We start from the raw sequence: 110,565 nt of genomic DNA, 5'->3' as shown, positions 1-110,565 counted from the left end.
CTGGCGGCGGTGGAGCAGTGGCCGGACATTCCCATTGTGCTGCATCAGGACCACGGGGCCGATCCCGGGGTGTGCGCCCGTTCGATCCAGTCCGGCTTCACCTCGGTGATGATGGACGGCTCCCTGATGCCCGATGCCAAGACGCCGGCCAGCTATGAGTACAACGTCGAGGTCACTTCCAAGGTGACCGAGATGGCCCATGCCTGCGGCGTGTCGGTGGAAGGCGAGCTGGGCTGTCTGGGCTCCCTGGAAACCATGCAGGCCGGCAAGGAAGACGGTGTCGGCGCCGAAGGCAAGCTGACCAAGGAAATGCTGCTGACCGACCCGGACCAGGCGGCCGACTTCGTCAAGAAGACCAAGGTGGACGCCTTGGCCATCGCCATCGGCACCAGCCACGGCGCCTACAAGTTCTCCAAACCGCCCACAGGCGACATTCTCGCCATCGACCGCATCAAGGAGATCCACGCCCGCATCCCGGATACCCACCTGGTGATGCACGGCTCCTCCTCGGTGCCCCAGGAGTGGCTCGAGATCATCAACCAGTACGGCGGCGACATGGGCCAGACCTACGGGGTGCCGGTGGAAGAAATCGTCGAGGGCATCAAGTACGGGGTACGCAAGGTCAACATCGACACCGACCTGCGCATGGCCTCCACCGGGGCGATGCGCAAGTTCCTGGCGGAAAATCCCAAGGAGTTCGACCCGCGCAAGATCTTCAAGGTCGCCACCGCGGCCATGAAGGACATCTGCAAGGCCCGTTACGAGGCCTTCGGCTGTGCTGGCCAGGCTTCCAAGATCAAGCCGATCTCCCTGGAAGCGATGTACAAGCGCTACGAATCCGGCGAGCTGGACCCCAAGGTCAGCTGAGCGGTCTTCAAACCGCCATTGCGAAGGGGCGCCAACGGCGCGCCCCTTCTTTTTTAACCCGGTCTGCCGTCGATCCGGGGTTGCCACAGGATCGGGGCAGCTGACGACAGCGATGAAAAGGACGCCGATACCGGCAGAAGGCTGACCTCATTGACGCACCCGCCGCATGGGGTGTGCGATCGCGAAAGCTGAGATTGATCTATTCTTCCAGGGGGCAGGCAGGGAAATGTGACCGGCCGCTCACTCCAGCGATAACGGGTGCGACGGCGGTCACAGAAGCGATTTTACCGTCTCAAACATCGTCACGGGCGGCCGTTGCAGCAGGTGAACGAAAATAATGATTCAGGGAGATCACTATGCTGCGATTCAATCTGCACCATACCAGACTGGTTTTGTCCCAGTGTTTTTTGCGTAGGCTGCCTGCCCACTGGTCGGTGACCATGGAGGACTTCAATCGCAACGCGGTGTTCTATTTCGGAGTCTTCTGGCTCATCCAGATTCTGCTGATCGGAGAACCGGCGGAAGCCTTCGTCGCCGCCGTCAGTGAACTGGCACTGAGCCTGGTCTTCGTGGTCGCGGTCCTGGGGCTCAACGGTCGCCGGGAGGCGTTTCTGCCCACCGCCACCCTGATCATGGGGGCGATGGGGTGGATCGGGCTGGCGGCGCTCCCGGTGCTCGTGTGGCTGCGGGTGGCCGAGGATCTGCAGCTGGTCATCGCCTTTTATGCCAGCTGGGTGTTCGTCGCCTGGGGCATCGTAGTGCTGGGGCACATCTTCCGCCAGGTGCTGGCACGGGCACCTTCGTTCGGATTCGGCCTGGCCTGTGCCTACGCGGTAGAAACCTACCTGGGCACCCTCGTGCTGCTGGTGCTATGAACCGGCGACGGTCATTTGCTTCAGCCAGATGGAGCCGGTGCGGATGTTTCCGCGCCGGTCCACATCGCAGCCGATGGCTTCGATCTGGCGGAACATGTCCCGGAGGTTGCCGGCGATGGTGATTTCCTCCACCGGGTATTGGATTTCCCCGTTCTCCACCCAGAAGCCGGCCGCCCCCCGGGAATAGTCGCCGGTGACCAGATTGATCCCGTGGCCCATCAGTTCGGTGACCAATAGGCCGGTGCCCATCTCGCGCAGCAGTGCGCTGCGGTCCAGGGAGCCTGAATCGACGCTGACGTTGTGCACCCCGCCGGCGTTGCCGGTGCTCCTCAGACCCAGTTTGCGGGCCGAATAACTGTCGAGGATGTAGGAAGCCACCACGCCTTCGCGGATCAGGTCGTGGGCGTAGGTCGCCACGCCTTCGTTGTCGTAGGGCGCGCTGCCGATGCCTTTGGGAATGTGGGGTGCCTCGTGGATGTGGACGAAGTCCGGAAATACCGGTTTTCCCAGGCTGTCCACCAGGAACGAAGCCTTGCGGTAGAGGTTGCCGCCGCGGATGGCGGCCAGGAAGTGGCCGACCAGACCGGTGGCGACCTCGGCGGCGTAGACGACCGGGCATTGGCGGGTGGACAGGGGACGGGCGCCGAGGCGGGCGACGGTGCGCTCGGCGGCTTGGCGGCCCACCGCCTCAGGGCTTTCCAGATCGGCCGGATCGCGGGCGACCGTGTACCAGTAATCGCGCTGCATCTGCTCACCGCGCTTGCCCACCACGGCGCAGCTGAGGCTGTGGCGGGAGGCCGGATAGCCGTGCAGGAATCCCAGGGTGTTGCCGAGCACCCGGATGCCCCGATGGGTGTGCAGGCTGGCGCCCTCGGAATTGACGATCTCCGCGTGGCTTTCCAGCGCCACCCGTTCACAGGCGACGGTCAGTTCGATGGCCTCGTCGGCGGTAATGGGCCAAGGATGGTCCAGATCCAGGTCGGGAATGTCGCGGGCGAGCCATTCCGGGTCGGGCAGGCCGGCGTAAGGGTCCTCGCTGGCGTGGCGGGCGATGGCGCAGGCGGCCTCGACGGTTTCCCGCAGCGAGTCCGGGCTGAGATCCGAGGTGGCGGCCGAGCCCTTGCGCTGGCCGAAGTAAACCGTTACCCCCAGGCTTTGGTCGCGGTGGTGTTCCACCGTTTCCACCTCGCCCATGCGGGCGCTGACCGCCAGCCCCTGGCTCAGGCCCGCCCCGGCTTCGGCGCCGCTGGCGCCCAGACGGCGGGCCAGTTCCAGAACCTGGGCGACGGTGTCCTGCAGGGGTGCCAGTTGTGCTTCCAATGTTTCCATGATCTTTCAGGCTCCTGGATTCGGTTGGGTGCCGCCGACGGTGAGACCGTCCACCCGCAGGGTCGGCTGGCCCACGCCCACCGGCACGCTCTGGCCGTCCTTGCCGCAGGTGCCGACGCCGGGATCCAATTCGAGATCGTCACCCACCATCGTGACCCGGGTGAGGACGTCGGGACCGTTGCCGATCAGGGTCGCCCCCTTGACCGGGCGGGTCAGTTTGCCGTTTTCGATCAGATAGGCCTCGGAGGCGGAGAACACGAACTTGCCCGAGGTGATGTCCACCTGACCGCCGCCGAAGTTCTTGGCGTAGAGGCCGTGTTTCACCGAGGCGATGATCTCCTCGGGAGAATGTTCCCCTGCCAGCATGTAGGTGTTGGTCATGCGCGGCAGTGGGGTGTAGGCATAGGACTCGCGGCGGCCGTTGCCGGTGGGCGCCGTTCCCATCAGGCGGGCGTTGAGGCGGTCCTGGAGATAGCCTTTGAGCATGCCCTTTTCGATCAGCACGGTGTGCCGGGTCGGGGTGCCCTCGTCGTCGAGGTTGAGGGAACCGCGCCGCCCCGGCAGGGTGCCGTCGTCCACCACGGTGCAGAGGGGGGAGGCCACCCGTTCCCCGACGCGGCCGCTGAAGGCCGAGGTGCCTTTGCGGTTGAAGTCCCCCTCGAGACCGTGGCCGACCGCCTCGTGCAGCAGGACGCCGGGCCAGCCGTGGCCGAGGACCACCGTCATGGTGCCCGCGGGGGCCTCGACGGCCTCCAGGTTGACCTGGGCCTGGCGGACGGCTTCGGCCACGTAGCCTTCGGCCCGTCCCGCCTCAAGGAAATAGCGGTAATCGGTGCGGCCGCCGCCGCCGGCCGAACCCTGTTCCCGGCGGCCGTTCTGTTCCAGGATCACGTTGACCCCCAGGCGTACCAGCGGGCGCACGTCGGCGTGGAAGGTGCCTTCCTGAGTGGCGATGAGGACCACCTCGTAGGTGCCGGCCAGGCTGACGACGACCTGGTCCACCCGCGGGTCGCTGCGCCGCGCCAGGCCGTCGAGACGCTGGAGCAGGGCGATCTTGTCCTCGGCGGTGAGGGAGTGGAGGGGATCGACCGCCGGATACAGGTTCTGCGGCCCGCCGGCGGCGGCGAGCGCCTGGCGGGCGTCGGCCGGAAAGCGGGCGATGGCGCGGGCGTTGCGGGCGGCTTCCTCCAGGGCATCGAGGGCGATGACGTCGCTGTAGGCGAAGCCGGTCTTGTCGCCGCAGACGGCGCGGATGCCAAAGCCCCGGTCGATGCTGTGATGCCCTTCCTTGACGATGCCGTCCTCCAGCACCCAGGATTCGGAGCGGGCGAACTGCAGATAGATGTCGGCCAGGTCCACCGGCGAGGACAGCAGGATCCCCATCACCTTTTCCAGATGGGGCAGATCCAGGCCGGCCGGCTCGAGCAGCGTCTGGCGGGCGAGGGTGAAGTGAACGTCAGTGTCGGTCATGGTCATCCTTCAGAAACGGCGGTGATGCAGGACGGGAAAGGCACGGCGGACCCGTTCCAGATGGTCGGGATCGAGGCGGGCGCAACAGATGCCCGGTTCTTCCCCCAGGCGGTCGAGCACCTTCCCCCAGGGATCGATGATCATGCTGTGGCCGTAGGTGTGGCGGTCGCCGGGATGATGGCCGGTCTGATCGGCGGCCACCACGTAACACTGGTTTTCGATGGCCCGGGCGCGCAGCAGGATCTCCCAGTGGGCGGCGCCGGTGGTGGCGGTGAAGGCCGCCGGGACCAGCAGGATTTCCATCCCCTGTTCGCTGAGGCGGCGGAGGTATTCCGGAAAGCGGATGTCGTAGCAGATGGTGATGCCCACCTTGCCGAAGGGCGTGTTGACCAGCCCCAACGGCTGACCGGAGGCGATGGTGTCCGATTCGCGGTAGCTTTCGTGGCTGTCGGGCAGATCGACGTCGAACAGGTGGATCTTGTCGTAGCGGTAATAGCGTTGGCCCGAAGGGCTGTAGATCAGGCACGCGGCCCGTACCTTGCCCGGATCCTCGCAGCTTAAGGGGACGCTGCCGCCCACCAGCCACAGGTTGTGGCGGTAGGCGGTTTCGGCCAGGAAATCCTGAATCGGGCCGACGCCCTCGTCCTCCATGATCGCCAGCTTGTCGGTATCCGTCCGTCCCATGAAGGCGAAATTCTCCGGCAGCAACACCAGCCGCGCCCCCCGGGCGGCCGCCTCGGAGACCCAGCGGCCAGCCTGGCGCAGATTGGCGCGAAGGTCGTCGTTGCTGTTCATCTGGACGGCGGCGGCGGTGATTTCCTGCATAGTGTTCTTATTTGAGTGGTTGCTTCCAGAGGGATTCGGGCAGATTGCGCCGGATACGTACGATGGTGGGATCGTCCCAGGGACCGGTTATAGCGTATTGGCTTTGGGTCAAGCTGTCCAGTGGCGCGTTGAAAAGCCGCTGCAGGCGGGCGGCCAGACCGGAGGATTGAGGAAACACCCCCAGCGTGAGCGGCGTATTGGGGCGCACGGTGACGATTTCATCCACGGTTTGGTGGCGCAGATCGGCGCTGCCGCTTAAGGTGATACGCGCCGGGACGGCATCGACGAGGAAGTCGTCGGTCACGGCGTTGCCCTGGCGCAGGTGGATGTGCCCCTCGATGCGCTCGTAGGCCAGCCCCTCGGCGAACAGATCGCTGAAGTCCAGCCGCAGCCGCCGTTGCAGGGTGCCGAGATAGAGAAGCCCGAGCAATCTGCCGGCACCGGGTTCGATGGCGGGCAGGCGGCCGGGACCGGTACGCAGGTACAGTTCGCCATCGAGGCGGGCGGGGTCGATGGCGTAGGGGGCACCGGGCCAGTGCAGGCGGAAATCGAGCCGGGCCGGGGTGTCGGCCAGGAGGGTCGGATGTTCGATGCGCCGCAGGAAACGCCCCAGATCCGGGCTGGAGAAACGGCCTTCCAGATCCGTGTGCCCCGGAAAGGCCGGGATCCAGCGGCCGCGGGCCTCGAGCCGGTGCGTTGCCGCCCGCAGCTTCAGTTGCAAGCCGAAGGGGGACGGGTCCGGCGTCAGACTCAGCTGCAAGTGGCCCAGGTCGATCCGCTCCCAAAGCAGGCGACGGCAGCGCAGTCTCAGTCCAGTCAGCGCGGAAAGGACGTCTGTGCCGGCTGAAACCGGGGCGGCGTTCAGCAGGCGGTGCACCCGGGCCAGATCGAGGAATTCCAGATCGATGTCAAGCCGCCCGTCGTCGAAGCGGCCCCGACCCTGAACGTAGTCGCTTTCGAGCTGGGTGGACCAGCCGGTCTCGTTCCGTGTCAGCTGCAGCCGGTGCCGGCCCAGGTCCTGCCCGTGCCACTGCAGGTGGCGGACTTTCAGGTCGAGCGCCTGCGGCATGAACCGGGCGGGTAGGGCGGTGGCATGCGCTTCGTCCAGCCAGGGATCGAGCGGGAGGTGCGCCAACCGGCCCTGGACGACGATGCCGGCGGGATTGACGCCGGGAGGCGGCGGGGGCTGGTTGACGCCGATGCGGCCGCTGAGCCGGCGCTGCTTCGGGTGCCAGACCAGGGCGGCATCGAGCGGCGGATATTCGACATCGAGGGGAATGTCGGCATCCTCCCGCAGCCAGGCCCTGAGGGTGAAAGGACGCCGCTGTCGGGCGGGTTTTCCCAGCGGCGGGGGGCGGTCGATCGCCAGCCCCTGAAGGTCGGATGCCAGCTGCAGGACGGCGGCCTTGTCTTCCCGGTGGGGAATGCGCAGCTCGCCATCAAGAGCGGCCGCACCGTGGACGCCGTCCACGGCGTTCAGTTCCGGGGCGGCGGCCGTGTCGACCCGGGTATGGAAAAGAACGCGGGTGTCTTGGGAGCCGCTGCTGATCTTGAGGGTAGCGGGCTGGTTCCGCCAGCGGCCCTCGATGTCGGCCCGGAAGCGCGCCTGGTCGAAATCGAAACGGGCCTGGTAGGGGTGCAGCGTCAGCGGATAGGGACTCAGCGCCAGCTCGGCGCCGCGTATCCGGGCATGGCCCTGCAGCTGGAATGTTTTGGAATCCTGCAGAGGGACCTGGACATCAAGCGTAACCCTGCCTCGGCCGCGGGCCTGGAGCCAATGGTCGATATGGCGGATCGCCGCCTGCAATGGGGAAAGGCGCAACAACCGTCTGGCCTGGGCGAGGGTCGCCCGGGTTTCGCCGTGCAGCTGCAGGGGAAGCGCCGGGTCGGACAGGTCCAGCTGCGCCGTCAGCCTGCGGATGGGGATGGCGGCGATGCGGCCGGCGAGCAGACGCCCTTCCAGACGGGCATCGTTCAGCCGGATGTCGACAGCGGCATCGGTGATGGCAGGCCAGTGCCTGTTGAAGCGGATCCGGACCTCGGAGCCGGTCAACCGGGCTTCCATATGGCCCCGGTGGTCGGGGAAGGGCCAGCCGTCTAGCGGGCCGTGCCAGAGCAGATCCCCTTGGAGCCGCCCCTCAAGGTTCCGCCGCAGCCAGGCGGCTGTCCGGCTCGCGGCCTGGGGCAGATAGGCGTGGAGGCGTGCCAGATTCAGGTAGCCGAGATGACCGCGCAGGTCGAGGGAGGGGGGGCTGTTTTGGCCGCCGCGCAGGGTGAAGCGGGTCTGGAGCAGGGCATCGGCGTTGGCGAGTGCCAGACGCTCGCTGTGCAGCCGCCACCGGTCTTTCCCCCAGTTGAAGCCAAGTTCGCCGTCGGCACGGGCAATGGCGAGCGGCTGTTGCAGTGCTGAGATCTGCCCGTGTATCCCGTGGAGCGCGAGGCGGGCCTGCAGCTGTCCCTCCCCGCCCTGCCAGTGGCCCCAGAGGGCGAGATCCCCCCGGATCCGAAGCGGCCAAGGCAGCAGTGCCGAGGCTGGGTCGTCCAGTTGCAGGTTTTTTCCTTCGGCGATGAAGCGGCCTTGCCACAGCATCGTGTCTGTAGGACGCTGGAAATCAATCGTCGCCCGCAGGATTCCTGACGCCGTGGGATACACCCCTTGCAGCCGGTGATGACCGTCACGGTTTTGCAGGCACAGGCTGACGTCCCGCAAAACCAGGGGGGGGCGGTCGGCATGGTGATGCCAGATCAGGGTGGTCCGGATCAGCTCGAAGCGGCCGTCGCTGAGGAGCCAGGCAGGCCCTCCCGCTTCGCCAGCGGGCAGGCCAACGATCTTCCAGCCGCCGCCGGGGCGGCGCTGGATTTCCACCCGGGCACCGACGAGGCGGAAACGCTGCAGGCGCAACTGCCGTTGCGCCAGACTGGCGGCGAAATCGGGAACCAGCTGCAGCTCAGCGATCCTGAGGGGATGGCGGTAGCCGACGCGCACGTCCAGCAGCCGCAGTTTGGGGGTCAGGTGGTGGATGTCGGCGCGCAGACCGGCAATGCTGACCGGCTGGTTGAGACGGCGGCTGATTTCCACTTCCAGGCGGTGGCGCAGGATGTCGATTTGGGGCAGCAGCCAGAAACGCAGCAGGGAGAGTCCCAGGGCGAGAAGGGCCAGGGCCGTCAGCAGCAGCCCCCGGGTCAGCCGCAGGGTGTGGTGGAACAGCCGCACTCAGAGCAGGACGACGTCGTATTGTTCTTGGTTGTAGTGGGGTTCGGCGCGGAAACGGATGCGGACCTTGAGAAACCTCTCCAGTTCCGCCAGCATGTCGGCCTCCTCGTCGAGAAGGCGTTCGACCACCTCGTTGGAGGCCAGCACCAGCAGCGAATGGGCGTCGTACTGGCGTACCTCGCGGATGATCTCGCGGAAAATCTCCAGACAGGTGGTTTCGGCGGTCTTGAGCATGCCGCGGCCGCCGCAGGCCGGGCACGGCTCGCACAGCACGTGTTCCAGGCTTTCACGGGTGCGCTTGCGGGTCATCTGCACCAGTCCCAGGGAGGAGACTTCGCTGATGGTGTTCTTGGCGTGATCCTTTTCCAGGCTTTTCTCCAGCGCCCGCAGCACCTGACGGCGGTGTTCCTCGTCCTGCATGTCGATGAAATCGATGATGATAATGCCGCCGATGTTGCGCAGGCGCAGCTGACGGGCGATGGTCTGGGCCGCCTCCAGGTTGGTTTTGAAGATGGTTTCTTCCAGATTGCGGCTGCCGACGAAGCCGCCGGTGTTGACGTCGATGGTGGTCATCGCTTCGGTCTGGTCGAACACCAGGTGGCCGCCGGATTTGAGCTGCACCTTGCGCTGCAGGGCCTTCTGGATCTCGTCCTCGACGCTGTAGATGTCGAACAGGGGACGCTCGCCCTGGTACAGCTCGATCAGAGGGGCGACCTCGGGGATGAACTCGTCGGCGAACTGCACCAGACGCTGATAGACCTCGTGGGAATCGACCCGGATCTTCTCCACCTTGCCGCGGTACAGGTCGCGCAGGGCCCGCACCGCCAGGGGCAGGTCCTCGTGCACCAGGCTGCGCAGCGGCGCCTGGGCGTAGCGCTCCTGGATCGCCTTCCACAACTTGAGCAGGAACAGCATGTCGGCGCGGAGGACGAATTCGTCCACCCCTTCGGCGGCGGTGCGGGCGATGTAGCCGCCGCTGTCGTATTCCTGCCGGAAAGCGTCGATGCAGGCCCTGAGGCGCTCGCGCTCGGCGTCGCATTCGATCCGCTGCGACACCCCGGAAAATTTCGAAAACGGCATGTACACCTGGTAGCGCGAGGGAATGGTGATTTCGGTGGTCAGCCGCGCGCCCTTGGTGCCGATGGGGTCCTTGCTGACCTGGACCATGAGTTCTTGACCCTCGTGCAGCAGGCTTTCGATGGTGCCGTTGTCGCTGGCCTCCTGATGATGGGTGGTGAGATCGGAAAAGTGCAGGAAGGCGGCCCGTTCCAGGCCGATGTCCACGAAAGCCGCCTGCATTCCGGGCAGCACGCGGCAAACCTGGCCTTTGTAAATGGTGCCTACCAGCCCGCGGCGGCGGGTGCGTTCGATGAAGATCTCCTGGAGGATGCCGTTTTCAACCACGGCCACCCGGGTTTCCGGCGGGGTGACGTTGATCAGGATTTCGTCACTCATAGCACCTCGATGCCGGCCTGTCGCAGCAGCTCGGCGGTTTCGTAAAGCGGCAAGCCCATGACTCCGGAAAAACTGCCCTCAAGGTGTTCGACGAAGATGGCCCCCCGTCCCTGGATGGCGTAGGCCCCGGCCTTGTCGCAGGGCTCACCGGTTTCCCAGTAGGCGATTATTTCACGTTCCCTCAAGGGGCGAAAGCGGACGCGGCTGACGCTGACCGCTTCCAGCACCCGGTTGTCGGCCAGCGCCAGACACACGGCGCTCAGAACCTGATGGCTTTTGCCCGAAAGGCGCCGCAGCATCGCCAGGCCGTGGGCGCGGTCGCGGGGTTTTCCCAGGATGTCCCCCTCCAGCACCACGACGGTGTCCGCCCCCAGCACCGGGACGGCGGGCCGCAGCCGTGTGTGGACCGCCTGCGCCTTCTCCCGCGCCAGCCGCCGTACGTGGGTCAGAGGGGATTTGGCCGCCAGGCCCGTCTCGTCGATGTCGGCCACCGCCACCTCATAATCGACCCCGATCTGATTGAGGAGTGCGCGGCGGCGGGGGGAGGCGGAGGCGAGAATCAGGGTGGGCATGTCAGCGGTGGTAGGGGTGGCCCTGGAGCAGGCTCCAGGCGCGGTACAGCTGTTCGGCCACGATGATGCGGACCAGGGGATGGGGAAACGTCAGTTTCGACAGGCTCCAGCAGGTTTCGGCCCGCTGCCGGCAGGCGGGCGCCAGACCTTCGGGGCCGCCGATCAGGAAGGCCAGGTCCCGGCCCGCCTGCTGCCAGTCCGCGAGGCGTTGGGCCAAGGCTTCGGTGGTCCACTGCTGGCCGCGGCTGTCGAGGGCGACAAGGTGCGCGCCCGGCGGGCAGGCCGAGAGCATCTGCTGCCCTTCAGCCTCGATCAGGCGCATCGCCTCACCGGTCTTGCCGCGGCGCCGCAGCGGGATCTCGTGCAGCTGCAGGCGCCATTCCCGGGGCAGGCGTTTGCGGTAGTCGCTGAAGCCGGCCTCGACCCAGGCCGGCATCCGGGTGCCGACGGCAACGAGATGGACGTGCATCAGTTGGGCGGGAACAGGCGGAAGCAGGCGTTCTGGATCGAATGGCGCGCCAGGGCCTCCTTCGTGGTTTCCAGGTATTTCGCCAGGCAGCCCTGAAAATCTTTGGGGCCGAGCAGGCCCTTGCCGGGTTTGTAAGCGGTCGGATCGGGAAAACGTTTTTTGCACTGGGCGAGCTTTTCCATCGAGCCGCCGTAAGTGAGGGTGCCGGGCATCTCGTCGAGCAGGCATTCCCAGTAGTTGTCCGGTCCGAACAGCCGGCCCCAGAGGCCGGCCTGGGCGACGTTCAGGCTCAAGGCCGCCGTCAGAGCAAGGAGAAATCGCAGTGTGGTCATGGCAGGATGCGGTAGTGGGCTCCTTTTGAGTATGGTGGCAAAGCGGGGCAGCGTCAAACCAGGGTTGCCAGCGCCAGGGTCAGGGCGAATCCGATCAGCCAGGGCCGAAGCGGCAGGGCGGTGGGTCGGAGCTCGGCGGTTTCAGGACGGCTCAGGGCTGCGGTCAGCGCTTGCGGGGTGGTGAGGCGGTGATAGCGCAGTCCGGTCAGTTCGGCCAGTCGCCGCAATTCCTCCTCGTGCAGGCGGGACAGCAACAGGCCTTCGCGTTCGCGGCGGATCTGGCGCACGAACCGGGGCGATTGCACCGACCGGGGCAGATCGGTGCGGCGCCAGTAGCCGGTCAGGTGTCCCTCCAGGTCCAGCTTGGGGATAGGGGTTGGTACCAGGCCGCCGACGCCCACGATCCATCCTTTCACCTGGCCGGGTTTGCCCCGGAACGGCGGTTGCTTGGTGGTGGCGGGGACCGGATCGCCGTCGGTGAAGAAGATCAGCCCGCTTTTCAGGGTCCTGGCAGTGCGCACCGCATCGAACAGGCCATAGGCGATGTAGCTGTCGGCGGCCCAGGCGCTGCGCCAGTCGATGGCGCGCAAGGCATCCCGCAGGGCGGCGCCGTGGGCGCAGATCTCCAGCGGCGTCAGCAATACGTGGGCGTTCTTGTGGGTGAAGATCGCCAGTCCCAGTTCCGTGCCGCAGGGCAGTTCCACCAGGGCCTGTTCCAGGGAAGCCTTGACGAAACCGAGGCGGTCGTTGGGCAGACCGGGGCGGTGGTAGTCGCGGGTGTTCATGCTCTGGGTGATGTCGACCACGGCGAGGTAACGGTGGACCGGCCGCGGCAGGGTCCAGCGGGGGTCGAAAGCAGCGGTCGCCAGCAACCCCAGCGCGGCCAGCCACAGCCAGAAGCGCCAGCCCGGCCGTCTCATGGCCCCCCCTTGGGTATACCCGGCAGGGTGGCGAACACGCTCTGTTTGTGGCCGCGCCATTTGGAGGGCTGGCGTTCCCGCGGCGGCGGCTGGATGCGCAGCGCGTATTCCAGATTGTAGGCGGCGTCGAGATCGTCGGGATCGAGGCGGACCGCGGCCCGCAGGTGATCCCGCGCCAGTCCCAGCAGGGTGACGACATGGGAATAGTCCCACACCCCGGCGCGGTGCCAGCGCGCCGCCGCCTGTTGCAGATACAGGGTGCCGAGATTGTAATGGAGCCGTGCCTGCAACGATGGCTCTGCCGCCGGCAGCAGGCGGGTGTAGATGCGTACCGCCTGCTGCCACTTCCCCTGCGCCGCCAGACGGTTGGCTTTGGCGGCGAGCAGGCGGGGATCGCTGAGCCGCTCGGCATCGGTCTGTTCCAGCCGGGTCAGTTGGCGATCGTATCGCCAGTCCCGGTACAGCCGCCAGCCCTCCCAGCCGATGGCCGTCGCGGTGGCGGTCAGGGCCAGCCCCAGCAGGATGGTCAGGACGTCGGTTCGAACCATCGGTCGATCTCCAGTGCATGCCACAGCAGCAGCGGCAGTCCCAGCAGCAGCGCCAGGGCAATGGCCCAGGGGGTCAGATCGCGCCGCGGCAGGATTTCAAAATAACGCAGGGGACGGTTCTCCAGCCGTCCCACGGTTTCGATGGCCTGGGCTAGGGCGGCCGGATTGTCGGCCTCGAACACCTGATAGGGGATACCGAGGGTCTGGAAGAACTGGTGGATGAAGTATTCCGGGGTCGAGGTTTCCGACAGATTGCGTTTGGGGGGATGCAGGACGCTGATGCTGCGGGGATTGCGCAGATAGATCCAGTACAGGCGGACGCCCAAGTCCTGAAACGCCCGCCGCAGCCGTTCCTGGGTGTCGGCCTCGATGTGGGTGCCGCCGTCGGACACCAGCAGAATCACCCGGGCTCCCGTGGCCGGCTGGCGGCCGAATTCCGAAAGCGCCATCATCAGCCCGGGGGCGATGTTGGTGACCCCCCGCCCCCGGGTTCCCAGGGCCTCGATCGCCGCTTCGACGGCGCGCCGGTCCTGAGTCAGGGACAGGACGTGGACCGGTGCGGTGCTGAATGCGACCAGGGCGAACAGGTCCTGAGGGCGGCGGCGGACGAATTCCAACAGCAGCCGGCGGGCGGCGGCGCTCTTGCTGCCCTGGGCGTCGCCGCTCAGGTAATGGCCGGAGAAGTCCTCGTTCATGCTGCTGCTGCGGTCGATGGTGAGGACGATGTGCGCTCCCCGGCCCAGACGCGGCACCTTCTGCGCCTTGAGGTAAGGTCCGGCCAGGGCGATCGCCAAGGCGGCGAGAAAGGCTGCCGTCAGCAGACGGCGCCAGCCCTCCAGGTGGGAAAAGCGTTCGTCCCGGGGCATCCAGGCCAGGGCCGGATAGGGAATGGGATGGCGGCCACCATACACATAAGGAATCAGGGCCAGTGCCAGGGCGGCCAGCCACAGGGGGTGGGAGAAGCCTAGGAGTGACATCGTTTCTCCGCTTGCAGGCAGGCCAGGTAAAGGGCCTCGATCCGGGCCGGATCGGGCCTGTGGGGCGTGGCGGCGAAGAAGGTCCGCCGGGACAGGCGGAAGAAGTCCTGCAACGCCTGTCGCTGGGCCGCGAATGCCGGCTGCTGGCGGCAGAAGTCGTCCAACTGGTGCGCGAACAGGGCGTGGCCGGCGCTTTCATCGAGCGCCCGGTGGAACAGCCGCAAAGCAGCGCCGGTGTCCCCCGCGCCGAGGGCGCGGCGGAATTTGCGCCAGCGGTGCGCGAACGGCGGCCGTTGCCACGGCAGCCAGCGCCGGTGCCAGGCCAGAACCAGAAGCAACGTCGTCAGCAGCAGGCCCAGTCCGGCCAGCCGCCACCAATAAGGAGACAGCAGCGCGGGCGGCGATTGCCACAGCGGGCGCAGGGCAATCTGGTCTTCCGGCCGGGTGATGTCGGTAAGAGCGGCCACCGTGAACGGCCAGGCCGGTGCGGTGACGGTCTGGCTCTTTTGCTCTTCGGGTGTCTGGAAGCGCAGCGTCACTGGTGGCAGCGCCCACTGCAGGGATTCTTTGGGGTTGGGAAAGATCTGGTAGGTGATGTCGATCCGGTAGCGGCGGCCGCCATCGGCCTTGCGGGTCTGCCAGTTGAGATGGCGGATTTCGAGCCAGTCGCCGAGGGGACCGGTGGGCGGGAGCGAGGCCGGGTCCAGATGCCAGGAAGCCGGGGCGAAGATGTCGAGGTGCTGCGTCAGCAGCGAGCCGACCCGGTGTCCGAACGGCGGCGGCGTGCGGCGTTCCAGCAGGATCTGGGGGCCAGCGGCGGCCAGAATGCTGGGCGTGAATGCGAGGAGGAACAAGATCAGGCGCATGTTTCCAGAAAGTAGCGACTGAAAGCCCGGGGACAAAAGGCATCCGTAACGAAAAAAGGCGGTCTTCCGTGGCGGCGGCAGATGCCGGTCAGCTCGCGGCGGCGGTGCTCAAAAGCCTGCCGCAGCTGGAGGCCGCTGCGGGGGTGGAGCAGCCGGCCCTGGCGCTGGCCGCTTTCCGGCTCCCGCAGCCTGGCCCAGCCCCAGCGGACAGGCGGCGTCCATTCCTGACTGAGCCACAACACCACCGGTACGACATCGTGGGGCCGGAGGTGTTCCAGCAGGGATTCGAGGATTTTCAGCGGGAAATGAAAATCGCTCAGGAGAAAGACCAGCGCCTTGCGGCTGCCGAGCAGCGCGGTCAGCTTTGGGGCGGCCGCCAGTCTGGGCCCCTCGAAGCGGACCTGCCGCAGCTGCCGGGGCAGGTCCAGCGCCAGGCCGCGGTGGCGCCGCGGCGGATGATGGATGGCGGGACAGCCGGCGCCGCCCAGGCCGATGAAGCCGAACGGATCGCCGGTGCGGTAGGCAGAGTAGGCGATGGCGGCACTGATCCGGCCCAGCAGTTGCGGTTTGTGTCCCACGTGCATCGAGGCCGACAGGTCGGCGACAGCGACCACCGGAATCAGGCTGGTCTGCAGGAACTGGCGCACTTTGAACTCCCCGAAGGGATCGCACAGGCTGGCGCGGATGTCCAGATGGCGCGGGTCGGCGCCGCTGTGCAGGGGAGCGTGGCCGTGGAATTCGTAACCGCCGCCGGGGGCGCGGCTGTGGTGGTGGCCCGGGTGGGCGCTGCCGGCGCGCCAGGGAATGCGGTAGTGGAACTCGTCCATCAGGGAGCGGCGATCTGGGCGAGAATGGCCCGGGTCAGCCGGGGAATGAGCTGTTCCCGTTGGAGTTCGTACACCGGCGTCAGGAAGATGCGGTGGCCGATGACCTCGTGAAACAGCGCCTGGATGTCCTCCGGGATGAGGTAATCGCGGTCGTCGAGCCAGGCGTGGACCCGGGCTGCCCGCAGCAGCATGCTCATGCCCCGGGCACTGGCGCCGGCCAGAACCAGTTCCTCCATGTCCACGTCATCCAGCCGGACGCCGTAATCCTGCGGGCGCCGGGTCGCCTGCCACAGCTCCAGGGCATAGGTCTGGAGTGCCGGGCTGGCCTGGATGGAGGCCTGAATCTGCGGCGCCAGCGCGGCGATTTCCCGATAAGGCACCACCGCCTCGGGCAACTGGGCGATCAGCGCATCCACCTGATGGAAGCGGGGGTCGAACATCAGCGCCGTGCGTAGTTCGGGATCTTCAGGCAGTTCGATCCGCAGTTCCATTAGAAAGCGGTCGCGGGCGGCGGAGGGCATTTCGAAGGTTTCCTCCTTTTCCACCCGGTTGCGGTCGGCGAACACCTGCAAATAGGGAAAGGCATAGGTGCGATTGAAGGCGGAAACGCTGCGTTCGGCCATCACCCGCAACAATAAGGAATGAACCTGGGGGCGGGCGCGATTGACTTCGTTGAAGAAGAAGATCGACAGCGCCTCGCCATGCTTGAGCAGGGGGCCGGGATCCACCCGGGGTTTGCCGTCCTCCCCGATATAGGTATGGTAAATGAGGTCATTGGGCATCAGGTCGATGGTTCCCTCGATGCGTTCGTAGGCCCCTCCCAGCGTCCGGGCGACGGCGCGCAGCAGCGTGGTCTTGCCCACGCCCACGTCGCCCTCGAGCATCACATGGCCGCGGGCGAACAGGGCGATGGTGATCTTTGCGACAGAATCTTCCTGGCCGATGACCGCCTGGTTGATCGCATTCTGAAGCTGCAGGGCCCGGTGGCGCCAATCGGTAAGCAATTCGGCTGAGGTCATGGTATCCATCCAGGTGGCTCGAACGCGCGCCATTAAGCGGCATCCGGCAGGCTTCTGTCAACCTGAAAAAATTTGCAGACAGGCGTTGACTTCCGGGGCGTTTGTTTTTAGAATGGCCAGCTCGTTCGGGACAGGAAGTCCCGCAGGGAATCAAAAAACGCTTGACGTTTCATTTACAGGGATGTAAGATGTTTTGCTCTTTCGGCGGGAGGTCCGGGAGCTGTTTTTCAGGGAAGGGAACTTGTTGGCTGGGTGGGAGTCTCAGCTGTTGCGCCACAGGGAGGGGCGTCCCGGAGCAGGAATTTGGGTCCGGGTGTTGACACAGGGAGGGGGTGTGATAGAATTCTTCTTCTCGCTTCGGCGGGCAGTTCTTTAAAAAACAGATCGAATCATCCGTGTGGGTCCTTGATCGGGTCGTCCGGGCGGAAGAGAAATTTTTCTGCTTTGGATGAAGAGTTTGATCATGGCTCAGATTGAACGCTGGCGGCAGGCCTAACACATGCAAGTCGAGCGGTAACAGGCCCTTCGGGGTGCTGACGAGCGGCGAACGGGTGAGTAACGCGTGGGAACCTACCCCTCGGTGGGGGATAACCCGGGGAAACCCGGGCTAATACCGCATACGCTCTACGGAGGAAAGCGGGGGACCTCTTCGGAGGCCTCGCGCCGAGGGATGGGCCCGCGTCCTATCAGCTAGTTGGTGAGGTAACGGCTCACCAAGGCGACGACGGGTAGCTGGCCTGAGAGGGTGGCCAGCCACACTGGGACTGAGACACGGCCCAGACTCCTACGGGAGGCAGCAGTGGGGAATCTTGGACAATGGGCGAAAGCCTGATCCAGCCATGCCGCGTGAGGGAAGAAGGCCTGCGGGTTGTAAACCTCTTTCGGCAGGGACGAAGGGCTCTGGGGCCAATACCCCCAGGGTTTGACGTTACCTGCAGAAGAAGCACCGGCTAACTCCGTGCCAGCAGCCGCGGTAATACGGAGGGTGCTAGCGTTAATCGGAATTACTGGGCGTAAAGCGTCCGTAGGCGGCCTGCTCAGTCTGATGTGAAAGCCCCGGGCTTAACCTGGGAATTGCATTGGATACTGGCAGGCTAGAGTCTGGTAGAGGGTGGTGGAATTCCCGGTGTAGCGGTGAAATGCGTAGATATCGGGAGGAACACCAGTGGCGAAGGCGGCCACCTGGACCAAGACTGACGCTGAGGGACGAAAGCGTGGGGAGCAAACAGGATTAGATACCCTGGTAGTCCACGCCCTAAACGATGTCGACTAGCCGTTGGGCCCGATTGGGGCTTAGTGGCGCAGCTAACGCGATAAGTCGACCGCCTGGGGAGTACGGCCGCAAGGTTAAAACTCAAATGAATTGACGGGGGCCCGCACAAGCGGTGGAGCATGTGGTTTAATTCGATGCAACGCGAAGAACCTTACCTGCCCTTGACATTCCAGGAACCCTGCCGAGAGGCGGGGGTGCCTTCGGGAACCGGGTGACAGGTGCTGCATGGCTGTCGTCAGCTCGTGTCGTGAGATGTTGGGTTAAGTCCCGTAACGAGCGCAACCCCTGTCCTTAGTTGCCAGCGGTTCGGCCGGGCACTCTAAGGAGACTGCCGGCGATAAGCCGGAGGAAGGCGGGGATGACGTCAAGTCATCATGGCCCTTATGGGCAGGGCTACACACGTGCTACAATGGCCGGTACAGAGGGCTGCGAAGGGGCGACCCGGAGCGAATCCCAGAAAGCCGGTCGTAGTCCGGATTGCAGTCTGCAACTCGACTGCATGAAGCTGGAATCGCTAGTAATCGCGGATCAGCAATGCCGCGGTGAATACGTTCCCGGGCCTTGTACACACCGCCCGTCACACCATGGGAGTCGGCTGCACCAGAAGCCGGTAGCCTAACCCTTCGGGGAGGGCGCCGTCCACGGTGTGGTCGATGACTGGGGTGAAGTCGTAACAAGGTAGCCGTACCGGAAGGTGCGGCTGGATCACCTCCTTACTATTTTGCCCGGGCGTCTCGGTTTAGGGCCCACACGGATGATTCGACAAAGTCTGTCGGTGGCGCCAGGAGGCAGGAAATTCCAGGATGGAAAGGGCGACAGACCGAAGTTTATGGGTCTGTAGCTCAGTTGGTTAGAGCGCACCCCTGATAAGGGTGAGGTCGGTGGTTCAAATCCACCCAGACCCACCAGGATTGGGGCCATAGCTCAGCTGGGAGAGCGCCTGCCTTGCACGCAGGAGGTCGGGAGTTCGATCCTCCCTGGCTCCACCAAGGATAGATCTTTAACAATTTGGGTAAAACTGTACACTGTATCGATGTTCCTAGACCCTTTTGGGTTATAGGGTCAAGCGACTAAGCGCATACGGTGGATGCCTAGGCGGTAGGAGGCGATGAAGGACGTGGTAGCCTGCGATAAGCCTCGGGGAGCTGGCAAACAAGCTTTGATCCGGGGATTTCCGAATGGGGCAACCCGGCCACCCATAGGTGGTCATCCCGGCTTCGGCCGGGAGGCGAACCCAGGGAACTGAAACATCTAAGTACCTGGAGGAAAAGAAATCAACCGAGATTCCCTCAGTAGCGGCGAGCGAACGGGGAACAGCCTGGCACGATTTAGCCAACGCCCTAGTGGAACGGTCTGGAAAGTCCGACCTGAGAGGGTGATAGTCCCGTACACGAAAGGGCGTTGGTGGAACTAGGCGTGCGAACAAGTAGGGCGGGACACGTGTTATCCTGTCCGAAGATGGGGGGCCCACCCTCCAAGGCTAAATACTCCCTACCGACCGATAGTGAACCAGTACCGTGAGGGAAAGGCGAAAAGAACCCCGGAGAGGGGAGTGAAATAGAACCTGAAACCGTATGCGTACAAGCAGTCGGAGCCCGCTTCGGCGGGTGACGGCGTACCTTTTGTATAATGGGTCAGCGAGTTACTCTCAGTGGCAAGGTTAACCGTCGTAGGGGAGCCGTAGGGAAACCGAGTCTGATAAGGGCGCCAAGTCGCTGGGAGTAGACCCGAAACCGGGCGATCTACCCATGGCCAGGGTGAAGGTGGGGTAAAACCCACTGGAGGCCCGAACCGGTTGGTGTTGCAAAACCATCGGATGAGCTGTGGGTAGGAGTGAAAGGCTAAACAAGCTCGGAGATAGCTGGTTCTCCCCGAAAACTATTGAGGTAGTGCCTCGTGTGGACACTTCCGGGGGTAGAGCACTGTTTCGGTTGGGGGCCCCATCTAGGGGTACCCCGCCGAGGCAAACTCCGAATACCGGAAAGTGATGCACGGGAGACAGACGGCGGGTGATAAGGTCCGTCGTCGAGAGGGAAACAGCCCAGACCGCCAGCTAAGGTCCCTAAATCACCGCTAAGTGGGAAACGATGTGGGAAGGCTTAGACAGCCAGGAGGTTGGCTTAGAAGCAGCCACCCTTTAAAGAAAGCGTAATAGCTCACTGGTCGAGTCGGCCCGCGCGGAAGATGTAACGGGGCTCAAGCGGTGTACCGAAGCTGCGGATCTGCCCTTCGGGGCAGGTGGTAGGGGAGCGTTCCGTAAGCCTGCGAAGGTGTGTCGAAAGGCATGCTGGAGGTATCGGAAGTGCGAATGCTGACATGAGTAACGTTAAAGGGGGTGAAAAACCCCCTCGCCGAAAGCCCAAGGTTTCCTGCGCAACGCTAATCGGCGCAGGGTTAGTCGGCACCTAAGGCGAGGCCGAAAGGCGTAGTCGATGGAAAACCGGTTAATATTCCGGTACCTGCCGTGACTGCGATGGGGTGACGGAGAAGGCTAGGCGCAGCCGGGTGACGGATGTCCCGGTCCAAGCGTGTAGGGGGTGGCTCCAGGCAAATCCGGAGCCACGTCAACCCCGAGACGTGATGGGGAGCCCCATTAGGGGCGAACTGGCCGATGCCATGCTTCCAAGAAAACCCTCTAAGCTTCAGGTCACGGGAGGCCGTACCGCAAACCGACACTGGTGGGCGGGGCGAGAAGCCCAAGGCGCTTGAGAGAACCCGGGTGAAGGAACTAGGCAAAATGGCACCGTAACTTCGGGAGAAGGTGTGCCCGCATTAGGTGTAGGCCCTCGCGGCCGAAGCCGAGGCGGGTTGCAGTGACCAGGGGGCTGCGACTGTTTACCAAAAACACAGCACTCTGCAAACGCGCAAGCGGACGTATAGGGTGTGACGCCTGCCCGGTGCCGGAAGGTTAAGGGATCCGGTTATCCTTTTTGGAGAAGCCGGTGAACGAAGCCCCGGTAAACGGCGGCCGTAACTATAACGGTCCTAAGGTAGCGAAATTCCTTGTCGGGTAAGTTCCGACCTGCACGAATGGCGTAACGATGGCCCCACTGTCTCCACCCGGGACTCAGTGAAGTTGAAATCGCTGTGAAGATGCAGTGTACCCGCAGCAAGACGGAAAGACCCCGTGAACCTTTACTACAGCTTTACGCTGGATGCTGGGCTTGCCTGTGTAGGATAGGTGGGAGGCTGTGAAGCCAGGGCGCCAGCCCTGGTGGAGCCGCCCTTGAAATACCACCCTGGCAAGTCTGGTGTTCTAACCCAGGGAAGTCATCCTTCCCGGGGACAGCGTATGGCGGGTAGTTTGACTGGGGCGGTCTCCTCCCAAAGGGTAACGGAGGAGCACGAAGGTACCCTCAGCGCGGTCGGAAATCGCGCGGTGAGTGCAAGGGCACAAGGGTGCTTGACTGCGAGACCGACGGGTCGAGCAGGTGCGAAAGCAGGTCCTAGTGATCCGGTGGTTCTTCGTGGAAGGGCCATCGCTCAACGGATAAAAGGTACTCCGGGGATAACAGGCTGATACCACCCAAGAGTTCATATCGACGGTGGTGTTTGGCACCTCGATGTCGGCTCATCTCATCCTGGGGCTGAAGCCGGTCCCAAGGGTATGGCTGTTCGCCATTTAAAGAGGTACGCGAGCTGGGTTCAGAACGTCGTGAGACAGTTCGGTCCCTATCTGCTGTGGGCGTTGGAGACTTGAGGGGAGCTGCTCCTAGTACGAGAGGACCGGAGTGGACGGACCTCTGGTGGTCCGGTTGTCACGCCAGTGGCACAGCCGGGTAGCTAAGTCCGGACGGGATAACCGCTGAAAGCATCTAAGCGGGAAGCCTCCCCCAAGATGAGGTCTCCCAGGACCCTTAGAGGTCCCTGAAGGGCCGTTCAAGACCAGGACGTTGATAGGCCGGGTGTGGAAGCCCAGCAATGGGTGAAGCTGACCGGTACTAATTGCCCGTGAGGCTTGACCCTATAACACCAAAGGGGTCTGGGACGTCGATCCAAAGCAAGTGTACAGTTTTGCCAACCCGTTTTGCCTGGCGGCCATAGAGCGCTGGAACCACCCGATCCCATCCCGAACTCGGCAGTGAAACAGCGCTTCGCCGATGATAGTGGAGCAACCGCTCCGTGAAAGTAGGGCACCGCCAGGCGCCTTACATCCAAAACCCCCATCCAGTGATCTGGATGGGGGTTTTGTTTTTCCCTCCCCTGCCCTGTCACACCTGGGCTTCCACGCACGTTCCCTGAGAAGCACAGGGAAAGTCTACCGGAAACACGGGACCAAGTCCAAGCAGACCCTGAGATTTTCTCCAAGGATTCTTAGATAAAAAAGAAATAATGATAGACTGCAGGGGTAGGTGGGATGGTGGGACTTTTTCAAGTGATCAGACAATGGTGGGAACGCGATCCCCAAAAGGACTTTTACGCCCGATTTTGTCCGGATACGCTCGCTGAAGTGGAAATCCGTCCCATGAAAAAGCGGGATCTGAAGGCTGTAGCCGCGATAGAGGCATCGGCTTATCAGTTCCCCTGGTCGTTGAACATCTTCAAGAACTGCTTGAAGACAGGTTATTCCTGCTGGGTTGCCGAGGCCTACGGAGAGATCGTCGGCTATGGCATCCTTTCCCTGGGTGTCGGTGAGGCGCACGTCATGAACCTGTGTGTCGCCCCTGACAAGCAGGGACAGGGGTATGGGCGGAAACTGCTGGAACATTTGATAGGGGTGGCCGAGAAGGAAGCGGCGGAGATGATGTTTCTGGAGGTGCGCCCGAGCAACGAGCCTGCGATCCGTTTGTACCATCGCCTGGGCTTCAACGAAGTCGGCCGGCGCAAGGATTACTATCCCGCCGCTGACGGTAAACGGGAAGATGCGCTCATATTGGCACGCTCGTTGGGAACCCCGTAGATTTGTCTATACTTTAGAGCGTCTTTGATTGGAGAGGGCACTGTCATGCAGGATCGTCGCAGGGAGCCGCGCATCGCCGTTTCCGTTCCGTTGCAGGTTCACGACCTGGCCCGGGAATGTTATCTGGGAAATCTGGCCAACATTTCCAGCGGTGGGTTGATGCTGTTCGCGCCCACGGCGATCGCCTGTAACCGGATCTTTCAGATAGGAATCACCTTGCCGGAACCGCTGCTCACCCAGGAAAAAAACCGGCTGGATCTGGGCGTGGAGAGTTTATGGCAGGAGTCCTGTGATGAAGGGGAGGGATTCTGGGTCGGCTTTCAGATTATCGATCTGCAACCGCAGGACAAGGCGCTGCTGGGGCGCTTGATCGAGGCCTTGAACCACTAGCTGTCCAATATGCGGTAGATCCGCTGCAGCGCCCTTTCCACGAACGGCTTTTTCTCCATCTCCAGGATTCGCGCCTGCCCCGCCAGCATTTCCTTTGCCAGTTTTTTCAGCGGTTTGACCGCCACCTGGATGCCAGCCTGATCGACGAAGATGTAGTAGCCGGTCTTCAGGCTGAACCACGACAGTTTTGCGCGCAAAGGGGGTTTGCCCTCGTGGGTGAATTCGAACCACGTCCCCAGCTTGATGCGCCGCAGGCGGGTGACGGCCTGTTCGAGTTCCGGGGAAGGTGGTTTCCGAGTGCTGCTTAGCTTGTCGGGATCCAGTTCCTGCAGCAGCGGATATTCCTCCGGGTCCGGCAGGGTGCTCACTTCGGGCAAGTGCGCCATTTCGTGCTTGGCCAGAGCCACTTCGTGACAACCCTGCAGGGTGTTGAGGAATTTTTCCGCGTTGCTTTCCGGATCACCCAGCAAGGCCAAGCCTTCCTGGATGTCCTTTTGGATCTGGGGCAGTTTTCGTTGCAGTTCGTTGCGCTCCTGGATACTCTGCTTCGGCTGGACGCTCCAGACGATCTCCCTGGCGACATCGAGATAATGGCGCCACTGCTCGCTTTCGGCCCCCTGACGCAGGAACAACAGGACGAGCAGGTTCGACCACGGGCCGAAGAGTAGTTTTTCCGCCCCCTTGGGCAAGGATTTTCCCTGGACGATTTCCACCAGCTCCTTGGCCACCCGTTGCCGGGCTTCCCGGAGCTTTTCCTGCCCCTTGGCCTTTTCTATCGCCCGTTTTTCCAATTGCCGGGCTTTTTGCTGGAATTCGCGCAGGAAACGCTCGAACTCTTCGTAGAGCGTGTCAAACAGTTCAATATTGTCGTCGAACTCCGTCAAAACTCGGTTGACCGTCTGCCGCATGGTCTCGAAGACCACCTTTTCGTTACGTGCCGTGGCATTGCAGAGTGCACCGGCCTGGGTCAGAAGATTCAGCAGCCGGCGGGCGGGGTGGCGGCGTTTGAAGAAGAATTTGCGATCCAGAAGGGCGACTTTCAAATAGGGGGTATGCAGATGGCTGAGAAGCGCCTTGACCGAATCGGGCAGATTGGGGTCGTTCAGCACCAGCTCGAACAGCATGCCGACCAGCTCGATGACATCGGCATCGGTATGGTCGACGTGTTGGGTTTTGATCAATTCGGCCAGTTGTTGCAGCTGGGTGGAAAATTCCTGGCGGATTCGGGTCAGGGATGCTTCGGCGATGTTCTCTGGAACCGTCGTCGCGTGTTCGCCCTGGCCGAGGGCGGCGACCAGTTCATCTGTGGCCATCGCAGGAGCGGCCTGACGGGAAGGAGCGGGGCGGTGTTGTTGCTGGCGCTGGCGTGCCAGCAGTTGGGAGATCGTCTGGAATAATTCCTGTTCGAGAATTTCTTCCCGCGGGGCATGCGGAGGCGGGGAGGAGGCGGTGGTGTCCGCTTCGGGACGATGGGTTTGCGGCGGCGGTTCATTCGCCGTCGAAGAATCCTCCTCCGCTTCTGCATCATCGGCCGCCGGCTCGGGCGGTTCGGAAGGCGGGGGTTCCGGTGCCTGTTCCGGGATGTAAACGGGGGCGTCTTCCAGATTCGGCAGGATGCCGGCCTCGATCAACAGGCGGTTATAGTCCTGATAGATACTGCCGGCCCGGCGCAGTACCTGTTGATCGAAGGCTTCAATGATGCTGACTTTGACTGCGGTTTCGATGGGAATCTGGACCGCGCTCAGGGCCTGGCGGAAGGCGTTGCAGACGTGGTGGGGGCTGCCGGGAAGGTTGGCGCTGCGCTCGCCCGGTTTGACGCCGCCGTTGATGACCGCCAGGCGGTGGTTGAGCGGTGTCAGGCTGTCGCTGTAGTTGACCCAGGCGCTGTTGGCGATGGTGTCGAAGGCCAGCTCGACTTCAAAGGTTTCCTTCTCCACCAGGGAAAGCCGCCGCCGGCTGTCGCCTGGTTGATCCTGGGAGGGGGTATCGGTCTGTCCCAGAATGAAGCGCTCGAAACCCTGCATTAGTTCCGTGTAGAACCTTTCCGTCATCGCCTCCCGGTTGTCGCCTATTTCCTGGCGCACGTCCATGCAGTGGGTCTGGAAGACGTCGCTTTCCGCCTGTTCCGCCTGTTGGAGCAGAAAATCGGGCAGCTGCTGCTGGAACTCCCGGAACAGCGCCACGAAGTTCTCTGTAACCTGTTCCCGGCACCGGTGGGCCAGGTCGACATAGCGGGGCAGAACGCCGGGAGCCCGGGCGGGGACTTCTGAGACGGACATGAATAGTTTAGAAAGCCAGCATCAACACGAGTTTTTGCAAGGGTGGCAGGATCAGCATTTTCAGAACCTGCAGTCCGACCAGCGCCAGCAGGGGCGAAAGATCGAGCCCCCCCAGTGCTGGGATCAGGCGGCGGCAGGGGCGCAGCACCGGTTCGGTCAGGTCCGTCAATAAAGCATAGACCGGATTGTAGGGATCTGGGTTGATCCAGCTCATGACCGCCTGAATGATGATGGCATAGATGAAAACGTTGAAGGCGAGATTGACCAGCTGGATCAGCGCCGAGGCGACGAGAACACCGATGGCGACGCGTCCCCCGCCCTGGAGCAGATAGACGAGATAATCGGCCAGCACCTGCAGGAGCAGCATGAAGACCAGCGAGGCCGTATCGACACGGCCGATGGCGGGGATGAAGCGGCGCAGAAGGCGCAGGGGTGGATGGGTGATCTTGACCAGTGCCTGGGAGATGGGATTGTAGAAATCCGCTTCCACCAGCTGGAACAGGAAGCGGAGCATAACCGCCAGGATGTAGAGACTGAACAGGACGTTGACGACGAAGACAGCCGGATCGGCCAGATAACCGCTCATTGTTGTTCTCCCAATTGTTGTGACAGGCTTTGGGCCCGTTCGTAAGCGGCCTTGATCGCGCTACGAACCAGTTCGGTGAATTCCTCCTGGGTGAAGACCTCGATGGCCTTTTCGGTGGTCCCGCCGGGGGAGGTCACCCGGTGCCGCAGGGCTTCAGGACCGATTTCGGTTTCCATGGCCAGTTTGGCCGCCCCCAGGGCGGTCTGCTCCACCAGGAGACGGGCCTCGGCCTGACCCAGACCGAGATCGGCGGCCGCCTTTTCCATCGCTTCCATCAGCAGGAAAAAGTAGGCCGGACCACTGCCGGAAACGGCGGTGACGGCATCCAGCAGTTCTTCGCGCTCGACCCAGACGGTGATTCCCACGGCGCGCATGAGCGATTCCGCCCAGTCCCGCTGGGTTTCGCTGACATGGGGATTGGCATGCAGGCCGGTGGCGCCGGATTGTACCAGGGCCGGGGTGTTGGGCATGGTGCGGACGATCGGAACCGGGCCGCCGAGCCAGCGCTCCAGATCCGCCTCGCGGATTCCCGCGGCGATGGAGACGACAAGGGGCCGGTGGCTCTGAACGGCAGGGGCGATTTCCTGTGCCAGGGCCCGAATCTGCTGTGGTTTTACCGCCAGGACCACGATGTCGCTGGTTTCGACCAGGGAGATGCTGTCGTCTGCGCTTTCGATGCCAAAGTGCTGCCGCAGCGCCAGGACCTTATTCTGGTTGATATCGGTCACCCGGATGCAGTCGTTGGGATAACCGTCGGCGATCAGGCCGCCGATCAGGCTGGTGGCCATGTTGCCGGCACCGATGAATCCAATCCGCTGAGACATCAATCGTTCTCCCAAAAATGACGATGGATGCGGCGGACGCATCCATCGAATGAGAAATCAGTGCTGTTTTTCTCGCAACTTCCTGAGTTTCTTAGGCTTCAGTCTGGTCTTGCCGTAAGTACCCTGAGCGATCTTGCCACGGCGGGTACGCAGATCTCCTTTACCCATGAGTCATCTCCTTTCGTCTGAGGGGAAAAATGCAGAAACCCATTTTAACTTGGGGCCGATCAGGAAAAAAGCGCTTGGCAGTGGCCTTGGCGGGCGGAATTTTCGTCTACACTTCATCATAAGTTCAGTGAAATCCGATTCAACCACATGTCTTTGCCGGAGAAGAGAACGATGCACTTTCAGCAACAGCTGCAGGCTTACGGACAATGGAAGACCCGTCTGGCCGACGCGATCGATCAGTACCATGCCTGGCTGAAGAAGTACGATCTGGCGACCACGGAAGTGGAGGAAATGCTCTTCGGCCTGCGGCGGAATTTGCAGTCCGAGCGAATGACCATTGCTTTCGTGGCGGAGTTCTCGCGTGGCAAGACCGAATTGATCAATGCCTTGTTCTTCGCCGAAACCGGCGTGCGGCTGCTGCCATCGACGCCGGGACGGACCACCATGTGTCCCACCGAAATCTTTCACGATCAGGAAGGCAGCTACATCCGCCTGCTGCCCATCGAAACCCGCCTGGACAACGCGTCTTTGAGCGAGTACAAGGAGCAGCCGGAGCGCTGGCTCAAGATCGACCTGGATGCCGGTTCCCCCCTGCAGATGCAGGAAGCTTTCCAGGAGTTGGTCGCGGTCAAGCGGGTCAGTGTGGCCGAGGCCAAGCGCCTAGGGCTGTATCACGAGGATATGGAGCGCGGCGGCGACATCCAGCCGGACAGCGTGGAAATTCCCTGCTGGCGTCATGCCCTGATCAGTTTTCCGCATCCTCTGCTTCAGGAGGGACTGGTGATTCTCGACACGCCGGGGTTGAACGCCCTGGGTTCGGAGCCCGAACTGACCCTGAGCATGCTTCCCAGTGCCCAGGCAGTGCTGTTCGTCCTGGCCGCCGATACCGGCGTGACCAAAAGCGATATGGACATGTGGCAAAAGCACGTTCACGGGTTGGACGGCAGCCAGCAGCGCCACGTGGCGGTGGTGATGAACAAAATCGATACGCTGTGGGACGATCTCCAGACCGACGACGGCATTGACCGTTCCATCCATTCCCAGGTTACGGAAACCGCCAAGATTCTCAAGGTTCAGGAGGATTTGATCTTCCCCCTGTCGGCCAAGCAGGCGCTGCTGGCGAAAGTGAAAAGGGATGACGCCTTGTTGGAGAAAAGCCGCCTGAAACGGCTGGAAAACTATCTGGCCACCGACGTCATGCGCAGCCGTCGGGGAATCCTCCGGAAGGCCGTCACCCAGGGAATGGGGCATCTGCTCTCCGAGTCGCTGACCGTGGTACGCAGCGAAGCGGAGCAACTGCAGAAACAATTGAAAGAACTGCGCCAGCTGGACAGCAAGAACAGCGACATGACCACCCAGCTGATGGAGGAAACCCGCGCCCAGCAGGCCAAGTACCTGAAGAGCGTGGACAGCTTCCAGGCCAGCCGCCGGGTGTTCGCGATGCAGGCGAAACGGATGCTGGAGGTATTGTCACCCAAGCGGGTGGACGAGGTCATCAAGAAGCATACCCGCTCCATGGAAGCCAGTTTCACCACCTATGGCATGAAGCAGGCCATGAAGGCGGTGTTCGACGAGCTGGCGGCGATTCTCGGTGAGGGGGTCGGGGTGGTCGACGATACCCAGGGGTTGGTCAACAACATCTACCACAAATTCGCCGAGGAACACGGTTACGGGGATTTGCAGGCCCCGATGTTCTCGATCCGGGATTACCAGGTCACGCTGGCGGATTTGTTCCAGGAAGGGGAAAATTTCCGTACCAGCATGTCCTCGACCCTGATGGAACAGCATCTGGTCATCCAGAAACTGTACGTGACCATCCTCTCCAAGGCCCGCAAGCTGCTTCACCAGATCCACCAGGAAACGGCCAACTGGAGCGCGGTCGCCCTGTCCCCGCTGGTCCATCAAATCAAGGAGCACAAAAAGCTGATCGAACAGCGCCTGGCGGTATTGCGCAAGGTCAACCAGTCCAAGGAGTCGCTCGAAGGCGAGATCGAAAAGCTCGAGCGCTCGCTGGCGCCGGTGCAGATCCAGCAGCAGGAGCTGGAGGCCATTTTGGCATTGATCGAGGGAGAGGGCGCTTCCGAAACGCCATCGGCCTCCCCGCCGGCAGCAGAGATCGCGGTCGCCTCCTGAGCGGATTTCAGAGCCTGCGGTATGCCAGATCGGTGACCGGGTGCCCCAGACGCCGCCCCCGCCGTTCGTATTTGGTCTGGGGACGGGGTGGGATCCGGGCGGTCACATCGGTGGACACGAGGCGTGGGCAGGTGGCCACTGCGGCGCGCATGTGCCGGGCGTAATCGGGCCAGTCGGTCGCCAGATGCAGAATCCCGCCCGGCTGCAGTTTCTCGGCCAGAAGGGCGACGAACGCCGGCTGGATCAGACGGCGCTTGTGGTGGCGTTTCTTGGGCCAGGGATCGGGAAAGAAAATGTTGATGCGCTGGCACAGCTCGGCGCCGATGGCCGTTTCCAGCACCTCCACCGCATCGGCACAGTAAACCCGGACGTTGTCCAGTCCGCGCTTTTCCAGTTCCAGCAGCAAATGCCCCACCCCGGGGCGGTGGACCTCGATGCCGAGATAGTTGAACTGCGGATAGGTGGCGGCCATCTGTACCAGGCTTTCGCCGTTGCCGAAACCGATTTCCAGGATCAGCGGGGCGCTGCCGGGATAGACCGCCTGGGGTTGAAGCGGAATCTCCGGCGTCAGGCCGTAACGGGGCCAGAGTACGTCAAGGGCGCGTTGTTGGGCCGGGGTCAGGCGCCCTTCGCGGCGGACGAAGCTGCGGATACGCCGTTTCAGCTGACTTGTTGCAGGTATTTCAGCCATTGGGTTGCCGCTTTGCGGGTCGATGGGAATTGCCGGGCCCGTGCGAACGCCTTGCGCGCCGCCTCGGTCCGGCGGGTTTCGAAATAGGCGCTGCCCAGCAGCAGCCAGGCCTGACCCGGATCGCGCAGACCGCCCTTTTTCAGAGCAGTTTCGAGCGCGCCGATGGCGTCCTGCCAGGCTTCCCGTTCCAGGTGCAGCTGGGCCAGGCGCAGCCAGGGCTGGCCGTTGCCGCTGAGGCGGGCGGCCCGCTGCAGGGCGGTGACGGCGCGTTGGAATTCGCGGGCCTCGATCCAGGTGTCGGCGAGCAGGCGCCAGTTGCGGTAACTGGATTTGACCTGCCGGTCTTTGAGCGCCTGTTGCAGGCGTTCCCCGGCGAGATAGGGCACATGTACCAGCCGGAGCAGATTGACCAGGTTGAGAATCTCCGGTTCCTGGTCCAGCAGGCCGAGAAAGTGTTCCAGCTCGGCGACCGCGGCGGCGTTGAAGCGCTTTCCGGCCAGGTTGTAGAGGCCGGCCAGTTGCCGCCAGTACTTTTCCTGCTTGGGATGGCGGCGGATGAGGGTTCTCAGGTCGGCGATCGCGGCGTTGTAACGCTTGAGCTGATAATTGATGCCGATCCGCAGCTGCAGCCACTCGTCCCTGGGGCGGTCGGCTTTGGCGATGGCCTGGTTCAGCTGGGCGAGGGCTGCCCGGTAACGTTCCAGACGGGTATAGACCTGGGCCAGCAGCAGGTGATCCTCGGCGCGGATCTCCGGTTGGGTTTTCAGCCACCGTTCCAGCAGGGCGGCGGCCTGGCGCGGCTGATCCAGGGCGAGGTAGAGCTGTCCCAGGGTTCTAAGCGCTTCACGGGCCTGAGATTGTGGCAGGGCACCGCTGTCGAGCGCCTGCTGCAGGTAACGGGCGGCCTGGCGGTAATCTCCCTTGGCGGCATAGGCGGCGCCCAGAGCGCGAAGCAGCAGGGCCTTTTCCGCCTTGGCGCCGGTTTTTTTCCAGGCGCTGTCGCAGCAGTTGGATCGCCTGATCGTAATGGCGCTGATCGAGCAGTTTTCCGGCCTTTTCCAGGGTGCGAAAGGTCTGCGGGCTGACCTGCGCCGCCTGGGCAGCCGCTGCGAGCGAGAGCGTGAGAAGGAAAGAAAGCAACCGGCGGCGCATGGTCATTTCTGTAGTTTGAATTCCAGAACCTGGACCGCACGCTGGGCCGTCGGCCGGCCGTCGGCGATCAGGGGCTTGAATTTCCAGAGCGAGATCGCCTTGATGGCGGCCCGTTCGAAGACGCCTTTGGGATGGGATTCCACCACTTTGACATCGGTGACGGTGCCTTCCGGGGTGATGGTGAATTCCAGTTTGACCCACCCCTCGATCCGGCGCATCCGGGCCCGCATCGGATAACGCGGCTTAATGCGCACCAGCGGGATCACCTGGCCGCTGGCCTTGGGACCGGCTTTGGCGACGTCGATCCCCGCCAGCAGCGATCCCTGCAGCCGGCTCGACAGGGGAACGTCCAGCGCTGGGATGTCGATGTCCGGGGTGACGTTGGCCACCGGTCTGGGGGTGGCCAGCTGTGGCTGGGGTGGCGGCGGCTCCTTCTCCGGCGGTTTGGGCGGGGGACGCCGAGTGGGGGGCGGCGGTTTGGGCGCCTGCTTGAGGCGGATGAAATCCACCAGCCGCCTGGCCTCGGTCTTTTGCAGCTCCAACTGGCCACCCTGGACCATCAGCGCCATCAACCAGAACAGACCCAGGGTGATGGCCGATCCCAGCAGCAGCGCCGGTAGCCAGAGATGACGGGGAGAAGGCGTCATCGCGGTTCTGCGGTGGCGGCGATGGCCATGTCGGTAACCCCGGCCAGACGGATTTGATCCATCACCCGGGTCAGGATGCTGACCTTGGCGTCCCGGTCGGCGGCGATGATGACTGTCCCGAGGGGGTTCTCGGCCCGCAGCCGGGCGACGACGGCGCGAACCGCGCGGATGTCCACCGGCCGCTTGTCGATCCAGATTTCCCCGTTTGCCTTGATGGCGACGACGATGTTGCCGTGCTCCTGGCGCTCGGCGGTTTGGGCACTGGGGCGGTTGACCTCGATGCCGGCTTCCTTGACGAAGGAGGTGGTGACGATGAAGAAAATCAGCATGATGAAAATGATGTCGAGCATCGGGGTCAGGTTGATTTCCCCGCTGTCGTCATCGGCTGGCTGGTAACGGTGGCGTCGCATCATTCGAAGTGGAGCTGGTCGCTCAAGTGGCGGGTTGCGGCTTCCACCCGTCTTTCAATCCGCTGGCTGGCATACAACCCGGCGATCGCCAGGGTCATGCCGGCCAGGGTGGGCAGGGTGGCGTGGGAGATGTGGGTCGCCATGGCGCGGGCGTTGCCGGTGCCGAACACGGCCAGGGCGTCGAACATGTGGATCATGCCGTTCACGGTTCCGAACAGCCCCAGCAGCGGGCTCAGGGAGACGAGGACCTTGATCAGCGGCAGGGTGCGGCGCAGCTGCAGGCGGGCTTCGGAAATCAGGCGTTCGCGGATCTTGAGCGCGTACCAGGAGTGTTTGTCCCGGCGCTGGTGCCAGCGCTGCAGCCATTGGCGCTGCAAGCGCGGATAGACCCAGAGGAAAAACAGATAACGCTCCGTCACCAGGGTCCACAGCATCACCGCGGCCACCAGGATCAGCTTGACCACCGTCCCCCCCTGGGCGATGAAATCGTTGACGGCCTCGATCCACGCCATCGTCATCCGCGGTGTTTTTCCAGGATCTGGCTGACCAGCCCCGCGCTTTGCTCCTCCAGGATCAAAATGATCGTGCGGCTGCGGCTGGCCAGGAGGGCGTGGAGGAACAGCAGCGGGATCGCCACCGCAAGCCCCAGCATGGTGGTGACCAGGGCCTGGGAGATGCCGCCGGCCATCAGCTTGGGATCCCCGGTGCCGAACAGGCTGATCGCCTGGAAGGTCTGGATCATGCCGGTGACGGTGCCGAGCAGACCGAGCAGGGGAGCGACGGCGGCGAGCAGTTTCACCAGCGACTGGCCCCGCTCCAGCGGCGGGATCTCCCGCAGGATCGCCTCGTCGAGCAGCGCTTCCAGGGTTTCGGGATCGGTGCTTTTGGCGCCCAGCGCCGTCAGGAAGATGCGGCCCAGGGGATTGTCGTCGCGCGGTTGTTCCACTTCCTCCAGCTGTGCCTCCACCCGTTTGCCGACACGCCACAGCACCGTCAGGCGGACGGCGACGATCACCAGCCCGATCGCGCCCAGCGCCAGGATGATGTAACCGATCAGTCCGCCCTGCTGAATGCGTTCCCAGACATTCGGAGTGTGGGTCAGCATTTCCAGGAGCACGCCCCGGGTCGGGTCGATGGCCACCGGCGCCCGGTCACCCTGGGCGCTTAGAAAGTCGCGGGCCAGCCTCAGCGGTTTGCCCTCAGGCTGGCGCGACAGCACCATCAGCTGTTCGGTTTCCGGCAGATAACGCAGATAGCCGGGCGCGGCAATGGCATTGAAGACGCCGATGCGAACCACGTCGGTTTCGAAGGGTTTGCCGTCACTGGCGAGAATCTCCCGCTGAAAGCGGACCACTTTGCCGGCTTCGGTCATTTCCTCCAGCATCAAGGTCCAGAGGGTCTGCAGCTGTTCCAGAGTGGGCAGGCGCTTGCTGTCGGCGATGGGCGCCAGCCTGGCGGCCCGCCCCGGGTACTGGGCCGAAACCAGCGACTGCTGCAAATCGGCCTTCAGATCGCCGGCGACCTGGCGCACGGTGCCGACGATTTCCCCCAAGACCCCGCTGCTGGCCTGGAGTTTCTCTTCCAGTTCCAGCAGAGCCTGGCGGTTGGTTTCGAACTCGGCCTTGAGATCCTCGGCCTGTTTCTCCAGTGCCTTGAGCCGGGCTTTGGCCTCGGCCAGCAATTGCTGGCGGCGCTGTTTCTCTGCCAGAAAACGGGCTTCGCGCTGCCTGTCCACCTGGGACAGCCGGGTCTGCTGGCGTTTGACTTCGGCCAGCAGCTGGTCGAGATCCGCCGCCGCTGCGCTGATGGGAAGAAGCAGACACGCCGCCAGCAGCCAGGTCGGGAATCTCATTTCGCCTCCTCTGCGGTCGGCAGCGGCAGGGTCAGCAGGTCGGGGGCGGCCTCCTTGCGGGCGATGCGCAGCCCCTCGCGGATGGTGCGGCGGTAGTCGTCGGGCAGTGTTTCCCAGCGTTTCTGGCGCGGGTTCCAGAAGCCGGAGGTTTCCCCGTCGAGGGTCTGATAGAACAGGGCGACCCGGCCGATGCGGAGGAAGTCCACCGGACGCTTTTCGCCCTCCAGGGCCAGTTCGTCACGATAGGCCTCGATGGTCTTGGCGTAATCGTTTTCTATCTGATACGCCTCGAGGATGCGGCGGAACTTCTCCGCCGTGGAAACCTCGGCGGAGTCGAGCATGGCTTTGAGCTGGTCGATCCGCTGGCGCCGTTCCTCGGGCAGGAAGGGGGTGTCCAGGGCGACGAAACGGTCCAGGGTGTTGACCATTTCCAGCATCAGAGGGACGATTTCGCGCTCGGCGCGGGCGATTTCCTCCAGCTGGCGGGCCAGCTCGGCCTTTTCCCGGCGCTGGGATTCCACCAGCTTTTGCAGGTGGGCGACGTAAGTCTTCAAGGTTTCAGCCTCCCGCAGGGTGCGCCGGTATTCGTCGAGCATCCGCCGGGTGGCGTCGTCCAGACGGTCGATGCGTTTCTGGCTTTGGGCGGCCTGCTGGAGGGTCTGGGTTTCGGTGCGGATGGCCTGATCCAGCGGGTCTGCCGTCAGTCCTTCGGCAACCAGAAGTGTGAGCGCGATCCACGTCCCGTTTCGAAGCATGCCTTGTCTGCCTGTGCTTAAATGGTCGGAAACCTTATCATATTGCTGTTAAAATACAACCGTTTGCAGGGCGGCTTGTAAATGATTGCAAGCTCTCCTAAGATAAATCGTTTTCGTTGCAGCTTCTGGCTGCAATCATGGTGCCCAATCTGTTCCACGAGGATAACCAATCATGAAAGCCGGTATTCATCCCGAATACAAAGAAGTCACCATCACCTGCAGCTGCGGTAACGTGATTCACACCCGTTCGACCCTGGGGCGCGACATTCATGTGGAGGTCTGTTCCGCCTGCCATCCCTTCTACACCGGCAAGCAGAAGATCGTCGATACCGCCGGTCGGGTGGACAAGTTCCGGCGCAAGTACGGCGGCAAATAAGGCCGATGGCCGACGTCAAGACCGTCCAGATCCGCGATCCCGCCAGCGGGAACGCTGCCGAGCTGCCGGTGTTGGAAGGCAGGCTGGGACCGGCGGTGATAGACGTGCGTGGTCTGCCGGGAAAGCTGGGCTATTTCAGTTACGATCCCGGCTTCGTCTCCACGGCCAGCTGCCGGAGCGCGATCACCTACATCGACGGTGACGAGGGCACGTTGCTGTATCGGGGCTATCCGATCGAGCAACTGGCCCGCCACAGCTCCTTCCTCGAGGTAGCTTACCTGTTGATGTTCGGTGAGCTGCCCAAGCATGAGGAATTACAGTCCTTCGCCGCCGACATCCGCCAGGAGGCGATGATTCACGAAACCCTGCGCAAGTTCTTTGAAGGGTTTCATTATGATGCCCATCCCATGGCGATGATGGTGGGGGTGGTCGGTTCCCTGTCCGCCTTCTATCACAGCGAGCTGGACATGGGGGATCCGCACCAGCGCCGGGTGTCAGCCATCCGCATGCTGGCCAAGATGCCCACCATCGCGGCGGCCTGCTACCGGCATTCGGTAGGCCTGCCTTTCGTCTATCCCCGCGCCGATCTGGGCTATTGCGAGAACTTTCTCAACATGATGTTCTCGGTGCCCTCGCTCCATCTGGGCGGGGATGAGGCCTGGTATCTGGATCCGGTCGCGGTCGATACCCTGGATCTGTTGTTCATCCTGCACGCCGATCACGAGCAGAATGCCAGCACCTCCACCGTGCGCCTGGCCAGCAGCACCGGCGCCAACCCCTACGCCTGCATCGCCGCTGGCATCGCCGCCCTGTGGGGTCCTGCTCACGGAGGCGCCAACGAGGCGGTCCTGGGCATGCTGGAGGAGATCGGCACCCCGGAACGCATCCCGGAATACATTGCCCGTGCCAAGGACAGGAACGACCCGTTCCGGCTGATGGGCTTCGGTCACCGGGTGTACAAGAATTACGATCCGCGGGCGCAGATCATCCGCAAAGCCTGCCACGACGTGCTGGCGCGCTTCTCGCCAAACGAGCCGCTGTTCGAACTGGCGATGCGTCTGGAGGAGATCGCCCTCCACGACGAGTATTTCATTGAGCGGCGGCTGTACCCCAACGTGGATTTCTATTCCGGCATCATCTACAAGGCCCTCAACATCCCGGTCAACATGTTCACAGTGATGTTCGCCATCGCCCGGACCGCCGGTTGGGTGGCGCACTGGCTGGAATTGAAGGCCGATCCCGAGCAGCGCATCGGCCGGCCGCGGCAGCTGTACGTCGGCGCGCCGCGGCGGGATTACCGGCCGATCGAGCAGCGTTAGTCCGCGGTTTCCGCTAGCAGGCGCCGCAGGGCCTTGATGGGGGCGCGCGGCGGCGTCTGTCTACCCATCTGCCGCAGAGCCTTGGGAGGCAGCAAGCGGGTTTCCACGGCCAGGCCGTGCCAGTCGAGGGTCAGCACCGGAATTTGGCAGGTCTGGCCGTTGAGTTTGACCGGGACGTCCGCCTCCTGACGGTAGGGAACGCCGTTTTCCTCCAGGGCCCAGATGACCGCTTCCGGAGTCTCGGGAAACAGTTGCAGCTGGATGGGCTGGTGTTCCCCGGCGGTGCCCGCCAGGACCGCGCCGGTCAGGTGGGGGGAGAACTCTTCCAGGAAGGTCATCACCTCCAGCGCCATCCGGCGCAGGTGGCGGATGAACTGCGGCTGGTGGCGGAAGCGGAAGATGCGGTGGTAGTCCTGCAGGGCGGCGGTCACGCTGTCGTCGTCCGGCAGATTCTGGCCCCAGTCCAGTCCCAGCCGCTCGGCGGCCTTGCGTTTGGCGACCGCGTAATCGTTGACCCCTTCCTCAATGATGATGCGGGCGCTGAGCTGGGCGACGCGGATGCGGTTGCGTTGGGTGTGCATGGCTAGAACAGCTCATTGAGCAGGCTTTCACTTTGTTCTCCGCTGGCGGCCGGCTGATAGGGGGGGAGATTCTCTACCCGGAAGAGCTCCGGGATACCGTCTTCATGGGTGCGCAGCCCCGTCTGGGGATCGATGCGCGCGGTGACGATGCCTTCCGGTTGGGGGAAGGTGTATTCCGGCCGGCCGTCGAGGGCCACTTTCATATAATCGATCCAGATCGGCAAGGCCGCATGGGCGCCGGTTTCGCCGCGGCCGAGCGGGGTGCCGTCGTCGAATCCCACCCAGGCGATCGCCACCAGCGGCGGGGCATAGCCATTGAACCAGGCATCGCGCTGGTCGTTGGTGGTGCCCGTCTTGCCGGCCAGGTCGCCACGGCCCAGCTGCTTGGCGCGGACGGCGGTTCCCCGCCGTACCACGTCCTGGAGCATGGAGTGCATGAGGTAATGGACCCGGGGTTCGACGATGCGGGGGGCGGCATGGTCGCAGCCGTCGCAGGCGCGGGCCGGTTCGGCCTGGGTGATGACGGTGCCGTCGCGGCGTTCGATCCGTTCGATCAGATAGGGTTCGATCCGGAAACCGCCGTTGGCGAAGGTGCTGAACACCCTTCCCATGTCCCACAGGCTGGCGGTGCCGCTGCCCAGCGCGAGGGAGGGCGTGCGCGGCAGTTGCTCGGGGCGGAAGCCGAAGCGCAGCGCGGTGTCGATGACCCGGTCCAGGCCGATCCGCCGCAGCAGGCGGATGGAAACCAGGTTGCGGGAATTGCGCAGCGCCACCCTAAGGCGGGTGGGACCGTAGAATTTGCCGCTGTAATTCTCCGGCCGCCACTCGCTCTCGCCGTTGGCGTAGACGATAGGCGCGTCGTTGATGACCGTGGCCGCGGTCATTCCCGCCTCGAGGGCGGCGGTATGGAGTATGGGCTTGAAGCCGGAACCGGGCTGGCGCTGGGACTGCACCGTCCGGTTGAATTTGCTCAGGGAGAAGTCATAGCCGCCCACCATGGCCCGTACCGCACCGCTGCGGCTGTCCAGCGACAGCAGCGCCCCCTGTACCTGGGGGATCTGCGCCAGGCGCCACGCCCCCGTTTCGTCCCGGCGGACCCGGATGACATCGCCGGGACGGAGTTGCGACAGCCGCTTGCGGGAAGTCCGGTAGGCCCACGCCAATCCCTTGCGGTCGAGCCGGATCGTCTTCCCCGAGGCGAGCAGGACAGTCAGACGGGTGAGCTCGGGGTCGATGGCGAGCACTTGGGCGGCCACGGTGGCGCCTGCCGGGGTGTGGTCTTGCAGCGCCTGCAGGCGCTCGGATTCGGGCAGGGAAGGATCGATGTGGCCCTCCTGCCCCCGGTAGCCGTGGCGTTCGTCGTATCGGTGCAGGCCGGTGCGGACGGCGCTTTGGGCGGCCCGCTGCAGGCGGCTGTCGAGGGTGGTGATCACCCGGTATCCGGCGGTATAGATTTCATCCCCGAAGCGTTGGTGGAGCTGATTGCGGACCTGTTCGGCGACGTAGGGCGCATCCAGCTGGCGCGAAGGGGCAAGCGCTTGGTGCAGGGAGGCGGTCAGCGGCTGCCGCAGGGCCTGGCGATACTGGTCATCGTCGATGAATCCCAGCTCGTGCATGCGGCGCAGGACGTAATCGCGCCGCAGCCGCGCCCGCTGCGGATCGGAAATGGGGTTGAAGCGCGACGGCGCCTTTGGCAATCCTGCCAGCATGGCCATTTCGGGCAGGGTCAGCTGCTCGAGGGTTTTGCCGTAGTAGATCTGTGCGGCGGCGGCGATGCCATAGGCGTGATGGCCCAGATAGATCTTGTTGAGATACAGTTCCAGGATCTCGTCCTTGGACAGCACCTGTTCCATCTTCAGGGCCAGGAGGATCTCCTTGAACTTGCGTTCATAGGTTTTTTCTGGGCTGAGGAAAAAATTGCGGGCCACCTGCATGGTGATCGTGCTGCCGCCCTGGCGTTTGTGTCCGGTGCGCAGCAGTTCCCAGGCCGCCCGCAGCAGTCCCTGCGGATCGACGCCCGGATGCTGATAGAAGCGGTCGTCCTCGGCAGCCAGGAAGGCCTGAACCAGCGGCCTGGGGACTTCCCCGATGGCGACCGGGACGCGTTTCTTGTCCCCGAAAACGGCGATCAGGCGACCGTCCCGGCTGTAGATTTCCAGGGGGGTCTGCAGTTCCACGTGTCGCAGGCTCTCGGGGTCGGGCAATTGCGCCTGCAAACGCCGATATTCGATGAAACCGAAGCCAAGGCCGACGGCGGCGGCGATGAGGATGAGCTCGAACAGCCCGATCAGGAATTTGCGCATGGAGGGTCCGGAGATTTGCGACGTGCTTTTCAAAATGGCGAGAAGAAACCCGGCATCCTGCCGGAAATTTTTTTTTAACTATACTACAACCTGTGACTGAACTAAGACCGACGCGCCCGTCCGCCGTTCCGGGGCGCGCAGCTGCATAGGACGACATCGTGATGTTATTCAGACGCAAGCAACCGCCGGTTCTCGGCATCGACATCAGTGCGGCCGCGGTCAAGCTGATCGAGTTGGGGCGCAGCAACGGGCGTTACCGGGTGGAGAGTTATGGGGTCGAGCCCCTGCCGCCCAACGCCGTGGTCGACAGGAATATCGCCGATGTCGAGGCCATCGGCCGGGCGATCAAGGCGGCGGTGAAGAAGTCGGGAACACGGCTGAAGCACGCTGCCGTGGCGGTTTCCGGTTCCGCGGTGATCACCAAGACGATCACCCTGCCCGCCGAGTATTCCGAGCAGGATCTGGAGGATCAGATTCAGCTGGAAGCGGAGCAGTACATCCCTTATTCCCTCGACGAGGTCAGCCTCGATTTCGAGGTGCTCGGACCCAACGCCAAGAATCCGGAGATGAACGACATTCTGCTGGCCGCGTCGCGGCGGGAGAACGTCGACAACCAAGTCGCGGCGTTAGAGCTGGCGGGCCTGAAGGCGGCCATCGTCGATGTGGAAGCCTGTGCGCTCGAGAATGCCTTTACGCTGATAGAGACCCAGCTGGCGCAGTATCGCAAAGGCGGGGCGATCGCGCTCGCGGATGTGGGGGCAACGACGACCACCTTCAACGTCATTCACGAGGGGCGGATCATTTATACCCGCGAACAGGGCTTCGGCGGCCGCCAGCTGACCGAGGAGATCCAGCGCCGCTACGGGCTTTCCTACGAGGAGGCGGGGCTGGCCAAGAAGCACGGGGGGCTGCCGGACAGCTACGTGCGCGAGGTCCTCGAGCCCTTCAAGAATGCGATGGCGCAGCAGATCGGCCGTTCGCTGCAGTTCTTCCTGTCCTCCAGCGCCCACCGGGATGTGGACGTGCTGGTGCTGGTCGGAGGGTGTGCCTCCATTCAGGATGTTGACCGGCTGGTGGCGCAGAAGCTGGGGATTCCGGCCGTCGTGGCGAATCCGTTCGTGAACATGGCCCTGGCCAGCCGGGTGGATGCCCAGGCGCTGCGTCAGGACGCTCCGGCGATGATGATCGCCTGTGGTTTGGCTTTGAGGAGTTTCGACTGACATGGCGCGGATAAACTTACTTCCTTGGCGTGAAGAACGGCGGCGCCGGCAGCGCCAGGAATTTTTCATCGCCATCGGCTTGGGGGTGGGGCTGACGGTGGTCGTCATGACCGGCATCCATCTGTATCTGGCGGACCGGATTGAGTATCAGGAAATGCGCAACCGCTATCTCAAATCGCAGATCTCCGTGCTCGACCGCAAGATTCGCGAGATCCGCGATCTGGAGAAGAAGCGGGATCTGCTGATCTCCAAGATGGAGATCATCCAGCGCCTGCAGTCCAGCCGCCCGGAGATCGTCCACCTGTTCGATGCTTTGGCGCGCACCGTCCCCGAAGGGGTCTATCTCAACAAGATCGTGCAGAAGGGCGACCATCTGACGGTCACCGGCATCGCCCAGTCCAATGCCCGGGTTTCCGCCTACATGCGCAACATCGAGGCTTCCCCCTGGATGGAAAAGCCGAAATTGAAGGTCATCGAATCCAAATCCAAGTCCAAGCATGAAAGGCAGGGGCACTTCACCCTGGAGATCCGCCAGCAACACCCCAAGGCCGGTCAGGCGGGAGGCGCGTCATGAATCTAGCGGAGATCAACTGGGACCTGGAAGCGGCGGGAACCTGGCCCTGGCCGGTCAAGCTGGCCGCCATCTTGATCCTTTCCCTGGCGGTGGCGGGCGGATGGTTCTATTACGACACCCAGGATCAGCTCGCCCAGCTGGAACAGTCCCGCAAGCAGGAGGCCAGCCTGAAGCAGACGCTGGAAATCAAGCAGAAGAAGGCGGCCAACTTGGATGCCTACAAGGCGCAGCTGGCGGAAATGGAGAAGGCCTTCGGCAACATGCTGCGGCAGCTGCCGAACAAGGCGGAAGTTCCGGCGCTGCTGGTGGACGTCTCCCAGACCGGCCTAGCCAGCGGGCTGGAATTCGAGCTGTTCCATCCCCTAGGTGAGATAAAGAAGGAGTTTTATGCCGAGCTGCCCATCAAGGTCCGGGTGATCGGCAATTACGAACAGCTGGGCACCTTCGTCAGCGGTTTGGCGGGACTGCCGCGGATCGTCACTGTGCACAACGTCTCCATCGATCCCCTCAAGAGCGGTGACCGCCTGGTCATGAACGCCGTGATCAAGACCTATCGTTACCTTGAGGACGAAGAAGTCACCGGGCAGAAACGGCGCAAGAAAGGCAGAAGGCGGGGTAGAAAGTGATGTTCAAGCGTATGCGCAAGGCTATGGCGTTGATTCCGGCTGTTTTCCTGGTCGGCTGCGGGGATCGGGATATCTCCGATCTCGAAGCCTATGTCGCGGAGGTCAAGGCCCGTCCCAAGGGCAGCATCGAACCGCTGCCGGAGATCAAGATCATGGAGACTTTCGTCTTCGACCCCGAAGGGCTGCGCGATCCCTTCGCACCGGCCAAACAGGCGCTGCCGCCCCAGGTGGCGGCTGGCGGCAGCGGCATCAAACCCGATCCTACCCGTCCCAAAGAGCCTTTGGAAGCCTACGATCTGGACAGCCTGCGCATGGTCGGGACGGTGAAGAAGGACGCCATCCTGTGGGCCCTGATCCAAACCGGGGAGGGGACGATCTACCGGGTCAGGACGGGCAATTACCTGGGCAAGAATCACGGTCGTATCGTGCGTATCACCGAGGAAGGGATCGATCTGGTGGAGATCTTCCCCGACGGCCCGGGTACGTGGCGGGAACGGCAGGCGAGTCTGGCCCTGGCGGAATGACCGGCAATGAATTTCAAGCAACGATAGAGGGTAGTGACGCATGTTGGGTAACGACAGCACGGTAAACGGCGGCGGGGTGAAGGTCGGATGGCGGATGTTGGCCTGGACCTTATGGTTGTTCTTGGCCTTTGCGGCCCAGGCTCAGGAAAATCAGCTCAAAGACATTCAATTCTCCACGCTCCCCGGCGACAAACTGCAGATGCGTTTCGTATTCACCGCCGGGGCGGTTGAGCCCAAGGTCTTCCACACCGATAACCCGGCCCGGATCGTTCTTGATTTTCCCGGCGTGCGCAATGGTCTGGCCCGGAAGGCGTTGACTGTGAACACCGGCGTCGTCACCCAGGTGAACGTGATCGAAGGCGGCGGCCGCACGCGGGTGGTCGTCAACCTGGTGGCGCCGGCGCCCTATCGGGTGGAATCGAGGGATAAGGAAGTCCACCTGCTGTTGGAAAGCGTCGGCGCGGTGGCGACCACGGTGACCCGTCCGGCCGCCCAGGCGGGGTTGCCGGCCCAGCGGATCGAGAAGGTCGATTTCCGCCGTGGGCCTTTGGGTGAAGGCCGGATTCTGGTGTTTCTGGCCCAGCCCAACACCCTGGTCGATCTGCGCGAGGAAGGGGGGAAGGTGATTGCCACCTTCCTGCGCACCCAGCTGCCCCCCAAATGGGCCAAAGAGCTGGACGTGATGGATTTTGCGACGCCGGTCAAGCAAATCAAGATTTTCCAGGACGGCCCCAACGTCCTCATGGTGATCACCCCGGCGACGCCGGACTACGAATACCTTTCCTATCAGTCCGACCGCCTGCTGACCATCGAATTCCGTCCCCTGACCCGGGCGCAGAAGGAAGAGAAGAAGAAAAAGAAGTTTCCCTATACCGGCGAGCGTCTGTCGCTCAACTTCCAGGACATTCCAGTCCGTTCGGTGCTGCAGATCCTGGCGGACTTCACCGGGCTCAACATCATCGCCGCCGATACCGTCAAGGGCAACGTCACCCTGCGCCTCAACAACGTGCCCTGGGACCAGGCGCTGGATCTGGTGCTCAAGGCCAAGGGGCTGGGCAAGCGCCGGGAGGGCAACGTGATCTGGGTGGCGCCGCTGGACGAAATCATCAAGCTGGAAAAGAAGGAACTGGAGCACGTTCAGTTCCGCCAGCAGAAGGAGCCGCTTAAGACCGAAATCATCCAGCTCAATTACGCCAAGGCGGCGGATGTGATGAAGGTGCTGAAGGGCATGCAGAAAACAACCACCACCAGCAAGACCCAGAGCGGCAGCACCCAGGGGGTTTCCCAGTATGCCGGCACCTTCGAGGAGACGGAGACAAACGAAGAAACCATCGCCGGTGGTTCGATCCTGTCGCCCCGCGGTGAGGTGAACATCGACGCACGCACCAACATCCTCCTTGTCAAGGACACGCCCACCAACCTGGAGGCGGTCCGCAAGCTGGTGCGGACGCTCGACCGCCCGGTGCGCCAGGTGCTGATCGAATCGCGGGTGGTGATCGCCGAGGATGGCTTCAACCGGGAGTTGGGAGTCAAACTGAACGCCGCCAAGCAAAGCGGTTCCCCGGGTCACCGTCAATCAATCATCGGTGGCGTTCTCGGGAACAACAATGGCATCGTCGATTTGCCGGCGTCTATTGGTACCGGTGCCGGCGGTGGAATGGGGATTGCTATCTTCAAACTAAACAAGTTTTTGATGCAGCTGGAATTGTCCGCCCTGCAAGCCGAGAACCGTGGCGATGTCCTGTCCATGCCGCGGGTGGTGACCCAGGACCAGACCAAGGCCAGCATCGAACAGGGGGTGGAGATTCCGTTCCAGACCGTCAGTCAGAACGGGACTCAGACCCAGTTCAAGCAAGCGGTCCTGAAGCTGGAGGTGACACCGCACATCACCCCTGACGACAACGTCATCATGGACCTACTGGTCAAGAAGGACGCCCCTGGGGAAATTACACCCGGCGGGGTGGAGATCAACAAACGGGAAATCAGAACCACCGTTCAGGTCGCCAATGGAGAAACCGTGGTGTTGGGCGGAGTCTATGAGAAAGATCAGCGCAAGACTGTCGATAAAGTGCCGTTCTTCGGCGATTTGCCCGGATTTGGGTTTATGTTCCGCAAAGATGGCAAGAGCAATAAAAAGAACGAATTGCTGATCTTCATCACCCCCAAAGTCCTGAAATCCACCCGTCTGTAAACTGGGAGCGCTGGTTATGAAAACGAAATCCTTGATAGCGGCCGCGGTATTGGCTCAAGTTGCAAATCTGGGCGTTTCTCAGGCGGATTTGTTGGATCAATTGCAGGGCGGCGGCATAGGAGGGGTCAGCCTCGGTGGGACAGGCAGTTCGGATACGGGTGGAAACACGCAGGCCGATGGAACGGCCAATAACACGGGTACAGGGTCGGGGGCGGATCGTGGAAGTCCTGATTCTGGAGATGCCAACCAGGGTGGCGGCGACACCGCTGCCCCCTCGATTTCCGAATTGGAGCCCAATGACAGCCGTGAAACGGCGTTGTTCGATCAGCTGATGCTGACGGCGATCCGGGAGGTGGAGCCGAACGATCATCTCCTGGCGGCGATGCCGATCGAAGCTGGCGCCGTCACCGGGCAGCTGAGCAGTGCATCGGATCAGGACTGGTTCCGCCTGAGAACCACGGCGGCTGATGTCCTGGTGAACCTGGAGGTGCCGGCCGCGCCGGGCGGCGGCAGCTGGCAGCTGAAGCTGATGGATGCCGGCGGCAACGTGCTGTCAAGCTGGCAAACGTTGACGGAAGGGGTTCTGAGGGCTTCCGCCCGGCTGGCGTGGGCCGATACCTATTATCTCTCGGTCACGGCGGCGGGAGACGGCGCCACGCAGGAGGCCTATGTGTTCTCCCTCACCGGAGAGTCCCTGGGCGATCCGGGAATCCGCAATCCGCTGGCGAATTTCCACGACGTGGAAGTGGAGTCGAACGATACCCCTGATCAGGCGAATCCTTTGGCTGCCGCAGCGGCGATGCGGGGGCAGTTGCTTTCTGACGATGTTGACTGGTTCCGTTTCGAAGTCGCCGAACCGGGTGATGACATCGCTTTTCTCGAACTGTGTCCTCAGGGTGGTCCATGTGTTTCAGATGAGGGGAGCAGTTGGGTCGCGCTGGTTTTTGATGGCGCCAAGTTGACCCCGGAGATGCTTGGACAGCCTGGTGTCTGTATGGATGGGGATAACGCGATACAAACCCTGCATCTGTATGCCCAGGCGGATTCTGGTGTGTTCGGAGAGGCGCTGATCGCCAGTATCGACCCCAGCTTTGGCGGCAACAATCAGTTGGAATTAGGATTCCATCAGCCGGGGACCTATTATCTCGCCATCCTGACCCGGCTGGAACGAACGGATGATGGTAAAGTGAAATGCACCCAACTTTTCAGCGATGACATGTACCAGTTCAACTTCGCCTTGCGGGGGCTGGCGCCCCTGACGGAGGACAACGCCATGATCGCGACCCTCCAAGGTGAGGAATTGTCGGTTCCCGTCATCCAGGTGGGGGAGCGGCTCTATTCGGCGCGCCTGCAGCGGAGAATCGATCAGGATGGGCAGATGCGTTTCGAGTTGATCGAGGCGGTGCCGCTGAAAAGTGCCTTGGAAAGGCTGGATTATGAGCCTTTGACCGGGCGGCGGACATGGACCACGTTGGAGGGCGACATTGCCCACATTCCCCTGGTGGAATTCAACGGCCGCTATTATGCGGCGGATCTGCAAATCTCGCAGGAGGGAGGAAAGACGGTGCTGCGGGTATTGCGCGCGAACCGTTTGGATTGACACCGATCGAGACGGGAGCGCGCCTGCCGCGCTCCCTTCTTTTCCTCATAGCGCGGCGATCCGATCTTGCTGCGCCTTGAGTTGAGCCAGCTGGCCTTCCAGTTCCGCCAGTTTCTGGCGCTCCTTCTCCACAACCTCTGCCGGCGCCTTCTCCACGAACTTGGGATTTTTGAGCTTGCCCGCCACCCGCGGCAGTTCCTTTTCGATGCGGGCGATCTCCTTGGCCAGGCGCTGCAGTTCGGCTTCCTTGTCGATGAGGCCGGCGAGGGGAATGAGGATCTTCAGTTCGTCCACCAGGGAGATGGCCGCCTCCGGCGGGGTTTCGCCGGCCTCGAGCCAGCGGACCGATTCCACCCGGGCGAAGCGTTCCAGATAGGGACGCCAGCGTTCCACCCGCTCGCGGTCGTCGGTCGATCCGTCCTGGAGGATGACCGGAAGCGGTTTGCTCGGGGTGATGTTCATCTCCCCGCGGATGCGGCGGATGCCGAGAATGAACTGCTGCAGCCAGGCCACCTCGCCTTCGGCTGCGGCATCGCGCCGGCCGGAGTCCGGCAGGGGGAAGGGCTGCAGCATGATGGTGTCGCCGTCGATGCCGGCGATGTCCTTGGCCTTCTGCCAGATCTCCTCGGTGATGAAGGGGATGATCGGGTGGGCCAGGCGCAGGAACGCCTCCAGCACTTCGATGAGGGTTTGGCGGGTGGCGCGCTGCTGGGCCGGGGTGCCTTCCGCCAGGGATACCTTGGCCAGCTCCAGATACCAGTCGCAGTATTCGTCCCACAGGAACTCGTAAGTCGCCTGAGCGGCCAGGTCGAAGCGATAGCCTTCGATCGACTCGATGACGGTCTCTAGCGCCTGCTGAAAACGGGAGCGGATCCAGCGGTCCACCGGCGTCGGCTCGGCCTCGCCCTCGAGATCCTGGTTCTCCGTGTTCATGAACACATACCGGGCCGCGTTCCACAGCTTGTTGCAGAAATTGCGGTAGCCCTCGATCCTTCCCAGGTCGAAGCGGATGTCGCGGCCGGTGGTGGCCAGGGCCGCGAAGGTGAAGCGCAGGGCGTCGGCGCCGTAGGAAGGGATGCCGCTGGGAAACTCCTTGCGGGTCTGCTGCTCAATCTGTCTGGCCATCTGCGGCTGCATCAGCCCGGCGGTGCGCTTTTTCACCAGCGATTCCAGGTCGATGCCGTCGATCAGATCCAGGGGATCGAGGACGTTGCCCTTGGACTTGGACATCTTCTGGCCGTGGGCGTCGCGCACCAGGCCGTGGATGTACACGTCGCGGAAGGGTACGTCGCCCATGAACTTCTGCCCCATCATCACCATGCGCGCGACCCAGAAAAAGATGATGTCGAAGCCGGTCACCAGCACGCTGGTGGGGTAGAAGGTCTCCAGCTCCGGGGTCCTGTCGGGCCAGCCGAGGGTGGAGAAGGGCCACAGGGCCGAGGAGAACCAGGTGTCGAGGACGTCTTCGTCCTGCTTCAGGGGACGGTCGCCGAGACCGTGCTTGTCGCGCACTTCGGCTTCCGAGCGGCCGACGTAGATGTTGCCGTCGGCATCGTACCAGGCCGGAATCCGGTGGCCCCACCAGATCTGGCGGCTGATGCACCAGTCCTCGATGTTCTCCAGCCACTGGTAATAGGTCTTGGTCCAGTTCTCGGGGATGAAGCGGATCTGCCCCTCCTTCACCACCCGCAGGGCCTCTTCCGCCAGAGGGCCGGCCTTGACGAACCACTGGTCGGTGAGATAAGGCTCGATCACCGCTCCGGAGCGGTCGCCGCGCGGCACCTTGAGGACGTGGTCCTCGACCTTTTCCAATAGGCCCAGCTTTTCCAGATCGGCGACGATCTTCCGGCGGGCCTCGAAGCGGTCCAGCCCCCGGTACGAGGGCGGGGCGTTGTCGTTGAGGCGGGCGTCGGGGGTGAAGATGTTGATCTGCGGCAGCCCGTGGCGCTTGCCCACCTCGTAGTCGTTGAAGTCGTGGGCCGGGGTGATCTTGACGCAGCCGGTGCCGAATTCGGGATCGACGTACTCGTCGGCAATGACGGGGATCTCGCGGTCCGTCAGGGGCAGCCGCACGGTCTTACCGATCAGATGCCGGTAGCGCTCGTCTTCGGGGTGGACGGCGACGGCCACGTCCCCGAGCATAGTCTCCGGGCGGGTGGTAGCCACCACCAGATGGCCGGAGCCGTCGGCCAGGGGATAGCGGATGTGCCACAGGTGGCCCTTTTCCTCCTCGGAGATCACCTCCAGGTCGGAGACGGCGGTGTGGAGCACCGGGTCCCAGTTCACTAGGCGCTTGCCGCGGTAGATCAGGCCCTCCTCGTAGAGGCGCACGAACACCTCGCGCACCGCCCGCGACAGCCCCTCGTCCATAGTGAAGCGCTCCCGCGACCAGTCCACCGACGCCCCCAGCCGGCGCAACTGGCGGGTGATGGTGCCGCCGGAGTGGGCCTTCCATTCCCACACCTTTTCCAGGAACTTCTCCCGTCCCAGGTCGTGGCGGGTCTTGCCCTCCCGTTCCAGCAGCCGCTCCACCACCATCTGGGTGGCGATGCCGGCGTGGTCGGTGCCCGGCTGCCACAGGGTGTTGTAGCCGCGCATGCGGTGGTAACGGATGAGGGCGTCCATGATGGTGTCCTGGAATGCGTGGCCCATGTGCAGGCTGCCGGTGACGTTGGGCGGCGGAATCATGATGCAGTAGGGTTCGCCCTTGCCGGAGGGGGCGAAGTAGCCGCTTTCCTCCCAGATTTTGTACCAGTGCTGTTCGATCTTGTGGGGGTCGTAGGTCTTTTCCATCGCGCCTGTGTGTCCGCTGTCCGGTAAAATGGAGAAATTTTAACATCTTGTGGCCCCAAGCCCATGTCCGAACCGGTCTATTGGGACGAGGCGGTCGCTTGGCTGGGACGGCGCGATCCGGTGCTGGCCGATCTGATCGCCCGTTATCCCGAGCGCCTGCAGCGCCGGGGCGACAGCTTCCGCACCCTGGTGCGCGCCATCGTCGGTCAGCAGATTTCCATCCGCGCCGCCGACCGGGTGTGGGCGCGCCTGGAGACCGTCCTGCCGGAAGTGACCCCCAGGGCGTTGGCCGCCGCAGAGGAAAGCCACCTGCGCGGGGCGGGTCTGTCGCGTCCCAAGATCCGCTACCTGCGCCATCTGGCCCGCTACTATCTCGACCGCGGCATCAACGATGCCCACTGGCAGGGGCGATCCCTGGCCGACATCCGCCGGGAACTGCTGCAGCTCACCGGTATCGGCCCCTGGACCCTGGAGATGTTCGCCATCTTTCACCTCCACGAGCCGGACGTCTTCTCCCCCGGCGACATCGGCCTGCAGAAGGCGGTCGGACGGCTCTATTTCGACCGCCCGATACTGCCGCGCCCGGAACTGGAGGACTTCGCCCGCCGCTGGGCGCCCTTCCGCACCGTCGCCGCCTGGTATCTGTGGCGCCATCTGGACCCGGAGCCGGTGATCTACTGAAATAGCGGTTGCGCTTGCTTTGAGGAGTATCCGATGAAACGCTGGCTGCTGGTGTGGCTGGTTTTGTTGGCCGGCTGCGGACAGCAGAAACCGGCGGAATCTCCGCCGGAAACCGCCATTGCCGTGACCGTGACGCCTGCCGCCCAAGCCGACCTGGAAATCTGGGAGGAAAGCGTCGGCACCCTGGAGGCCGTGAACGCCCCGCGGCTGGCCGCCGAGGTGGCCGGGCGCATCGTCGCCACCCGCGTCGAAGTGGGGGACCGGGTGACGCCGGGGCAGACGCTGGCCTGCATCGATCCCGGGGACTACCGTCTCGCCCGGGATCTGGCTCGTGCCGACATTACCCGCCTTCAGGCCCTGCTCAAAGAAGCCCGCCTTAAAGTGCAGCGCCTGCGCCGCCTGGTGGCGCGCAAATCCGCCAGCCAGTCCACCCTGGACGAGGCCGAGGCTCGGTTGGGCGCGCTGCTGGGGCAGCTGCAGGCGGCCCGCGTGCGCCTGCAGCAGGCCGAGCGCGATCTGGGCAAGACCGTGATCGTCAGTCCGGTGAATGGCCGGGTCGATGCCCGCCACGTCTCTGTTGGCGACTACGTAAAACCGGGTTCGCCTTTGTTCGATCTCACCGGCCTGACCCGGCTGCGCGCCCGCCTGCCCTATCCCGAATCCCTGGCCGGCCGGTTGCGCCCCGGCCTGCCGGTGCGCCTTTCCACTCCCGCCGCGCCGGGGCAGGCCGTGGAGGCGGTGGTGACCGATCTGCGCCCCCGCATCGACCCCGGCAGCCGCGCCGTCGAGATCCTCGTCGATTTCGCCAATCCCGGCGACTGGCGTCCCGGTGCGAGCGTCACCGGAATGCTGCAGGTGGCGCGCCACGAAAATGCCGTGACGGTGCCGGAGGCGGCGGTGGTGGTCCGTCCCGCCGGCAAGGTGGTGTATGTGATCGAGGATGATCGGGCCAGACAGCGGGTGGTGCGCACCGGGCTGGTGCGGGAAGGCCGGGTGGAAATCCTCGACGGCCTTGCCGCCGGGGAGCCGGTGGCCGTGGACGGCGCCGGTTTCCTCACCGACGGGGCGGTGGTGGAGGTGACCCGGTGAACTGGGTCCGCCTGGCCATCCACCGCCACGTCCTCACCTGGATGCTCAACGGCCTGATCGTGCTGGCGGGCTGGGTGGCTTTCGAGCGCATCGGCGTGGACCGCTATCCCCGAATCGATTTTCCCATGATCTCGGTGACCACGGTGCTGGCCGGGGCCAATCCGGACATCATCGACGCCAGCATCACCAACGTCGTCGAAAGCGCCGTCAACAGCGTGCCGGGCATCGAGCACGTCCAGTCCGACTCCTTTCCTGGCGCTTCGGTGGTGCGCATCACCTTTGAGCTGGAAAAGGACATCGATGTGGCCTTCAACGAGGTTCAGGCCAAGGTCAACCAGGTGCTGAGCGAGCTGCCGGACGACGCCGAAACCCCGGTGGTGGCCAAGGTGGAATTCGGAGCGGTGCCGATCCTGTGGCTGACCCTGAGCGGCGACCGCACCCTGCAACAGCTCAACCAGTACGCCCGTCTCCACATCAAGAAGCGCCTGGAGAACGTCGCCGGGGTCGGCGAGGTGCGCTTCGGCGGCCGCCGCGAGCGCACCATCCGGGTCCAGCTCGACCCCGCCCGCCTGAGCGCCTACGGTCTCACCGTCGGCGACGTGGTCGCCGCCTTTTCCCGGGAACACTTCCAGCTGCCGGGGGGCTTTCTGGTGGGACGCGAGCGGGAGCTGCTGATCAAGCTGGACCTCGAATTCCACAAGCCGGCGGAGATCGGGGAACTGATCGTCGCCGCGCGTGGAGGGGCGACGGTCCGTCTCCGCGATATTGCCACCGTGGAGGACGGCACCGAGGACGCCCGGCGTCTGGCGCGCTTTGGGAAATGTCCAAGCTCCCCAAGTCCTGGAGGAGGTGGCGGGGAGGTCTACGCGGAAGGGACTCCGCGTCGAAGCCCCCAGGGAGGGGTTCACGGCGTCCTCCCCGACGCCTCCTCCAGGACCAGCTCCTGCCACAGCGTCCCCGCCGTCGGCCTCGGCATCGTCAAGGTCACCGGCGCCAACGCGGTGACGGTGATCCAGCGGGTCAAGCAGCGCCTCGATGAGGAAATCCTGCCCCAGCTGCCGCCGGGGCTGCGGATCGACATCGCCATCGACGATTTGGCCCTGATCCTGGCGTTGGTGGGGGCCCTTGAGGAGCATCTGGTCCTGGGCACCCTGCTGACCGCCCTGGTGGTGTGGCTGTTTCTCAAGAACCTGCGCGCCACCCTGATCATCGCTCTGGCGATTCCGGTGTCGCTCCTTGGGGCGGTGGCGGTGATGTATTTCGCCGGCTTCACCTTCAACACCATGACCCTGCTGGGGCTGCTGCTGCTGATCGGCATCGTGGTGGACGACGCCATCGTGGTGCTGGAGAACATCTACCGCCACCGCGAGGAAGATCCGGGCACCGATCCTTTTGAGGCGGCCGAAGCCGGCACCCGGCAGGTGGTGTTCGCGGTGGTGGCGGCGAGCCTGACCCTGGTGTCCATCTTCGCTTCGGTGCTGTTCATGGGCGGGGTGATCGGCAGCTTTTTCCGCTCCTTCTCGGTGGTGGTGAGCCTGGGGGTGCTGGTGTCCCTGTTCGTGTCCATCAGCCTCACGCCCATGCTGTGCGCCCGTTATCTCGAGGTGGTGCGCCGCCACGGTCCCCTCTACCTGTGGCTGGAGCGGGGTTTCAGGGCCCTGGAGTCCGGGTACCGCCGCTTGCTGGAGTGGACGTTGCGCCACCGGGTGTGGGTGGTGGTGCTGGCAGTGATGGCGGTGCTGCCGAGTGGCTTCTTCCTGGGCCAGCTGGGCAAGGGCTTTCTGCCGGAGGAGGACGAGGGCCGTTTTCTCATCAGCTTCAAGGCGCCCCTGGGTTCCAGCCTGCGCTACACCGAAGGGCGCCTGCGGGAAATGGAAAAGGTGCTGGCTAGCCACCGCGAGATCGCCTCCTGGTTCGCGGTGATCGGCGGCGGGGCCAGCGGCCAGGCCAGCCGCGGCGACGTCTTCGTGCGCCTGGTGCCGCGCGGGCAGCGGGACACCTACATGTACCGCCTCATCGACCGGCTGCGCGGCGAGCTGGCAAAGATACCCGGTCTCCAGGCCTTCCCCGCGCCCATCCCGCCCCTGGGCGGCCAGCGCGGCGAGCCGCTCCAGTTCGTGCTCCAGGGCCCGGACGTGGCGGGCGTGGCCGAACAGAGCCGGCGTCTGCTGCAGGCGTTGCGCCGTCACCCGGAACTGGGGACCATCGACCTCGACCTCCAGCTGGAGCTTCCCCAGCTGCGCCTGCGGGTGGACCGCACCCGCGCCCGCCAGCTGGGCCTGCCGGCGCGGGAGGTGGCCCTGGCGGTCAACGTTCTGGCCGGCGGTCTCAATGTGGCCAAGTTCAACGACGAACCCGGCGACGGCGAGCGCTACGACGTCCGCCTCAAGGCCGCCGAGGGAACCTTCCGCGCCCCGGCCGACCTGCGCAGGATCTTCCTGCGGTCCAGCGGCGGCCGTCTGGTGCGCCTCGACACCGTGGCCCGCTGGGAGGAAAGGGTGGGGCCGGCGGTGGTGACCCGCTTCGACCTGCGCTATTCGGGCAATTTCTTCGCCACCCCCAAGGTTTCCGAGGGGGAGGCCGCCGCCCTCGTCAAGCAAATCGCCGCAAGTTTGTTGCCGCGCGGCTACCGGGTGAAGATGATTGGCCGCGCCGAGGAGTTCGAGAAGACCGCCGGCTACATGCTGTTCGCCCTCGTGGCGGCGGTGGTGCTGGTGTACATGGTGCTGGCCAGCCAGTTCAACGCCTTCCTCCAGCCCCTGGTCATCATGGCCGCCCAGCCCCTGGCGGTGGTGGGCGGCCTGGCGGGCCTGTGGCTCACCGGCCGCAGCCTCAACATGTTCTCCATGATGGGGCTGGTGCTGCTCATGGGGCTGGTGGCCAAGAACTCGATCCTGCTGGTGGACCTGACCAATCAGCTGCGCGCCCAGGGCCGCGGCATCGACGAGGCGCTGCGCGAGGCCTGCCCGGTGCGCCTCAGGCCGGTACTGATGACATCCCTGACGGTGATCGTCACCATGCTGCCGGCGGTGCTGGGGCTGGGAGCCGCCAGCGACACCGCCGCCCCCCTGGCGGCGGCGGTGGTGGGCGGCATGGTCAGCTCCACGCTGCTGACCATGGTGGTGGTGCCGGCGCTGTATTCGCTGCTGGAGCACGGTTTGCGGCGCTGGCGCAAGGCCGATACGGTTACCGGGGATCGGGGGTGAGCTGTTTCAGCGGACGGTTGCGGTGTTTGCGATAGATGCGGAAATCGGAGTCCAGGGTAAAAATCAGATGGTCCGGGTGTTGCTCCGCCATCCGTACCAGACAGGCATCGGCCAGGGACATGGGCACGTTTCGGTATCGTTGCACCAATGACCGGACCGAGGCTGCCTCTTCGGTCAGAGAAAAGTCAGGCAGCAGCAGACCGTTTTCGATCCAGCGATAGACCAGGTCACAGGCAATGGGAAAGGCACGCAGCAGGTGCAGGGTTTCAGCGATGACCGCCTCGCAAGTCAACAGCGGTGGCGGCAATTGCTTGAAGCATTCCACGCTCCAGGCGTGGTGGCGATCGTCCTCATCGAGGAATGCCACTAGGGGGCCGGTGTCAACGATCGCCTTTGGACGTTTCACCGAAATCCTCCAAGTGGCGGGGGTCGGTGGCCAGGGCTCCCTTGCCGCTGTGAACGATGCCACAGCCGTCGGCCATGAGATCCCAGGCACTGCCTTCGGTTTTCTCCCCGCCCTCGGCTTCCGGTGCCGGTTGTTCGAGAACCCGGCGCAGCCCCTCGGCGATCAGGTCTTTCAGTTTTCGCCCACGCAGCGCCGCTTCCACTTTCGCCCGCCGGTAAAGTTCATCCGGTAGTTCCACGGTGGTTTTCATCGTTCCTACTCGCAGCCAGTAATATGGTTTTATGGTAAGCGACAGGCACAGTGATGTCCACGCGGAGGGTGGAAGGAGGAAGAAGATGGGAATCCGGGCTGTTTTGCTCCTCTTGATGCCGAAGGGGCTGTTAAGACGTTATTCTCCGATCCAGTTTTCGACCGGCAGTCCGGGCACCCGGCGGAACTCGCGGACGTTGTGTGTGACCATGACCAGTTTCAGATGACGGGCGTGGGCGGCGATCAGAAGATCGTTGTGTCCGATGGGCGTCCCCTTGCTTTCCAGATGGGTGCGGATGTCCGCATAGTGTTCGGCAACCTCGGGTTCAAGCGGCAGAACCGGAAGAATTTGCAGCAACGCATCAACCCGGGCGCCGATGCGCTCCGATCCGCTGCGCTGGGCCCCGTAACGCAGCTCACAGGCGACGATCACGCTGGTACACAGAGTGTCTTCCCCCACCCGATCCAGGTGGGCGCGAACCTGGCCCTGCGGCTGGCGGATCAGATGGGAGAGAATGTTAGTATCGAGCAGATAGCGAAAACCGGCCATCAAAAAACATCTTCCGGTTTCACGGGCACGTCCTCTATGTCCGGAAATTCCTCTTCCAGCGGTTCCCATTCGTCCAGCAATTCCTTGAGCTTTTTCCTCCGGGGAACCGGCTCTATGATGAGCCTGCCGTCTTCCTTGCGCAGGATGACCTCCTCGCTGTCCAGTTCGAAATCCCGCGGAATGCGCAGGGCCTGGTTGCGGCCGTTGCGGAACAGGGAAAGACGGCGGGTTGTATCGGTTGTCATCCTATTCACCCTAAGGCGGTTGAAGCATAGGTCATAGCCTATGCCGATTTCCCCGGATTGTCAAAATGACGGTGCAGGACTTGCGAGCCCTTCGGTGAATTTGCGGTTTGGGGTGCTGATGCCATGCGGCGCCTGATGGAAATCGTTACCGTTCATTGCGCCAGGCCAAGCCTGGAGAAGGAGGAAGTTATGTAGAAGGAAAGACATCGCTGAAACCTTCAGAGCGACCTGACAGGTGCAAGTCCTGTCCGGCCAAGGCTGGCCACCAGCCGGAACCGAGTGTTGCGTGGTCGAGGAGCGATCCCGACTGCGAAGCGTACACAGGGGGCCTGTAGGCCGCGTGATGGAGCCTCGAAAGTACGGAATGCGGAGCCGACGTTATTGAACGGACGGAAGGCAACAGGGGTGGTGCTGTACTGGCCTGGCATCATCCCTCCGCCGGGGTCGAAGAGCGGGGCATGCAGGGCAAGGGTCGCCCAGGAACCTGGGAGGGCTCGATCACTCCTTGCGGGAAGAGCGGTGCGGGCGCCGTGTGAGAAAAGGCCCAGGCCCATCGGAGCGGTGTCCGGCCGATGGGAGCGAACGGGACACGAAGCAGGGTACCGGCGCGCGAAGGCGACGAAGCGCGCTGGGAAGGTGATCGAGCAATCGGAGCCTGCCGATAGTACCTGGGAAGTCGGGGAACCTGCCCCAAGGGACCCGATGGAGGGAAGCGGCAGGTCGGACGATGGGGCTTTCGGAGGGACAGATGGCCGGGACATCGAGCCAGGAGAACATCTCAACACGACAACGGAAGCTAGTGGAACTGGCCCGGATCGAACCGAAGCTGGAACTGACCACGATTGCCCACCACATCGACGTGGTGTGGCTGGAAGAAGCCTGGCGGCGCACCCGCAAGGACGGGGCCGCCGGGGTGGACGGCGTGACTGCATCCCAATACGCAGCCGCCTTAGAGGAGAACCTGACGCGCCTGCTGGAACGGTTCAAGACCGGCCGGTATCGGGCGCCTGCGGTACGGCGCGTCCACCTGCCCAAGCCGGGAACGGGAAAGACCCGCCCGATCGGCATTCCCACGCTGGAAGACAAGGTGCTGCAACGGGCGGTGCTGATGGCGCTGGAACCCATCTTCGAGCAGGACTTTCTCGACTGCGCCTACGGGTTCCGGCCCGGACGCAGTGCCCACCAGGCCCTGGAGAGGCTATGGGGCGGGCTGATGGCCATGGGCGGTGGCTGGGTCATCGACCTGGACATCCAAAACTTCTTCGACGATGTGGACCGGGACCGGCTGCGGAACTTTCTGGGGCAGAGGGTGCGCGACGGCGTGATCTGCCGCGTGATCGGTAAATGGCTGAATGCCGGCGTCATGGAGAGCGGACAGCTTCACTACCCCGAACAAGGGACACCGCAAGGTGGGGTGATCTCCCCGCTGCTGGCCAACCTCTACCTGCATCACGTGCTCGACCTGTGGTTCGAGCAGACGGTCAAACCGCGACTGCAAGGCAGCGCCTTCGAAGTCCGGTTCGCCGACGATGCGGTCCTGGTGTTCGAACGGGAAGAAGACGCCCGGCGGGTATTGGCCGTTCTGGGCAAGCGCCTGGCCAAATACGGCCTGCGCCTGCACCCGGACAAAACCCGCCTGCTCGACTTCAGAAAACCCGGACGGAAAGGCCAGAGCTTCCAATACCTGGGATTCACCCACTACTGGGGACGCTCAAGGAAAGGGCGTTGGGTCGTCAAACGCAAGACCGCCCAAGCCCGGCTCAGCCGCTCCCTGCAGGCGATCAACCACTGGTGCCGGATGCACCGCCACTGGCCGGTTGCAGACCAACAAGCGGCCCTGAGCCGCAAACTCAAGGGGCATTATGCCTACTATGGGATCGTCGGCAACAGCCAATCGCTGGCCCGCTTCCTGTACGAGGTCAGACGGCGCTGGTACAAATGGTTGTCCCGCCGCAACCGGGAACGGATGAACCGGGACCATTTTGGGCGGCTGTACAAACGATACCCACTCCCCCCACCGCGCGTGGTTCACGGAATTGCCCGTTGCGTAGCGACGCCATAGTCCGAGGAGCCGGATGCCTTAATCGGGCACGTCCGGATCTGTGGGAACCGCGGGTGAGCAATCGCCCGCGGTCACCCGGCCGGTCTTGCCAAGTGCCTGAAGATTCAGGAGAATGCGGGCCATGGAAAGACTTGATCTGGACCTGAGCCGCCCACCTCCCTTGCCCGAGACGGTGGAGGAATGCCACCGGGTGATCGAAGCGCTTTGGCGGGCGCTGGGAGAATTTCAGCAGATCCAGGCGCGGGTGGAAGAACTGGAGGAACAGTTGGCCTTGGGGTCCGACAATTCCTCCCAACCACCTTCCCAGGACAGCCCGAAGAAGCGCGCCGAGCGCAAGGGCAAGCGACCGACGGGACGCAAGAAAGGGGCGCAGGTGGGACATCCCGGGCACGAGCGGGCTCTGGTTCCGGCAGAAGCAGTGGACGAGGTCCGGCATTACTTTCCCCATGGCCGCTGCGAGTGCGGTGGGTCGGTGGCGGTGCGGGGATTCCGTCCCCATCAGGTGTTCGACCTGCCCGAGATTCGTTACCGGGTGGTCGAACACCGGGTGTATGAAGGCCGCTGTGGGTGTTGTGGTCAGAAGCACCAGGGGCGGCTACCGGATGAGGTGCCCCGCGGCCAGATGGGACCTGGGCTGGTGGCGTGGATTGGCTTGATGACGGGGCGCTATCACCTGTCGCTGCGGGAAGTCGAAGCGCTGCTGGAAGAACAATGGGGTCTGAGATTCAGCCTGGGGGCGATCAGCCAGAGCCAGATCCCGCTGCAGGCGTGGCTGGGTCCGGTCTACAACCAGATTGGCGAAGCGGTCAGAAAAGCGCTGATCGCCCATGCCGACGAGACCCGCCACTACCGGGGCCGCAGCATCTATTGGCTGTGGGCGCTGACGACCGATCAGATGGCGTATTTCCTGACCCATTATTCCCGCGGCAAGGGTGCGGCCGGTGAGCTGTTGGGGGATTTCCAGGGAATCCTGGTGACCGACCGCCACGGGGCCTACAACGACCATCCCCAGGACTCACACCAATACTGCTGGGCGCATCTCATCCGCAACCTGGAACGGATCGCCGGGCGCAAGGGACAGGCCGGCGAAGATGGCGAACGCCTGCTCCGGGCCGCCCGCCTGACGGTTCACTACGGCAAGCTCTGGCAACAGAGCCATTACCCATCCGACCGCTACCGAAGGCGATTGGAACGCCTCAAAGCCCTCTTCCGGCGCGAACTGGAACAGGCCGCCCAAAGACATGGCGACAACAAAACCGGTCGCAGCTGCCGCAAGTTGTTGGACGATTTTCCCAGGTTCTGGACCTTCCTGGACCATCCCGGGGTACCGATGACCAACAACACGGCAGAGCGTGCCCTACGCCCCTATGTCATCTGGCGCAAGACCAGTTTCTTCAGCCAGTCGCATCGCGGTGACTGCTTCCGACCCATGATCCTGTCGCTGGTCGAAACCTGCAAGCGCCTCAAGATCGGCGTCTATCAGACCCTGCGGACCATCTGCGCCCAGGGCATGGCAGAGGGCGAGGTCACCTTCCGCCTGCCCCTGCCGGAACCTCAACCACTTCCAGTGGCAAGCCCGTGAACGGTAACCACCAACCCAACATCTGGATCAAAAGTAGCACGGTACCTGGTGGCGAATCTGGCGCCTGCTCAAACATGCCATCGATACCGCCATCCTGATGCCTTGGAGATGGGAGGTACAACACTACGAACAATGCCGGAAATCATGATGGAACGGCCTTGAAAGAGAACCTTGCAAACACTTCCGGTGCCAGTGATCGATTTGGTGGCGCCTACAGAGCGCTGGGACTGGGTAATGCGCGAAAAAAATCGACCAGTTATGGCTTAAATCGGTGTGTGTGGGAGCCCTTCCCCTGCCCATCCGCTGGACGGAATATCAAAACATTTTACTCCTGTTAAGTCATGGCGCGTTACGAGCATCTGCCGATCTACAAACAGCGCTGGACGTGGCGATGCACTGCGAAAAGGTGGTGGCCAATTTCTCCGCTACCATAAGTACACCCTGGACACGGAGCTGCGCAACCAGAGCCAGAGCCGCACCGAGTATGCCGCCGCAAGGTGGACAGGCAACGGTCCAGCCCGACTACTGGTTGGCCACGGATGACGAGCCAGACGATGATTGGGACTTCGACGGCGACAACCATGGTTGGGTTGTGTGCGCGGAGAATGACCCCTCTACATTTCGCTTGAGAATCTGTATCGGCAGCATTGCCACTGCCGCCGGCATCTGGCGTTTCCGGTGCCAGTTTGGTTGAATGGAGGCGGAAACAGGAGGTGCAAATGAGCCGGGAACGACTGAACGTACAGGCCCCCGTCCACGAACTGATCGCCGCCCGCTGGAGCCCCCGGGTGTTCGAGGCGCTGCCGGTGGAGGTGGAGAAGCTGGCCTCGTGCCTGGAGGCAGCCCGCTGGGCGCCGTCGTGCTACAACGACCAGCCCTGGCGCTTCCTGCTGGCCGACAGCCACCAGGAGGAGGAAGCCTGGCAGCGCTTGTTCGACTGTCTGTCTCCGGGCAACCAGACCTGGGCCCGAAGGGCGCCGGTGCTGATCTTGGCCTGCGCCGCGACCCGCTTCGGCCACAATGGCCAGCCCAACCGCTGGGCCCAATACGACACCGGCCAGGCGATGATGAGCCTGGTGCTGCAGGCCACCGCCCTGGGGCTGGCGGCCCACCAGATGGGCGGCTTCGATGCCGATCGGGTCCGGCAGGCCTTCGCCATCCCCGGGGACTTCGAACCCATGAGCGTGCTGGCCCTGGGCTATCCCGGAGACCCCGCGGTGCTCGACGAGGAGATGCGGCAGCGGGAGCTGGTACCCCGCCAGCGCAAACCCCTGGAGGAGATCGCCTTTGCCGGCCGCTGGGGCCTTGGCTTCACGGCACCGGACTCTCTCGGCTGGGAGGCCCGCTACCAGGAAAGTCCGCCCGAGCGCCTGCCCTGGTACCATCCGGATCTCGATCCGGACGTGGCCGAAGCCCTGGAGCGGTTCGGGATAGAGGGCGGACGGGTTCTCGACCTGGGAACCGGCCCCGGCACCCAGGCGGTGGCCCTGGCCAGGCGGGGCTTTCAGGTGGTGGCCACCGATGTCTCCCCGACCGCGGTGGAGCAGGCCCGGCGGCTGGCGGAGCGGGAAGGGGTGGAGGTGACGTTTCTCGTGGACGATATCCTCGCCACCCGCCTCGAAGGACCCTTCGATTTGATCCTCGACCGCGGCGTGTTCCACGTGTTCGCCCCCGAGGCGCACGGCCGCTATCTGGCGGTGGTTTCGCGACTGCTCCGCCCCGGCGGTCTGCTGCTGCTCAAATGCTTCAGCGTCGAGGAGACCCGCCCGGAAGGCCCGCCGGGACGCTACGCCCCGGAAGACATCCAGCGCATCTTCTCCGGCCCCTTTCGGATCGTCGAGATTCGTCCCTCGGCCTTCGCAAGACCCGGGGATGACAATCCCCCCAAAGCCCTGTTCTGCGTTCTGGAAAGCGAGGAGGAAAGCCGATGAAAACCAAGATCCTGTTGACCGTCTCGCTGCTGGCCTGCACCGCCGCCCTGGCACGTCCTCCCGCCGCCTGTGGAAAAGCGCTTCGAGCGCCTGGAGGATTGCAAAACCCCCGAATGTCTGGAGACTGTTTTGCACAAAATTCATGCAGCCTCCGTGACCGGTGGGTACGCGGCACGCACTTGGGTTGGGGTGGCATAACTGTTGGGTCCCGGCGGAAGGTACTGTCTCCAGCAGGGGGATAGGCTGATGAGGTTGACATGAATTTCCGATAGCGGCCCGCTGAATGCGGGCCGACTGGCATGGGATTACTTGCTGGCCAGATCTTGCATATAGGCCAGGCGCACCAGTTCTCCCATAGTGCTGACTTCGAGCTTGCGCTTGATCTGGGTCATGTGATTGGCGGCGGTCTTGTGGCTGATGTACAGGTGGTCGGAGATTTCCCTCACCGACAGTCCTTTGGCAGCAAGACAGAAAATTTCGAATTCGCGGTTGGTCAGGCAGGTCAGAGTGCCTTCCTGCTCCTCACCGTTGGCGTACTGCCAGGCCAGTTGCTGAGCGATGGTGGCGGCAATGTAGTGTTCCCTGCGGGCGATGGTGCGGATCGCTTCGGGTAGGATTTCCGGCTCGGTGCTCTTGCTGATGTAGCCCTTGGCTCCTGCTTCCAGGGCGCGTCTGGCGTACAGGGTTTCTTCATGCATGGTATAGACCAGAATATTGGCCTCCGGATCGTGGTTGACGATGCGGCGCAGCACCGTCAGACCCCCGGCGCCAGGCATGGACAGGTCCAGCACCAGCACGTCGGGGCGATGGTCGAAGTAGCTGTGATAGGTGCGGTCGCTGTCCTCGGCCTCGGCAACGATACAGATGTCGTCGCTCTGTTCCAGCAGAAACCGGTGGCCGGCGCGGACTACCGGATGGTCATCGGCAAGCATGACGCGAATGGTCATTGTTTTCCTCCTCCTCGAAAGGCATTTGAATGGATAGGGTGAAACCGCGGCCTAGGGCTGTGGTGACCTCAAACCGGCCGCCCAGACTCTCGACCCGCTCCCGCATTCCCTTCAACCCGTAACCGCGTCCGCGCAGCAGCGGGACGGCAGCACCGCTGCCGTCGTCGCGGATGGTGATGTGCAGCCAGCGGGACCGGGGTGTATCAGCTACCGTCAGTCGGACGTGAATGTGCCGGGGATGGCCATGGCGGAAGGCGTTGGTCAGGGCTTCCTGAACGATGCGGTAAACGTGGATTTGATGTCCAGCGGGGAAGTCGTCTGCACCTGGGTCACATTGGAGCTGGATCCGTACTTGGGGGCGCTGTTGCCGCCAGCGCTCGGCGAGGGCATCGAGGGCGGCGCGCAAACCCAGATCATCAAGCATCAACGGCCTCAGGCGGTGGATCATGGTGCGGATGGTTTCGAACAGGTGATCCACCTGCTCGACGATCAGGCAGGCTGCCTGGTGTATAGGTCCCACTGGGCGCTGCTGCTTGATCGACAAAGCCAGCATCTTGATGCCGCTGAGCACCTGGCCCAGTTCATCGTGAAGCTCCCGTGCCAGAGTCCGGCGTTCCTCTTCCTCCACTTTGAGTAACTGCCGGGTCAGGCGGCAGTTGTCTGCGCGAGCCTGCTGCAATTCACCGGCACAGTGGTTGAATGCCTGAGAGATGCGGCGCCACTCTGGTTGCGGGAATTGGGGCAGGCGGTGGTCATACCGTTCCTGCTCCAGGGCCACCAGCCCGCCCAGAACGGCATCCACCGGCTGAAAGGCCCGTCCCAGCACCCAATACAAGGCCGCGAAACATCCCCCCGCCAGAAGCAGGATCAACCCCATAAACAGGCGGGTTTCCTGCCAGGCTTCAGCGATTTCGTCGGCCGGATCAGCTACCAGCCGCACCTGCAGCCCCCGGCCCTGTCGGGTAGGGATGGTTTGTTCCAGAATAGCGGGCGGTGGCTGCACCAGGCGGGCGAACCAGGCCGGCACATCAGGGAGCGCCGGGGAAGGGAGCAGGGGTAGGGGCCTCTCGTCCTGGAGTATAAACAGGCGGACGTGACGTAATTGTCCCAAGCGTTCCAGCATCGACCGCCAGGCGGCGGCCTGCTCGTCGGGCAAGGGCCCCTGCAGATGACTGGCTTCCACCATTTCCCAAGCCAGGTGTAGGGCGGAACGGGTTTCCTCTGCCACTGATTTGCGCACGTGATGGACGACCAGCACGCTGCCGATGGCGACCACGAGGGTCAGGATGACGGCGATGATGAGGTTGACCCGGGTCTTCAGGCTCAACTGCATAAACATGCCGCCATTCTCAGGCATCCGCACCCGGGATGCCATAGGAATCCTTCCTTGCCTTGAAGCGGGGGAATTTCCAAGGCCGGCCGGACGTATTCCATCCCGGTTTCAGGAATTTGACGCCCCTGGATCCGGGAAAAACTCCGTAACGCGTCGGTGGGCTTCGACATCACAATGGTAGCCGTACTTCAACACGAACAACCTGCAAGAGGAAGAGGAGCTGTTCCATGCGATACAAAACCCTGTCCCTGGTGCTGACGGCGATGCTGGCAGGCAGCGCCACCGTGGCCCAGGCCAACCAGAAGTTGATCGAACTGTCCAGGAAGGACACCAACTGGGTGATGCCCACCAAGGATTACAGCGCGACCCACTACTCCAGACTGGCTCAGATCAATACCGCCAACGTCAAGAACCTTCAGGTGGCCTGGAGCTTTTCCACCGGTGTCCTCCACGGCCACGAAGGGGGGCCATTGGTTGTCGATGGCCTCATGTACATCAACACCCCGTTCCCCAACACGGTCTACGCCCTGGATCTGGACGACCCCAGCAAGATCGTCTGGGAATACAAACCCAAGCAGAATCCGGCCGCCCGCGCGGTGGCCTGTTGTGACGTGGTCAACCGAGGCGTGGCCTACGCCCCGGCGGAGAAGGGCAAGCCGGCCAAGATTTTCCTCGGTCAATTGGACGGCCACCTGGTGGCCCTGAACGCCAAGACCGGTGAACCCATCTGGAAGATGGAGGCGTGCGACATTCGCGTCGGCGCCACCATTACCCAGGCCCCCTTCGTGGTCAAGGACAAGGTATTGGTGGGCTGCTCCGGCGCCGAACTGGGGGTGCGTGGTTACGTGACCGCTTTCAACATCAACGATGGCAAGATGGAATGGCGGGCGTTCGCCACCGGTCCCGACAAGGATATTCGCCTGTCAGACAAGTTCAACGAGAAAACGCCACAATACGGCCGCTTTGGTCTCGGTCTCAAGACCTGGGAAGGGGACGCCTGGAAGATCGGCGGCGGTACCAACTGGGGCTGGTACGCCTACGATCCGGATCTCGATTTGATTTACTACGGTTCCGGCAACCCGGCGCCCTGGAACGAGACCATGCGCCCGGGCGACAACAAGTGGACCATGACCATGTGGGCCCGCGACCCGGATGACGGCATGGCCATCTACGGCTACCAGAAGACCCCCCACGACGAATGGGACTACGCCGGGGTCAACTACATGGCGTTGTCCGAGCAGGTCATCGACGGCAAGAAGGTGAAGCTGGTGACCCACCCGGATCGTAACGGCATCGTCTATACCCTTAACCGGGAAACCGGGGAACTGGTGCGGGCCGACAAGCTGGACGACACAGTCAACTGGGTCAAGTACGTGGATCTGAAGACCGGCCAGCCGGTGCGCGATCCCGAATACGGAACCCGCATGGACCATCAGGCCAAGAACATCTGCCCTTCGGCCATGGGTTACCACAACCAGGGGGTGGATGCCTACGATCCCGAAAAACACTTGTTCTTCTTTGGTCTCAACCACATCTGCATGGACTGGGAGCCGTTCATGCTGCCCTACCGGGCAGGACAGTTCTTCGTCGGCGCCACCCTCAACATGTATCCCGGACCCAAAGGGGTGATGGGCTTCGTGCGTGCCTACGATGTCAAAAACGGCCGATTCAAGTGGTCGGTACCGGAGAAGTTCTCGGTCTGGGGCGGCACCCTGGCCACTCAGGGCAACCTGGTCTTCTATGGCACATTGGACGGCTGGATCAAGGCCCTCGACAGCCGCGACGGCAAGTTGAAATGGAAGTTCAAGCTGCCTTCCGGTGTCATTGGCCATCCCATCACCTATGAGCACAACGGCAAGCAGTACCTTGCCATCTACTATGGCGTCGGTGGCTGGCCCGGGGTTGGTCTGGTGTTCGATCTTAAGGACCCTTCGGCCGGGCTGGGTGCTGTGGGCGCCTTCAAGGAACTGGCCAAATACACCAAGATGGGCGGTGGCGTGATGGTGTTCGCCCTTCCGGACGAAACCTGATCGGTGCATTTTGCCAAACCAATGTCTGCGGGCGGTCGTGCGGCCGCCCGCTTCCAATCCCAAACGAAAAAGGTGAAATACACGTGAAGCGAATCGGCTGCTGGGGGATGTTGTGTTTGTGCCTGCTCGGTTGCCAGGGGCAGCAGGCCAGGGAAGCGGCGGCGCTGCCGGGGCCAGCGCTCAGGGTATGTGCCGGGGAGAACGAATTGCCCTATTCCAACCGTGCCGGCGAGGGTTTCGAAAACGCCATTGCCCGGGAATTGGGACAAGCCCTGAGACGGCCGGTGGAATTCGTCTGGTGGCGGGATGCCCGCTTCGTGGTGCGCAATTACCTCGACGCCGGCAAGTGCGACGTGATGATCGGGGTCGATGCGGGCAATCCGTTGGTCAAGACCACACGGCCCTATTACCGCTCCGGCTACGTTTTCGTGACCCGCAAGGGGGTGACGGTGCGTGACTGGGACGATCCGTTGCTGCAGCAGGCCGAGCGGATCGCCTTTGTGCCTCACAGTCCGGCGGAGATCATGCTGCGCAAGATCGGGCGTTATGCGGATATGTTCTTCTACATGAACGAACTGGTGGACTTCAAATCCCGCCGCAACAAGTACGTGCGCTGGGAACCGAAACGCCTGATCGGGGATGTATTGTCCGGCAAGGCCGAGGTTGCGGTGCTGTGGGCGCCGGAGGCGGCCCGCTACGTGCGGGACGCCGACGGCCGCCTGCAGATGCGGTTGATACCCGATCATCAGACCGACCGCCGCGGCGAGCCGGTCCCGCACCGTTACAGCGTGGCCCTGGGGGTGCGCAAAGACGACGAGGCATTACGCCAGGCCCTGCAACGGGCGTTGGACAAGCGGCGCGGCGCCATCCGCGCCATTTTGGAGGCCGAGGGTATTCCCCTGTTGCCGCTCGATGAGAAAACCGCTTCACGATGAACGATGAAAATTTTAAGGAGAAAAACCAAGATGCGATTGAAAACGATGATCCTGGCTTCGATGCTGGTCACGGTGGCGGCAGGGACAGCCACGGCGGAAGTCACTTTCCGCCACGCCCTGGAAGGCATGCCGCTGGATCTTTCGGTAGCCAAGGACTACAAGAATCCCTCCGGGACGGTCAAGCAGTTTCTGGAAACCGGCGACAATCCCTATAACTGCGACAAGAAGGCCGTCGAAGAAGGGCACAGCCTGTTTCTTTCGGCCTGTTCCGGCTGTCACGGTCACGAAGCGGAAGGCAAACTGGGGCCGGGACTGGCGGACGACTACTGGACCTATCCGGCGGGCCTGACCGACAAGGGTTTGTTCGAAATCATTTTCGGCGGCGCCCAGGGGATGATGGGGCCGCAATACGTCAACCTGAGCATGGACGAGATGCTCAAGATCATGGCTTTCCTGCGCAGCATCTACAAGGGCAACCCCAGAAAGATCGAATGGAAAACCTGTGACGCCGCCGGCGACGGCGGTTCCAGTGGCGAGCAGAAAGGCATTATCCATATCAAACCGCAATCCTGAACAAAGGAGGAGACACCATGAAACGACACGCGCTGACATTGATCGGTATTTTGATGGGGCTGGGACTGGCGGCAACCGCGCAGGCCTATACCGGCACCAACTGCAAGGAGCCGGGGGTGTGCTGGGAACCGAAGCCCGGCTATCCGGAAAAGATCAAAGGCACCCGCTACGACCCCAAGCACGATCCCAAGGAGCTGGACAAGCAACGCCAGGCCATTGAGGCGATGGATAAGCGCAACCGCCAGCGCTGGCAGCACTTCAAGAAAACCGGCAAGTTTGTCTACGACGTGGATGAAATTGGCGGTTGACAAAAATATTCGACCTGCATTCTGACATCATTTGTTCAAGGGTTTCTAAAGGTGCGATGCGGGTCGATTGGGTGAAAACCCCTAGGAAAGCCTTGATGGGAACAGGGATGTTCCCGTTTTTTTGGATCGTTCGATTGTGAAACCAATATCCCAAAATCTTGAAAACTGGCGCCAACAGGCGCTCGAACTGGAAGGCGCCCTGGGCCGGGTCATTCTCGGTCAGCAGACGGTGATCCATCAATTGACCGTCGCCGTCTTCGCCTGTGGCCACGTGCTGCTGGAAGGCAGCGTCGGCATCGGCAAGACGACCACGCTCCGCGCCTTGGCGCGCCTGTTGGGCGGGCCTTATCAGCGCATCGAAGGGACCGTGGACCTGCTGCCCACCGATCTTGTCTACCACACGTATCTCGATGCATCGGGAACGCCCCGGGTCGATCCCGGTCCGCTGCTGGAGCACGGCGAGTCCTTGTCGGTGTTCTTCTTCAATGAAATCAATCGCGCCCGGCCCCAGGTGCATGCCCTGCTGCTTCGGGTCATGGCGGAGCGCCAGGTGCGGGCGTTCGAGCGGGAATACCGTTTTCCCCATTTGCTGGTGTTCGCCGACCGCAACCGGGTCGAGCGGGAGGAAACCTTCGAGCTGCCGGCGGCGGCCCGCGACCGCTTTTTCATGGAAATCAACATGGAGGCCCCAGGCGACGAGGAAAGCCGCGAGCGTCTGGCATTCGAACCGCGTTTCTACGACAGCGACACCCTGGTCGCCGCCGTGCCGGAAGGGGTGTTCGACTACCGCCAACTGGGACAGGTGGCGGCGGCCGTCCAGGAACAGGTGGCGGTGACACCGGCGCTGCGCAAATATGTCCTCGATCTCTGGCGGGCCAGCGAAGATCCCGGCCGGTTCGGCATCACCCTGCCGGAAGTGGAGATGGAGCACTTGATCCTGGCCGGCGCCAGTCCCCGCGGTATCGCGTCGCTGGTCCGGGCGGCCCGGGTGCGCGCCTGGCTGGCGGGGCGCGGCGCGGTGTCGCCGGAAGACGTCCGGACCGTATTTCCCACGGTCATGAGACATAGAATTTTCCTGCAACCGGTTTATGAAGCCCAGCGGGACTGGTGGATTCCCCAACTGCTGACGGCCATCCTGGATCAGGTAGTGACGCCCGATCTGCCATGACCCGGTTGCGACCACTGAATGAAATTTTCTATCGAATCCCCGGACGGGTCGAAGGGCATCTTGCCGGTACCCACCAGAGCCGGGAGGCCGGCCTCGGGACGCAGTTCTACGGCGTTACCGATTTTCTCCATCATCCTGATCTTCGGAGATTGGAACTGCGGCGCAGTTTCACCGATCCCTTCCGCCGGCTTCATGTGCGGATCTTTGAGCGTCGCAGTGCAGCCACCGTGGTGATCGCCGCCGATCTCAGCGCTTCCATGATCGCGGCCGGATCCAAGAGGCTCCAGCTGGCGACCCTGACTGAAGGTCTGGCGATGGGCGCCCGCCGTTTGGGTGACCGTTTCGGGTTTGTCGGCTTCGACCGCCAGGTCCGGCGGGGCTGGGTCATGCCCCCGATGACCGCCACCGGCTGGGTGCGGAGCTGGTGCGAGCGCCTGAATGACCACCCCTGGCAAGGGGAGGGCGCCCAGGGTGCCTTGCAACTGGCCCAGTGGCTGCCAGCCAGGCGCTGCCTGGTGATTCTTGTCTCCGATTTTCACTGGCCTGACGGGATGCTGCCGCAGGTTCTGGGCCGATTGGGGACTCATCTGGTGGTGCCGGTGGTGTTGTGGAGCCGTGCCGAGACGGAAGACTGGCCCCGCTGGGGCATCCGCCGGGTGGTGGACGCCGAAACCGGGGGCGAGATTCTGGTCTGGTTGCATCCGCGTTGGCGGCCCCGGCTCCAGGAGCGCTATCGGCAACGGCGGCGGACCTTGCAACGCCTGTTCCGGATATCGGGATGCCAGCCGCTATGGCTGGAAGACGCTATCGATCCCCGCCGGATCGAACGCCATTTTCATGCCCTTGCCGGATGATGCGTGGTCTGGGATTGACGATGCTGCTGGCGGTCTCCAGTTTGATGGCCGGGGAGGCCATACAGCCGCTTCCATACCGCGATTACGGCTGGTTCATCGGTGATGTGCTGACGCGCTGCTGGAGGGTGGCGGAACCTGGGAAGGTCCTGACACCGGAGCTGCCGCATTCTTTGAGCCGGTGGCTGACGGTGATCCGGGTTCACCAGCAGGGGAATCGGCTGTGTATCGACTACCAGGTGGACTATGTCCCGTTCACAACCGAAACCGTGACCGTTCCGACCTGGAACCTGACCCTGCGGCAGAATGACGGAGAGAAGCCCCTGACGCTGGCGTCCTGGCATTTGACCCTGGCTCCCCTGCGGCCGATCCAGATCCTCAAGGGAGAAGCGTTCCTGCAACCGGAACGCCTGCCGCCGCCGGAGGCCGTGCCATTGCGGCAGCGGTTCTGGATCGCCCTGGGGCTGGTCGGGCTGGGACTGGGCGGCTTGTCATGGTACTGGCTCTGGGGACGGCGTGAGGTGAACTGGCCGTTTTGCCGCGCCTGGATCCGGATGGCCGGTTTCGAAGACGACGAAGCCGGTCGATTGCAGGCCTATCTCTGCCTGCACCGGGCCTTGGACACCTACCGGGGAGGAAGCTGGTGGGGGAGATTGGACGACATGCTGGCGCGCTATCCGGGGTGGGGGAGCTTGGCGGATGAATTAAAAGCCTTCGCCGCCAGTTCTGCCGGGTTGTTTTTCGCCGCCGGGGCGGAGACACCGTGGCCGTTGGAACGCCTGCGCAGGCTGGCGCGGCGGTTGGCGCTGGAGGAGCTTCGCCGTGGCGGCCTGGTCCGTTGACCTGGGCAACCCCTTGGGGTTGCTGCTGTTACCGGCGATCCTGATGCCCTGGCTGGCATCCCCGCTGCGGCCTCGGGCCTGCGTCTGGAATGCGCTGCTCCCGGGCGATCGGATTTCAAAATGGCTGACCCGGCTGGTGCCTCTGGCAGGGAGCCTGACGCTGGGCGCGCTGATACTGGCCATGGCGGATCCCGCTCTCCCGGAACGGGCGGTGGAGCGCATTGGCCGGGGCGCCCATCTGGTGCTGTTGCTCGACCGTAGCAACAGTATGGACAATACTTTCGCTGGCCGTGCGCCCAGCGGTGAAGAGGAATCCAAAGGCCAGGCGGCGGCGCGGTTGTTGTCCCGTTTTCTGGCGCACCGGCCCCACGACTGGATCGGGGTGGCCGGGTTCAGCACCGGCGCTTTGTACCAATGCCCCCTGACCGGTCGCCGCGCCCCCAACCAGGCGGCGGTCGCCACCGTCGCCTTGCCGGGTCTGGCTTACACCAACGTGGCCAAAGGCTTGGCCCTGGCGCTGGATTTTTTCGCCGACCAGCCCCTCAGCGGTTCCCGCGCCGTGGTGCTGGTGTCGGACGGGGCGGCGGTGATCGAGCCCAAGGTCCAGCACGATTTGCGCATCGCCTTCAAACGCCATCAGGTGGGGCTGTACTGGATATTCCTGCGCGGCGCCGACAACCCGAGTATTCATGAAAAACCCACCGACCCGGCCGAGGACAATCCCCATGCCCGGCCGGAATATTATCTGCATCAGTACTTTCAGACGCTGGGCGTGCCTTATCAGGCCTTCGAGGCAGACACCCCCAGGATGCTGGAACGGGCCATCGCCACCATCGATCGCCTGGAAAAACGCCCCTTCCACTATGTGGAAATCCGACCCCGACGGGAACTGGACGGAACGCTGTACTGGCTGGCGTTTCTGGGCATTCTGGGATTGCTTGGCGTCAAGATGCTGGAGGTGTGATGGCGACTTGGTGTTACCGGATCAGTGTGTTTTTGCTTTTGGCGGGTATCGGTCTGGCCGTGGTGAGCGGCTGGCAATGGCGCCAACAAACAACCGAGGCCGGTCGTATCCGGCAGCTGGCCGAAGGTCAGGGGCATGCCCCCGACGCCGATGCCTCTCCCCTGCTACGCCTGGCTTGGGCCAATCATCTGGTTCAACGGGGGCGGTATGAGGAAGCATTGACGATCTACAGCGATCTGCTCGAATCCGCTTCGGCCGGTTTGATGCCCTGGATCCATTACAACCTGGGAAACCTGTATTTGCGTCGTGCCCGTGAACAGGTGGAAAAAACCGCCTTCGACGAGGCCATCCCGCTGGTGGCGCTGGCCAGAGGGGCTTATCGGCGGGCGCTGCGCCGCAAACCGGATCTGTGGGCGGCGCGTTACAACCTGGAGGCGGCGATCCGTCTGTTGCCGGAGATCGAACGCATTGAAGCGAAAACCAAGGAAGGCAAGGAACCTGCCGAGGAGGCGCTGTGGACCCGGGTGCCGGGATTTCCAAGGGGATTGCCGTGAGCACGTTCGATTTCCACCGCCCGCAGGCGGAGAACACAGAGGAAAAATTATTTTCTGAGCATTCTGTGTCTCTGCGGTGTACTTTCAAGCCGTTGGGGTCCCAATGAGGCGGCACTTGCAAGATTGGCGCATGTGGCTGCTTGTGACGGTGGCCGGGGTGATGGTTGCGATCCTGATCCGTCCTCACGGCTGGCGGGAGCGGCCCGGTTATCCGTTGGTGGCGGTGCTGGACATCACCCGCAGTATGAATACCCGCGATGTGATATTAGGGGGGCGCAAGGTGGACCGGCTGAGCTTTGCCAAGGACCGGCTGCGCCGGTTGCTCCGGCAATTGCCCTGCGGTTCGACGCTGGGGTTGGGATTGTTCACCGAGCGCCGCAGCACCTTGCTGATGCTGCCTGTGGAAGTCTGCCGTCACTATTACGAGTTGAGCCGGGTCATTGATCGCATCGACTGGCGCATGGCCTGGGCCGCCGACAGCCGGATCGCCAAAGGGCTCCACGATGCCATGGGGTTGCTGCAGTATCCCGAACTGAAGGGCACAGGGCTGCTGTTCATCACCGACGGTCATGAGGCGCCGCCGGTCAATCCCCGCTACCGGACCCGTTTCGATGACGTGAAAGGTCAAGTCAAGGGGTTTTTGGTCGGGGTCGGCGGCGACACGCCAACGCCCATGCCCAAATATGACGAATCCGGCAAGCCCCAGGGTTTCTATCGCCCAGAGGACGTGCCCCACCGTTCCACCTTCGGGGAACCGCTCAAGGCGCCCACGGACCAGCCGGGGTTTCATCCCCGCAATGCCCCTTTCGGCGGCGAGTGGGTACTGGGGCAGGAGCATCTGTCGTTCCTGCACGCCGACTATCTGCGCCAACTGGGGGAAGAAGCCGGTCTGGGCTTTCACCGTCTGCGGACTGTGGCGGAGTTGCTGGCAGCGATCGATCGGCTGGGAGTGCAGCGGCTGACCACCCAGCCGTGGGACTGGCGCCCCTGGCTTGCGGCGTTGGCGTTGCTGTTGCTGACCGGACTATACGGCTTGGTCTGTTGGCAGGAACGCAGGACCCCTCTGGCAAAACCAGGTTTTTATTCCACTGACAACAAGGAGAAATGACGATGAAACCGTCGATCGCGACTTTATTCTGGATTTTGGCGTGGACATGCCTGCTGGCCGGACAGGCCCAGGCCCACGGGCCCACGCCGCAGAAATCCGATGCCGCCATCACCATCAAAGCGCCGCTGAAAAAGGTTTGGCAGGCGATCAAGGAACCCACGGCCATCTGCCAGTGGCATTCCTCGATCGATCGCTGCGACTACGATGCCGACAAACAGGAGCGGGTGTTTTATTTGCAAAGCGGCGAGCGCTTCAGCGAAGCGATTCTGGAAGTAAACGAGGCCAACCACACCGTCTATCTGCGTCAGGGAGAACCCAACGTCAAGGCCCTGCCGGTCAGCTCCTATTCCACCCGCATCCAGGTGGAAGACAACGGCGACGGCACGGTTACGGTACGCTGGCGGGGACGTTATTACCGCGGCGATACCGGAAATTTTCCACCGCAACATCTCAATGACGAGGCGGCGGTGAAAGCGATGAATGCATGGATCCAGAAGGGACTGGAAGGCTTGAAAACCGCTGTTGAAGGCTAAGAAAGAAACGCCCCGGGAAGCCGGGGCGCTTTTCATTCCTAAGGGACGGCCGGAAATCAGCGCCGCTCTTCCGGCTCCTGACCGATTTCCCACTCCTCGTTCCAGACTTCGATGATCTTGCCGCTTTTGGCGTCCACTTCCACCTTGGTTTGCTTGCCGTCCTTGCCCACGATGTCGAATTCATAGGTGGGGCTGCTGTCTTCTTCAATTTCATATTCCACTTCCTGGATGACGCCGGGATAGCTTTTCAAAGCGACCGCAGCAGCATCTTCCTCGGTATATTTGCGGCCCTGACGGAAAGTCAGGCTTTCAGGGGATCGGACTTCGCTTTCCTGCTCCACGATTTTGCCGCTGTCCACCCCGCACATGAACTCCCATTCGAAGCCGTTGGCATCGCGCACCTCGAATTCGTACAGGGTTTTCCCGTTACCGGTGACCTTTTCGACTTTTACTATTTCTCCGGCCTGTTGCTTGCTGATGGCATCGATGCAGGAATCAATGCCTTTGTCGGCCGCCGTAGCAACGCCGGAAAAGGCCGCCAGAGTAAACAGACAGGTCAAGGATGATTTGTATTTCATGTTGTCGGCTCGTGTGTTATGGGGGCGCAAAAGCATAGTAAATTCAACGCCACTTTTCAATCCATTACCCTTCAAATGAAGGGTAATTCTGGCAGGGTCGTTCGTCAGGAGTGTCTGGTCGCTTCCCCCTGATCGAAGGGCGCGGAGTCCAGTTTTGAGTCTGAGCTCGAGCTCTGTCTTGCCCGGTTGCTGATGCTGGAACCGGCTCTATGGGGGGCAGTGATCTTCGCCGCAGGCATCTGGCGTTTCCGGCGTCAGTTTGGTAGAATGGAGGCGGCTGAATGTTGCGTTCTGTGACAAGGAGAAAACCCGATGAAAACCAAGATCCTGCTGACCGTCTCGCTGCTGGCCTGCACCGCCGCCCTGGCCCGTCCTCCCGCCGGCCTGCCGCCTGTGGAGAAACGCCTCGAGAGCCTGGAGGATCGCCTGCAGCTGACCCCGGAGCAGCGGCCCAAGGTGCGCGAGATTCTGCGGGAACAGCGAGAGAAGATCCGCGCCATCCACGAGGAAACCCGTCGCCGTCTCAAAGAAGTGCTGACGGCCGAGCAGTGGGACAAATTCCAGGAGATGCGGCGCAGGCGCATGGAACGCTGGCGTGAGCGCATGGAAAGGCGCCGGAAAGACTGATCCTAGATGGCGTTGCGCAGCCCCAGGGCGGCGGGATAGGGCGCCAGGTAGTACTGGCGTGCCAGATAGGGTTCCTGGATGCGCTGCTGGTGGTGGCGCAACAAGGTAAGGGGCACCACCAGGGGGACCTCGCCGCGGCGGTAACTTTCGATGGCCTCGGCCAATTCCCGGCGGTCGGCGGCGCTCAGGTGGCGGCTTAAGTAACCTGCCAGGTGCTGAAGGACGTTGACGTGATTGCCTCGCCGCGCCGGTCGGGAGAGGGCGGCCATCATTTCGGTGAAATAGTCATCCCCCAGGGTGTTTAGGGGCAGGTTCCCGGCCTGGGCCAGCAGGCGGCCAAGACGGCGGTAGGCGGCCACGCTGTGGGCCATCACCATGTACTTGTGGCGGGTGTGAAAGTCGATGAGCCCGGCGGGAGTGAGTCCTTCGGCGCAAAGCTGGCGCCAGCGCCGGTGGACGAAGACCCGCTGGAGGAAATTTTCCCGCAGCACCGGGTCGCGCAGGCGGCCTTCCTCCTCCACCGGCAGGCAGGGAAGATGGCGGCGTACCCTGTGGGTGAACAGGCCGCTGCCGTGGTGGCGGAAGTTCCCCTGAGGGTCTTTCACCGGAATTCTCGCCATGCCGCAGCTGGGGGATTTGCTCTTGGCGATGAAGCCGTCGGCCTGGGCCAGCAGCGGAATCTGGCTGCGGGCGAAGCGTTCCAACGCCTCGGTATGATCACGCTCCGGGTCGCGGCGTTCCCGCAGTCGGATTTCCCCATCATCCTCGACCAGGTGCATGGCTGGCCGTGGCGTACCCAGGCCCGCCCCCACCTCAGGGCAGATGGCGCGGATTACCAGGTGTTCGGCCAGAATGTCCAGATAACGGTCGCGCTTGTGGCCGCCGTCATAGCGTACCGCCTGCCCGAGCAGGCAGGCACTGGCGATGACGACCGGGCGTTGATTTTCGCACGTGTCGCTCATGCCAGCGCCTTCAGCGCCTGGAGCAGGCGTTCTTCCTCCAGCGGCAGTGGCTGGGCGCCGGTCTGCCGGAACGCCGCCTGGTGCCGCACCGCCGCCGGGCCGGCTACCCCCACCGGGACTTCGGTGGCCGCCACCAGGGCCGGCAGTTCCCGGTTGAGGAGGGGCTGGCCGGGGGTGGCGGCAGCGAACAGTAGTATGGCATCCGCCTTGGCCGCGGCGGCGCTTTCTCCCAGATATCGCAGTGGCGTGGGGTCAGGAAGCCAGACCAGGCGGTGATGGTTCTCGACGAGCAATAATGCCAGGAAGAGCGCTTCGGGATCCTCGCCGTCGCCGGGCAGGGCGCTATAGAGCAGACGCGGTCCCTGGTTGCGCAGCGATTGCTGCCAGATATGGTGGCCGGCTTGGACCCAGAGTTGACAACGCAGCAGTGAGGCCGCATGGCGGGCGAGGGGATCGCGGCCTTCCAGGCGCGCCAGTCGTTCCAGGGCCGGCCGCAGTACCTGGCGCACCAGCACGGAGGCCGGGTACAGGCTGCTCACCTCTCGATAGACCGCATCCAGCCGCCCGGGATTCAGGGACAACGCCGCCTCGGTGAGGATTTCCCTGTGGCGTTCCCAATCCTCCTCTGCCTGTGGGGCGGCAGGGGCCGACGCCGGCCGCTCGAGCACCTGGCGCACCCGGCTGATGGGGATTCCGGTTTCCAGCAGGGCCACGACCTTTTGGATCAACTCGATGTCCTGTTCCGAATACAGCCGGTGACCTTTGGCGGTGCGCTGGGGTTTGACCAGCCCGTAGCGCCGCTCCCAGGCCCGCAGGGTGACTGGGTTGACGCCGGTACGCTCGGACACCTCACGGATCGGATACAGCGCGGTTTCCTGTTTTTGTTCGTCCATGTTGGACCTTAAGTTTCCTGACCGAATCATCGGTACGAACGTGCCGCCGGACTGGGGGTCGGGTTTGGTGCTCCGGACGCCAGTTTACCGCCGTCACGCTCGCGTGCCTTGCCCTTAGCAGCCGGCGGATTGTCCTCCCAGTCCTTGGGGGGCGGCGGGGTTTCGCCCCGCATGATGGCATCGATCTGGTCGCGGTCGATGGTTTCGTACTTGACCAGGGCCTCGGCCATCAGGTGGAGCTTGTCCATATTCTCCTTGAGGATGCGCTCGGCACGCTCGTAGTTACGGTCGATGATGGCGCGGATCTCCTCGTCGATCTCCCGGGCGGTGGCCTCGGACATGCTCTTGTGCTGGGTCACCGAGCGGCCCAGGAACACTTCGCCTTCGTCCTCGGCATAGGCCAGAGGCCCGAGCTTTTCCGACAGCCCCCATTTGGTGACCATGTTGCGGGCGATGTCGGTGGCCCGCTCGATGTCGTTGGAGGCGCCGGTGGTGATGGCCTCACTGCCGAAGATCAGGGCTTCGGCGATGCGGCCGCCGAACAGGCTGGAGATCTGGCTCTCGAGCTTGCGCCTGGAGGCCGAGTACTGGTCCCGCTCGGGCAGGAACATGGTGATCCCCAAAGCCCGCCCCCGAGGCATGATGCTGACCTTGTAGACCGGGTCGTGCTCGGGGACGTTGAGGCCGACGATGGCGTGACCGGCTTCATGGTAGGCGGTCATGCGCTTTTCTTCGTCGCTCATCACCATGGATCGGCGTTCGACCCCCATGAGGATCTTGTCCTTGGCCTTTTCCAGGTCGCTCATGTCCACCAGCTTCTTGTTGGCGCGGGCGGCAAACAGCGAGGCCTCGTTGACCAGGTTGGCAAGATCCGCCCCGGAGAAGCCGGGGGTGCCGCGGGCGATGACCTTGGGGTCGACGTCGTCGGCGGTGGGCACCTTGCGCAGGTGCACCTTGAGGATCTGCTCGCGGCCGCGGATGTCGGGCAGGCCGACGGTGACCTGGCGGTCGAAGCGGCCGGGACGCAAAAGCGCCGGGTCGAGAACGTCGGGACGGTTGGTGGCGGCGATGATGATGATGCCTTCGTTGCCTTCGAAACCGTCCATCTCCACCAGCAGCTGGTTGAGGGTCTGTTCGCGCTCGTCGTGGCCGCCGCCCAGTCCGGCACCGCGGTGACGGCCGACGGCGTCGATCTCGTCGATGAAGACGATGCAGGGGGCGTGCTTCTTGGCCTGCTCGAACATGTCGCGCACCCTGGAAGCCCCGACCCCGACGAACATTTCCACAAAGTCGGAGCCGGAGATGGTGAAGAACGGCACCTTGGCCTCGCCGGCAATCGCGCGGGCGATCAGGGTCTTGCCGGTCCCGGGCGGGCCGACCATCAGGATGCCCTTGGGGATGCGGCCGCCGAGCTTCTGGAACTTGCTCGGGTCCTTGAGGAAGTCGACCACTTCCTGGACTTCTTCGATGGCTTCGTCACAGCCGGCCACGTCCCTGAAGGTGACCTTGATCTTGTCTTCCTCCATCAGCCGCGCCTTGCTCTTGCCGAAGTTCATCGCCCCGCGGCCGGCACTGCCGCCACCCTGCATCTGGCGCATGAAAAAGATCCACACCCCGATCAGCAGCAGCATCGGGAACCAGGAAATGAAGATCTGCATCAGCAGCGACTGGCCTTCCGGCGGTTCGGCTTTGATCTCGACCTTGTTTTCCAAAAGATCGTCGATCAGATGCGGGTCGTTGGGGTTGTAGGTGATGAATTTCTGTCCTGCGCTGGTGATGCCCTTGACGGCTTTCCCTTCGATGACCACCTCTTTGACCTGGCCATTGTGGACCGCTTCGATGAACTGGGTGTACGACAACTGCGCACCCGCAGGCTTGCGGGCACCGAAGTTGTTGAACACCGACATCAACACCGCGGCGATCACCACCCACAGGAGTATGTTTTTCAGGAAACTATGCATCTTGGCACCTTATCATTCAGTTGTATTGGCATCGCGCCAGTCCAGGCCCCTGAGGGTCCAGTTCCCGGCCTCGAAGGCATCCCCGCCTTCGAACTTCACATAGCAGGCATAATTAATCTTGTGGGCCAGTTCGGCATCGTCGGTGACGATGGCTCTGGCCTTGACCAGGAAGCGTCCGTCCCCCATGCCCCAAACTTTGGTTCCACCAAGCGGAAACTCAACCCTTTCAGTGGTCATCTCCTGGCGGAAATAGTTACTGCACTGCAGTTGAGCCCCCTGCTTCGCGTCGCCGCTGACCGGTTCGAAAGCTCCTCGGGGACTTAAGAAATCGGAATCGATCACATAGGTCATAAAGGGGAGAATCACGAACACCTGCAGCACATAAAGCAGGGCCACATAGAAAACGATCTTGCCAAGACTTTTCCAGTCCGGCAACCAGTCGCGCCAGGTGATTTTCTTGGTCATCATGGTCACACCTCCTTACAGTTGGAATCTGCCTCCGGGTCGCGGCAGTACAGGTAGGCATAGATGAAATAAATAAGGTGGGAAATCCCGCAGTAGGTCAGGGCGCCCACCAGGACAGGACTCCGGGGCAGGCCGTTGATTTCTGAGTAGAAGGGAATGCCCACCGCCGCCATGAGCATCAGACAGCCCATGAAAAGCGCCTCCAGATAGCCGCTGTGGCGATAGCGAAAAGCCCACATTATCAGCTGGATGACGACAAGGTAAAAGACGATCAGCAGAAGATTGCGGGCTAACGGACCATAGCTCTGTAACAGTTGCGGAAATACCAGTGAAGGTTTGAACAGGACGGCAATGCCGCCGACCACGGAAACCAACACGGCCAGATAAAAATTGAATCGAATCAGATTTTGCATGTTTTCCCCTTAAAAAAAGACGGCGTCCCTGCCGCCAAAGTTCAGAGACAGGACATCTTCACTCATCCTTGGCGAAATCACGAAAGAACGGGGCATCCGGTTTCAACACCAGCTTGTCGCCGGGCTGAACCAGCCCCCTGCGGTAGGCTTGATGACGGCGGAGGAAAGCAAAAAACTTGGGATCTTCGGCATAGGCCGTGGCATAGATTTCGGTGGCACGGGCATCACCGATGCCCTTGAGGCGCTGGGATTGGCGGTAGGCCTCGGCGAGCAGGATCTGCCGCTGCTTGTCGGCATCGGCGCGGATCCTTTCCGCCGCCTCGGCGCCTTGGGAGCGCAGTTCCTTGGCGACCCGGGAGCGTTCCGCTTCCATACGCCGGAAAACCGAGGCGCTGACTTCCTCGGGCAGATCAATGCGCTTGATCCGCAAATCCACCAGCCGGATTCCCAGGTCGGTCGCAGCTTCCTGGGCCTCGGCCAGCAGGAGGTCGCGCAGCCTGGTCCGGTCCTCGGCCACCAGTTCCCGGATCTGGCGGCGGCCGAACTGACCGCGCATGACATCCTTGAGAATCTGCCCCAGGCGCAGATTGGCCGACTGGCGGTCACCCTGGACCGAGGTGTAGAAGCGCACCACGTCGTCGATGCGCCACAGGGCCAGGGCATCGACGATGACGTTCTTCTTCTCCGCAGTCAGGAAGCGCTCCGGGGGTAGGTCCAGACTGACGATGCGCCGGTCGAAGCGCTTGACCGATTCCAGCAGCGGCAGCTTGAAATGGAGGCCAGGGTCATAATCGGCCGCCACGATCCGCCCCAGGCGGAACCGGATCGCTTCGTGATTCTGCGGGACGGCGAAGACCGCCAGCCAGAGGGAAGCGAACAATAAGAGCGCGGAGACGGAAGAAATGATGAGATTGGTTTTCATGATCATTCTCCTCTGATTGAACGGCCACGGCGCAGGGTGTTGCGGATGGGGCGTTCGGCAGTGGATGCTTGCGGTTTTGCCCCGGCGGTTGCCGGCTCGTTGCCGCGGATCGGTCCGGACTGGCCAGGATTGAGCGGCAGATAGACCACGTTGCCGCTGCCCTCGAGATCCACCACCACCGAATCGGTGCGGGTCAGGATTTCCTCCATGGTTTCAATGGCCAGGCGGCGGCGGGTAATGTCCGGATGTTTGCGGTATTCAGCCAGAACACGGCGGAATCGGTCGGCCTCACCCTTGGCCCTCGCGGTCACGGTTTGCAGGTGCGCCTCGGCTTCGGCGATCAACCGGGCGGCTTCACCGCGCGCCTTGGGAACGATCTCGTTGGCATAAGCCTGGGCCTCGTTGATGAGGCGTTCGCGGTCCTCACGGGCCTTGATCGCATCCTCGAAGGCCTGTTGTACCTCCTCGGGCGGCTGGACATCCTGAAGGTTGACGCCGGCGATGCGGATGCCGGACCGATGCTCGTCGAGAATCCGCTGCAGTTCCTTCTCGATGCGGGCGACGATCTCGCTGCGCCCTTCGGTTAGCACATAATCCATGTTTTGCTGCCCCACCACGCTGCGGGTGACGCTTTCGGTGAGTTGCTTCAGGATGTCTTCGGGTGCCTGGATGTTGAACAGGTAATCGGCCGGGTTTTCGATCCGGTACTGCACCGCCAGGTGGAGATCGACGATGTTTTCGTCACCTGTCAGCATTCTGGCCTCGCTGGGAACGGGAACCTGCCGGCCGCTGCCGCTACGGTAGCCGACTTCCAGAAAACGCTGGCGTTCGACGTTGATCTTGTGCACCTGCTCGATCGGTGCCGGCCAGTGCCAGTGGGGACCAGGCTCGGCGGTTTCTCGGTAGGCGAGAAACCGGGTGACTACGCCGCGCTCTCCGGCGTTGACGATGTAAAAACCCGTGGCCAGCCAGGCACAGAGGGCAGTGGCGGCGCCGTACTTCAGCGCCCGGTCGAGTCTGATATGGCGCAAACGCACCGCCTGGCGTTCGAACCACTCGGACCCGATGGTCGCCCACCACTGTTTGTAATCGAAGTAAGGTCCGGGTTTGTTTTTTTCCGGCTGTCCCGGGTTTTTGTTGCCTAGCATGATGACCTCCTTTGTTCTCCTCTGGCGGGTTCAGGGCAAAAGGGATTGCCACTGGTTGTGGAACTTGCGCCGCAGCTTTTCGAGTGCGGCCTTCTCGATTTGGCGGACCCGTTCGCGGCTGACCCCCAGGCGGTCGGCGATGTGCTGCAGGGTTCTGATTTGCTCGTCCTTGAGGCCGAAGCGCAGCTTCAGGATTTCCGCCTCCCGCCGGTTCAGGGTGTCCAGCCCCTGCTCAATCAGGGCGGCCAGCCGGGCCCGGTCGAGATCGGCCCACAGCGCCGTGTCGTCGGTACGCAGCAATTCGCCCAAATTCTCAGGAGCCCTGGGATCGTCGAGTGACAGGCTGGGGATCGTCCGCCCTTCACGGCGCCTTCTTCCGGCCTCGTCCAGCGACATGGTCAGGGGGGTGCTGATGCGGTGGGCGGCGCGGTCGATGAACAGGCGGATCCAATGGACGGCATACGTGGAGAAACGCCCGCCGCGCCCGGGGTCAAATTTGCGGGCGGCGCGCAACAGGCCGAGGTTGCCTTCCTGAATCAGATCGAGCAGCAGGGAATCGCGCTGGCGCCGGTAGCGACAGGCTTCCCGGACAACCAGACGCAGGTTGTGTTCCACCAGCTTGCAGATGGCCTGCTGCAATCCCTCGGATATATGTACAATTTCTGCATCGCTTTTTGGCGTTCCGGGATCACCCCGGGCGCCGGACTGCCGCCTGTCTTCGGTATCGCCCCGGCGCGCCTCGAGGCGGCGGGTGCAGCGTTGAATGCGGCGTCCCAGTTCTTGCTCCTGTCTCGGGCTCAGGAGGGGAAACCGGCCGATCCGGTCGAGATAGTCCTCCAGAATGGAGATCCGCCGCCTGCCGTGGCCGTCCCATCGGGATGCCGGCGTCTCTTCGTCCGTCAGAACCTGGCTGTCGCCGGAAGTGTTTCGATACATGCACAGACGCCCAAGAAAAATTGGACTTTAATTGTACATTATGCTTGGGCGCTGTCAAGAATTTTGTATAACTAATCTATATCCAGGGGCAGGGGTCGGTGCGGCCTATCGATTCAGCAGCCAGATTTGAAGGTTGAGGATGGCAGCGAAACCCGCCCAAAGCTGCGCCGCGAATCGGGGCAACCGACAGCTCATTCCAAAAGGCACTTCCGTCCTTGCGGTAATTGAGCAGGATGACGCAGGCGGGCCTGCCTTCGATCAAGGCGGCCTTGAGAAGATCAACGGTTCGGCGGTCGGTTTCAGGCCCCTGTAGGAAGCGGCAGTCCCTGCCGAGGACTTCAAGGCGGCTGTAGCCGGTAAGCCGCTCGAAGGCCGAGTTGACATAGATGAGGGGATGGTCGTTGTCTCGGACCTCTGCGATGGTCAGTCCGTCCCGGGTCGAATCCAGGGCTTGCCGCAGCAGGGTGGTGGTTATTTCTTCCATTCCTCCTTCCCCACACCGGTTTCCATCCGGTGCAGCAGCCAGTAGGTCACCCCCAGGGCGAGCACCACCACGCCGGTGGCGGCCACATAGGGCCAGTCGAGCTTCTTGAAATCGAGGATGATGACCTTGCGGGCAATGGCCATGAGGGCGGTGGCCACTACCAGCCGCACCGGCATCACATCGCTGCGCAGATAAAGGGTGATGTTGATGAAGATCTCGATGGCGATGAGCACGGCGATGAAGGCACCGAACACGGCGATGATGTCGCCGACCTCGAGCAGGCCCAGCGGCGGCGTCAGGAATCTCTGGTACAGCACCCACACCACGTCGAAGACCCCTCAGACGATCACCATGGTCATCAGCACCGCCAGCCCCTTGACTGCCACGTGGATCACGTGGTGCAGCGAGCGGATCAGGCGGTCCTCGTGGTGCAGGGGAAGCTCCATGTGGCTGGCGCGCCTGTCGGCCTCCTCCTTCAGTTTATGCGACATTCCCTCGATGAGGGTCTGCTGGCGCTTCAGAATTTTCTCGGAGGCGCCCATTTCCTGTGCCAGGGTGCGGAAATCCTCGTCCCTGAGGCGGTTGAAGGCCATGCCGAAATCACCGAAGCGGCGTTTTTCGATCGGGGTCTTCTCGATCAGGTGCACGTCGTGGTGGCGCGGGTCCTTGCGGATCCGGCGGAAGGTCTCCTCCACGGCCTCCTTGGGGCCCTCGAGCACCTGCATGAACATGCCGTTGCCTTGGTAGAGCACCCCGCTGATGTCGCGGGCGCGGTTGTTGGCGCGGAATTTTTCCAGCATGGCGTCCAGTTCCTCGTCGCCGAACGCCCGCGCCGCCTGGCTGATGTAGCTGAGGCGGATCACGGGGCAGCCTCCTGGAACGCGGCGCGGATGGCCGCGATCCGCCTGCGGTTGACTCCCAGGTCGCTGTAGCCGGCGCGCGATGCCGAGCGGAAGTGGATCAGCCGCCGCTCGGGGTCGGGCAGGAACTGGACGTCATCCACAAAGCCGAAAATCTTGGAGCGGAACTCGGCGTGGAGATAGCCGGGCCGGCGGCTGCGGACCGTCACCCGCGGCTGGCGCGCCACGATCGCCTCCAGACGTTGCCACGCGGCCCCTGGATCCCCCTGAAAGCGCAGCGGCGGCAAGTAGTGGGTCTCGTCCCTCGGATCGGCCTGGCTGGAGACGCAGTTGGGGGAGCTGGGGCAGGGCGGTAGCTTGCCGTCCGCCGGTGCCAGATCGGGCGAGGCGGAGGCCAGCCGGGCCAGGGCCAACAACCCGGCGAAGACCAGACCAAGCGCGGCGACGCCCAGCGTCAGCCAGTTTTCGGGATTTTCCAACATGGTTTTTCCTCTTGAATCCGGTTCGATCATCATACCAGTCCCCGCTGCATCCGCCGGAATGCTCCAAGGAATTCCAATGCACTACGTTGCCAGAAGCGCCAGCAGCAGAAACAGGGTCAGCTTAAGGGGTTTCATCGGCACCTCCGCGATCGTATTGTCGGTGAATCTGTGTCTGGAGCCGGGCTTGGGCGGCGGCGTCCAGGGGAAAGCGCCAGGCGATAAGGATGCAGGGGAGTTTGAGCAGCACCGGCAATCCGGCATAGAGGAAACCCAGGCCGGTGAGGGCGGCGTGGGGCTGGGCCTGCAAGGTGGGGTCGTAGCCGGCCAGCCCCAGCAGCGGGAAGGCGATCCCCACCGCCAGAGCCAGGGCGAGCTTGGTCGCCATCCCCCAGATGCCGAACAGCAGCCCGGCCCGGCCGCCGCCGCCCCCGGCGGTGTCCACGTCCACCACGTCGGCCTGCATCGCTGTCGGCAGGGTCATGTCGGCTCCCAGGGTCAGACCGGTGAGGGCGACGGTGACGGTGAAGATCCAGAAATCTTCCGGCCCAAGCCAGGGCACGGGCACGAAGGACAGGGCCGCCAGCCCCATCGACACCGCCCAGGCCCGGTGCTTGCCGATCCGGCGCGACAGCCAAAGCCAGGCCGGCAGCGCCGCCACCCCGGCCCCGAAATACAGGATCAGCAGCGGCCCTGTGGCCTCGGGGTTCTGCAGGCGTTCCCCCACGAACAGCAGAAACAGCGTTGCCGGCAGGCCGTTGGCCAGGTAGGCGATCAGCAGCAGCCTTAGGGGGCGGTTGGCGCCAAGGAGACGCAGTCCGGCCATGAAAGCCGGCCCCCGAAAAGCTGCACCGACTCCGGCAGCAGGCGGACGGCGAGAAGGACCGTGGGCACCAGGGTCAGCAGCACCGCGAAGAACAGCAGCCGCAGGCTGGCGCCCGCGTTCTCGGCGATGCCGGCCCAAGTTGGCAGGACCAGGGCCAGCAGCACGCCGAGGGCCTGAAAGCCCTCCCGGCTGGCCGCCAGCCGGCTGCGTTCGTGGTAGTCGTCGCTCAGCTCCGCGCCCCAGGCGGCATAGGGAATGCTGACCAGGGTCCAGCCCAGATAGGCCAGCAGCGTCCCCAGCAGCAGCCAGCCGCCGCCGATCCCGGGCGGGGGAAGAAACAGCATCCAGATGCCGAGCAGCAGCCAGGGCATGCCCAGCACCATGGGTCCGCGGCGGCGCCAGTCCTGCCGGGGCCAGTGGTCGCTCACATAACCCGCCAGGGGGTCGGTGACCACGTCGAACAGCCGCGCCACAAGCAGGATTGCGCCCACGGTCCCGGTTCCCAGCAGCAGGTCGCGGGCGTAGAAGGTGGCGAGGTAAACGTACAGCGGCAGCCCCAATACGGCCAAAGGCAGCCCCGGCAGCCCGTAAGCGAGCAGTTGTGGCAGTGACATCCGCTGGTCCAAGGGCAGGTCAGGACGAAAGCGTTGACATCCACCTTGCCGGTGACAAAACCGGCGTAACAGTAGGCCAGATAATACTCCCAAAGCCGCAGGAATTCGATTCCCAAATGCGCGAACAGCCGGGTCAGGCGCGGATAATTGGGGACGTTGTAGACGATGAAACCGGTATCCACCGCCAGCGATCCTCCTGGACCGGGCACCTCCACGGTGCAGGTGTGTCCTCCGGGGTAGTCGTTGCGCTCGAACAGGGTGACCGGGTAGCGCTCTGCCAGCAGCCAGGCGCTGACCAAGCCGGCAACACCACCGCCGATCACCGCGATTGGGCCTGTCTTCGTCATGAAAGCCCGCCTTTAATCGTTTTTTGTACAGGAATTTTACATTCTCAAAGGCAGGTGTACAATAACCCCTCCGATTTTGTACAACCTGTAACAACGATGACAGTCTTTTCCTCGACCCGTAACGGTGCGTTTCGATGGCCAGGATCGCGGTGATCGGCGGCGGTTTCGCCGGTCTTGCGGCGTTGGTGACCTTGCGGGAGCGGCTTCCCGAGGCCGATCTCACCCTGCTCGATGCCCGTTCCCATCATGTCATCCGTACTCGGCTGCACGAGCGTATCCGCCGCCCGGAGACCTGTTGTCGGGTGGATTTTTCCTTGACGGCGAAGGCAGCAACGTCCTGAGCGCCCAGGTGGCGATCCGCAAGGGGCGTCACGTGGCCAAGAACATCTGGCGCCAGCTTAAGGGATAGGCCCTGCTGCCCTGCGACTACCGTGAGCAGGGCTATTTCGTCTCCATGGAACCTGTCGACGGTGCCGGCTGGCTGGGACAGCGCAGCAACGTGCTGACCAGCCTGTCTTCCGCTCCCTGGAGGAGCTTGAGACTTACGCCGCCGAGATGAAGGCGCCGCGGCAGGGGGATTGGCGCCAGTTCCGCATCCTGCGGAAAAACGCCTTGAGTTCCGTTCCGTAAAGCCTCGTCAGGGGGTTTCGGCGTTACCCTGCCGAGTGTCCCGGTCTTTATCCTTCTTTTCCGGTGGGACGTCATAGGTCGATGCCGCCAGGAGCGCAGGTTGCCCTGCCTCCCCATAGATCAAGTCCACCAGGCGCTTGAACCAGCGGGGACGGAACAGCACCACGTAGAGCATGATCAGGGTGGTGCCAGGGACCGGCAGAAAGCTGAAAGCCACCATGAACAGCAGGAAGAAGAGGGTCAGAAGGCGAACGGTTCCGGGACTCATCAGGTGTCCTCCTCTCGTGGGTTCCGGTATCTCTGCCATTGGAAGACCGGAAGGCGCAGATGTTCCCTAAGGCGGGGCGTCCACCGGGTGCAGGCGCTGCAGCTCCTCGTCGGTGAACAGACGCGAGCGGGTATGGAAGCGGACTCCCTCCGGCCCCTCCAGGGAGAACATGCCGCCGCGTCCGGGCACCACATCGATGATGAGCTGGGTGTGTTGCCAGTATTCGAACTGGGGCCGGCTGATGTAGAAGGGGCAACCGCCAATCTCCCCCAGCAGCACGTCCTGCTCGCCCACCCTGAACTCTCCTTGGGGATAGCACATGGGCGAGGAGCCGTCGCAGCAGCCGCCGGACTGGTGAAACATCAGCGGGCCGTGTTTTCCCTTGAGCTTTTCGATCAGTTCCAGGGCCGCCTCGGTGGCGATCACGCGCGGGACGGTTTCGGTCATGGTCTCACCTCCTGAAAAGGAAAGAGCCCGGCGGGGCCGGGGTCGGGATGGATGCCTTAGAAGAATCCCAGCGGTTTGGTGTCGTAGCTCACCAGGAGGTTTTTTACCTGCTGGTAGTGGTCCAGCATCATCTTGTGGGTTTCGCGGCCGATGCCGGACTGCTTGTAGCCTCCGAAGGCGGCGTGGGCCGGGTAGAGATGGTAGCAGTTGGTCCACACCCGCCCGGCCTGGATGCCCCGTCCCGTGCGGTAGGCGCGGTTGGCGTTCAGGGTCCAGACCCCGGCGCCGAGGCCGTAGAGGGTGTCGTTGGCGATCTTGAGGGCTTCGTCTTCGTCCTGGAAGGTCGTCACCGCCAGCACCGGGCCGAAGATCTCCTCCTGGAAGATGCGCATCCTGTTGTGGCCCTTGAACACGGTCGGCTGGATGTAGTAGCCGCCGGCCAGGTCCCCGGGCATTTCCAGCGGGCCGCCGCCCACCAGGCATTCAGCCCCTTCCTGGCGGGCGATGTCCATGTAGGAGAGGATCTTCTCCTTCTGCTCGCTGGAGGCCTGGGCCCCCATCATGGTTTCGGTGTCGAGGGGATCGCCCACCTTGACGGCCTTGACGCGCTCGATGGCCCGGGGGACGAAGTCGTCGTAGATGGAGGCCTGGATCAGGGCCCGCGACGGGCAGGTGCAGACCTCCCCCTGATTGAGGGCGAACATCGTAAAGCCTTCCAGGGCCTTGTCGAGATATTCCTCGCCATTGGTCATCACGTCTTCGAAGAAGATGTTGGGGGACTTGCCGCCCAGCTCCAGGGTGACCGGGATGATGTTTTCCGAGGCGTATTGCATGATGAAGCGCCCGGTGGTGGTCTCGCCGGTGAAGGCGATCTTGGCGATTCTGGGGCTCTGGGCCAGGGGCTTGCCAGCCTCGACCCCGAAGCCCTGGACCACGTTGACCACCCCGGGCGGGATCAGATCCCCCACCAGATCGAGCCAGACGCCGATGGAGGCCGGGGTCTGCTCGGCCGGTTTGAGGACCACGCAGTTACCCGCCGCCAGCGCCGGGGCCAGCTTCCAGGCGGCCATCAGCAGGGGGAAGTTCCAGGGGATGATCTGGCCCACCACGCCCAAAGGCTCGTGGAAGTGGTAGGCGACGGTCCTGTCGTCCAGTTCGCTGATGGCGCCCTCCTGGGTGCGGACGGCAGCGGCGAAATAGCGGAAATGGTCGATGGCCAGAGGGATGTCAGCGGCCAGGGTCTCACGGATCGGCTTGCCGTTGTCCCAGGTTTCCGCCACAGCCAGGGCCTCCAGGTTTTCTTCCATGCGGTCGGCGATCTTGAGCAGCAGGTTGGCGCGTTCGGCCGGCGGGGTCTTGCCCCAGGCATCCTTGGCGGCATGGGCGGCGTCGAGGGCCTTTTCCACGTCTTCGGCCGTGGAACGGGCCACCTCGCAGAAGGGCTGGCCGGTGACCGGGGTGACGTCCTCGAAGTACTGCCCCTTGACCGGCGGGGTCCACTGGCCGCCGATGTAGTTGTCGTAGCGGGGGCGGAAACTGACCTTTGCCCCATCGGTGTTGGGTCGGGCATACAGCATTTTGGGCCTCCTTTGTGATCGTTTGAAAATCGCCGGTTATTGTCGCTTGTCGGTCGCCCAAGTGGAAGGTGTCAATCGGTGGCGAGGTTGTGCCGATAGGCCAGGCGCACCAGTTCGCCGAGGGTGGCGACCCCGAGCTTGCGTTTGATCTGGGTCATGTGATTGGCGGCGGTTTTGTGGCTGATGTACAGCCGGGCGGCGATCTCCGGTACCGACAGTCCCTGGGCGGCAAGGCAGAAGATCTCGAATTCCCGCTGGGTGAGGCGGGCAAGCGGACTGCCGGGGTCGCCGTTGCCCAGATTGCGGTTCTCCAGTTGGTCGGCGATGGCGTCGAGCACGTAAATCTGCCCCCTGGCGATGCGGCGGATCGCCGCCGGCAGGATGTCGGGATCGGCGTTCTTGGCGATGTAGCCCTTGGCGCCGGCTTCCAGGGCCCGTTTGGCGTAAAGGGCTTCCTCGTGCATGGTGAACACCAAAATCTTGGCCTCGGGATCGCGGCTGCAGATACGGCGGATGACGGTCAGCCCGCCGGCGCCCGGCAGGGACAGATCGAGCACCAGCACGTCGGGGCGGTGGGCGAAATAGCCCCGGTAGGCGCCGTCGCTGTCCTCGGCCTCGGCGATGATGTGGATGTCGTCGCTCTGATCCAGCAGAAACCGGTGGCCGGCGCGGACCACGGCGTGGTCATCCGCCAGCATGACACGGATGGTCATGGGCCTCCTCCTCCTCGAAAGGCAGCAGAATCGTCAACGTAAATCCCGCTCCCGGCGCGGTGGTCACCTGAAAACGGCCTCCTAAGCTTTCCGCCCGTTCGCGCATGCCCCGAAGGCCATATCCCCGCTGCTGCAGCCGGGACGGTTCGGCGCCGGCGCCGTCGTCGCGGATCTCGATCCGAAGCCAGTCCTGACGGGGTTCCAGGCGGATGGCGATTTGCCGGGGACGGGCGTGCCTGAAGGCGTTGGTGAGGGCCTCTTGGACGATGCGGTAAACGTGGATCTGGTGTTCCGCCGCCAGCCGCTCCACGGCGGGATCGCAGCGCAGGTCGATGGCAATGCCGGCGTGTTTTTGCCGCCAGCCGTCGGTCAGGGCGTCGAGGGCGGCGCACAGCCCCAGGTCGTCGAGCATCAGGGGGCGCAGGCGGTGGATCATGGCGCGCAGGAGGGCGAACAGGTGATCGACCTGCGCGGCGATCAGCCCGGCGGCGCGCTCGGCCGCCTCGGCCTGGGGGTTGTTCCGGATCGATTGGGCCAGCATCTTGATGCCGCTCAGGGTTTGCCCCAGCTCGTCGTGCAGCTCCCGCGCCAGGGCCCGGCGCTCTTCCTCCTCCACCTTCAGCAGTTGCCGGGTCAGGCTGCGGTTGTCGTGGCGGGTCTGCTGAAGCACCTCGGCGCAGTGGTTGAAGGCCCGGGCGATGCGGTTCCACTCCGGCTGGGGGAAGTCCGGCAGGCGGTGGTCGTAGGCTTCCCGCTCCAGGGCCACCAGCCCGGTCAGCACTGCCTCCACCGGTTGGAAGGCGCGTCCCAGCACCTGGTACACCGCGAGGAAACAGCCGCCGGCCAGGAACAGGATCAGGCCGAGGAACAATTGGGTCTCCTCCCAGGCTTCGGCGATTTCGTCGGCGGGATCGGCCACCAGCCGCACCCGCAGCACCCCGCCCTGTCGGGTGGGGATGGCCTGTTCCAGGATGGCCGGCGGCGGCTCCACCAGGCGGGCGAACCAGACCGGCACGTCAGGGGGCGGCCGGGAGGGGGACGGGGGCAGGGGTGTGCCGTCCCGAAGTATGAACAGGCGGACGTGACGCAACTGCCCCAGGCGTTCCAGCATTGCCCGCCAGGCGGCGGCCTGTTCGTCCGGCAGGGGTCCCTGCAGGTGGCTGGCTTCCACCATCTCCCGGGCCAGCTGCAGGGCCGAACGGGTTTCCCCGGCCACCGACTCGCGCACGTGGCGGATGACCAGGCCACTGCCGATGAGGGTGATGACCAGCAGGATGGCAGCGATGACGAGGTTGATCCGGGTCTTGAGGCTGAAACGGGCGAGCATCGGGGTATTGTCCAAGATGGACAGGGGGAAGGCTACCGGAATATTTCCCCCTCTCAAGATGAATCCCTGGGGCAATACGCATAGGACTTCCCTCAGCGGTCATTGTGGCGCTGTAGACGGGTATAGACTTGGCTGCCGAGCGTCTTGGCGATCAGATTCTGCATCTCCTGGTTGCCCATGAATTCCGAGAACAGCTCTTCGTTCAGCTCCATGCGCTCGATGAACAGTGATTCCAGTGCCTGCTGAAAAACCAGCTGAAACTTTTCCAGGGGGTTGGCTTTTGCCACATCGCGCAACGCATCATCCTGGGCCGCCGCCTCGGCGATCTGGTCGAAAAAGAGCTGGTCGGCCTCGGTCAATTCCGCACCGAAGCGCTCGTTGATGATGTCGATCAGCCGGGGCTTGACACCTACGACGCCGACAAAGTTTTCGCATTCCGCTTCGCCGACAATCCGCCCGGCACTCCCAAATATGCCTACAACGTGGTCCGCGCGCGCTTCAACGCCGTCCTGCTGGAGAACGCCCGCAGGGCCGGCGCGCGGCTGATCGAACGCCGGGTGCGGCTGACGCGGCTGGACGGGGGCGACCGGGTCCGTCTCGATGAGGACTCGTTACAGGCTGCCTCGGATTGTTGGGAGGGGGAGGGGCCGGATCTGATCGTCGATGCCACCGGCCGCGCCAATCTTGTCGGCCGGGCGCTGGATATCCCCATGCAGCCGGGACCACGGCGGGATGTGGCGTTGTTCGCCCATGTGGATGAGACCGAGCTGGTCGATCCCGGTTACGTCCACAACGACCGCATCGACCGCGGTTGGTGCTGGCGCATCCCGCTGCCGGGGCGGGTGTCGCTGGGTCTGGTGGTACCCCGGGAATACGCCGACGGGCATGGCGATTCGCCGGATGCCCAGTACGACCGTCTGTTGCGGGCCGATCCGGTGCTGCGGCGACTGGCGCCCAAAGCCCGGCGCCTGACGCCGGTGTTGCGTTTCGACAATTACCAATCCCTTTCCTCCCGCCTGGTGGGGGAGAACTGGGTAATGCTGGGGGATTCCGCCGGCTTCGTCGACCCGGTGTTCTCCAGCGGTCTGCTGGTGGCCATGAAGGGCGCCTATCAGCTGGCGCAGGCCCTGGGTGAGGGCGTGCCGCTGGCGCGCTATGAGCAGGCGGTCAAGGCCCATCTGCGCGCCTGGTTCGAAATCGTCGGTTATTATTACGACGGCCGCCTGATGACCAGCATCGAGCGCGGCCGGGAGATGGCCGATGGCCTGGCCGGCCGGCTGTTGCTGCCGTGGGTCAGCCGGCGCATCGCCGCCATCGTGATCGGCGCCGCGACCACCGACCGTTTCAACCTGGGACTGCTGCGCTTTCTGGTGGATGCGCGTTTCGGCCTTTACGGCCGGGATCCAGGGAAATACCGCATCCATTGAAACCTTCATCGAGGAAGAAGATGCAGACCGAGACCATCGCCGCCGAGTTGTGCGAATTCCTGCACGAGCGGATTCTGGCTCCCGGCGTGGCGGTGACGCCGGAGACGCCGCTGGAGGACATCGGGGTGGATTCGTTCGCGTTGATGGAGTTGATTCTGTTCGTCGAACGCCGTTACGGCCTGGTGCTGCCGCCGGAGGCGCTGGTGCCGGAGCATCTCGCCAGCGTCGCCGCCCTCAGCCATTATTGCGCCGCCCATCTGCCCGTGGATGACTGACATCGACGCCGCGCTGCCGCGGCGCATCCCGCTCAATCCCATCGACCATTTCCTGCTGCAGCTGGACGGTTCGATGCGGCAAAGGGGCCTGGCCAACGTGTGCACCTTCGCCGTGACCCTGGAGGGCCGTCTTGAGCGGGACATGCTGCAGCGTCGCCTGGAGCGCGATGCCGTCTACCGCTGGCTGGCCCGGCTGCGGCTGGTGCGGCGGCCTTTCGGCTACAGCCGCTGGCAATGGCGGCGAGACGCCCGTCTGCCAGCCATCCAGGCGCATACGCTGGATGAAGGGGCGCCCGTCCCGCCGTCCCTGGTGGCGCCGCCCCTGGACGTCGGGCGGGAGCCGCCCCTGAAGATCGACCTGCTGCACCTCGGGGGGCGGCTTTCCCGCCTGGTCTTCACCTGGCACCATGCGCTGATGGACGCCCACGGCGGCGAGTTTCTGGTCTCCTGGCTAGGTGGGCATCTCCAGGCGCGGCCGCTGCCGTGGCAGCCGCCCGGGCGCTGCGGCTTGTCGCTGCGGGAGCGGGGCGAGATCGCCCGGGGGATGAAAACGGCGCTGTACGAGGCATCCAAACCGCCCTTCCTGGCGCTGCACCGGCCGGATGCACCCGCCGGGGCGTTGCATTACCGGGTGTTGCGCTTCTCCTCCCGGCAAAGCGAATGCATCCGGGAACGGGCGCGTTCCCACGGCGCCGGGGTGCTCGCCAGTGCCTTCCATCTGGCGGCCGTCGCCGGTGCGCTCGCTGAGCTGCAGCGGCAGCGGGGCGGTGAGCCGGCCGATGCCCTGGTACCGGTCCCCCAGGACCTACGCCGCCGCGGTGCGGCCGGTCCGCTGGTGGGCAATCAGGTCAGCTTCCTGTTTTACCGCATTCCCGCCGCGGCGCTGAATGACCTGGCCCGCTGTACGGGCGTGCTGTCAGCGCAGGCGCAGGCGTTCATCCGCTCAGGGATGGCGGCGTATTATGCGACGATGATGGGACTGCTGCAGCGTCTGCCCGCCCCCTGGTACCGGGCGCTGCTGCGTTCGCCGACCCAGGGGCTGATGAGCACCTGCTCTTTTTCCGACACGGGGGAGATGCTCCCCGGTTGCCAGGCGCTGTTCGGTTTGCCGCTGCTCGATGCCTGCCATTATCCTCCCAACGTCCATCCGCCGGGCCTGACCTTCGTGTTCAGCCGCTTTCGGGGCGCGTTGCGGATCAGCTTCGCCTGGATGGACGGGGTTATTGCGGCCGGGGAGGCCGATTTGCTGCCGGCGGGCCTGAAACGGAGGCTGCTCGGGGATGAAACAGGCCGGTTGTGACGTGGCGGTCGTCGGTGCCGGGGCGGCCGGTATCGCCGCGGCGGTGGCGGCGGCGGAGGCAGGGCTGGGGGTGGTCCTGCTGGAACGCTACGGTTTCGTCGGCGGCCTGGCGAGCAGCGCCATGGTGGGGACGGTGTGCGGCCTGTATTACCGTAGTGAGGGCGGGCCGCGTTATGCGGTCCGGGGGTTCGCCCGCGCCTTCGCCGAGGGTCTGGCGGCGGCGTCCGAAACCGCGCCGGTGGCGGGAAAAGACGGACTGTATTTCCTGCCCTATGCGGTGGAGGCCTTCCATCAGGAAGCGTGCGCATGGCTGCAGCGCCACAGGGTCCAGCTGCGGCTTCACAGTTCAGTGGCCGGCGTGGAATGCCACGGGCGGCGCATCGCCTGCCTGCAGGTTCATGGTGCCGATGGGGTCTTCCGGCTTCACCCACAGGTGGTGGTCGACTGCAGCGGGGAGGCCCTGGTGTCCCGGCTGGCGGGAGCCGCCTGTCTGCCAGGATCGCAGCCCCAGGCCGACGCCTTCGTGTTCCGGGTCGCCGGTCTGCCGGAAGTGCCGGAATCGGCGCTGACCCTGGTATTGCTTCGGGCCTTGCGCCGGGGCGTCGCGCAGGGGCGGCTGAAACCAATATGCGAGCGCCTGTCCCTGGTTCCGGGCTCGCAGGTGCGGGATTCCGCCCTGCTGAAACTGGGATTGCCCGGCGTGGGGGATCGCACCCGGGCCGAGCTGACGGCGCGGGCCTTCTGCCACGACATCGTTCGCTACCTGCGGGGCAGCGATGTCGCCCTGGCTGGCCTGCGGATCGCCGCCATGGCGCCCCAGTTGGGCGTCCGCTCCGGTCCGCGCCCCCGGGGGCTGGCGGTGCTGGACGAAGCGTCCGTACTGGCGGCCGCCAAGCCGGAGGACGGGGTGGCCTGCGGCGCCTGGCCGGTGGAGCATTGGAGCGCGGGGCGCCGGCCGACGATGCGCTGTTTCGCCATGGACGACCATTACCTGATTCCAGCGCCGGCGCTGGTTTCCCGGGATTTCGACAATCTGTTCTTCGCCGGGCGCGGGTTTTCCGCCACGGAAATGGCGATGGCGTCGGCGCGGGTCATCGGCACCTGTCTGGGGACCGGTTACGCCGCCGGCGATCTGGCGGCCGCCCGGCTGCAGCGCGGAGACTGGCGCGCAGGCATCGAAACCGTCCGCCGCAGGCAGGTGGTGGGATGAAGTCGGTCGAGGAGATTCTCGCCCTGGCCGCGGAAACCTGGCCGGAGCGGCCGGCGATCCTGGATGCCGAGGGGGCGGTGAGCTATGCGGAGCTGTATCGCGACAGCCGGCGCTTGAAGGCCGCTCTGCTGCAGGCCGGCATGGGGCCGGGCATGGGCCTGGGAATCATGGGGCGCAACAGCCGCCATTTCGTCGCTGCCATGTTCGCCGGGATGGGGTGTGGGGCGACGGTCTTCCCGCTGTCGCATCAGCTGAAGGCGGCGGAGATCGCCCGGATCCTCCAGGACACCGGTCTGCACGGGATTCTCGACGACGGCCACGGCATCGAGCCGCTGCCGGGAGGCGGGCCGTTGCCCGGAGCCGACGGCCGGTGGCGCTTTTCCCGGACCGCCGTGCCCCCGGACCGGGCCGTGACCCCGCTGGCGGATGCGGCCTTCGTCCGCTATACCTCCGGGACCACGGGACGGAGCAAGGGGGTGGTGCTCTCCCACCGGCGGATCCTGGAGCGGGTCGAGGTGACGCGCCGGGCGCTGGGGCTGACCCCGGAGGACGCCGTCCTCTGGATTCTGCCGATGGCGTTTCATTTTCTGGTGACCATCCTGGTGTACATCCGCAGCGGGGCGGCCATCGTCCTGGCCCGGGATCTGCTGGCGCACCATCTGACCGAGGCGGCCAACCGCCATCGGGCGACGCTGCTGTATGCCTCCCCCATGCCGATCCGGATGCTGACGGCCGCACCGCAGGGGGCATTTTCGACCCTGAAGATGGTGATATCGACTTCCTCGGCCATCCCCCCGGCTGTGGCCCGTGCGTTCACCGCCCGTCACGGCATTCCCGTCGTGCAGGCCTACGGGGTGATCGAAGCGGGTCTGCCCCTGATCGACCGGCTTTCGGCGGCAGCCGATCCGGAGACGGTCGGCTATCCCATCGCCGAATTCGAGGCCGCCTTGTTCGACGATCGTCTCTCGCCCGTGGCGCCGGGGCAGAGCGGCCGTCTGGCGCTTCGCGGGCCGGGGCTGTTCGATGCCTACCTGAACCCCTGGCAGCCGGCGGAAACCGTGTTGGCGGACGGCTGGTTCCTCACCGGGGATCTGGCCCGGCTGCGGGAGGATGGCCGTCTCGTGGTCTGCGGGCGCGAGAAGGATGTGATCAACGTCGCCGGCAACAAGGTCTTTCCCGAGGAAGTCGAGGCGATCCTGGGCGCCCATCCCGATGTCGGCCTGGCGCGGGTTTATGGCGAGCCCCATCCCCTGACGGGGGAGATTGTTTGCGCCGAGGTGGTCGCCCGCCCCGGAGCGGTGCTGGATGCCGAGGCGCTGCGGGATTTCTGCCGCGACCGCCTGTCGACCTATAAGGTGCCCCAGCGGCTGCGGCAGGTGCCGGCGATCCCCCTCACCCCCAGCGGCAAGGTGAAGCGCCGCTAGGGCAGTACGTCGGGATGGAACAGTGGTCTGCCGCCGACCTTGAAATTTGCGATCAGCTTCTGCCCCACCGGGCCGGTGAGGAAGGCCGCGTATTGCATCGCTGTCTCGAAGTCGGCGTTGGGGCAGCGTTTCGGGTTGACGGCGATGAGGTGGTAGGGGTTGAAAAGCGCCGGGTCACCTTCGAAGACGACGGTCAGATCCGGCAGCTTGTCCTGCATCGCCAGCCAGGTGCCGCGGTCGGTGAGGACATAAGCCTGTTTTTCCTCGGCAACCTGCAACGCCGCCCCCATGCCCTGACCGATGGAATAGTACCATGCTCCCTGCGGTTCGATGCCAGCCTGTCGCCACAGCTGTTTTTCCTTCTTGTGGGTGCCGGAATCATCGCCGCGGGAGACGAAGGGCACCTGTGCCCGGGCGATTTTGCCCAGGGCTTCTGCGGCCGTTTTGGCCCGGCGGACGCCGGCCGGATCGCCTTTGGGGCCGACGATGACGAAATCGTTGTGCATCACCGCCAGACGGTCGATGCCGTAACCGGCCTCGACGAACGCCTTCTCGGCTTCGGGGGCGTGCACCAGCACCGCATCAACGTCGCAGTTCCGCCCCAGTTTCAGCGCCTTGCCGGTGCCGACGGCGATCACGTCCACGGCGATGCCGGTGCGCTCCGTGAAGACCGCATTGATGGCCGCCAGCAGACCCGTGTTGTCGGTGCTGGTGGTGGTGGCCAGGCGCAGGCGCTCGCCGGCGGGCAGCGCCGGTGCCAGCAACAGAAGAAGCAGCAGGAAATGCAGTTTCGTTTTCATTTCTTCAGTCGATCTTGTGGGTCGACGGTTCCATGCCCTGGGACTGATAGAAGCGGTATTTTTGCCGCCCGGCCTGACGCACCGCCTCGTCCTGATCGACGATCTCGGCGATGCGCCGGTACCGGGCCCAGTCCTCCGGCACGCCGGGGGCGAGGTCGATGAGGAAATCGTGAAAGGCCTCCGGCGCGGCGCCGGTGCCGATCAATACGTCTGCCAGCGGATCGTTGGGGTAATTGTCCGCCAGGGTGTGGGGAACGAAGCTGCCCTGGCGGAAGGTCCAGAGCAGCTCGTCCAGAATACCCGCCTCGGCGGTATCGTTCACGCGAATGAAGACCCTGTGCCCCGCCTTCCAGGCTTTCTCCGCCAGACGGCAGGCGAACACCCGCCGGGCGCTGGCGTCGGCGCCCGGCAGGACGTAGAAATCGACCCGGGTCATTCGATCCGGTTGAGGAGGAACTGGGTCAGCAGCGGCACCGGGCGTCCGGTGGCCCCTTTGTTCTGGCCCGTGTTCCAGGCGGTGCCGGCGATGTCCAGATGGGCCCAGCGGAAGTTTTCGGCATAGCGGGCCAGAAAGCAGGCGGCGGTGATGGTGCCGGCCTCACGACCGCCGATGTTGGCCATGTCGGCGAAGTTGGACTTGAGCTGTTCCTGGTATTCCTCCCACAGGGGCAGTTGCCAGGCGCGGTCGAGGCTGGTTTCCCCGGCGTCGAGCAGTTGCCGGCACAGCGTGTCGTCGTTGCCCAAAAGCCCCGAGGCGTGACGGCCGAGGGCGACGATGCAGGCGCCGGTCAGGGTGGCGATGTCGATGACCACCTGCGGCTGGAAACGCTCGGCGTAGGTGAGGGCATCGCAGAGGATCAGGCGGCCTTCGGCGTCGGTGTTGAGCACCTCGATGGTCCTGCCGGACAGGCTCTTGATAATGTCGCCGGGCTTGAGGGCGTTGCCGTCGGGCAGGTTCTCCGAGGCGGGGACGACGCCCACCAGGTTGATGGGCAGCCCCAGTTGCGCCACGGTTTCGAAGGTGCCGAGCACGCTGGCGCCGCCGCACATGTCGTACTTCATCTCGTCCATGTTCTGGGACGGCTTGATGGAGATGCCGCCGGCGTCGAAGGTCAGCCCCTTGCCCACCAGAGCGACGGGTTGGTCTTTGGCCTTGCCGCCGCGGTACTCCAGGACGATGAGCCTGGCCGGCTGGCAGCTGCCGCGGGAAACCGCCAGCAGCGCCCCCATCCCCAGCTTTTCCATGTCTCCCTCTTCCAGCACCGTCGCCGTGATCTTGCCGTGGCGGTCAGCCAGTTTCCGGGCCTGTTCCGCCAGGTAGGCGGGGGTGCAGAGGTTGCCCGGCAGGTTGCCGAGATCCTTGGTCAGCTTCATGCCGGCGGCGATGGCCAGCCCCTCGCGGGCGCCGCCTTCGGCCGCATCGCTGCAGGTCTTGTCCTCCAGGTGGAGATCGATCCGGTCCAGGGCGGGCAGGTCGCCCGGTTCGCTTTTCAGCTCGGTTAAGCGGTACGTGGCGTCGGTGAAGCGCTGCAGGATCTGGCGGGCCTGCCAGCGGGCATCGCGGTCGGAGACAGTGGCATCGAGCAGGGCGCACAGGGCCTTCCTTACCGGCATCCCGGTCACCGCCTTGGCGGCACCGTCGAGGGCCTTGGCGTATTTTTTGGCGTCGAGCGACTTTTTCTTGCCCAGGCCGACCACCAGAATCCGTTCCGCGCGGCAGCCGTCGAGCTGGGGCAGGCGCAGGGTGTCGCCGGGCTTGGCCTTGAAGTCCTCGCGCTTGAGCACCTTGCCCAGGCGGCCGTCGGTGGCCTCGTCCACAAGCTGGGCGGTGGGGGTGAGCTTGCGTTTGTCGTAGACCCCGACGATCAGACAGTCGGTGGGTTTTTTGCTTGGGCTTGCGGTGTGAAGGCTGAATTCCATGGCATTACCTGAATCAGGAGGTTTCTTCGCTGGGTTGGCCCTGGACGGGGCCGGCCTCGCTGCCCTGGTCCCCCTGGGCGAAACGGCCACCGAAGAACATGGCGATGTAAACCTCCAGCGCCAGCATGAGCATGTACAGCAGGGCGGGCAGGCGGGCGAAGGTGAGACCGAAGAACAGGACCACGAAGGTGGCGGTGAGGGCGGGGTGGGCCAGGAACTCCTCGGGACGGATTTTGATCTTATAAATATCAGAAATGGCGTTCATCGGTAGTCATCCTCCTCAAGATGGCGGTTTTTTTTGAAAATCCGACTGCAAGCTTAGCATTATAAGGGCATCCGAGCCTGTCAGCGAGCACCTTTATGCACCTTTATTCAGGTGCTGCAGGCCTGGGGCTGTGGTAGGATTTCCCTGCATCGCAACGCTGGAGCACCTTTATGAGCGAAGAAAGCAAACGCCGCTTGAGCGAAGGACTGGCACGCCTGCAGGCGGAACTCGAGAATCTGGAGGCCGACGAGGCCACCCGCCAGCGCCTCGGGGATCTGGCCCGGCGGGTCGAGCGTCAGCTGGAGGCGGGCGGCGAGGAAAGCCATGACAGCCTGCTGAAGGAGCTGGAGGCGGAACTGCTCCGTTTCGAAGTGGAACACCCCCGCCTGACCGCCATCCTCAACGACATCATGGTGGCATTGGCCAACATGGGGATTTGACATCAACCTGCCACGACGAGCCTTGCCGATTCTCAATCTGGTCAAAAAACTCCTGAAACCCGAGACGTCCAAGCCGGCAGCAGGCCGTCCCGGCCCCCGGATCTATCCACGATCCCAGCACTCGATTTCCCGGCGCCAGATCAGTCCGAGCGCCCTCAAGGTGCTGTACCGGCTGCACAAGGCCGGATTCCGCGCCTGTCTGGTGGGCGGCTGCGTGCGCGATCTGCTGCTGGGGCGCGAACCCAAGGATTTCGACGTCGCCACCGACGCCCATCCGGAACAGATCCGCAAGCTGTTCCGCAACTGCCGCCTGATCGGCCGCCGTTTCCGCCTCGCCCACGTGCGTTTCGGGCGCGAGATCATCGAGGTGGCCACCTTCCGCGCCGCCGCCCCGGAAGGGGCGGGGGACTGGGCCCGGGAGGAGGAAACCGGGCGGGTTCTGCGCGACAACGTCTACGGCACCATCGAGGAAGACGCCTGGCGTCGGGATTTCACCGTCAACGCCCTGTATTACGACATCGCCGACTTCTCGGTGGTCGATTACGTCGGCGGCATGGAAGACCTGAAAGCCGGGGTGCTGCGCCTGATCGGCGAGCCGGAAGTGCGCTACCGCGAGGATCCGGTGCGGATGCTGCGGGCGGTCCGCTTCATGACCAAGCTCGGCTTCGTGCTCGATAAGTCCTGTGAGACGCTGCTGCCGCGTCTGGCCCATCTGCTCGAGGACATTCCCCCGGCCCGCCTCTACGAGGAAGTTCTCAAGCTGTTCCTGTCCGGCTGTGCGGTGCAGACTTTCGAGGCGCTGCGCCATTACGGCCTGTTCGAACCCCTGTTCCCGCTCACCGAGAAGGCCCTGGCCCGGCAGCCCGACGGGTTCCCCCTGACCCTGGTGGCCAAGGCGCTGGAGAACACCGACCGCCGCCTGGCCGAGGACGCGCCGGTGACGCCCTATTTCCTCTACGCGGCGTTGCTGTGGGAGCCGGTGCGTCTCGAAGCGCTGCGGCGTCAGGCCGAGGGCGTCGCGCCAGTGGTGGCGGTGCAGGAGGCCGCCAGCGAGGTGCTCAGCGCCCAGGTCCGCCACGTGGCCATTCCCAAGCGGGTGGCGCTGCCGATGCGCGAGGTCTGGACCCTGCAGCCCCGCTTCGAGCGCCGCCGGGGCGGCCGGCCGCTGCGGTTGCTGAGTCACCCCCGCTTCCGCGCCGCCTACGACTTTCTGCTGCTGCGCAGCGAGGCGGGGGAGATCGAACCGGAGCTGGCCGAATGGTGGACCCGCTTCCAGCAGGCCGGCGACAGCGAGCGCCGCAAGATGATCCAGGGGCCGGCCCGAGGCCGCCGCCGGCACCGTTCCCGCCGCCGCGCCAAATCCAAAGAGAGCAGCGAATCATGACCGCGATCCGCGCCTACATCGGCCTCGGCAGCAATCTCGGGGATCCGGTGCGCCAGCTCGAACGGGCGCGGGCCGCGATCGCCAACCTGGAAGGGGTCAAGGAGGCCGCCTTTTCCAGCCTCTACCGCAGCCGCCCCATGGGGCCGCAGGATCAGCCCGACTACGTCAACGCGGTCATGGCGGTCGATACCGAACTTCCAGCGATGCAATTGTTGTCCGCGCTCCAGGCCATCGAGGCCGCCCAGGGACGGGTGCGGGAAGGCGAGCGCTGGGGGCCGAGGACCCTGGATCTGGATATTCTGCTTTACGGCCGCGCCTGCATCCGCACCGAGGATCTGACCGTGCCCCATTACGGTCTGGCCGAGCGCTGTTTCGTGCTCCATCCCCTGGCGGAGATCGCGCCGGCGGATCTCTATGTGCCGGATGTAGGTCCTTTGTCCGATCTGGTTCGACGTTGCCCCACCGAGGGGCTGGAGCGCCTATGACCGCACCGATCACCGTTCCCGAACTGCGCGCGCGCAAGGCCCGGGGCGACAAGATCGCCTGCCTGACCGTGTACGACGCCACCTTCGCCCGGGTGCTGGAGCGGTCCGGGGTGGATGTCGCTTTGGTGGGGGATTCCCTGGGCGTGGTGGTCCAGGGGCGGCCGGCCACGGTGGCGGTGACCCTGGAGCAGATGGCCTATCACGTCGGCTGCGTGCGCCGCGGCCTGGAGCGTCCCCTGGTGCTGGCGGATCTGCCTTTCGCCAGCTATGTGCATCCGCACCAGGCGGTCGCCAGCGCCGCCGAACTGGTGCGGGCCGGCGCCCAGATGGTGAAGCTGGAGGGCGGCCGCCAGCGTCTGGAGGTGGTGAAGGCGCTGGTGGCCGAGGGCATACCGGTGTGCGGCCATCTGGGCCTGCTGCCCCAGTCGATCCACCGTCTGGGCCGGTACCGGGTACAGGGCAGCGATCCCCAGGCGGCCCAGCGTTTGCTGGAGGACGCCTGCCTGCTGGAGGAGGCCGGTGTCGATCTGCTGGTGCTCGAGTGCATCCCGGCAACCCTGGCCGAGGCGGTCACCGCCGAGGTTGCCGTGCCCACCATCGGCATCGGCGCCGGGCCCCACTGCGACGGTCAGGTGCTGGTGCTTCACGATCTTCTGGGGCTGTGGTTCGAGGGCAGGCCGCCCCGCTTCGTTCAGGATTTCCTCGCCGCAGGGGGCGGCATCGAAGAGGCGGTGCGCGCTTACGTGGAGGCGGTCCGGCAGGGCCGCTTTCCCACCGCCGAGCAATCCTACTGAGGAGGGCGAACGATGTCCGTACGCGCCGAATCCCTGCGGCTGACGCCGCAGGCTTACCTCGAGGGGGAGAAGACCGCCCCGGTCAAGCATGAATACCTCCAGGGGCAGGTGTATGCCATGGTGGGGGCGGCCGACGGCCATGTGCGACTGACCATGAATTTCGGCTTTCTGCTGCAATCCCACCTGCGCGGAACGCCCTGCAGCACCTACATCTCCGACATGAAGGTCCGCATCGACGCGGGAGAGGCGTTCTTCTATCCGGACGTGCTGGTGACCTGCGATGTCGAAGACCGCAGGCGGGTTTATTTCAAGGATCATCCGCTGCTGGTGATCGAGGTGCTGTCGCCGACCACCGAGGGTTTCGACCGCGGGGAGAAGTTCGCCTGGTACCGGCGGCTTGCCTCTTTGCGGGAATACGTGCTGGCCGACCCGCGTCGTTACGCCGTGGACGTGTTCCGCCGCAACGATCAGGGCCGCTGGGAATTGTTCAGTTTCGCCGGCGAAGACGCGCGCTTGGAGCTGGCCAGCGTCGATTTCAGCTGCGCCCTGGCGGCGGTGTACGAAGGGGTGGATTTCAGCCTGGCGACAGGAGACGCCGATGCGCCGGTTTGACCGCATCGCCGACCTGCGTGCCTGCCTGGAGGAGTGGCGCCGGGCAGGGCAGCGCATCGTCCTGGTGCCCACCATGGGCAACCTGCACGAAGGTCACCTGCAACTGGTGGACACCGCCCGCCGCTGCAGCGACCGGGTGGTGGTGAGCATCTTCGTCAATCCGCTCCAGTTCGGTCCCGGCGAGGACTACGACCGCTATCCCCGCACCCTGGAGGCGGACTGCGCCAAGCTGGAGACGCGGGGCGCCGACCTGGTGTTCGCCCCCCCGGTGGCCGAAATCTATCCCCGTCCCCTGGCCGAATCCACCTTCGTCGAGGTGCCGGGAATCACCGAAATCCTCTGCGGCGCCAGCCGTCCCGGGCATTTCCGCGGCGTTGCCACCGTGGTGGCCAAGCTGTTCAATATCGTCCAGCCGGATGTGGCTGTTTTTGGCGAGAAAGATTACCAGCAGCTTCAGGTGATCCGCCGCCTGGTGGCCGACCTCAATTTCCCGGTGGAGATCGTCGGCGTGCCCATCGTGCGCGAAGCCGACGGTCTGGCGCTGAGTTCCCGCAACGGCTACCTCACCCCCGAGGAGCGGGCCAGGGCGCCGCTGCTCTACCGCAGCCTGTGTCAGGCCCGCGACGCCATCGCCGCAGGAGAGCGGGATTTTGCCGCCTTGTGCCGCCGCCAGCGGGAATCCCTGGAGGAAGCCGGCTTCCGGCCGGACTATTTCGAGATCCGCCGCCCCGATCTGGGGGAAGCCGGGCCAGACGACCGGCCCCTGATGATCCTGGCCGCCGCCTGGCTGGGGCGGACCCGTCTGATCGACAACCTGCAAGTGCCATGAGCGACTTCGACACCCTCGCCGCCGAACTGGTCGAGGCCGGGCGGGAACTGTACCGCCGCGGCTGGGTGCCGGCCACCAGCGGCAATTTCTCCGCCCGTCTCGACGACGGCACCATCGCCATCACCGCCTCCGGCCGCCACAAGGGCAGGCTGACGGCCGGCGACATCCTGCGCATCGACGCCGAGGGCCGTTCCCTCGACGGCCGCCGTCCGTCGGCGGAAACCGGCCTGCATCTGGGGATCTACCGCCGCTTTCCCCAGGTGCGCGCCGTGCTCCATCCCCATTCCCCGGCGGCGGTGCTGGCCTCGCGCCTGTTCAAGGGCGAGCTGGTGCTGGAAGACCACGAGCTGCTCAAGGCCCTCGACGGCATCGACACCCACGCCCACCGCCTGGTGGTGCCGATCTTCGCCAACGACCAGGACATCCCGCGGCTGGCACGCAAGGTGGATCAGTGGATCGAGCGTCACCGCCGCCTGCACGCCTACATCATCGCCGGCCACGGTTTCTACGCCTGGGGAGGCAGCGTGGCGGCGGCGCTGACGGCGGTGGAAGCGCTGGAATTCATGTTCGACTGTGAAGTAAGACTGTACGGAGTAAGATCATGAGTCTGTTGACCGTTTCCCCCGAGACCGGCTTCGAGCCGTTCGAAAAGATCACCGATCCCGAGGAAATCGCCGCCTGTCTGGACCGGATCGGCGTGCTGTTCGAGCGCTGGGAGGCGGGCCAACCCCTGCCGGCCGATCCCGATCCCGAGACCATCCTGGCCGCCTACGCCGAACCGGTGGCGCGCCTGAAGCGGCAATACGGCTTCCAGTCCGCCGACGTCATCGCCGTCACCCCGGACCATCCCGACCGCGAGGCGCTGCGGGCCAAGTTCCTGGCCGAGCACACCCACAGCGACTTCGAGGTGCGTTTCTTCGTCGGCGGCCGGGGGCTGTTCTATCTCCATCCTGACGATCGGGTCCACATCGTCCTGTGCGAGGCCGGCGATCTCATCAGCGTCCCCGCCGGCACCCGTCACTGGTTCGACATGGGTGCGCGTCCCGAGCTCAAGTGCATCCGCCTGTTCACCACCCCGGAGGGCTGGCAGGCCGATTACACCGGCAGCGACATCGCCGCGCGTTTCCCCAGACTGGAGGACTGGCTGGCCAAGGTCGGGGCATGATCCGCGCCATCCTCACCGATATCGAAGGGACCACCTCGTCCCTGAGCTTCGTCAAGGACGTGCTGTTTCCCTACGCCCGCCGGCGTCTGGCGGATTTCGTGCGGGCGCAGCGAAACGCGCCCGAAGTGCGGGAACTTCTGGACGAGGTCCGCCGTATCGTTGGCCGGGATCTTTCCCTGGACGAGGTCATCGCCCAGCTGGAAGCCTGGAGCGACCGGGACGAAAAGGCGCCGCCCCTCAAGGCATTGCAGGGGATGATCTGGGAGGCCGGGTACCGGCGCGGCGACTTTCAGGGCCACGTCTACGAGGATGCGGCGGCGAAGCTTCGGGAATGGAAGGAGAGGGGGTTGGATCTGTACGTCTTTTCCTCCGGTTCGGTGCCGGCCCAGAAATTGTTGTTCGGCCACACCCCTTACGGGGATCTGACGCTGCTGTTCTCCGGCTATTTCGACACCCGCACCGGGCCCAAGCGCAATTCGGAAAGCTATCGCAAGATTGCGGCGGCCATCGGCCTGCCGCCGGCGGAAATCCTGTTCCTGTCGGATGTGCCTGAGGAGCTGGACGCCGCCCGTGAAGCCGGCATGGAGACGGTGCAACTGGTGCGCGACGGTGCGCCGGATGAGGGCGCCCGTCACCGTCAGGTGCGGGATTTCAACGAGATCGCGGTCTAATCGGCCCAGAGGCTTCCCAGGCCGAAGGCGACGGCCTGGAACGGCTCGGCGGCCACCGGGTCCTGATCGGCGAAGGTGTGGAGCAGCAGCCACCGGTCATCCTGGCGGCGGTAGGCTTCCAGGGTGCGGGTCTCCGGATCCACCAGCCACAGCCAGAACACGCCGTGGCGGGCGTAGAGGGGCATCTTGCGCTTGCGGTCGGTTTTGTAGGTGGCCGGCGACAGCACTTCGCAGACCCAGTCGGGCGCGGTTTCGAACCAGGCGGTGTCGGGCAGCCGGGGCAGCCGCTCGCGCCGCCAGCCCGCCAGGTCGGGCACGACCACGTCGGCGCCGAGATGGACCTCCGGTTCGTCGAGGATCCACCAGCCGCCGGGGCCGCCGCTGCCCTTGTCGAAGGGGGAGCCGAGCTCGATGCCGAGGGAAGAGGCGGCCCGGGCGTGTTTGGGCGCCGGGCGGGGGTGGACGAGCAGTTCGCCGTCGATGATCTCGGCCACCAGGTGTTCCGGGACCCGGCACAGATCCTCGTAGGTTGCCAGACGCTTCGCCGGTTCTGCCATGACGCTGCCTCGCGGATCGGTGGTAGAATTCCTGGAGTTCATTGTATCCCAACCATTCACGTCAAGGAGAAGTCATGGGAGTGTCGATGCGTCGTTCCGCCTTGCTGATCGGTCTTGCGCTGCTGGCCGGTTGCGCCTCACAGTCCGGTGGTCCCAAGGTGCAGGCCGAAGCGGCCCCCGCGCCGCAGCCGGTCAACGACTGGCCCACCCAGGCGCGCGTGGAATACGTGTTCCAGTGCATGCGCGAGCACGGGGGGCAGAACTACGACAACCTCTACCACTGCAGCTGCAAGGCGGACGAGGTGGCCAAACGCCTCGACTATCAGACCTATTCCGAGGCGCAGGTGTTCAAGAACCTGAAATCGATGCCCGGCGAGCGCGGCGGGGTGTTCCGCGATCCGCCCCAGTCCAAGGTGCTGCGCGAGCGCTTGAAGCAGGCGGAAGCCGAGGCCGAGGCGCATTGTTTCGTGAAATAAAACAAAGCAGTCAACACTAGCATTTGAATTCCAGGGCGCCCTTGGTTTAGATTTGCCCTGATTTCACCCAACTGTAAAGGTACTGCGCATGGCTGCGGAACAGGCACGCAAGAAGAAAGTCCGGATCAACCGGGGGCGGCCGGTGGACCTCAAGGCCCTGGAGGAGATCCGGGCGTTGCTGGGGGACGAACCCAGGCGCCGCGACTTGCTCATCGAACATCTGCACAAGATTCAGGACGCCTACGGGCACATCTCCGCCCGGCACTTGCGGGCCCTGGCGCACGAGATGAATCTGTCGCAGGCGGAAGTGTACGAAGTGGCGACCTTCTACCACCACTTCGACGTCGTCAAGGAAGGCGAAACCCCGCCACCGCCCCTGACCATCCGGGTGTGTGAATCCCTGGCCTGCCAGATGAACGGCGCCCACGAACTGATCGACGCCCTCAAACAGGGGCTCGGCGATCAGGTACGGGTATTGCCGGCGCCGTGTGTGGGCCGCTGCCAGCACGCCCCGGTGGCCATCGTCGGCCAGAATCCCATCGACCGGGCGACGCCGGAAAAGGTGGGGGCGGTGGTCGAGGCCAAGGCGGTCGAGGCGCCGGTGCCCGATTACATCGACTATGACGCCTACCGGTCCCAGGGCGGCTACGAGCTGCTGTTGGGGCTGGTGGAGGGCCACCGCGATCCGGAAACCGTGATCGCCTCCCTCAAGGACGCCGGCCTGCGCGGTCTGGGCGGCGCCGGTTTCCCCGCCGGGGTCAAGTGGGACATCGTCAGAAAGCAACCGGCGCCGCGGTATCTGGCGGTCAACATCGACGAGGGGGAGCCGGGCACCTTCAAGGACCGCCATTATCTGGAATCCGATCCCCACCGCTTCCTCGAGGGGGCGCTGGTGGCGGCCCGGGTTGTCGGTTGCGAGGCCATCTACATCTACCTGCGTGACGAGTATCCGGCGGCGCGCAAGATCCTCCAGACCGAACTGGCCAGGCTGCAGGCCGATCCCCCGGTCAGGGGCTGGCTGCCGCCGATCCACCTGCGCCGCGGGGCCGGGGCCTACATCTGCGGCGAGGAGTCGGCCATGATCGAATCCATCGAGGGCAAGCGCGGCATGCCGCGCCTAAGACCCCCTTATCTGGCGGAAGTAGGGCTGTTCGGCCGTCCGACCCTGGAGCACAACATGGAGACTTTGCACTGGGTGCGCGACATCGTCGAGAAAGGGCCGGACTGGTTCACCTCCTTCGGCCGTCACGGCCGCAAGGGGCTGCGCTCCTTCTCCGTCTCCGGGCGGGTCAAGAAACCGGGGGTGCATCTGGCGCCGGCCGGCATCACCGTCAAGGAGCTGATCGACGAATACTGCGGCGGCATGCTCGACGGCCACGAATTCTACGGCTATTTCCCCGGCGGGGCCTCCGGCGGCATCCTGCCGGCCTCCCTGGGCGACATCCCGCTGGACTTCGACACTCTCAACCCCTACGGGTGTTTCATCGGCTCGGCGGCGGTGGTGGTCTTCTCCCAGCACGACAAGGCCAAGGATCTGGCCCTCAACGCCATCAAGTTCTTCGAGGACGAGTCCTGCGGCCAGTGCACCCCGTGCCGAGTGGGCACCGCCAAGGCGGCGCTGCTGATGGAAAACGGCGACTGGGGCCGGGCGCGCCTGGACGATCTGTGTCAGGTGATGGCGGATGCCTCCATCTGCGGTCTGGGGCAGGCGGCGCCCAATCCCATCCGCTGCGTGTTCAAGTATTTCCCCCACGAACTGGAGGGCTGAGCGATGGCTGCCAATCCCGAATTCATCGAAGACCTCAAGACCGTCACCTTCACCCTCGACGGCCGGGAGATCACCGCCCACGAGGGGGAGACCATCCTGCAGGCGGCCAAGCGTCACGGCATCGAGATTCCCCACCTGTGCTACAAGGAGGGCTACCGCGCCGACGGCAACTGCCGCGCCTGCGTGGTGGAGATCGAGGGCGAGCGGGTGCTGGCCCCGTCCTGCTGCCGTGCTCCCAAGGAGGGGATGAAGGTCCAGGCCGAAAGCGAACGGGCCCGAAAGTCCCAGAAGCTGGTGCTGGAGCTGCTGCTTGCCGACATGCCGGCGCAGGGCAAGTCCCCCTACCGTGACGATTCCGAACTGGATCTGTGGGCCGAAAAGCTGGGGGTGGCTGATCCACGGTTCCCCGAGCGCCCGCAGCCGGCGCCGGATCTTTCCCACCCGGCGATGGCGGTCAACCTCGACGCCTGCATCCAGTGTACCCGCTGCGTGCGCGCCTGCCGCGAGGAGCAGGCCAACGACGTCATCGGTTATGCCTTCCGCGGGGCCAAGGCGAAGATCGTCTTCGATTTCGACGATCCCATGGGGGACAGCACCTGCGTCGCCTGCGGGGAATGCGTCCAGGCCTGCCCCACCGGGGCCCTGATGCCGGTCGGCGATGTGGGCCATCTGCCGGTGGACAAGAAAGTGGATTCCACCTGCCCCTATTGCGGGGTGGGGTGCCTTTTGACCTTCAACGTCCGCGGCGACCGCATTCTCTACGTGGAAGGACGCGACGGCGAGACCAACCACAGCCGCCTCTGCGTCAAGGGACGGTTCGGCTTCGACTACGTCCATCATCCCCACCGCCTCACCAAACCCCTGATCCGCCGCGAAGGGGCGCCCAAGACCCCCGAGCTGCTCGACCCGGCGCGGATGCACGAGGTCTTCCGCGAGGCCAGCTGGGAGGAGGCGCTCGACCGGGCCGCCGGCGGCCTGAAGCGCATCCGTGACCAGTACGGCCCCAAGGCGCTGGCCGGTTTCGGCTCGGCCAAGGGCAGCAACGAGGAAGCCTACCTGTTCCAGAAACTGGTGCGCACCGGTTTCGGCAGCAACAACGTCGATCACTGCACCCGCCTGTGCCACGCCTCCTCGGTGGTGGCGCTGCTCGAGTGCATCGGCTCCGGGGCGGTGTCGAATCCTGTGGCCGACGTGATGCAGGCGGAGGTAATCTTCCTCATCGGCTCCAATCCCACCGTCAACCATCCGGTGGCGGCCACCTGGATCAAGAACGCCGCCCGCCAGGGCGCCAAGCTGATCGTCGCCGATCCGGTCCGCACCGAGATCTGCCGTTTCGCCACCCACGCCCTGCAGTTCCGCCCCGACACCGACGTGGCGCTGCTCAACGGCATCATGCACGTCATCGTCGAAGAGGAATTGTACGATCAGGCCTTCATCGCCAAGCGCACCGAAGGCTTCGACAACCTGCGCCATCACCTGAAGCACTACGCCCCCGAACGGGTGGCCCCGGTGTGCGGCATCCCCGCCGACACCATCCGTGAGGTGGCGCGGTTGTACGCAACCTCGAAGGCGTCGATGATCCTGTGGGGCATGGGCATTTCCCAACACGTCCACGGCACCGACAACGCCCGCTGCCTGATTTCCATGGCGCTGATGACCGGCCAGATCGGCCGTCCCGGCACTGGCCTGCACCCGCTGCGGGGGCAGAACAACGTCCAGGGTGCGTCCGACGTCGGTCTGATCCCGATGGTGTTCCCCGATTACCAGCCGGTGGGCGACCCCAAAGTCCGGGAATTCTTCGAACGGCTCTGGGACGCCAAGCTGGATCCGGAGCCGGGCCTGACCGTGGTGGAAGTGATCCACGCCATCGAAAAAGGCCAGATCCGCGGCATGTACATCGAGGGCGAGAACCCGGCCATGTCCGATCCCAACGTCGCCCACGCCCGTGCCGCCCTGGCCAAACTGGAGCACCTGGTGGTGCAGGATATCTTCCTCACCGAAACCGCCGGATTCGCCGACGTGGTGCTGCCGGCCTCGGCTTTCCCGGAGAAAACCGGTACCTTCACCAACACCGACCGCCGGGTCCAGCTCGGCCGCCCGGCCATCGACCCGCCGGGAGAGGCGCGTCAGGACCTGTGGATCATCCAGGAGATCGCCCGAAGGATGGGACTGGACTGGAATTATTCCGGACCCCGGGAGGTGTTCGAGGAAATGCGCCGGGCCATGCCCAACATCGCCGGCATCACCTGGGAACGGCTGGAAAAGGAGGATTCGGTCATCTATCCGTGCGGGAAGGAGGGCGACCCGGGGCAGGCGGTCATCTTCACCGAAAGCTTCCCCACGACCACGGGCAAGGGGCTGTTCGTGCCGGCGGAATTCACCCGTGCCGCGGAGCTTCCGGACGACG

The 110,565-nt window shown here is 64.0% G+C and carries 109 protein-coding genes, 2 tRNA genes, 3 rRNA genes and 2 pseudogenes (2 of these 116 cut by a window edge); 54 read left to right on the top strand and 62 right to left on the bottom strand.

Translation table 11 applies throughout. The features are described from left to right. Together fba and MCIT9_RS11090 are read left to right on the top strand one after the other, a co-directional pair. Positions 1–867, top strand: the 3' portion of a protein-coding gene (fba, locus tag MCIT9_RS11095; RefSeq protein WP_317704945.1) for a class II fructose-bisphosphate aldolase. It extends 198 nt beyond the left edge of the window; only the last 867 of its 1,065 coding nucleotides appear in the window; its start codon lies beyond the left edge, outside the window; it ends in the stop codon at positions 865–867. A 407-nt stretch (positions 868–1,274) separates the two neighbouring features. Beyond that, on the top strand, positions 1,275–1,742 hold the full coding sequence (locus MCIT9_RS11090; protein WP_317704944.1) for a hypothetical protein: 468 nt from the start codon (positions 1,275–1,277) through the stop codon (positions 1,740–1,742). Here the strand turns inward: MCIT9_RS11090 and pmbA are convergent. The 14 genes from pmbA to MCIT9_RS11020 are packed head-to-tail and all read right to left on the bottom strand — an operon-like array spanning position 1,737 to position 16,565. Next, positions 1,737–3,071 (bottom strand): metalloprotease PmbA, encoded by a 1,335-nt coding sequence (gene pmbA / locus MCIT9_RS11085; RefSeq protein ID WP_317704943.1) that lies wholly within the window; start codon positions 3,069–3,071, stop codon positions 1,737–1,739. The two genes, MCIT9_RS11090 and pmbA, sit on opposite strands and share 6 nt — an antisense overlap. Positions 3,072–3,077: 6 nt before the next feature. Next, positions 3,078–4,541, bottom strand: coding sequence for a metalloprotease TldD (gene tldD / locus MCIT9_RS11080; RefSeq protein WP_317704942.1), 1,464 nt, complete (start codon positions 4,539–4,541; stop codon positions 3,078–3,080). A gap of 9 nt (positions 4,542–4,550) precedes the next feature. After that, on the bottom strand, positions 4,551–5,366 hold the full coding sequence (locus MCIT9_RS11075) for a carbon-nitrogen hydrolase family protein (protein ID WP_317704941.1): 816 nt from the start codon (positions 5,364–5,366) through the stop codon (positions 4,551–4,553). A gap of 7 nt (positions 5,367–5,373) precedes the next feature. Further along, positions 5,374–8,580, bottom strand: coding sequence for a YhdP family phospholipid transporter (locus MCIT9_RS11070; protein ID WP_317704940.1), 3,207 nt, complete (start codon positions 8,578–8,580; stop codon positions 5,374–5,376). Then, the gene (rng, locus tag MCIT9_RS11065) at positions 8,581–10,035 is read right to left on the bottom strand and encodes a ribonuclease G (RefSeq protein WP_317704939.1); all 1,455 of its coding nucleotides are present in this window, start codon (positions 10,033–10,035) and stop codon (positions 8,581–8,583) included. Further along, entirely contained in the window at positions 10,032–10,607 is a 576-nt protein-coding gene (locus tag MCIT9_RS11060) for a Maf family protein (RefSeq protein ID WP_317704938.1), read from the bottom strand. The genes rng and MCIT9_RS11060 overlap by 4 nt, the downstream gene beginning before the upstream one ends. A gap of 1 nt (position 10,608) precedes the next feature. Then, the gene (gene rlmH, locus MCIT9_RS11055) at positions 10,609–11,076 is read right to left on the bottom strand and encodes a 23S rRNA (pseudouridine(1915)-N(3))-methyltransferase RlmH (RefSeq protein WP_317704937.1); all 468 of its coding nucleotides are present in this window, start codon (positions 11,074–11,076) and stop codon (positions 10,609–10,611) included. Further along, complete coding sequence (locus MCIT9_RS11050) at positions 11,076–11,408, bottom strand: hypothetical protein (protein WP_317704936.1); 333 nt, start codon at positions 11,406–11,408, stop codon at positions 11,076–11,078. Before MCIT9_RS11050 ends, rlmH begins: the two co-directional genes overlap by 1 nt. Positions 11,409–11,461: 53 nt before the next feature. Continuing rightward, a complete protein-coding gene (locus MCIT9_RS11045; RefSeq protein WP_317704935.1) occupies positions 11,462–12,328 on the bottom strand; it encodes a vWA domain-containing protein in 867 nt (288 codons plus the stop codon). Then, the gene (locus MCIT9_RS11040; RefSeq protein ID WP_317704934.1) at positions 12,325–12,876 is read right to left on the bottom strand and encodes a tetratricopeptide repeat protein; all 552 of its coding nucleotides are present in this window, start codon (positions 12,874–12,876) and stop codon (positions 12,325–12,327) included. Before MCIT9_RS11040 ends, MCIT9_RS11045 begins: the two co-directional genes overlap by 4 nt. Further along, positions 12,855–13,853: a vWA domain-containing protein gene (locus MCIT9_RS11035; RefSeq protein WP_317704933.1), complete on the bottom strand. Its 999-nt coding sequence runs from the start codon at positions 13,851–13,853 to the stop codon at positions 12,855–12,857. Before MCIT9_RS11035 ends, MCIT9_RS11040 begins: the two co-directional genes overlap by 22 nt. Continuing rightward, a complete protein-coding gene (locus tag MCIT9_RS11030) occupies positions 13,841–14,719 on the bottom strand; it encodes a hypothetical protein (RefSeq protein ID WP_317704932.1) in 879 nt (292 codons plus the stop codon). The genes MCIT9_RS11035 and MCIT9_RS11030 overlap by 13 nt, the downstream gene beginning before the upstream one ends. Further along, positions 14,710–15,546 carry a DUF58 domain-containing protein gene (locus tag MCIT9_RS11025; RefSeq protein ID WP_317704931.1) on the bottom strand — a complete coding sequence of 279 codons (837 nt, stop codon included), beginning with the start codon at positions 15,544–15,546 and terminating at the stop codon, positions 14,710–14,712. Before MCIT9_RS11025 ends, MCIT9_RS11030 begins: the two co-directional genes overlap by 10 nt. Then, positions 15,546–16,565 carry an AAA family ATPase gene (locus MCIT9_RS11020; RefSeq protein WP_317704930.1) on the bottom strand — a complete coding sequence of 340 codons (1,020 nt, stop codon included), beginning with the start codon at positions 16,563–16,565 and terminating at the stop codon, positions 15,546–15,548. Before MCIT9_RS11020 ends, MCIT9_RS11025 begins: the two co-directional genes overlap by 1 nt. Before the next feature lie 445 nt (positions 16,566–17,010). Here MCIT9_RS11020 and MCIT9_RS11015 point away from each other — a divergent pair. The 7 genes from MCIT9_RS11015 to MCIT9_RS10985 all read left to right on the top strand — a co-directional run bounded on the left by MCIT9_RS11015 (position 17,011) and on the right by MCIT9_RS10985 (position 23,128). Further along, positions 17,011–18,554 (top strand): 16S ribosomal RNA (locus MCIT9_RS11015). Between the two features lie 115 nt (positions 18,555–18,669). After that, positions 18,670–18,746: transfer RNA gene (locus tag MCIT9_RS11010), tRNA-Ile, on the top strand. A 5-nt stretch (positions 18,747–18,751) separates the two neighbouring features. Then, positions 18,752–18,827: transfer RNA gene (locus MCIT9_RS11005), tRNA-Ala, on the top strand. Positions 18,828–18,898: 71 nt separating this feature from the next. Then, positions 18,899–21,804, top strand: a 23S ribosomal RNA gene (locus MCIT9_RS11000). 64 nt (positions 21,805–21,868) lie between these two features. Continuing rightward, positions 21,869–21,983, top strand: a 5S ribosomal RNA gene (gene rrf / locus MCIT9_RS10995). The 16S, 23S and 5S rRNA genes sit together here with 2 tRNA genes alongside, the layout of an rRNA operon. A gap of 212 nt (positions 21,984–22,195) precedes the next feature. Further along, the gene (rimI, locus tag MCIT9_RS10990; protein WP_317704929.1) at positions 22,196–22,738 is read left to right on the top strand and encodes a ribosomal protein S18-alanine N-acetyltransferase; all 543 of its coding nucleotides are present in this window, start codon (positions 22,196–22,198) and stop codon (positions 22,736–22,738) included. Positions 22,739–22,783: 45 nt separating this feature from the next. Then, complete coding sequence (locus MCIT9_RS10985; protein ID WP_317704928.1) at positions 22,784–23,128, top strand: PilZ domain-containing protein; 345 nt, start codon at positions 22,784–22,786, stop codon at positions 23,126–23,128. Here MCIT9_RS10985 and MCIT9_RS10980 read toward each other — a convergent pair. The 4 genes from MCIT9_RS10980 to MCIT9_RS13715 are packed head-to-tail and all read right to left on the bottom strand — an operon-like array spanning position 23,125 to position 26,985. Further along, positions 23,125–25,407: a DUF1631 family protein gene (locus tag MCIT9_RS10980; protein ID WP_317704927.1), complete on the bottom strand. Its 2,283-nt coding sequence runs from the start codon at positions 25,405–25,407 to the stop codon at positions 23,125–23,127. The genes MCIT9_RS10985 and MCIT9_RS10980 overlap by 4 nt on opposite strands. Before the next feature lie 7 nt (positions 25,408–25,414). Continuing rightward, a complete protein-coding gene (locus MCIT9_RS10975) occupies positions 25,415–25,993 on the bottom strand; it encodes a YggT family protein (RefSeq protein ID WP_286292329.1) in 579 nt (192 codons plus the stop codon). Then, on the bottom strand, positions 25,990–26,817 hold the full coding sequence (gene proC, locus MCIT9_RS10970; RefSeq protein WP_317704926.1) for a pyrroline-5-carboxylate reductase: 828 nt from the start codon (positions 26,815–26,817) through the stop codon (positions 25,990–25,992). The genes MCIT9_RS10975 and proC overlap by 4 nt, the downstream gene beginning before the upstream one ends. Positions 26,818–26,874: 57 nt before the next feature. Further along, positions 26,875–26,985: a 30S ribosomal protein THX gene (locus tag MCIT9_RS13715; protein WP_422880178.1), complete on the bottom strand. Its 111-nt coding sequence runs from the start codon at positions 26,983–26,985 to the stop codon at positions 26,875–26,877. Positions 26,986–27,156: 171 nt separating this feature from the next. Here MCIT9_RS13715 and MCIT9_RS10965 point away from each other — a divergent pair, with 171 nt between their 5' ends. Beyond that, positions 27,157–29,118: a dynamin family protein gene (locus MCIT9_RS10965; protein ID WP_317704925.1), complete on the top strand. Its 1,962-nt coding sequence runs from the start codon at positions 27,157–27,159 to the stop codon at positions 29,116–29,118. 7 nt (positions 29,119–29,125) lie between these two features. On the opposite strand, the gene trmB is transcribed toward MCIT9_RS10965, so the two are convergent. The 8 genes and pseudogenes from trmB to MCIT9_RS10925 all read right to left on the bottom strand — a co-directional run bounded on the left by trmB (position 29,126) and on the right by MCIT9_RS10925 (position 34,625). Further along, positions 29,126–29,809: a tRNA (guanosine(46)-N7)-methyltransferase TrmB gene (trmB, locus tag MCIT9_RS10960; protein WP_317704924.1), complete on the bottom strand. Its 684-nt coding sequence runs from the start codon at positions 29,807–29,809 to the stop codon at positions 29,126–29,128. After that, the gene (locus MCIT9_RS10955; RefSeq protein ID WP_317704923.1) at positions 29,779–30,195 is read right to left on the bottom strand and encodes a tetratricopeptide repeat protein; all 417 of its coding nucleotides are present in this window, start codon (positions 30,193–30,195) and stop codon (positions 29,779–29,781) included. The genes trmB and MCIT9_RS10955 overlap by 31 nt, the downstream gene beginning before the upstream one ends. Before the next feature lie 210 nt (positions 30,196–30,405). Then, a pseudogene (locus MCIT9_RS13710) lies at positions 30,406–30,753 on the bottom strand (tetratricopeptide repeat protein); the annotation flags it as partial. Between the two features lie 210 nt (positions 30,754–30,963). Further along, on the bottom strand, positions 30,964–31,608 hold the full coding sequence (locus MCIT9_RS10945; RefSeq protein ID WP_317704921.1) for an energy transducer TonB: 645 nt from the start codon (positions 31,606–31,608) through the stop codon (positions 30,964–30,966). Further along, on the bottom strand, positions 31,605–32,021 hold the full coding sequence (locus MCIT9_RS10940) for an ExbD/TolR family protein (protein ID WP_479724321.1): 417 nt from the start codon (positions 32,019–32,021) through the stop codon (positions 31,605–31,607). The genes MCIT9_RS10945 and MCIT9_RS10940 overlap by 4 nt, the downstream gene beginning before the upstream one ends. Beyond that, complete coding sequence (locus MCIT9_RS10935) at positions 32,018–32,536, bottom strand: MotA/TolQ/ExbB proton channel family protein (protein ID WP_317704920.1); 519 nt, start codon at positions 32,534–32,536, stop codon at positions 32,018–32,020. Before MCIT9_RS10935 ends, MCIT9_RS10940 begins: the two co-directional genes overlap by 4 nt. Continuing rightward, on the bottom strand, positions 32,533–33,870 hold the full coding sequence (locus MCIT9_RS10930; RefSeq protein ID WP_317704919.1) for a DUF3450 family protein: 1,338 nt from the start codon (positions 33,868–33,870) through the stop codon (positions 32,533–32,535). Before MCIT9_RS10930 ends, MCIT9_RS10935 begins: the two co-directional genes overlap by 4 nt. Continuing rightward, positions 33,867–34,625 carry a DUF3450 domain-containing protein gene (locus MCIT9_RS10925; RefSeq protein ID WP_317704918.1) on the bottom strand — a complete coding sequence of 253 codons (759 nt, stop codon included), beginning with the start codon at positions 34,623–34,625 and terminating at the stop codon, positions 33,867–33,869. Before MCIT9_RS10925 ends, MCIT9_RS10930 begins: the two co-directional genes overlap by 4 nt. A 172-nt stretch (positions 34,626–34,797) precedes the next feature. Between MCIT9_RS10925 and rpmE the strand changes: the two genes are divergently transcribed. Both rpmE and MCIT9_RS10915 read left to right on the top strand, forming a co-directional pair. Then, positions 34,798–35,001, top strand: a complete 204-nt coding sequence (gene rpmE / locus MCIT9_RS10920) for a 50S ribosomal protein L31 (protein WP_317704917.1) — start codon at positions 34,798–34,800, stop codon at positions 34,999–35,001. A 5-nt stretch (positions 35,002–35,006) separates the two neighbouring features. Beyond that, entirely contained in the window at positions 35,007–36,320 is a 1,314-nt protein-coding gene (locus MCIT9_RS10915; protein ID WP_317704916.1) for a citrate synthase, read from the top strand. On the opposite strand, the gene MCIT9_RS10910 is transcribed toward MCIT9_RS10915, so the two are convergent. Continuing rightward, positions 36,317–36,901 carry a hypothetical protein gene (locus MCIT9_RS10910; RefSeq protein WP_317704915.1) on the bottom strand — a complete coding sequence of 195 codons (585 nt, stop codon included), beginning with the start codon at positions 36,899–36,901 and terminating at the stop codon, positions 36,317–36,319. The genes MCIT9_RS10915 and MCIT9_RS10910 overlap by 4 nt on opposite strands. 2 nt (positions 36,902–36,903) lie before the next feature. After that, positions 36,904–39,204, bottom strand: coding sequence for a penicillin-binding protein 1A (locus MCIT9_RS10905; protein WP_317704914.1), 2,301 nt, complete (start codon positions 39,202–39,204; stop codon positions 36,904–36,906). 158 nt (positions 39,205–39,362) lie between these two features. On the opposite strand from MCIT9_RS10905, the gene MCIT9_RS10900 reads away from it, so the two are divergent. The 6 genes from MCIT9_RS10900 (at position 39,363) to MCIT9_RS10875 (ending at position 45,939) form a co-directional block, all read left to right on the top strand. Next, the gene (locus MCIT9_RS10900; protein ID WP_317704913.1) at positions 39,363–40,424 is read left to right on the top strand and encodes a pilus assembly protein PilM; all 1,062 of its coding nucleotides are present in this window, start codon (positions 39,363–39,365) and stop codon (positions 40,422–40,424) included. A 1-nt stretch (position 40,425) separates the two neighbouring features. Continuing rightward, entirely contained in the window at positions 40,426–40,998 is a 573-nt protein-coding gene (locus MCIT9_RS10895; RefSeq protein ID WP_317704912.1) for a PilN domain-containing protein, read from the top strand. Beyond that, on the top strand, positions 40,995–41,624 hold the full coding sequence (locus MCIT9_RS10890) for a type IV pilus inner membrane component PilO (RefSeq protein ID WP_317704911.1): 630 nt from the start codon (positions 40,995–40,997) through the stop codon (positions 41,622–41,624). The genes MCIT9_RS10895 and MCIT9_RS10890 overlap by 4 nt, the downstream gene beginning before the upstream one ends. Positions 41,625–41,647: 23 nt before the next feature. After that, the gene (locus tag MCIT9_RS10885; RefSeq protein WP_317704910.1) at positions 41,648–42,148 is read left to right on the top strand and encodes a pilus assembly protein PilP; all 501 of its coding nucleotides are present in this window, start codon (positions 41,648–41,650) and stop codon (positions 42,146–42,148) included. Positions 42,149–42,242: 94 nt separating this feature from the next. Continuing rightward, positions 42,243–44,339, top strand: coding sequence for a type IV pilus secretin PilQ (locus MCIT9_RS10880; RefSeq protein WP_317704909.1), 2,097 nt, complete (start codon positions 42,243–42,245; stop codon positions 44,337–44,339). Between the two features lie 16 nt (positions 44,340–44,355). Then, positions 44,356–45,939, top strand: a complete 1,584-nt coding sequence (locus tag MCIT9_RS10875) for a hypothetical protein (RefSeq protein ID WP_317704908.1) — start codon at positions 44,356–44,358, stop codon at positions 45,937–45,939. Positions 45,940–45,984: 45 nt separating this feature from the next. On the opposite strand, the gene MCIT9_RS10870 is transcribed toward MCIT9_RS10875, so the two are convergent. Then, the gene (locus MCIT9_RS10870; protein WP_317704907.1) at positions 45,985–48,732 is read right to left on the bottom strand and encodes a valine--tRNA ligase; all 2,748 of its coding nucleotides are present in this window, start codon (positions 48,730–48,732) and stop codon (positions 45,985–45,987) included. A 63-nt stretch (positions 48,733–48,795) separates the two neighbouring features. On the opposite strand from MCIT9_RS10870, the gene MCIT9_RS10865 reads away from it, so the two are divergent. The 3 genes from MCIT9_RS10865 to MCIT9_RS10855 are packed head-to-tail and all read left to right on the top strand — an operon-like array spanning position 48,796 to position 53,708. Further along, positions 48,796–49,413, top strand: a complete 618-nt coding sequence (locus tag MCIT9_RS10865) for a DNA-3-methyladenine glycosylase family protein (protein WP_317704906.1) — start codon at positions 48,796–48,798, stop codon at positions 49,411–49,413. Positions 49,414–49,446: 33 nt separating this feature from the next. Beyond that, on the top strand, positions 49,447–50,502 hold the full coding sequence (locus MCIT9_RS10860) for an efflux RND transporter periplasmic adaptor subunit (protein ID WP_317704905.1): 1,056 nt from the start codon (positions 49,447–49,449) through the stop codon (positions 50,500–50,502). Further along, complete coding sequence (locus tag MCIT9_RS10855) at positions 50,499–53,708, top strand: efflux RND transporter permease subunit (RefSeq protein WP_317704904.1); 3,210 nt, start codon at positions 50,499–50,501, stop codon at positions 53,706–53,708. The genes MCIT9_RS10860 and MCIT9_RS10855 overlap by 4 nt, the downstream gene beginning before the upstream one ends. Here MCIT9_RS10855 and MCIT9_RS10850 read toward each other — a convergent pair. From MCIT9_RS10850 to MCIT9_RS10835, 4 genes are all read right to left on the bottom strand, one after another. Then, positions 53,689–54,114, bottom strand: a complete 426-nt coding sequence (locus tag MCIT9_RS10850) for a type II toxin-antitoxin system VapC family toxin (protein ID WP_317704903.1) — start codon at positions 54,112–54,114, stop codon at positions 53,689–53,691. The two genes, MCIT9_RS10855 and MCIT9_RS10850, sit on opposite strands and share 20 nt — an antisense overlap. Further along, positions 54,089–54,364, bottom strand: a complete 276-nt coding sequence (locus tag MCIT9_RS10845; protein WP_317704902.1) for a hypothetical protein — start codon at positions 54,362–54,364, stop codon at positions 54,089–54,091. Before MCIT9_RS10845 ends, MCIT9_RS10850 begins: the two co-directional genes overlap by 26 nt. A 138-nt stretch (positions 54,365–54,502) precedes the next feature. Next, on the bottom strand, positions 54,503–54,913 hold the full coding sequence (locus MCIT9_RS10840; RefSeq protein ID WP_317704901.1) for a type II toxin-antitoxin system VapC family toxin: 411 nt from the start codon (positions 54,911–54,913) through the stop codon (positions 54,503–54,505). After that, complete coding sequence (locus MCIT9_RS10835) at positions 54,913–55,158, bottom strand: antitoxin (RefSeq protein WP_317704900.1); 246 nt, start codon at positions 55,156–55,158, stop codon at positions 54,913–54,915. The genes MCIT9_RS10840 and MCIT9_RS10835 overlap by 1 nt, the downstream gene beginning before the upstream one ends. A gap of 727 nt (positions 55,159–55,885) precedes the next feature. Between MCIT9_RS10835 and ltrA the strand changes: the two genes are divergently transcribed. The 3 genes from ltrA (at position 55,886) to MCIT9_RS10820 (ending at position 60,733) form a co-directional block, all read left to right on the top strand. Continuing rightward, a complete protein-coding gene (gene ltrA / locus MCIT9_RS10830; protein WP_317704480.1) occupies positions 55,886–57,220 on the top strand; it encodes a group II intron reverse transcriptase/maturase in 1,335 nt (444 codons plus the stop codon). Between the two features lie 121 nt (positions 57,221–57,341). Next, the gene (gene tnpC, locus MCIT9_RS10825) at positions 57,342–58,802 is read left to right on the top strand and encodes an IS66 family transposase (protein ID WP_317704479.1); all 1,461 of its coding nucleotides are present in this window, start codon (positions 57,342–57,344) and stop codon (positions 58,800–58,802) included. Positions 58,803–59,521: 719 nt separating this feature from the next. Then, positions 59,522–60,733 (top strand): nitroreductase family protein, encoded by a 1,212-nt coding sequence (locus MCIT9_RS10820; protein WP_317704899.1) that lies wholly within the window; start codon positions 59,522–59,524, stop codon positions 60,731–60,733. 305 nt (positions 60,734–61,038) lie between these two features. On the opposite strand, the gene MCIT9_RS10815 is transcribed toward MCIT9_RS10820, so the two are convergent. After that, positions 61,039–61,680: a response regulator transcription factor gene (locus tag MCIT9_RS10815; protein ID WP_317704898.1), complete on the bottom strand. Its 642-nt coding sequence runs from the start codon at positions 61,678–61,680 to the stop codon at positions 61,039–61,041. Further along, positions 61,652–63,013 carry an ATP-binding protein gene (locus MCIT9_RS10810; RefSeq protein WP_317704897.1) on the bottom strand — a complete coding sequence of 454 codons (1,362 nt, stop codon included), beginning with the start codon at positions 63,011–63,013 and terminating at the stop codon, positions 61,652–61,654. Before MCIT9_RS10810 ends, MCIT9_RS10815 begins: the two co-directional genes overlap by 29 nt. A gap of 227 nt (positions 63,014–63,240) precedes the next feature. Here MCIT9_RS10810 and MCIT9_RS10805 point away from each other — a divergent pair, with 227 nt between their 5' ends. The 11 genes from MCIT9_RS10805 to MCIT9_RS10755 all read left to right on the top strand — a co-directional run bounded on the left by MCIT9_RS10805 (position 63,241) and on the right by MCIT9_RS10755 (position 72,879). Further along, complete coding sequence (locus MCIT9_RS10805; RefSeq protein WP_317704896.1) at positions 63,241–65,043, top strand: methanol/ethanol family PQQ-dependent dehydrogenase; 1,803 nt, start codon at positions 63,241–63,243, stop codon at positions 65,041–65,043. Between the two features lie 83 nt (positions 65,044–65,126). After that, entirely contained in the window at positions 65,127–65,978 is an 852-nt protein-coding gene (gene moxJ, locus MCIT9_RS10800) for a methanol oxidation system protein MoxJ (protein WP_317704895.1), read from the top strand. 30 nt (positions 65,979–66,008) lie between these two features. Next, a complete protein-coding gene (gene moxG, locus MCIT9_RS10795; RefSeq protein ID WP_317704894.1) occupies positions 66,009–66,551 on the top strand; it encodes a cytochrome c(L), periplasmic in 543 nt (180 codons plus the stop codon). Between the two features lie 17 nt (positions 66,552–66,568). After that, positions 66,569–66,859, top strand: coding sequence for a methanol dehydrogenase [cytochrome c] subunit (locus MCIT9_RS10790; protein ID WP_317704893.1), 291 nt, complete (start codon positions 66,569–66,571; stop codon positions 66,857–66,859). A 136-nt stretch (positions 66,860–66,995) separates the two neighbouring features. Continuing rightward, a complete protein-coding gene (locus MCIT9_RS10785) occupies positions 66,996–68,027 on the top strand; it encodes an AAA family ATPase (protein WP_317704892.1) in 1,032 nt (343 codons plus the stop codon). Further along, on the top strand, positions 68,024–68,881 hold the full coding sequence (locus MCIT9_RS10780) for a DUF58 domain-containing protein (protein WP_317704891.1): 858 nt from the start codon (positions 68,024–68,026) through the stop codon (positions 68,879–68,881). Before MCIT9_RS10785 ends, MCIT9_RS10780 begins: the two co-directional genes overlap by 4 nt. Positions 68,882–68,895: 14 nt before the next feature. After that, complete coding sequence (locus tag MCIT9_RS10775) at positions 68,896–69,720, top strand: hypothetical protein (RefSeq protein ID WP_317704890.1); 825 nt, start codon at positions 68,896–68,898, stop codon at positions 69,718–69,720. Beyond that, complete coding sequence (locus MCIT9_RS10770) at positions 69,701–70,684, top strand: vWA domain-containing protein (RefSeq protein ID WP_317704889.1); 984 nt, start codon at positions 69,701–69,703, stop codon at positions 70,682–70,684. Before MCIT9_RS10775 ends, MCIT9_RS10770 begins: the two co-directional genes overlap by 20 nt. Continuing rightward, positions 70,684–71,238 carry an MxaK protein gene (locus MCIT9_RS10765; protein ID WP_317704888.1) on the top strand — a complete coding sequence of 185 codons (555 nt, stop codon included), beginning with the start codon at positions 70,684–70,686 and terminating at the stop codon, positions 71,236–71,238. The genes MCIT9_RS10770 and MCIT9_RS10765 overlap by 1 nt, the downstream gene beginning before the upstream one ends. Positions 71,239–71,368: 130 nt before the next feature. Beyond that, on the top strand, positions 71,369–72,346 hold the full coding sequence (locus MCIT9_RS10760) for a vWA domain-containing protein (protein ID WP_317704887.1): 978 nt from the start codon (positions 71,369–71,371) through the stop codon (positions 72,344–72,346). 2 nt (positions 72,347–72,348) lie between these two features. Further along, positions 72,349–72,879, top strand: a complete 531-nt coding sequence (locus MCIT9_RS10755; protein WP_317704886.1) for an SRPBCC family protein — start codon at positions 72,349–72,351, stop codon at positions 72,877–72,879. A gap of 56 nt (positions 72,880–72,935) precedes the next feature. Here MCIT9_RS10755 and MCIT9_RS10750 read toward each other — a convergent pair whose 3' ends face one another. Next, positions 72,936–73,517 (bottom strand): PepSY domain-containing protein, encoded by a 582-nt coding sequence (locus MCIT9_RS10750; RefSeq protein ID WP_317704885.1) that lies wholly within the window; start codon positions 73,515–73,517, stop codon positions 72,936–72,938. Between the two features lie 252 nt (positions 73,518–73,769). Here MCIT9_RS10750 and MCIT9_RS10745 point away from each other — a divergent pair, with 252 nt between their 5' ends. Then, positions 73,770–74,084: a Spy/CpxP family protein refolding chaperone gene (locus MCIT9_RS10745; protein ID WP_317704884.1), complete on the top strand. Its 315-nt coding sequence runs from the start codon at positions 73,770–73,772 to the stop codon at positions 74,082–74,084. A 2-nt stretch (positions 74,085–74,086) separates the two neighbouring features. Here MCIT9_RS10745 and MCIT9_RS10740 read toward each other — a convergent pair whose 3' ends face one another. From MCIT9_RS10740 to MCIT9_RS10670, 15 genes and pseudogenes are all read right to left on the bottom strand, one after another. Continuing rightward, complete coding sequence (locus MCIT9_RS10740) at positions 74,087–75,046, bottom strand: YbgA family protein (protein ID WP_317704883.1); 960 nt, start codon at positions 75,044–75,046, stop codon at positions 74,087–74,089. Next, entirely contained in the window at positions 75,043–75,939 is an 897-nt protein-coding gene (locus tag MCIT9_RS10735; protein ID WP_317704882.1) for a MerR family transcriptional regulator, read from the bottom strand. Before MCIT9_RS10735 ends, MCIT9_RS10740 begins: the two co-directional genes overlap by 4 nt. A 26-nt stretch (positions 75,940–75,965) precedes the next feature. Continuing rightward, positions 75,966–77,900: an ATP-dependent zinc metalloprotease FtsH gene (ftsH, locus tag MCIT9_RS10730; RefSeq protein WP_317704881.1), complete on the bottom strand. Its 1,935-nt coding sequence runs from the start codon at positions 77,898–77,900 to the stop codon at positions 75,966–75,968. A 12-nt stretch (positions 77,901–77,912) separates the two neighbouring features. Beyond that, positions 77,913–78,368: a hypothetical protein gene (locus MCIT9_RS10725; protein WP_317704880.1), complete on the bottom strand. Its 456-nt coding sequence runs from the start codon at positions 78,366–78,368 to the stop codon at positions 77,913–77,915. Positions 78,369–78,370: 2 nt separating this feature from the next. After that, on the bottom strand, positions 78,371–78,778 hold the full coding sequence (locus MCIT9_RS10720; protein WP_317704879.1) for a hypothetical protein: 408 nt from the start codon (positions 78,776–78,778) through the stop codon (positions 78,371–78,373). A 58-nt stretch (positions 78,779–78,836) separates the two neighbouring features. Then, entirely contained in the window at positions 78,837–79,700 is an 864-nt protein-coding gene (hflC, locus tag MCIT9_RS10715) for a protease modulator HflC (protein ID WP_317704878.1), read from the bottom strand. A 2-nt stretch (positions 79,701–79,702) separates the two neighbouring features. After that, the gene (hflK, locus tag MCIT9_RS10710; protein ID WP_317704877.1) at positions 79,703–80,848 is read right to left on the bottom strand and encodes an FtsH protease activity modulator HflK; all 1,146 of its coding nucleotides are present in this window, start codon (positions 80,846–80,848) and stop codon (positions 79,703–79,705) included. A gap of 30 nt (positions 80,849–80,878) precedes the next feature. After that, a complete protein-coding gene (locus tag MCIT9_RS10705) occupies positions 80,879–81,784 on the bottom strand; it encodes a sigma-70 family RNA polymerase sigma factor (RefSeq protein WP_317704876.1) in 906 nt (301 codons plus the stop codon). A gap of 76 nt (positions 81,785–81,860) precedes the next feature. Continuing rightward, positions 81,861–82,268 carry a PAS domain-containing protein gene (locus tag MCIT9_RS10700; protein ID WP_317704875.1) on the bottom strand — a complete coding sequence of 136 codons (408 nt, stop codon included), beginning with the start codon at positions 82,266–82,268 and terminating at the stop codon, positions 81,861–81,863. Next, on the bottom strand, positions 82,256–82,594 hold the full coding sequence (locus MCIT9_RS10695; protein WP_317704874.1) for a phosphate-starvation-inducible PsiE family protein: 339 nt from the start codon (positions 82,592–82,594) through the stop codon (positions 82,256–82,258). The genes MCIT9_RS10700 and MCIT9_RS10695 overlap by 13 nt, the downstream gene beginning before the upstream one ends. A 12-nt stretch (positions 82,595–82,606) precedes the next feature. Further along, the gene (locus MCIT9_RS10690) at positions 82,607–83,131 is read right to left on the bottom strand and encodes a BLUF domain-containing protein (RefSeq protein WP_317704873.1); all 525 of its coding nucleotides are present in this window, start codon (positions 83,129–83,131) and stop codon (positions 82,607–82,609) included. Further along, entirely contained in the window at positions 83,128–83,610 is a 483-nt protein-coding gene (locus MCIT9_RS10685) for a DUF1499 domain-containing protein (RefSeq protein WP_317704872.1), read from the bottom strand. Before MCIT9_RS10685 ends, MCIT9_RS10690 begins: the two co-directional genes overlap by 4 nt. Positions 83,611–83,731: 121 nt before the next feature. Continuing rightward, the gene (locus MCIT9_RS10680) at positions 83,732–84,433 is read right to left on the bottom strand and encodes an MFS transporter (RefSeq protein ID WP_317704871.1); all 702 of its coding nucleotides are present in this window, start codon (positions 84,431–84,433) and stop codon (positions 83,732–83,734) included. Next, positions 84,394–85,047 carry an MFS transporter gene (locus MCIT9_RS10675; protein ID WP_317704870.1) on the bottom strand — a complete coding sequence of 218 codons (654 nt, stop codon included), beginning with the start codon at positions 85,045–85,047 and terminating at the stop codon, positions 84,394–84,396. Before MCIT9_RS10675 ends, MCIT9_RS10680 begins: the two co-directional genes overlap by 40 nt. A gap of 95 nt (positions 85,048–85,142) precedes the next feature. Then, positions 85,143–85,394: pseudogene (locus MCIT9_RS10670) on the bottom strand (FAD-dependent oxidoreductase); the annotation flags it as partial. A 134-nt stretch (positions 85,395–85,528) separates the two neighbouring features. On the opposite strand from MCIT9_RS10670, the gene MCIT9_RS10665 reads away from it, so the two are divergent. Continuing rightward, positions 85,529–85,735, top strand: a complete 207-nt coding sequence (locus MCIT9_RS10665; protein ID WP_317704869.1) for an NAD(P)-binding protein — start codon at positions 85,529–85,531, stop codon at positions 85,733–85,735. Between the two features lie 296 nt (positions 85,736–86,031). Here the strand turns inward: MCIT9_RS10665 and MCIT9_RS10660 are convergent, their stop codons facing one another. The 6 genes from MCIT9_RS10660 to MCIT9_RS10635 form a co-directional block, all read right to left on the bottom strand. After that, entirely contained in the window at positions 86,032–86,292 is a 261-nt protein-coding gene (locus MCIT9_RS10660; RefSeq protein ID WP_317704868.1) for a hypothetical protein, read from the bottom strand. A 66-nt stretch (positions 86,293–86,358) separates the two neighbouring features. Further along, the gene (locus MCIT9_RS10655; RefSeq protein WP_317704867.1) at positions 86,359–86,739 is read right to left on the bottom strand and encodes a DUF779 domain-containing protein; all 381 of its coding nucleotides are present in this window, start codon (positions 86,737–86,739) and stop codon (positions 86,359–86,361) included. A gap of 56 nt (positions 86,740–86,795) precedes the next feature. Then, positions 86,796–88,316, bottom strand: a complete 1,521-nt coding sequence (gene adh, locus MCIT9_RS10650; protein WP_317704866.1) for an aldehyde dehydrogenase — start codon at positions 88,314–88,316, stop codon at positions 86,796–86,798. 71 nt (positions 88,317–88,387) lie between these two features. Then, positions 88,388–89,029, bottom strand: coding sequence for a response regulator (locus MCIT9_RS10645; RefSeq protein ID WP_317704865.1), 642 nt, complete (start codon positions 89,027–89,029; stop codon positions 88,388–88,390). Beyond that, entirely contained in the window at positions 89,001–90,356 is a 1,356-nt protein-coding gene (locus MCIT9_RS10640; protein WP_317704864.1) for a sensor histidine kinase, read from the bottom strand. Before MCIT9_RS10640 ends, MCIT9_RS10645 begins: the two co-directional genes overlap by 29 nt. Positions 90,357–90,448: 92 nt before the next feature. Continuing rightward, positions 90,449–90,715, bottom strand: a complete 267-nt coding sequence (locus tag MCIT9_RS10635) for a hypothetical protein (protein ID WP_317704863.1) — start codon at positions 90,713–90,715, stop codon at positions 90,449–90,451. Between MCIT9_RS10635 and MCIT9_RS10630 the strand changes: the two genes are divergently transcribed. Genes MCIT9_RS10630 through MCIT9_RS10610 form a run of 5 tightly spaced genes read left to right on the top strand, consistent with a single transcriptional unit; the run spans position 90,596 to position 95,992 of the window. Beyond that, complete coding sequence (locus tag MCIT9_RS10630; protein ID WP_317706739.1) at positions 90,596–91,783, top strand: NAD(P)/FAD-dependent oxidoreductase; 1,188 nt, start codon at positions 90,596–90,598, stop codon at positions 91,781–91,783. The genes MCIT9_RS10635 and MCIT9_RS10630 overlap by 120 nt on opposite strands. 20 nt (positions 91,784–91,803) lie before the next feature. Continuing rightward, a complete protein-coding gene (locus tag MCIT9_RS10625) occupies positions 91,804–92,058 on the top strand; it encodes a phosphopantetheine-binding protein (protein WP_317704862.1) in 255 nt (84 codons plus the stop codon). Beyond that, on the top strand, positions 92,051–93,358 hold the full coding sequence (locus MCIT9_RS10620) for a hypothetical protein (protein WP_317704861.1): 1,308 nt from the start codon (positions 92,051–92,053) through the stop codon (positions 93,356–93,358). The genes MCIT9_RS10625 and MCIT9_RS10620 overlap by 8 nt, the downstream gene beginning before the upstream one ends. Then, a complete protein-coding gene (locus MCIT9_RS10615; protein WP_317704860.1) occupies positions 93,339–94,568 on the top strand; it encodes an FAD-dependent oxidoreductase in 1,230 nt (409 codons plus the stop codon). Before MCIT9_RS10620 ends, MCIT9_RS10615 begins: the two co-directional genes overlap by 20 nt. After that, complete coding sequence (locus tag MCIT9_RS10610; RefSeq protein ID WP_317704859.1) at positions 94,565–95,992, top strand: class I adenylate-forming enzyme family protein; 1,428 nt, start codon at positions 94,565–94,567, stop codon at positions 95,990–95,992. Before MCIT9_RS10615 ends, MCIT9_RS10610 begins: the two co-directional genes overlap by 4 nt. On the opposite strand, the gene MCIT9_RS10605 is transcribed toward MCIT9_RS10610, so the two are convergent. Genes MCIT9_RS10605 through MCIT9_RS10590 form a run of 4 tightly spaced genes read right to left on the bottom strand, consistent with a single transcriptional unit; the run spans position 95,989 to position 98,977 of the window. Then, complete coding sequence (locus MCIT9_RS10605; RefSeq protein ID WP_317704858.1) at positions 95,989–96,792, bottom strand: ABC transporter substrate-binding protein; 804 nt, start codon at positions 96,790–96,792, stop codon at positions 95,989–95,991. The genes MCIT9_RS10610 and MCIT9_RS10605 overlap by 4 nt on opposite strands. 4 nt (positions 96,793–96,796) lie before the next feature. Then, on the bottom strand, positions 96,797–97,228 hold the full coding sequence (locus tag MCIT9_RS10600; protein ID WP_317704857.1) for a DNA polymerase III subunit chi: 432 nt from the start codon (positions 97,226–97,228) through the stop codon (positions 96,797–96,799). Continuing rightward, on the bottom strand, positions 97,225–98,712 hold the full coding sequence (locus MCIT9_RS10595) for a leucyl aminopeptidase (RefSeq protein ID WP_317704856.1): 1,488 nt from the start codon (positions 98,710–98,712) through the stop codon (positions 97,225–97,227). Before MCIT9_RS10595 ends, MCIT9_RS10600 begins: the two co-directional genes overlap by 4 nt. A gap of 13 nt (positions 98,713–98,725) precedes the next feature. Then, the gene (locus MCIT9_RS10590) at positions 98,726–98,977 is read right to left on the bottom strand and encodes a hypothetical protein (RefSeq protein WP_317704855.1); all 252 of its coding nucleotides are present in this window, start codon (positions 98,975–98,977) and stop codon (positions 98,726–98,728) included. Positions 98,978–99,147: 170 nt separating this feature from the next. Between MCIT9_RS10590 and MCIT9_RS10585 the strand changes: the two genes are divergently transcribed. The 9 genes from MCIT9_RS10585 to mtnC are packed head-to-tail and all read left to right on the top strand — an operon-like array spanning position 99,148 to position 105,357. After that, the gene (locus tag MCIT9_RS10585; protein WP_317704854.1) at positions 99,148–99,417 is read left to right on the top strand and encodes a DUF4404 family protein; all 270 of its coding nucleotides are present in this window, start codon (positions 99,148–99,150) and stop codon (positions 99,415–99,417) included. Between the two features lie 22 nt (positions 99,418–99,439). Continuing rightward, positions 99,440–100,801 (top strand): polynucleotide adenylyltransferase PcnB, encoded by a 1,362-nt coding sequence (gene pcnB / locus MCIT9_RS10580; RefSeq protein ID WP_422880177.1) that lies wholly within the window; start codon positions 99,440–99,442, stop codon positions 100,799–100,801. After that, positions 100,798–101,286, top strand: coding sequence for a 2-amino-4-hydroxy-6-hydroxymethyldihydropteridine diphosphokinase (folK, locus tag MCIT9_RS10575; RefSeq protein WP_317704853.1), 489 nt, complete (start codon positions 100,798–100,800; stop codon positions 101,284–101,286). Before pcnB ends, folK begins: the two co-directional genes overlap by 4 nt. Next, positions 101,283–102,080, top strand: a complete 798-nt coding sequence (panB, locus tag MCIT9_RS10570; protein WP_317704852.1) for a 3-methyl-2-oxobutanoate hydroxymethyltransferase — start codon at positions 101,283–101,285, stop codon at positions 102,078–102,080. Before folK ends, panB begins: the two co-directional genes overlap by 4 nt. A gap of 12 nt (positions 102,081–102,092) precedes the next feature. Next, complete coding sequence (locus tag MCIT9_RS10565) at positions 102,093–102,692, top strand: Uma2 family endonuclease (protein WP_317704851.1); 600 nt, start codon at positions 102,093–102,095, stop codon at positions 102,690–102,692. Continuing rightward, positions 102,679–103,521 carry a pantoate--beta-alanine ligase gene (gene panC / locus MCIT9_RS10560; RefSeq protein ID WP_317704850.1) on the top strand — a complete coding sequence of 281 codons (843 nt, stop codon included), beginning with the start codon at positions 102,679–102,681 and terminating at the stop codon, positions 103,519–103,521. Before MCIT9_RS10565 ends, panC begins: the two co-directional genes overlap by 14 nt. Continuing rightward, positions 103,518–104,126 (top strand): methylthioribulose 1-phosphate dehydratase, encoded by a 609-nt coding sequence (locus MCIT9_RS10555; protein WP_317704849.1) that lies wholly within the window; start codon positions 103,518–103,520, stop codon positions 104,124–104,126. The genes panC and MCIT9_RS10555 overlap by 4 nt, the downstream gene beginning before the upstream one ends. Next, on the top strand, positions 104,123–104,686 hold the full coding sequence (locus MCIT9_RS10550) for a 1,2-dihydroxy-3-keto-5-methylthiopentene dioxygenase (protein WP_317704848.1): 564 nt from the start codon (positions 104,123–104,125) through the stop codon (positions 104,684–104,686). The genes MCIT9_RS10555 and MCIT9_RS10550 overlap by 4 nt, the downstream gene beginning before the upstream one ends. After that, positions 104,683–105,357 (top strand): acireductone synthase, encoded by a 675-nt coding sequence (gene mtnC, locus MCIT9_RS10545; protein WP_317704847.1) that lies wholly within the window; start codon positions 104,683–104,685, stop codon positions 105,355–105,357. The genes MCIT9_RS10550 and mtnC overlap by 4 nt, the downstream gene beginning before the upstream one ends. Here mtnC and MCIT9_RS10540 read toward each other — a convergent pair. Then, positions 105,354–105,914 carry a Uma2 family endonuclease gene (locus MCIT9_RS10540; RefSeq protein ID WP_317704846.1) on the bottom strand — a complete coding sequence of 187 codons (561 nt, stop codon included), beginning with the start codon at positions 105,912–105,914 and terminating at the stop codon, positions 105,354–105,356. The genes mtnC and MCIT9_RS10540 overlap by 4 nt on opposite strands. An 86-nt stretch (positions 105,915–106,000) precedes the next feature. Between MCIT9_RS10540 and MCIT9_RS10535 the strand changes: the two genes are divergently transcribed. The 3 genes from MCIT9_RS10535 to fdhF all read left to right on the top strand — a co-directional run. Beyond that, positions 106,001–106,390, top strand: a complete 390-nt coding sequence (locus MCIT9_RS10535) for a hypothetical protein (RefSeq protein ID WP_317704845.1) — start codon at positions 106,001–106,003, stop codon at positions 106,388–106,390. 88 nt (positions 106,391–106,478) lie between these two features. After that, complete coding sequence (locus MCIT9_RS10530) at positions 106,479–108,158, top strand: NAD(P)H-dependent oxidoreductase subunit E (protein ID WP_317704844.1); 1,680 nt, start codon at positions 106,479–106,481, stop codon at positions 108,156–108,158. Positions 108,159–108,161: 3 nt separating this feature from the next. Next, on the top strand, positions 108,162–110,565 hold the 5' portion of the coding sequence (gene fdhF, locus MCIT9_RS10525) for a formate dehydrogenase subunit alpha (RefSeq protein WP_317704843.1). 374 nt of this gene lie beyond the right edge of the window; the window shows 2,404 of its 2,778 coding nt (coding positions 1–2,404); the start codon lies at positions 108,162–108,164; its stop codon lies off the right edge, out of view.

The organism is Methylomarinovum caldicuralii (assembly GCF_033126985.1).
In the GTDB taxonomy this organism is placed as follows: domain Bacteria; phylum Pseudomonadota; class Gammaproteobacteria; order Methylococcales; family Methylothermaceae; genus Methylohalobius; species Methylohalobius caldicuralii.
This window is presented reverse-complemented; position numbering and strand designations above follow the sequence as displayed.

Bases quoted from the DNA above. Each gene is read 5' to 3' on its own strand.
- MCIT9_RS10530 (WP_317704844.1), top strand. From the start codon at position 106,479: ATGGCTGCGGAACAGGCACGCAAGAAGAAAGTCCGGATCAACCGGGGG.
- MCIT9_RS13715 (WP_422880178.1), bottom strand. From the start codon at position 26,985: ATGGGTAAAGGAGATCTGCGTACCCGCCGTGGCAAGATCGCTCAGGGT.
- MCIT9_RS10975 (WP_286292329.1), bottom strand. From the start codon at position 25,993: ATGAGCGGTTATCTGGCCGATCCGGCTGTCTTCGTCGTCAACGTCCTG.
- trmB (WP_317704924.1), bottom strand. From the start codon at position 29,809: ATGGCTGAAATACCTGCAACAAGTCAGCTGAAACGGCGTATCCGCAGC.
- MCIT9_RS10845 (WP_317704902.1), bottom strand. From the start codon at position 54,364: ATGAAAACCACCGTGGAACTACCGGATGAACTTTACCGGCGGGCGAAA.
- tldD (WP_317704942.1), bottom strand. From the start codon at position 4,541: ATGACCGACACTGACGTTCACTTCACCCTCGCCCGCCAGACGCTGCTC.
- MCIT9_RS10860 (WP_317704905.1), top strand. From the start codon at position 49,447: ATGAAACGCTGGCTGCTGGTGTGGCTGGTTTTGTTGGCCGGCTGCGGA.
- MCIT9_RS10620 (WP_317704861.1), top strand. From the start codon at position 92,051: ATGACTGACATCGACGCCGCGCTGCCGCGGCGCATCCCGCTCAATCCC.
- panC (WP_317704850.1), top strand. From the start codon at position 102,679: ATGCGCCGGTTTGACCGCATCGCCGACCTGCGTGCCTGCCTGGAGGAG.
- moxG (WP_317704894.1), top strand. From the start codon at position 66,009: ATGCGATTGAAAACGATGATCCTGGCTTCGATGCTGGTCACGGTGGCG.
- MCIT9_RS10625 (WP_317704862.1), top strand. From the start codon at position 91,804: ATGCAGACCGAGACCATCGCCGCCGAGTTGTGCGAATTCCTGCACGAG.
- MCIT9_RS10780 (WP_317704891.1), top strand. From the start codon at position 68,024: ATGACCCGGTTGCGACCACTGAATGAAATTTTCTATCGAATCCCCGGA.
- ltrA (WP_317704480.1), top strand. From the start codon at position 55,886: ATGGGGCTTTCGGAGGGACAGATGGCCGGGACATCGAGCCAGGAGAAC.
- MCIT9_RS10760 (WP_317704887.1), top strand. From the start codon at position 71,369: ATGTGGCTGCTTGTGACGGTGGCCGGGGTGATGGTTGCGATCCTGATC.
- MCIT9_RS10600 (WP_317704857.1), bottom strand. From the start codon at position 97,228: ATGACCCGGGTCGATTTCTACGTCCTGCCGGGCGCCGACGCCAGCGCC.
- tnpC (WP_317704479.1), top strand. From the start codon at position 57,342: ATGGAAAGACTTGATCTGGACCTGAGCCGCCCACCTCCCTTGCCCGAG.
- MCIT9_RS10685 (WP_317704872.1), bottom strand. From the start codon at position 83,610: ATGTTGGAAAATCCCGAAAACTGGCTGACGCTGGGCGTCGCCGCGCTT.
- MCIT9_RS10805 (WP_317704896.1), top strand. From the start codon at position 63,241: ATGCGATACAAAACCCTGTCCCTGGTGCTGACGGCGATGCTGGCAGGC.
- MCIT9_RS11020 (WP_317704930.1), bottom strand. From the start codon at position 16,565: ATGACCTCAGCCGAATTGCTTACCGATTGGCGCCACCGGGCCCTGCAG.
- MCIT9_RS10705 (WP_317704876.1), bottom strand. From the start codon at position 81,784: ATGTATCGAAACACTTCCGGCGACAGCCAGGTTCTGACGGACGAAGAG.
- MCIT9_RS10590 (WP_317704855.1), bottom strand. From the start codon at position 98,977: ATGAACGCCATTTCTGATATTTATAAGATCAAAATCCGTCCCGAGGAG.
- MCIT9_RS10810 (WP_317704897.1), bottom strand. From the start codon at position 63,013: ATGCAGTTGAGCCTGAAGACCCGGGTCAACCTCATCATCGCCGTCATC.
- MCIT9_RS10680 (WP_317704871.1), bottom strand. From the start codon at position 84,433: ATGGCCGGACTGCGTCTCCTTGGCGCCAACCGCCCCCTAAGGCTGCTG.
- MCIT9_RS10890 (WP_317704911.1), top strand. From the start codon at position 40,995: ATGAATCTAGCGGAGATCAACTGGGACCTGGAAGCGGCGGGAACCTGG.
- folK (WP_317704853.1), top strand. From the start codon at position 100,798: ATGACCGCGATCCGCGCCTACATCGGCCTCGGCAGCAATCTCGGGGAT.
- mtnC (WP_317704847.1), top strand. From the start codon at position 104,683: ATGATCCGCGCCATCCTCACCGATATCGAAGGGACCACCTCGTCCCTG.
- MCIT9_RS10605 (WP_317704858.1), bottom strand. From the start codon at position 96,792: ATGAAAACGAAACTGCATTTCCTGCTGCTTCTTCTGTTGCTGGCACCG.
- MCIT9_RS10535 (WP_317704845.1), top strand. From the start codon at position 106,001: ATGCGTCGTTCCGCCTTGCTGATCGGTCTTGCGCTGCTGGCCGGTTGC.
- MCIT9_RS10740 (WP_317704883.1), bottom strand. From the start codon at position 75,046: ATGAGCGACACGTGCGAAAATCAACGCCCGGTCGTCATCGCCAGTGCC.
- MCIT9_RS10540 (WP_317704846.1), bottom strand. From the start codon at position 105,914: ATGGCAGAACCGGCGAAGCGTCTGGCAACCTACGAGGATCTGTGCCGG.
- proC (WP_317704926.1), bottom strand. From the start codon at position 26,817: ATGTCTCAGCGGATTGGATTCATCGGTGCCGGCAACATGGCCACCAGC.
- MCIT9_RS10565 (WP_317704851.1), top strand. From the start codon at position 102,093: ATGTCCGTACGCGCCGAATCCCTGCGGCTGACGCCGCAGGCTTACCTC.
- MCIT9_RS10660 (WP_317704868.1), bottom strand. From the start codon at position 86,292: ATGAGTCCCGGAACCGTTCGCCTTCTGACCCTCTTCTTCCTGCTGTTC.
- MCIT9_RS11040 (WP_317704934.1), bottom strand. From the start codon at position 12,876: ATGGTTCGAACCGACGTCCTGACCATCCTGCTGGGGCTGGCCCTGACC.
- MCIT9_RS10700 (WP_317704875.1), bottom strand. From the start codon at position 82,268: ATGGAAGAAATAACCACCACCCTGCTGCGGCAAGCCCTGGATTCGACC.
- MCIT9_RS10585 (WP_317704854.1), top strand. From the start codon at position 99,148: ATGAGCGAAGAAAGCAAACGCCGCTTGAGCGAAGGACTGGCACGCCTG.
- MCIT9_RS10595 (WP_317704856.1), bottom strand. From the start codon at position 98,712: ATGGAATTCAGCCTTCACACCGCAAGCCCAAGCAAAAAACCCACCGAC.
- ftsH (WP_317704881.1), bottom strand. From the start codon at position 77,900: ATGCATAGTTTCCTGAAAAACATACTCCTGTGGGTGGTGATCGCCGCG.
- adh (WP_317704866.1), bottom strand. From the start codon at position 88,316: ATGCTGTATGCCCGACCCAACACCGATGGGGCAAAGGTCAGTTTCCGC.
- MCIT9_RS10820 (WP_317704899.1), top strand. From the start codon at position 59,522: ATGAGCCGGGAACGACTGAACGTACAGGCCCCCGTCCACGAACTGATC.
- MCIT9_RS10720 (WP_317704879.1), bottom strand. From the start codon at position 78,778: ATGCAAAATCTGATTCGATTCAATTTTTATCTGGCCGTGTTGGTTTCC.
- MCIT9_RS10925 (WP_317704918.1), bottom strand. From the start codon at position 34,625: ATGCTTCGAAACGGGACGTGGATCGCGCTCACACTTCTGGTTGCCGAA.
- MCIT9_RS10875 (WP_317704908.1), top strand. From the start codon at position 44,356: ATGAAAACGAAATCCTTGATAGCGGCCGCGGTATTGGCTCAAGTTGCA.
- MCIT9_RS10645 (WP_317704865.1), bottom strand. From the start codon at position 89,029: ATGACCATCCGTGTCATGCTGGCGGATGACCACGCCGTGGTCCGCGCC.
- MCIT9_RS10655 (WP_317704867.1), bottom strand. From the start codon at position 86,739: ATGACCGAAACCGTCCCGCGCGTGATCGCCACCGAGGCGGCCCTGGAA.
- MCIT9_RS10885 (WP_317704910.1), top strand. From the start codon at position 41,648: ATGGCGTTGATTCCGGCTGTTTTCCTGGTCGGCTGCGGGGATCGGGAT.
- hflC (WP_317704878.1), bottom strand. From the start codon at position 79,700: ATGAAAACCAATCTCATCATTTCTTCCGTCTCCGCGCTCTTATTGTTC.
- MCIT9_RS10675 (WP_317704870.1), bottom strand. From the start codon at position 85,047: ATGTCACTGCCACAACTGCTCGCTTACGGGCTGCCGGGGCTGCCTTTG.
- MCIT9_RS10550 (WP_317704848.1), top strand. From the start codon at position 104,123: ATGAGTCTGTTGACCGTTTCCCCCGAGACCGGCTTCGAGCCGTTCGAA.
- MCIT9_RS11050 (WP_317704936.1), bottom strand. From the start codon at position 11,408: ATGACCACACTGCGATTTCTCCTTGCTCTGACGGCGGCCTTGAGCCTG.
- MCIT9_RS10840 (WP_317704901.1), bottom strand. From the start codon at position 54,913: ATGGCCGGTTTTCGCTATCTGCTCGATACTAACATTCTCTCCCATCTG.
- rpmE (WP_317704917.1), top strand. From the start codon at position 34,798: ATGAAAGCCGGTATTCATCCCGAATACAAAGAAGTCACCATCACCTGC.
- MCIT9_RS10815 (WP_317704898.1), bottom strand. From the start codon at position 61,680: ATGACCATTCGCGTCATGCTTGCCGATGACCATCCGGTAGTCCGCGCC.
- MCIT9_RS10915 (WP_317704916.1), top strand. From the start codon at position 35,007: ATGGCCGACGTCAAGACCGTCCAGATCCGCGATCCCGCCAGCGGGAAC.
- MCIT9_RS10555 (WP_317704849.1), top strand. From the start codon at position 103,518: ATGAGCGACTTCGACACCCTCGCCGCCGAACTGGTCGAGGCCGGGCGG.
- MCIT9_RS10880 (WP_317704909.1), top strand. From the start codon at position 42,243: ATGTTGGCCTGGACCTTATGGTTGTTCTTGGCCTTTGCGGCCCAGGCT.
- MCIT9_RS10640 (WP_317704864.1), bottom strand. From the start codon at position 90,356: ATGCTCGCCCGTTTCAGCCTCAAGACCCGGATCAACCTCGTCATCGCT.
- MCIT9_RS10755 (WP_317704886.1), top strand. From the start codon at position 72,349: ATGAAACCGTCGATCGCGACTTTATTCTGGATTTTGGCGTGGACATGC.
- pmbA (WP_317704943.1), bottom strand. From the start codon at position 3,071: ATGGAAACATTGGAAGCACAACTGGCACCCCTGCAGGACACCGTCGCC.
- MCIT9_RS11035 (WP_317704933.1), bottom strand. From the start codon at position 13,853: ATGTCACTCCTAGGCTTCTCCCACCCCCTGTGGCTGGCCGCCCTGGCA.
- rlmH (WP_317704937.1), bottom strand. From the start codon at position 11,076: ATGCACGTCCATCTCGTTGCCGTCGGCACCCGGATGCCGGCCTGGGTC.
- rng (WP_317704939.1), bottom strand. From the start codon at position 10,035: ATGAGTGACGAAATCCTGATCAACGTCACCCCGCCGGAAACCCGGGTG.
- MCIT9_RS11030 (WP_317704932.1), bottom strand. From the start codon at position 14,719: ATGCGCCTGATCTTGTTCCTCCTCGCATTCACGCCCAGCATTCTGGCC.
- MCIT9_RS10790 (WP_317704893.1), top strand. From the start codon at position 66,569: ATGAAACGACACGCGCTGACATTGATCGGTATTTTGATGGGGCTGGGA.
- MCIT9_RS10985 (WP_317704928.1), top strand. From the start codon at position 22,784: ATGCAGGATCGTCGCAGGGAGCCGCGCATCGCCGTTTCCGTTCCGTTG.
- MCIT9_RS10940 (WP_479724321.1), bottom strand. From the start codon at position 32,021: ATGATGCGACGCCACCGTTACCAGCCAGCCGATGACGACAGCGGGGAA.
- MCIT9_RS10725 (WP_317704880.1), bottom strand. From the start codon at position 78,368: ATGATGACCAAGAAAATCACCTGGCGCGACTGGTTGCCGGACTGGAAA.
- MCIT9_RS10735 (WP_317704882.1), bottom strand. From the start codon at position 75,939: ATGGACGAACAAAAACAGGAAACCGCGCTGTATCCGATCCGTGAGGTG.
- MCIT9_RS10870 (WP_317704907.1), bottom strand. From the start codon at position 48,732: ATGGAAAAGACCTACGACCCCCACAAGATCGAACAGCACTGGTACAAA.
- MCIT9_RS10765 (WP_317704888.1), top strand. From the start codon at position 70,684: ATGGCGACTTGGTGTTACCGGATCAGTGTGTTTTTGCTTTTGGCGGGT.
- panB (WP_317704852.1), top strand. From the start codon at position 101,283: ATGACCGCACCGATCACCGTTCCCGAACTGCGCGCGCGCAAGGCCCGG.
- MCIT9_RS10930 (WP_317704919.1), bottom strand. From the start codon at position 33,870: ATGAGATTCCCGACCTGGCTGCTGGCGGCGTGTCTGCTTCTTCCCATC.
- MCIT9_RS11075 (WP_317704941.1), bottom strand. From the start codon at position 5,366: ATGCAGGAAATCACCGCCGCCGCCGTCCAGATGAACAGCAACGACGAC.
- MCIT9_RS10610 (WP_317704859.1), top strand. From the start codon at position 94,565: ATGAAGTCGGTCGAGGAGATTCTCGCCCTGGCCGCGGAAACCTGGCCG.
- MCIT9_RS10745 (WP_317704884.1), top strand. From the start codon at position 73,770: ATGAAAACCAAGATCCTGCTGACCGTCTCGCTGCTGGCCTGCACCGCC.
- MCIT9_RS10935 (WP_317704920.1), bottom strand. From the start codon at position 32,536: ATGACGATGGCGTGGATCGAGGCCGTCAACGATTTCATCGCCCAGGGG.
- MCIT9_RS10665 (WP_317704869.1), top strand. From the start codon at position 85,529: ATGGCCAGGATCGCGGTGATCGGCGGCGGTTTCGCCGGTCTTGCGGCG.
- rimI (WP_317704929.1), top strand. From the start codon at position 22,196: ATGGTGGGACTTTTTCAAGTGATCAGACAATGGTGGGAACGCGATCCC.
- MCIT9_RS11045 (WP_317704935.1), bottom strand. From the start codon at position 12,328: ATGAGACGGCCGGGCTGGCGCTTCTGGCTGTGGCTGGCCGCGCTGGGG.
- MCIT9_RS11060 (WP_317704938.1), bottom strand. From the start codon at position 10,607: ATGCCCACCCTGATTCTCGCCTCCGCCTCCCCCCGCCGCCGCGCACTC.
- MCIT9_RS10965 (WP_317704925.1), top strand. From the start codon at position 27,157: ATGCACTTTCAGCAACAGCTGCAGGCTTACGGACAATGGAAGACCCGT.
- MCIT9_RS10895 (WP_317704912.1), top strand. From the start codon at position 40,426: ATGGCGCGGATAAACTTACTTCCTTGGCGTGAAGAACGGCGGCGCCGG.
- MCIT9_RS10835 (WP_317704900.1), bottom strand. From the start codon at position 55,158: ATGACAACCGATACAACCCGCCGTCTTTCCCTGTTCCGCAACGGCCGC.
- MCIT9_RS10980 (WP_317704927.1), bottom strand. From the start codon at position 25,407: ATGTCCGTCTCAGAAGTCCCCGCCCGGGCTCCCGGCGTTCTGCCCCGC.
- MCIT9_RS10910 (WP_317704915.1), bottom strand. From the start codon at position 36,901: ATGCACACCCAACGCAACCGCATCCGCGTCGCCCAGCTCAGCGCCCGC.
- MCIT9_RS10865 (WP_317704906.1), top strand. From the start codon at position 48,796: ATGTCCGAACCGGTCTATTGGGACGAGGCGGTCGCTTGGCTGGGACGG.
- MCIT9_RS10615 (WP_317704860.1), top strand. From the start codon at position 93,339: ATGAAACAGGCCGGTTGTGACGTGGCGGTCGTCGGTGCCGGGGCGGCC.
- MCIT9_RS10905 (WP_317704914.1), bottom strand. From the start codon at position 39,204: ATGCGCAAATTCCTGATCGGGCTGTTCGAGCTCATCCTCATCGCCGCC.
- MCIT9_RS10945 (WP_317704921.1), bottom strand. From the start codon at position 31,608: ATGACGCCTTCTCCCCGTCATCTCTGGCTACCGGCGCTGCTGCTGGGA.
- MCIT9_RS11025 (WP_317704931.1), bottom strand. From the start codon at position 15,546: ATGGACGAGTTCCACTACCGCATTCCCTGGCGCGCCGGCAGCGCCCAC.
- hflK (WP_317704877.1), bottom strand. From the start codon at position 80,848: ATGCTAGGCAACAAAAACCCGGGACAGCCGGAAAAAAACAAACCCGGA.